General features: G+C 69.8%; 76 protein-coding genes, 1 tRNA gene, 1 rRNA gene and 2 pseudogenes (1 of these 80 only partly in view). 33 read left to right on the forward strand and 47 right to left on the reverse strand.

Annotation, left to right across the window (positions count from 1 at the left end):
• Positions 1-2,142, reverse strand: the 5' portion of a protein-coding gene (locus ACIBAG_RS33885) for a DEAD/DEAH box helicase (protein WP_399110464.1). The gene continues 18 nt to the left of window position 1, outside the view; only the first 2,142 of its 2,160 coding nucleotides appear in the window; the start codon lies at positions 2,140-2,142; the stop codon falls past the left edge of the window.
• Between the two features lie 451 nt (positions 2,143-2,593).
• On the opposite strand from ACIBAG_RS33885, the gene ACIBAG_RS33890 reads away from it, so the two are divergent.
• Entirely contained in the window at positions 2,594-3,229 is a 636-nt protein-coding gene (locus ACIBAG_RS33890) for a hypothetical protein (protein WP_399110466.1), read from the forward strand.
• 304 nt (positions 3,230-3,533) lie between these two features.
• Here the strand turns inward: ACIBAG_RS33890 and ACIBAG_RS33895 are convergent, their stop codons facing one another.
• The 3 genes from ACIBAG_RS33895 to ACIBAG_RS33905 all read right to left on the reverse strand — a co-directional run bounded on the left by ACIBAG_RS33895 (position 3,534) and on the right by ACIBAG_RS33905 (position 5,741).
• Positions 3,534-4,175: a hypothetical protein gene (locus ACIBAG_RS33895; protein ID WP_399110468.1), complete on the reverse strand. Its 642-nt coding sequence runs from the start codon at positions 4,173-4,175 to the stop codon at positions 3,534-3,536.
• Between the two features lie 68 nt (positions 4,176-4,243).
• Positions 4,244-4,945, reverse strand: coding sequence for a ribonuclease HII (locus ACIBAG_RS33900; protein ID WP_399110470.1), 702 nt, complete (start codon positions 4,943-4,945; stop codon positions 4,244-4,246).
• Between the two features lie 172 nt (positions 4,946-5,117).
• Positions 5,118-5,741, reverse strand: a complete 624-nt coding sequence (locus tag ACIBAG_RS33905; RefSeq protein ID WP_399110472.1) for a TetR/AcrR family transcriptional regulator — start codon at positions 5,739-5,741, stop codon at positions 5,118-5,120.
• Positions 5,742-5,931: 190 nt separating this feature from the next.
• On the opposite strand from ACIBAG_RS33905, the gene ACIBAG_RS33910 reads away from it, so the two are divergent.
• Positions 5,932-7,479 (forward strand): MFS transporter, encoded by a 1,548-nt coding sequence (locus ACIBAG_RS33910; protein WP_399110473.1) that lies wholly within the window; start codon positions 5,932-5,934, stop codon positions 7,477-7,479.
• A 363-nt stretch (positions 7,480-7,842) separates the two neighbouring features.
• Here ACIBAG_RS33910 and ACIBAG_RS33915 read toward each other — a convergent pair whose 3' ends face one another.
• The 3 genes from ACIBAG_RS33915 to ACIBAG_RS33925 all read right to left on the reverse strand — a co-directional run bounded on the left by ACIBAG_RS33915 (position 7,843) and on the right by ACIBAG_RS33925 (position 10,144).
• A complete protein-coding gene (locus tag ACIBAG_RS33915) occupies positions 7,843-8,748 on the reverse strand; it encodes an ADP-ribosylglycohydrolase family protein (RefSeq protein WP_399110475.1) in 906 nt (301 codons plus the stop codon).
• 12 nt (positions 8,749-8,760) lie between these two features.
• Positions 8,761-9,420 (reverse strand): histidine phosphatase family protein, encoded by a 660-nt coding sequence (locus ACIBAG_RS33920; protein WP_399110477.1) that lies wholly within the window; start codon positions 9,418-9,420, stop codon positions 8,761-8,763.
• 118 nt (positions 9,421-9,538) lie between these two features.
• A complete protein-coding gene (locus ACIBAG_RS33925; RefSeq protein WP_399110478.1) occupies positions 9,539-10,144 on the reverse strand; it encodes a YdbC family protein in 606 nt (201 codons plus the stop codon).
• 156 nt (positions 10,145-10,300) lie between these two features.
• Between ACIBAG_RS33925 and ACIBAG_RS33930 the strand changes: the two genes are divergently transcribed.
• Positions 10,301-10,834 (forward strand): TerD family protein, encoded by a 534-nt coding sequence (locus ACIBAG_RS33930; RefSeq protein WP_399110480.1) that lies wholly within the window; start codon positions 10,301-10,303, stop codon positions 10,832-10,834.
• A 172-nt stretch (positions 10,835-11,006) separates the two neighbouring features.
• Here ACIBAG_RS33930 and ACIBAG_RS33935 read toward each other — a convergent pair whose 3' ends face one another.
• From ACIBAG_RS33935 to nrdR, 3 genes are all read right to left on the reverse strand, one after another.
• Positions 11,007-11,849, reverse strand: a complete 843-nt coding sequence (locus tag ACIBAG_RS33935) for a hypothetical protein (RefSeq protein WP_399110482.1) — start codon at positions 11,847-11,849, stop codon at positions 11,007-11,009.
• A 142-nt stretch (positions 11,850-11,991) separates the two neighbouring features.
• Positions 11,992-14,886, reverse strand: a complete 2,895-nt coding sequence (locus ACIBAG_RS33940) for a vitamin B12-dependent ribonucleotide reductase (RefSeq protein ID WP_399110483.1) — start codon at positions 14,884-14,886, stop codon at positions 11,992-11,994.
• A gap of 165 nt (positions 14,887-15,051) precedes the next feature.
• Positions 15,052-15,621, reverse strand: a complete 570-nt coding sequence (gene nrdR, locus ACIBAG_RS33945; protein ID WP_399110485.1) for a transcriptional regulator NrdR — start codon at positions 15,619-15,621, stop codon at positions 15,052-15,054.
• Positions 15,622-16,184: 563 nt separating this feature from the next.
• Here nrdR and lexA point away from each other — a divergent pair.
• Positions 16,185-16,964, forward strand: coding sequence for a transcriptional repressor LexA (lexA, locus tag ACIBAG_RS33950; protein WP_031486406.1), 780 nt, complete (start codon positions 16,185-16,187; stop codon positions 16,962-16,964).
• Positions 16,965-17,162: 198 nt separating this feature from the next.
• Here lexA and ACIBAG_RS33955 read toward each other — a convergent pair whose 3' ends face one another.
• The 4 genes from ACIBAG_RS33955 to ACIBAG_RS33970 all read right to left on the reverse strand — a co-directional run bounded on the left by ACIBAG_RS33955 (position 17,163) and on the right by ACIBAG_RS33970 (position 24,819).
• The gene (locus tag ACIBAG_RS33955; protein WP_399110487.1) at positions 17,163-19,148 is read right to left on the reverse strand and encodes an ATP-dependent DNA helicase; all 1,986 of its coding nucleotides are present in this window, start codon (positions 19,146-19,148) and stop codon (positions 17,163-17,165) included.
• Positions 19,149-19,646: 498 nt separating this feature from the next.
• Positions 19,647-20,483 (reverse strand): GNAT family N-acetyltransferase, encoded by an 837-nt coding sequence (locus ACIBAG_RS33960; RefSeq protein ID WP_399110489.1) that lies wholly within the window; start codon positions 20,481-20,483, stop codon positions 19,647-19,649.
• A 167-nt stretch (positions 20,484-20,650) separates the two neighbouring features.
• The gene (locus ACIBAG_RS33965) at positions 20,651-22,510 is read right to left on the reverse strand and encodes an IucA/IucC family protein (protein WP_399110587.1); all 1,860 of its coding nucleotides are present in this window, start codon (positions 22,508-22,510) and stop codon (positions 20,651-20,653) included.
• 617 nt (positions 22,511-23,127) lie between these two features.
• Complete coding sequence (locus ACIBAG_RS33970) at positions 23,128-24,819, reverse strand: diaminobutyrate--2-oxoglutarate transaminase family protein (RefSeq protein ID WP_399110491.1); 1,692 nt, start codon at positions 24,817-24,819, stop codon at positions 23,128-23,130.
• Between the two features lie 356 nt (positions 24,820-25,175).
• Here ACIBAG_RS33970 and ACIBAG_RS33975 point away from each other — a divergent pair, with 356 nt between their 5' ends.
• Positions 25,176-26,396, forward strand: coding sequence for a trypsin-like serine peptidase (locus tag ACIBAG_RS33975; protein ID WP_399110493.1), 1,221 nt, complete (start codon positions 25,176-25,178; stop codon positions 26,394-26,396).
• Positions 26,397-26,620: 224 nt separating this feature from the next.
• On the opposite strand, the gene hflX is transcribed toward ACIBAG_RS33975, so the two are convergent.
• From hflX to miaA, 6 genes are all read right to left on the reverse strand, one after another.
• Positions 26,621-28,114, reverse strand: a complete 1,494-nt coding sequence (gene hflX, locus ACIBAG_RS33980) for a GTPase HflX (RefSeq protein WP_399110495.1) — start codon at positions 28,112-28,114, stop codon at positions 26,621-26,623.
• A gap of 209 nt (positions 28,115-28,323) precedes the next feature.
• Entirely contained in the window at positions 28,324-29,997 is a 1,674-nt protein-coding gene (locus ACIBAG_RS33985) for a M1 family metallopeptidase (protein ID WP_399110497.1), read from the reverse strand.
• A 212-nt stretch (positions 29,998-30,209) separates the two neighbouring features.
• Complete coding sequence (locus ACIBAG_RS33990; protein WP_399110499.1) at positions 30,210-32,516, reverse strand: RelA/SpoT family protein; 2,307 nt, start codon at positions 32,514-32,516, stop codon at positions 30,210-30,212.
• Positions 32,517-32,816: 300 nt separating this feature from the next.
• Entirely contained in the window at positions 32,817-33,686 is an 870-nt protein-coding gene (gene dapF, locus ACIBAG_RS33995) for a diaminopimelate epimerase (protein ID WP_399110501.1), read from the reverse strand.
• Positions 33,687-33,789: 103 nt separating this feature from the next.
• On the reverse strand, positions 33,790-34,293 hold the full coding sequence (locus ACIBAG_RS34000) for a hypothetical protein (RefSeq protein WP_399110589.1): 504 nt from the start codon (positions 34,291-34,293) through the stop codon (positions 33,790-33,792).
• 108 nt (positions 34,294-34,401) lie between these two features.
• On the reverse strand, positions 34,402-35,340 hold the full coding sequence (miaA, locus tag ACIBAG_RS34005) for a tRNA (adenosine(37)-N6)-dimethylallyltransferase MiaA (RefSeq protein WP_399110503.1): 939 nt from the start codon (positions 35,338-35,340) through the stop codon (positions 34,402-34,404).
• 182 nt (positions 35,341-35,522) lie between these two features.
• Between miaA and ACIBAG_RS34010 the strand changes: the two genes are divergently transcribed.
• Both ACIBAG_RS34010 and ACIBAG_RS34015 read left to right on the forward strand, forming a co-directional pair.
• Positions 35,523-35,804: a hypothetical protein gene (locus tag ACIBAG_RS34010; protein ID WP_399110505.1), complete on the forward strand. Its 282-nt coding sequence runs from the start codon at positions 35,523-35,525 to the stop codon at positions 35,802-35,804.
• A 23-nt stretch (positions 35,805-35,827) separates the two neighbouring features.
• A complete protein-coding gene (locus tag ACIBAG_RS34015) occupies positions 35,828-36,097 on the forward strand; it encodes an antitoxin (protein ID WP_399110507.1) in 270 nt (89 codons plus the stop codon).
• 195 nt (positions 36,098-36,292) lie between these two features.
• Here ACIBAG_RS34015 and ACIBAG_RS34020 read toward each other — a convergent pair whose 3' ends face one another.
• The 5 genes from ACIBAG_RS34020 to ACIBAG_RS34040 form a co-directional block, all read right to left on the reverse strand.
• Positions 36,293-37,021 (reverse strand): class III extradiol dioxygenase subunit B-like domain-containing protein, encoded by a 729-nt coding sequence (locus ACIBAG_RS34020; protein WP_399110509.1) that lies wholly within the window; start codon positions 37,019-37,021, stop codon positions 36,293-36,295.
• Between the two features lie 10 nt (positions 37,022-37,031).
• Positions 37,032-37,160, reverse strand: a complete 129-nt coding sequence (locus ACIBAG_RS34025) for a hypothetical protein (protein WP_399110510.1) — start codon at positions 37,158-37,160, stop codon at positions 37,032-37,034.
• Between the two features lie 249 nt (positions 37,161-37,409).
• A complete protein-coding gene (gene miaB / locus ACIBAG_RS34030; protein WP_399110512.1) occupies positions 37,410-38,936 on the reverse strand; it encodes a tRNA (N6-isopentenyl adenosine(37)-C2)-methylthiotransferase MiaB in 1,527 nt (508 codons plus the stop codon).
• 112 nt (positions 38,937-39,048) lie between these two features.
• Positions 39,049-39,714, reverse strand: a complete 666-nt coding sequence (locus ACIBAG_RS34035) for a response regulator (protein ID WP_399110513.1) — start codon at positions 39,712-39,714, stop codon at positions 39,049-39,051.
• Complete coding sequence (locus tag ACIBAG_RS34040; protein WP_399110515.1) at positions 39,711-40,850, reverse strand: sensor histidine kinase; 1,140 nt, start codon at positions 40,848-40,850, stop codon at positions 39,711-39,713. Before ACIBAG_RS34040 ends, ACIBAG_RS34035 begins: the two co-directional genes overlap by 4 nt.
• A 249-nt stretch (positions 40,851-41,099) precedes the next feature.
• Here ACIBAG_RS34040 and ACIBAG_RS34045 point away from each other — a divergent pair, with 249 nt between their 5' ends.
• The 12 genes and pseudogenes from ACIBAG_RS34045 to ACIBAG_RS34100 all read left to right on the forward strand — a co-directional run bounded on the left by ACIBAG_RS34045 (position 41,100) and on the right by ACIBAG_RS34100 (position 51,702).
• Positions 41,100-41,735: a hypothetical protein gene (locus ACIBAG_RS34045; RefSeq protein ID WP_399110517.1), complete on the forward strand. Its 636-nt coding sequence runs from the start codon at positions 41,100-41,102 to the stop codon at positions 41,733-41,735.
• A gap of 123 nt (positions 41,736-41,858) precedes the next feature.
• Entirely contained in the window at positions 41,859-42,356 is a 498-nt protein-coding gene (locus tag ACIBAG_RS34050) for a DUF6174 domain-containing protein (protein ID WP_399110518.1), read from the forward strand.
• A gap of 142 nt (positions 42,357-42,498) precedes the next feature.
• A complete protein-coding gene (locus ACIBAG_RS34055) occupies positions 42,499-42,921 on the forward strand; it encodes a hypothetical protein (RefSeq protein WP_399110520.1) in 423 nt (140 codons plus the stop codon).
• Positions 42,922-43,029: 108 nt separating this feature from the next.
• Positions 43,030-44,162, forward strand: a pseudogene (locus ACIBAG_RS34060) (IS630 family transposase).
• 581 nt (positions 44,163-44,743) lie between these two features.
• Positions 44,744-45,931 (forward strand): ATP-binding protein, encoded by a 1,188-nt coding sequence (locus ACIBAG_RS34065; protein WP_399110522.1) that lies wholly within the window; start codon positions 44,744-44,746, stop codon positions 45,929-45,931.
• Positions 45,932-45,951: 20 nt separating this feature from the next.
• Positions 45,952-46,779: a roadblock/LC7 domain-containing protein gene (locus tag ACIBAG_RS34070; protein ID WP_399110591.1), complete on the forward strand. Its 828-nt coding sequence runs from the start codon at positions 45,952-45,954 to the stop codon at positions 46,777-46,779.
• Positions 46,772-47,155, forward strand: a complete 384-nt coding sequence (locus ACIBAG_RS34075; RefSeq protein ID WP_031486425.1) for a DUF742 domain-containing protein — start codon at positions 46,772-46,774, stop codon at positions 47,153-47,155. Before ACIBAG_RS34070 ends, ACIBAG_RS34075 begins: the two co-directional genes overlap by 8 nt.
• Positions 47,156-47,158: 3 nt before the next feature.
• Positions 47,159-47,719 (forward strand): GTP-binding protein, encoded by a 561-nt coding sequence (locus ACIBAG_RS34080; RefSeq protein WP_399110524.1) that lies wholly within the window; start codon positions 47,159-47,161, stop codon positions 47,717-47,719.
• Between the two features lie 10 nt (positions 47,720-47,729).
• Positions 47,730-49,106: a cytochrome P450 gene (locus ACIBAG_RS34085; protein ID WP_399110526.1), complete on the forward strand. Its 1,377-nt coding sequence runs from the start codon at positions 47,730-47,732 to the stop codon at positions 49,104-49,106.
• A gap of 89 nt (positions 49,107-49,195) precedes the next feature.
• A complete protein-coding gene (locus ACIBAG_RS34090) occupies positions 49,196-50,446 on the forward strand; it encodes a cytochrome P450 (protein ID WP_399110528.1) in 1,251 nt (416 codons plus the stop codon).
• The gene (locus tag ACIBAG_RS34095; RefSeq protein ID WP_399110529.1) at positions 50,443-51,246 is read left to right on the forward strand and encodes an enoyl-CoA hydratase/isomerase family protein; all 804 of its coding nucleotides are present in this window, start codon (positions 50,443-50,445) and stop codon (positions 51,244-51,246) included. The genes ACIBAG_RS34090 and ACIBAG_RS34095 overlap by 4 nt, the downstream gene beginning before the upstream one ends.
• A 159-nt stretch (positions 51,247-51,405) precedes the next feature.
• Positions 51,406-51,702: a DUF2218 domain-containing protein gene (locus tag ACIBAG_RS34100; RefSeq protein ID WP_399110531.1), complete on the forward strand. Its 297-nt coding sequence runs from the start codon at positions 51,406-51,408 to the stop codon at positions 51,700-51,702.
• 109 nt (positions 51,703-51,811) lie between these two features.
• Here ACIBAG_RS34100 and ACIBAG_RS34105 read toward each other — a convergent pair whose 3' ends face one another.
• Positions 51,812-52,216, reverse strand: coding sequence for a MazG nucleotide pyrophosphohydrolase domain-containing protein (locus ACIBAG_RS34105; protein WP_399110533.1), 405 nt, complete (start codon positions 52,214-52,216; stop codon positions 51,812-51,814).
• Between the two features lie 140 nt (positions 52,217-52,356).
• Between ACIBAG_RS34105 and ACIBAG_RS34110 the strand changes: the two genes are divergently transcribed.
• On the forward strand, positions 52,357-53,352 hold the full coding sequence (locus tag ACIBAG_RS34110; RefSeq protein ID WP_399110535.1) for a TAXI family TRAP transporter solute-binding subunit: 996 nt from the start codon (positions 52,357-52,359) through the stop codon (positions 53,350-53,352).
• A 157-nt stretch (positions 53,353-53,509) separates the two neighbouring features.
• Here the strand turns inward: ACIBAG_RS34110 and ACIBAG_RS34115 are convergent, their stop codons facing one another.
• Entirely contained in the window at positions 53,510-54,901 is a 1,392-nt protein-coding gene (locus ACIBAG_RS34115) for a sensor histidine kinase (protein WP_399110537.1), read from the reverse strand.
• Between the two features lie 9 nt (positions 54,902-54,910).
• On the reverse strand, positions 54,911-55,597 hold the full coding sequence (locus ACIBAG_RS34120) for a response regulator transcription factor (RefSeq protein WP_399110539.1): 687 nt from the start codon (positions 55,595-55,597) through the stop codon (positions 54,911-54,913).
• A 288-nt stretch (positions 55,598-55,885) separates the two neighbouring features.
• Between ACIBAG_RS34120 and ACIBAG_RS34125 the strand changes: the two genes are divergently transcribed.
• From ACIBAG_RS34125 to ACIBAG_RS34160, 8 genes are all read left to right on the forward strand, one after another.
• Positions 55,886-56,662, forward strand: a complete 777-nt coding sequence (locus ACIBAG_RS34125) for an amino acid ABC transporter ATP-binding protein (protein ID WP_031486435.1) — start codon at positions 55,886-55,888, stop codon at positions 56,660-56,662.
• A 98-nt stretch (positions 56,663-56,760) separates the two neighbouring features.
• A complete protein-coding gene (locus ACIBAG_RS34130; protein WP_399110541.1) occupies positions 56,761-57,606 on the forward strand; it encodes a glutamate ABC transporter substrate-binding protein in 846 nt (281 codons plus the stop codon).
• Positions 57,607-57,702: 96 nt separating this feature from the next.
• Positions 57,703-58,377 carry an amino acid ABC transporter permease gene (locus ACIBAG_RS34135; protein WP_399110543.1) on the forward strand — a complete coding sequence of 225 codons (675 nt, stop codon included), beginning with the start codon at positions 57,703-57,705 and terminating at the stop codon, positions 58,375-58,377.
• Positions 58,374-59,282 (forward strand): amino acid ABC transporter permease, encoded by a 909-nt coding sequence (locus tag ACIBAG_RS34140; RefSeq protein ID WP_399110545.1) that lies wholly within the window; start codon positions 58,374-58,376, stop codon positions 59,280-59,282. The genes ACIBAG_RS34135 and ACIBAG_RS34140 overlap by 4 nt, the downstream gene beginning before the upstream one ends.
• A gap of 174 nt (positions 59,283-59,456) precedes the next feature.
• Entirely contained in the window at positions 59,457-61,115 is a 1,659-nt protein-coding gene (locus tag ACIBAG_RS34145; RefSeq protein WP_399110547.1) for an FAD-dependent monooxygenase, read from the forward strand.
• Positions 61,116-61,221: 106 nt separating this feature from the next.
• The gene (locus tag ACIBAG_RS34150; RefSeq protein WP_313960178.1) at positions 61,222-61,308 is read left to right on the forward strand and encodes a putative leader peptide; all 87 of its coding nucleotides are present in this window, start codon (positions 61,222-61,224) and stop codon (positions 61,306-61,308) included.
• Between the two features lie 94 nt (positions 61,309-61,402).
• Positions 61,403-62,032, forward strand: a complete 630-nt coding sequence (locus ACIBAG_RS34155; RefSeq protein ID WP_399110549.1) for a cysteine dioxygenase — start codon at positions 61,403-61,405, stop codon at positions 62,030-62,032.
• 218 nt (positions 62,033-62,250) lie between these two features.
• Positions 62,251-62,670, forward strand: coding sequence for a rhodanese-like domain-containing protein (locus tag ACIBAG_RS34160; protein ID WP_399110592.1), 420 nt, complete (start codon positions 62,251-62,253; stop codon positions 62,668-62,670).
• A gap of 146 nt (positions 62,671-62,816) precedes the next feature.
• On the opposite strand, the gene recX is transcribed toward ACIBAG_RS34160, so the two are convergent.
• From recX to ACIBAG_RS34180, 4 genes are all read right to left on the reverse strand, one after another.
• Positions 62,817-63,680: a recombination regulator RecX gene (recX, locus tag ACIBAG_RS34165; RefSeq protein WP_399110551.1), complete on the reverse strand. Its 864-nt coding sequence runs from the start codon at positions 63,678-63,680 to the stop codon at positions 62,817-62,819.
• 3 nt (positions 63,681-63,683) lie between these two features.
• On the reverse strand, positions 63,684-64,811 hold the full coding sequence (gene recA, locus ACIBAG_RS34170) for a recombinase RecA (RefSeq protein WP_399110553.1): 1,128 nt from the start codon (positions 64,809-64,811) through the stop codon (positions 63,684-63,686).
• Between the two features lie 365 nt (positions 64,812-65,176).
• Positions 65,177-66,445, reverse strand: a complete 1,269-nt coding sequence (locus ACIBAG_RS34175; RefSeq protein ID WP_399110555.1) for an AI-2E family transporter — start codon at positions 66,443-66,445, stop codon at positions 65,177-65,179.
• Between the two features lie 60 nt (positions 66,446-66,505).
• Positions 66,506-66,700: a DUF3046 domain-containing protein gene (locus ACIBAG_RS34180; protein WP_399110557.1), complete on the reverse strand. Its 195-nt coding sequence runs from the start codon at positions 66,698-66,700 to the stop codon at positions 66,506-66,508.
• Between the two features lie 80 nt (positions 66,701-66,780).
• Here ACIBAG_RS34180 and ACIBAG_RS34185 point away from each other — a divergent pair, with 80 nt between their 5' ends.
• Positions 66,781-67,722 (forward strand): hypothetical protein, encoded by a 942-nt coding sequence (locus tag ACIBAG_RS34185; protein ID WP_399110558.1) that lies wholly within the window; start codon positions 66,781-66,783, stop codon positions 67,720-67,722.
• 6 nt (positions 67,723-67,728) lie between these two features.
• Here ACIBAG_RS34185 and ACIBAG_RS34190 read toward each other — a convergent pair whose 3' ends face one another.
• The 3 genes and pseudogenes from ACIBAG_RS34190 to ACIBAG_RS34200 all read right to left on the reverse strand — a co-directional run.
• The gene (locus ACIBAG_RS34190; RefSeq protein ID WP_399110559.1) at positions 67,729-68,037 is read right to left on the reverse strand and encodes an AzlD domain-containing protein; all 309 of its coding nucleotides are present in this window, start codon (positions 68,035-68,037) and stop codon (positions 67,729-67,731) included.
• Positions 68,034-68,765 carry an AzlC family ABC transporter permease gene (locus ACIBAG_RS34195; protein ID WP_399110560.1) on the reverse strand — a complete coding sequence of 244 codons (732 nt, stop codon included), beginning with the start codon at positions 68,763-68,765 and terminating at the stop codon, positions 68,034-68,036. The genes ACIBAG_RS34190 and ACIBAG_RS34195 overlap by 4 nt, the downstream gene beginning before the upstream one ends.
• Positions 68,672-69,627, reverse strand: a pseudogene (locus ACIBAG_RS34200) (AraC family transcriptional regulator); the annotation flags it as partial. The pseudogene ACIBAG_RS34200 and the gene ACIBAG_RS34195, both read right to left, overlap by 94 nt.
• Positions 69,628-69,840: 213 nt before the next feature.
• Between ACIBAG_RS34200 and ACIBAG_RS34205 the strand changes: the two are divergent.
• From ACIBAG_RS34205 to ACIBAG_RS34215, 3 genes are read left to right on the forward strand one after another with little or no spacing between them, the layout of a single operon-like run.
• The gene (locus tag ACIBAG_RS34205) at positions 69,841-74,838 is read left to right on the forward strand and encodes an ATP-dependent helicase (RefSeq protein WP_399110561.1); all 4,998 of its coding nucleotides are present in this window, start codon (positions 69,841-69,843) and stop codon (positions 74,836-74,838) included.
• A gap of 55 nt (positions 74,839-74,893) precedes the next feature.
• A complete protein-coding gene (locus tag ACIBAG_RS34210; RefSeq protein ID WP_399110563.1) occupies positions 74,894-75,817 on the forward strand; it encodes a DNA-formamidopyrimidine glycosylase family protein in 924 nt (307 codons plus the stop codon).
• A 60-nt stretch (positions 75,818-75,877) separates the two neighbouring features.
• Positions 75,878-76,642, forward strand: coding sequence for an SDR family NAD(P)-dependent oxidoreductase (locus ACIBAG_RS34215; RefSeq protein ID WP_399110565.1), 765 nt, complete (start codon positions 75,878-75,880; stop codon positions 76,640-76,642).
• On the opposite strand, the gene ACIBAG_RS34220 is transcribed toward ACIBAG_RS34215, so the two are convergent.
• The 9 genes from ACIBAG_RS34220 to ACIBAG_RS34260 form a co-directional block, all read right to left on the reverse strand.
• Complete coding sequence (locus tag ACIBAG_RS34220) at positions 76,590-76,886, reverse strand: hypothetical protein (protein ID WP_399110566.1); 297 nt, start codon at positions 76,884-76,886, stop codon at positions 76,590-76,592. The two genes, ACIBAG_RS34215 and ACIBAG_RS34220, sit on opposite strands and share 53 nt — an antisense overlap.
• 305 nt (positions 76,887-77,191) lie before the next feature.
• Positions 77,192-77,572, reverse strand: coding sequence for a helix-turn-helix domain-containing protein (locus ACIBAG_RS34225; protein ID WP_019756312.1), 381 nt, complete (start codon positions 77,570-77,572; stop codon positions 77,192-77,194).
• A gap of 109 nt (positions 77,573-77,681) precedes the next feature.
• Positions 77,682-78,227: a CinA family protein gene (locus tag ACIBAG_RS34230; protein ID WP_399110567.1), complete on the reverse strand. Its 546-nt coding sequence runs from the start codon at positions 78,225-78,227 to the stop codon at positions 77,682-77,684.
• Positions 78,224-79,063: a CDP-diacylglycerol--glycerol-3-phosphate 3-phosphatidyltransferase gene (gene pgsA, locus ACIBAG_RS34235; RefSeq protein WP_399110569.1), complete on the reverse strand. Its 840-nt coding sequence runs from the start codon at positions 79,061-79,063 to the stop codon at positions 78,224-78,226. Before pgsA ends, ACIBAG_RS34230 begins: the two co-directional genes overlap by 4 nt.
• A complete protein-coding gene (rimO, locus tag ACIBAG_RS34240) occupies positions 79,060-80,541 on the reverse strand; it encodes a 30S ribosomal protein S12 methylthiotransferase RimO (protein WP_399110570.1) in 1,482 nt (493 codons plus the stop codon). The genes pgsA and rimO overlap by 4 nt, the downstream gene beginning before the upstream one ends.
• 94 nt (positions 80,542-80,635) lie before the next feature.
• Positions 80,636-81,472, reverse strand: coding sequence for a helix-turn-helix domain-containing protein (locus tag ACIBAG_RS34245; protein ID WP_399110572.1), 837 nt, complete (start codon positions 81,470-81,472; stop codon positions 80,636-80,638).
• A 279-nt stretch (positions 81,473-81,751) separates the two neighbouring features.
• Positions 81,752-84,493 (reverse strand): DNA translocase FtsK, encoded by a 2,742-nt coding sequence (locus ACIBAG_RS34250; RefSeq protein ID WP_399110574.1) that lies wholly within the window; start codon positions 84,491-84,493, stop codon positions 81,752-81,754.
• 161 nt (positions 84,494-84,654) lie between these two features.
• The gene (locus ACIBAG_RS34255) at positions 84,655-85,335 is read right to left on the reverse strand and encodes a two-component system response regulator (RefSeq protein ID WP_399110575.1); all 681 of its coding nucleotides are present in this window, start codon (positions 85,333-85,335) and stop codon (positions 84,655-84,657) included.
• Between the two features lie 244 nt (positions 85,336-85,579).
• Positions 85,580-91,057: a HAMP domain-containing protein gene (locus ACIBAG_RS34260; RefSeq protein ID WP_399110577.1), complete on the reverse strand. Its 5,478-nt coding sequence runs from the start codon at positions 91,055-91,057 to the stop codon at positions 85,580-85,582.
• Between the two features lie 378 nt (positions 91,058-91,435).
• Here ACIBAG_RS34260 and ACIBAG_RS34265 point away from each other — a divergent pair, with 378 nt between their 5' ends.
• Positions 91,436-94,186, forward strand: a complete 2,751-nt coding sequence (locus ACIBAG_RS34265) for a SpoIIE family protein phosphatase (RefSeq protein WP_399110579.1) — start codon at positions 91,436-91,438, stop codon at positions 94,184-94,186.
• 64 nt (positions 94,187-94,250) lie between these two features.
• Here ACIBAG_RS34265 and ACIBAG_RS34270 read toward each other — a convergent pair.
• The 3 genes from ACIBAG_RS34270 to rrf form a co-directional block, all read right to left on the reverse strand.
• Positions 94,251-94,323 (reverse strand) — tRNA-Thr (locus tag ACIBAG_RS34270).
• 78 nt (positions 94,324-94,401) lie between these two features.
• On the reverse strand, positions 94,402-95,064 hold the full coding sequence (locus ACIBAG_RS34275; RefSeq protein ID WP_399110594.1) for a DegT/DnrJ/EryC1/StrS family aminotransferase: 663 nt from the start codon (positions 95,062-95,064) through the stop codon (positions 94,402-94,404).
• Between the two features lie 113 nt (positions 95,065-95,177).
• Positions 95,178-95,272, reverse strand: a 5S ribosomal RNA gene (rrf, locus tag ACIBAG_RS34280); the annotation flags it as partial.

The raw sequence follows: 95,272 nt of genomic DNA on the forward strand, positions 1-95,272 counted from the left end.
GACCAGCGGCAGCACCTGCCGGCTGCCTGCCCGGCGGAGGAGGCGGGCGGCGACCGCGAGGGTCCAGCCGGAGTCGGTGTAATCGTCCACGAGCAGCACCGGGCCGGAAGAACGGCCCAGGGCAGTGGCCAGTTCTTCGGCAACGGCGAACGCGCCGAACAGCCCGCTGAGCCGTTGGGCGGAGTTGCTGCGACGCGCGGCGTGTGCGCCGCCCTGCCCGACGTACGTCAGCGTGCCCAGGAAGGGGAGGCGGCCGACGGCCGCGATTCCCTGCGCCAGCGAGCCGACCAACTGCGGGCGGCTCATGGACGGCACGGCGACGACCCCCACCGGCCGGGCGGAGGCGTCCGGGACATCGGGTGCCCAGCCGCCCGGGGATCGCGCCCAGTCGGCGAGGACCGCCACCGCGGCCCGCAGGACATCGTCGGGCACCGGACCGTCTGGCGCGTTCTCAGCCAGCAGCGGGCGCAGCCGGTTGCCCCAGCCGATGTCCGAGAGCCGTCCCAGGGCCCGTCCGGTGGAGCACTGCTCGTTGACCGGGATACGCCCCTTGAGGTCGATGCCCAGCGCCGGCATCCCTGTCGGCCACATGCGGCGCGGCTCGATCTCCACGCCCGGGCGATCCAGTTCCTTCACCGCCCCCGTCAACGTCTCCGCCGAGACGTCGGAATCGACCCAGGCGCCCGCGCAGTTGTCGCAACGGCCGCACGGGACCGCCCCCTCGTCGTCCAGCTGCCGGCGCAGGAACTCCATCCGGCACTGGGCCGTGCTCACGTAGTCACGCATGGCCTGCTGCTCGGCCGCCCGCTGCCGAGCGACCCAGGCGTACCGCTCGGAGTCGTAGACCCACCGCTCGCCCGTGGAGATCCAGCCGCCCTTCACGCGTTGGACGGCACCGTCCACGTCGAGCACCTTGAGCATGGTCTCCAGCCGGGTGCGCCGCAAGTCGACGACGGCCTCCAAGGCCGGTACGGACAGCGGCCGTTCCGCAGCGGCGAGGGCCGACAGAGTCTCGCGGACCCGCGCCTCGGGCGGGAAGGCCGTATCGGCGAAGTAGCGCCAGATGGCCTCGTCCTCCTTGCCCGGCAGCAGCAGCACATCGGCGTGGTCCACACCGCGCCCCGCGCGCCCCACCTGCTGGTAGTAGGCGATCGGCGAGGACGGCGAGCCGAGGTGGACCACGAAGCCGAGGTCCGGTTTGTCGAAGCCCATACCCAGCGCCGAGGTCGCGATCAGCGCCTTGACGCGGTTCTCCTGCAGGTCGGACTCGGCCTGCAGCCGGTCGGCGTTCTCGGTGCGCCCCGTGTAGGAGGCCACCCGGAAGCCGCGCTGCCGCAGGAAGGCGGTGGCTTCCTCGGCTGCGGCGACCGTGAGGGTGTAGACGATTCCGGAGCCTGGCAGGTCGTCCAGATGCTCGGCGAGCCAGGCCAGGCGATGCGCGGCGTCCGGCAGCCGAACCACGCCGAGCCGCAGACTTTCCCTGTCGAGCGGGCCGCGCAGCACGAGGGCCTCGCCGCCACCGGTGCCCAACTGTTCGGCCACATCCGCGGTGACCCGCGCGTTGGCGGTCGCGGTGGTGGCCAGGACCGGCACACCGGCGGGCAGCTCCGCGAGCATCGCCCGAAGCCGCCGGTAGTCCGGGCGGAAGTCGTGGCCCCAGTCGGAGATGCAGTGCGCCTCGTCGACCACCAGCAGTCCGGTGGTGGCCGCAAGCTTGGGCAGCACCTGCTCGCGGAAGTCCACGGCATTGAGGCGTTCCGGACTCACGAGGAGGACATCGGTCTCGCCGCGCTCCACCTCACCGCGGATGGCCTCCCACTCCTCCGGATTGGCCGAGTTGATCGTGTGCGCGCGGATGCCCGCCCGCGCCGCCGCCTCTACCTGGTTGCGCATGAGCGCCAGCAACGGCGAGACGATCACTGTCGGTCCGGAGCCACGTCGGCGCAACAGGGCGGTGGCCACGAAGTACACGGCCGACTTTCCCCAGCCGGTGCGCTGCACCACCAGGGCCCGCCGGCGCTCCTCCACCAGAGCCGCCACCGCCCGCCACTGGTCCTCCCGCAGCCGCGCGGACCCAGCGGGGGCACCGACGAGCTCGGCGAGGATGGCATCGGCTTCAGCGCGCAGCTCCAGAACGTCCATGCCTCCATGCAACCCGACGGCACTGACAATCGGCCACTTCACCCCACGCACCACGGCAAAGCGCTCGCTCACCACCGCCCACTAGAGGCCGATCGACCGAGCGGACGGGTCTGCGTGGGCATGACGGGACGCCCGCCCGGGCTGTCGATGCCGCGCGCCCCAGCCCGCACCGACGCGCCCCGGATACCTGCCGCGGCAAAGCCGTACTACCTGCTGGTGCGCGGTCGCCCCATGCGTCGCGCGGTGACGCAGCGGGTAGGGATATAACCCGCACACCATTGAATATCGGACGGTGGCCCCAATTGCTCGTTGCCGCATTCCGGTTCGACAGGAAGAATTGAAGTCCGCTCCCCGCACGGCTCGCCCGTGATCCGGTAGGGCTCTGCTGCGGTGCGCGCTCCCCCGATTCCGACCCCGCCCGCAGTGTGGGCGCGTAGCCGAAGGGAGGACCGTGACCTTCGGATTCGCTCCGTCCTCCGCGGCATCCATGTCGACGTCTGCCGACCTGTCCGCCGCATCCGCCAACCCCTTGGCCCGCATGCTCGAACCCGCGGAGTGGGCTGCCGCGGGAATCCCGCTGCTGCGCAACCCCCGGGAGGTCGTCAGCGGTCTGCACTCCCGGCACCGCCCCGAGCCCGCCACCGCGATCGTGGCCGTACTCGACCCGGACGAACGCCTGCGGGCGAGCGCCTCGTTCACCCGCCGCCAGGCCCCTGCCGACGGCTGGATGTTCCGCAACGCACTGCTCGCCCAGTTGCGCCGCGTCATCCCTCACGACCTTCGCCGCCGTACCCCGGTGCGCACCGCGGTGCTGCTCTACTGCCGCGAGGGCGACGCCCGTTGGACGGAGGAGGACGGCGCCTGGATGTGGGGCCTGCGTGACGCCTGCACCCTGCACGGCCTGCGCTGTGGCGCCTACATCACGCTGACCCGTGACGGCTGGCAGGTCCTCGGCGAGGGTCGCGGCGGCCGCCGCCCCAACGCCGACTCGTCACCGGAGGCCCTGGGCGCGTCGGAGGCACCGCTCGCGCTACCCCGCACCGGCGGCGCGGCCTCGGAAGTCCTGCGTCGCGCGGCGGCCCGCTGAGAACACCGACAGGAATTCTCGGCCACGGCACGGACCTTCGCGCCGTACCGCGCCTGCGATAGGGCGGCGCAACCCAGCCGTGGGGCACGACGCCCAAGGCCGACTTACGTCTGGACGCCTCCACGACGACACATACGTACGACATGGAGGCGCATCCCACTCCGGCGAGGACCGGGCGCGGCAAACGCCGCGCACCTCCCCCGCACGTCGCGCACGCCGAACACCCCGCTGTGCTGAGGACACCCCGGCGGCGGCCGGTCCCCCGGTGTCCTGCGGAGTCTCCCCCGGACGAACGGGCACCGGCTCAGACGCCGGCGCCCAACACCGAGTTGATCCGCTGCGGGTCGCCGCAGACGATCAGCAGGGCGCTCGCCTGGCCCAGGGCCAGAGGCAGCACGGTGGCGGCAGCGGTGTCGGGACCGCCATTGACGGCGACCACGACCACGGGGCGCGACGCGGCACGGCCCGCAGCGGAGGCGTCGGCGTAGAAGACGTCGTCACCGGCGTCGTGCTGCGCCCAATAGGAGGCCTCACCGAAGGACAGCTCGTGGGCGGCCCACGGGTGCTGTTCGCCGGTGGTGATCACCAGTACGTCGCCGGGAGCACGGCCCGACTCCAGGAGCAGGTCGACGGCCTCCTCGGCGGCGTCGAGCGCACCCTCGGGCGAGGCCGGGATCAGCTGGATCTGCGGGGCGGCCGCAGCCTGGGCGGTGGCTGCAGGGGCAGCCGGGCCCGAGGGGCCGGGCTTGGTGGCGGCCACGTCGCGCTGCGTCCGTTGCACCGGCGGCGCGGGCCGCGGGGGCCCGGGTCGGCCGGGACGCGACGGAGCCGCGGGGCGGGGGCCGGGTACGGGGCGGGGGGTCGGCGCGGTGCGGCCGCTGGCCGGAGTGGCGCGGGGACCCTGGGCACTCTCGTGAATCTGAGGCTCCTCGGGAATGAGAGGCATGAGCTGATGTTTATCAAACGCTGGTACGGCTCGCGTCGGCGGGTGGCACACGAGTGCGAGCGGAATCGTCAGAAATCGAAGCCGAGCTGCCCCTCGATCTCCGGAACGCTTCCTTCCACCCAGCTGCGGACCTTCTTGAGGTGCCGCCACTGGGGCAGCGCATCAAGATACGCCCACGACAACCGGTGGTACGGGGTGGGCCCCCGCTCCGCCAGTGCGGCCTTGTGCACAGGCGACGGATACCCGGCGTTGTCCGCAAAACCGAAGTCTGCATGGTCGATACCCAGTTCGGCCATCATTTTGTCGCGCTGAACCTTGGCGATCACCGAGGCCGCCGCGACCGCCACGCAGGACCGATCGCCTTTGATCACCGTACGGACCTTCCAGGGGTCCCCGAGGTAGTCGTGCTTCCCGTCGAGGATCACCGCTTCGGGGCGGACCGGCAGGGCCTCCAGGGCGCGCACGGCGGCGAGCCGCAACGAGGCTGTCATCCCGAGCTCGTCGATCTCCTCCGGAGAGGCGTGCCCCAGGGCGTACGAGGTCACCCAGCTCCGCAGTTGCTCGGCAAGCTCGGTTCGCCGCTTGATGGTGAGCAGCTTGGAGTCGGTGAGGCCTTCGGGGGGCCGGCGCAGTCCGGTGATCGCCGCACAGACGGTGACGGGCCCGGCCCATGCTCCCCGCCCCACCTCGTCGACACCGGCAATGATCTTCGCTCCGGTCGTGGCTCGAAGGGAGCGCTCGACGGTGTGGGTAGGCGGTTCGTACGGCATGGCGCCCTTAGCGTACGCCGCCCGGAACCCGCTTCGACACCCTGGTCGACCGAAGCAACCTCCAGACCGGCGAAGCGATCGCTCAGCGTCCCGTGGAAGCGGAGGATCGGGACGCCTCGCCGAAGCGCGAGAGCCCCTTCGACGAAGTGCCAGAAGTTCCTCGGGCGGGGCATCAAAGTCCCGTCGGGCGGAGCAGAGGCACCATCAAGTGGTCGATCATCTCCTCCAGATCCCGATCGCACCATTCACTCGCGCACATCTTCGACCGGTACATCATCATCGCCGGGATGGCGTCGAAGACATAGCCGTTCGCCGCGTCGGCCCGCACCTCCCCTCGTTCAATTCCACGGGTGATCACCTCTCGCAGCAAGGCGATGGTCGGCTCCACCACCCCCTCGAAGATCACGCCATGAAAGCGCTCGGCCTGGAGGCTGTCGCATTCGTGAATCACCGAGCGCAGCGCGAAACCGGGGCGCGAGAACATCGCGTCCCGTGCCTGCCGGCACAGCTCGAGCAGATCCTCGCGCACACCGCCGAGGTCGGGAGCCGACTCGAAGCGCGGCAGTCCGGCCCGCAGCGCATCGGCGACGAGGTCTTCCTTGGACGGCCAGCGACGGTAGACGGCGGCCTTGCCCGTCTGGGCGCCGGCGGCGACGCCCTCCATGGTGAGGCCGTTCCAGCCGACCGTACTGAGCTGCTCCAGCGCGGCATCGAGGATCGCGCGTTCGAGCACGGCGCCGCGCCGACGGGGGGAGGCCGCCTGAGCGGGGGCGGCCGTCCAGCGCGAGGTAACCATCTGAGCGTCTCCAACGAACAAAGGAAGCGGGGACTTCGGGGAACAGAGAACCACCAGCGCGCGGCGACTGCGGGGGACGCGCCGCGCGGCGACAACACAAGTGAACGCTTGCGTTCACTACCGAGGACTCACTACGGTTGACGCGACAGTGAACGCGAGCGTTCACTAAGGCTCTTGTGGGGGACCCATAGTGACTACCTCTCAGTTGATCAAGGATCAGAAACCAGGTGCGGCCCGCAGGGAGGGGCATCCCGGCATAGCGCTCACCGTCATCGCGGCCTGCCAACTCATGGTGGTCCTCGACGCGACGATTGTGAACATCGCGCTGCCGCACATTCAAGACGCTCTCAAGTTCAGCACCACCGACCTCACCTGGGTCGTCAGTGCCTACACGCTCACCTTCGGCGGCCTGCTGCTGCTCGGAGGCCGGGCCGGTGACATCCTCGGGCGCCGCCGGGTCTTCATGGCGGGCATCCTGCTCTTCACCCTCGCCTCGCTGCTCGGTGGACTCGCACAGGAACCCTGGCAGTTGCTGGCCGCACGTGTGCTCCAGGGCGTGGGAGGCGCGATCGCCTCGCCCACGTCGCTGGCGCTCATCACCACCACGTTCCCGGAGGGGCCGGAACGCAACCGAGCCTTCGGTGTCTTCGCCGCCGTCTCCGCGGGCGGTGGCGCCATCGGCCTGCTCGCGGGCGGCATGCTCACCGAGTGGCTCGACTGGCGGTGGGTGCTCTTCGTCAACGTGCCGATCGGCATCGTGATCGCCGTGCTCACGCCGCTGTACATCAGCGAGTCCGAACGGCACACCGGCCGCTTCGACATAGCCGGCGCTCTGACCTCGACGTTGGGCATGGCCTCCCTGGTCTACGGCTTCATCCGCGCGGCGGACGAGGGCTGGCGGGACAGCCTGACCATCGGCTCGTTCGGCGCCGCGGTGGTGCTGTTGCTGGCCTTCGCGTTCGTCGAGTCGCGGGCCAAGGAGCCCATCACCCCGCTCAGGATGTTCGCGGACCGCAATCGCTCGGGCACGTACGTGATCATGCTCAGCCTGGCCGCCGCGATGTTCGGCATGTTCTTCTACATCGTGCTGTTCGTGCAGAACGTGCTGCAGTACAGCCCGATCGAGGCCGGTCTCGCCTTCCTGCCCGTGACGGTCGTGATCGCGCTCGGCGCGGGGCTGTCGCAGCGCTTCCTGCCAGTGCTCGGCCCCAAGCCGTTCATGCTGGTGGGCTCGGCGCTCACGGCGATCGGGCTGGCCTGGCAGACCCTCATCAGCGCCGAAAGCTCGTACGTCGGCGGGGTGCTCGGGCCGATGCTGATGTTCGGGTTCGGCATGGGGCTGAACTTCGTGACGCTCACGATCACCGCGGTCTCCGGCGTCGCACAGCACGAAGCCGGTGCCGCGTCCGGGCTGCTCAACGCCACGCAACAGGTGGGCGGTTCGCTTGGGCTGTCCATCCTGACGACGGTCTTCGGCTCGGCCAGCAAGGACGAGGCGGAGAAGCAGGTGCAGGCGTTCATGGCCGAGGCATCGCCCGAGCAGAAGGCGGAGTTCGCCAAGACACAGCAACTGCCTGGTCCGTGGGGTCACGAAGTGCTCACGCAGGGCATCTCGACGGGTTTCGTGGCGGCCGCCGCGATGGCCGTACTCGCCCTGGTCACCGCGTGGTTGGTGATCCGGGTGCGCAAGAGCGACCTGGAAGCCCTCTCGGGGACGGCGGGCCCGATGGCCGGTTGACCCGGCCTGGCCCACGAAGGGCCGCGGATGGCCGGATCGCGTCCGGGGGACCGACGGCGAGGACGACGAGCCGGCCATCCGCACCCCCCGCACGAGGCTCGGCGTCGGGCAGGACCGGGCGGCGCGGGCAAGCCGACGGCCGCCCCGCCCGGCAACCGCCATGAGGAACAGCGCGCCAAGCGACGACACAAATTCCATGACACCACCCCCTGCGTGACTCGAGTGCCCTCCGCCTGTGCGGCCTCAGCGGTCGCACATCGACTGCCATGACAACGGCTGGGCGATCACACAGAGTTCCCGACAACCACAGAAGGTTATCGAGATCCGGTCGGGCACCGATCCATGCAGGTCGGGGACGTCGAGCTACGCCGACGTCGGCATCCACTCCGGGAACGCCTCGGTCCGCTCCACCCACGCGGTCGGCACCGAACCCGCCTTCCCGGAGCCGATCACGCCGCCGACGATGGCGCACGTGGTGTCCACGTCACCACCGACCTGCGCGGTCGTCCAGAAGGCCTGCTCATAGTCACCGAGAGCACGCGCCGCCGACCAGAGCGCGAAGGGCACGGTGTCATGGGCCGTCGTGCGCCGGCCGCAGCCGAGCACGGCCGCGACAGTGGCCGCGTCGCCGTAGTCGAGCATGTCCCTGGCGCGCCGCAGGCCGGCTCCGACCGCGCTCTTCGGGACGAGGGCGATGACGTCGTCGAGGAGCGCTTCGGGGCGCGGCGGACCCCCGGGGGCGGCGGCCAGCGCGGCAGCCGCCGCGACGGCCATGGCGCCGACCACTGCCTCGCGGTGCTGATGGGTGGGGTAAGCCGAGATCTCGGCCTGGTGGGTCGCCTGCTCCGGGTCATCGGCGTACCAGGCACCGAGAGGCGCGATGCGCATCGCGGCGCCGTTGCCCCATGATCCCTGTCCATTGAAGAGCGCGGCGGAGAGTTCGCGCCAGTCCCCGCCCTCCCGGACAAGACGCAGCAGCCGGTTGACCGCGGGGCCGTAGCCCCGGTCGAAATCGTGGTGCACGGCGAAGGAGCGGGCCAGGGCGTCCTGGTCGATGCGGTGGTGAGTGGCCAGGACGGCGACCACGGAGCAGGCCATCTCCGTGTCGTCCGTCCACTGCCAGGGGCCGGAGGGCAGCTCACGGCGCTTGAGCAGCGGGTAGTTCGCCGGGACGAAGAACTGCGAGCCCAGCGCGTCTCCCACCGCGAGTCCGCGCAGGCTGGCGAGGGCGCGCTCCAGGCGCCCTTCGGTGGAGGAGTCAGCGGTCATCGCCCTGCCACTCTATCCGGTGATTCCGTACGGTTCCGGATCACGCCAGCGTTGGAAAGGCCGGTCAAGCGTGTACTTGCCGTCGTCCCCGAGAACGAGCATCCGCATCTCGGCGTTCCCAGGGTTCGACAACGACTCGAACTCCGCGACGGTCCAGTGGAACCAGCGCATACAGAACAGGCGCATCGCCAGGCCATGGGTCACCAGCAGCACGTTCGGCGGATGATCGGGGGCCTCGAAGCTGCGGTACAGGCTCTCCAGGAAGTTTCCGACCCGGTCGTACACGTCGGCGCCGGACTCGCCCTGCGCGAAGCGGTAGAAGAAGTGGCCGTAGGCATCACGGTAGGACTTCTGCAGGCGTACGTCGTCGCGGTCCTGCCAGTTTCCCCAGTCCTGCTCGCGCAGCCGGGGCTCCTCGCGCACCCGTATGAGCTCGGGATCCAGATGGAAGGCGCGCAGCGTCTCGTGCGTACGGCGGTAGGGCGAGACGTACACGCTGACCCGCTCACGGCCGAACACGTCCCGCAGCCGTTTTCCCGTCTCCTCGGCCTGCCGCCAGCCGCGCTCGGTCAGGGCAAGCGCGTGGTCCGGCTCGCGCTCGTACACGGTGTCATCAACATTGCCCGTTGACTCGCCGTGCCGGACAAGGATGATGCGCCGTGGTCGTGCCATGCCAAAACCCTAGATCGGGTGAGGGCCGATCGAGCACTCGAACGGGTCCCATACGGCGTAGGTCACACACTTCCTGCACCACCGGCCACATCAGGGCGCACGTTTACCAGTCCGGAATTCAAACGGTCCAGGTGGACTCGAGTTCCACGATGTCACCCGTGAGAGCCGCGACGTCCGCCTCGATCTGGGCCCGCAGCGCCAGTCGCTCCACACGCTCCGTACGGTATTTGCCGTGCTCCGCGGCCGACTGCCACATCGACAGCACCAGGAACTCGTGCCCTGGTGCCTCGCCGAACAGTCCGCGGACCATGCCGGGCGAGCCGGCCATCGCGGGGTTCCAGACCTTCTCCTGCATGAGCGTGAAGTGCTCGGCGCGCTCCTCGTGAACACGGCAGTGCGCCACCCTCACGAGGTCCGCGTCGGTGAAGCGCGGCTCGAATCCGGTCTTCACGTCGAAGCGGTAGTCGAAGAGTTTGACCTGCATGTCCTTGTAGGTGCCCGACTGGGCCGCCGCCAGCCTGTCATGGGAGCGGGCCATGAAGGAGTCGTAGAAGGAACGGCTCTCCCAGAACGAGAAGATGTGCGCAACCCCCTGCCGCCCCCGGCTCCACCCACCACCCTGCCCCCGAAACCCCGGCTCCCCCAGAAGCCCCGCCCATTTTCGCTGCCCCCGCTCGAAGCCGCGGCGGTCCACCACGGTGCAGCGAATCCACTTGACCAGCACCGCGCCATGGTAAGGCCACGGAGCGTGGCGTCGGTCACGCTCGACCACAGAGCTCCCCGGCGCACGATCCCGCGCGCGTGGCAGGATGGACAACCGGCCTGTGCTGCTGGGCAGTTCGGGCTGAGGGCATACGCGAAACGGGGAAGGGGAAGCCTGGTGAGCGCCATCAACAAGGGGATCCGGAAGGTCGAGATCTCGGTCAAGTGGGACCCCAGTCCGGCCGGGCAACCGCCCACCGACCTGGACATCGTCGCCGCTACCTACCTGGCGGGCGACCCGTACGGCGATCCCGCCTACGTGGTGCACTTCGACAGTCGCTCTCCCGACGGCACCATCTATCTGAACCGGGACAGCAAGGACGGCAAGGGCTTCGGCTGGGACGAGGTCATGACCGTGGAGCTCAACCGGCTCGACAGCCGGTACGCGCGCGTGATGGTCGGAGTCGTGATCCAGCAGCGCCCCGCCAAGCGCACCTTCGTCAGCGTCGTCAAGCCGGCCCTGCGCATACGCGAGGACTACACCGTCCTGGCCGAGGACGACTTCGGCGGCGTGCTCGGTGCGACGGCGACGACGGTCGCGGAGTTTGTGCGCCAGGACTCTGGCACGTGGGAATTCCGCCCGGGCATCCACGGTTTCGAGGACGATCCGGCGACGTTCACGGCGACCATGGGCAGGGCTCGCCAGCCCTGAGCGTCGCTTCCACGCGCGCGAGGGCGTACGGATCCACACGCGTGGAGCCGCGTCGGCCCACGCGCGCGTGCACAGGCGAAGAGGGGCACCGGCATATGGTCGGCACCCCTTCGCGAGAAAGCCGATGGCTGAGGCAGCCGAGCGGGAGTCGAGGGTGGGGCATTTCCTGCTCTCAGGATCTGCGACTCTGCTGCCAGGGGTAACCGAGTTGCCTGGCGAACTCTGGTGAGCCACCGCAGACCTCGGCGGCTTGGCGCGGGTCAGCTGCGACGAGTCGCTCAGCGAGCCGTACAGCTTGGTCTGCCGGGTCGTCACTGGAGACGGCGAGGATCATCCGGAACTGCAGCCATGGACGGTCTTCCCCGACAGCGGAGCGGCCTGGATGGAAGAGGAAGACGTTGACCTGATCCGGTTCCCAGGGCCAGGCGGACACGGCGCCGAGTTCGCACTCCCACCGTGCGAGCCAGTCAGTGCGCTCTCGAAGGTCCTGCTCAAGGAGCCGTGCAACGGTCCGCGCCGGCCATTCCCAACTACGGTCCGCGGTCGCCCGCTCCACTTCTCTTTGGTACTCCTGAGCCTCAAAGCGGATGGCGGGCAGGTCAACCTCGTCCTCATCGGGATTACGCCACCCATCCCAGAGCACGTAGTCGCCGTCGCGCTGAACGGTCACGTAGAGAGCGCCGCAGCAGCCTTCGGTGCACGATGCCTCGGCCAGCCTCACCTCGTGCGGTTCAGACGTAGCGGTGAGAGGGCCACCAGGCACCAAGAGGTATCGCGGATCTTCGCCCGGACCCTCTGTGAATACGTCAGCCAGGATGTCCCTGCCATCAACCAGCGCCCGGACCTCCACGTTTGCACCCCTCTGCGTGGGATCAGGAACGACGACGCCGAGGGTGAGGCAATGCTTCTCATCAGTCACCGGACGATTGTCGAATGCGCCGGAACCGGACGTCGCGCCAATTGTCATCACCGACGTCGTCGGCGGGATCGCCAGTGCGTCGGAGACCTGAGACACCAGGAGGATGTTGCCGGCTGGAGACCCTGGTCACGGACAAGACGAAGGGGATCGACCCGTGGTCGATCCCCTTCGTGAGCTGCCGGTCAGCCAGGTGTGCGGGCTGCGTCGGACGTTGCGTCCAACGCGATTCCGCTCAGTATCAGCTGCAGCCGCTCGTCGAGCCGCAGCCCTCGCAGATGTAGCAGGAGCCGGCGCGCTGCATCTTCGTCCCGCAGGAGAAGCACAGCGGGGCGTCGGCCTGGATGCCGAGTTGCATCTCCACCAGTTCGGCGCTGGTGTGCGCCTGCTGCGGGGCGGGCTTGGCCGCCCCCGCGTCGGACTTCGGGGTGGCGACGGCCCTCAGCTCCTGGGCGCGCGGTGCCGACTGGGCCAGGCCCTCGACGTCGACCTCGTCCTCGTTGGGCTCGTACGAACCCGTCTCCAGGTGACGCTGACGCTCCTCGGCGGAGTGGATACCGAGCGCGGAGCGCGTCTCGAAGGGCAGGAAGTCGAGCGCGAGGCGGCGGAAGATGTAGTCGACGATCGACTGCGCCATACGCACGTCCGGGTCGTCCGTCATGCCGGCCGGCTCGAAGCGCATGTTCGTGAACTTCGAGACGTACGTCTCCAGCGGCACGCCGTACTGGAGGCCGACGGACACCGCGATGGAGAAGGCGTCCATCATGCCCGCGAGGGTCGAACCCTGCTTCGACATCTTCAGGAAGACCTCGCCGAGACCGTCGTCCGGGTAGGAGTTGGCGGTCATGTAGCCCTCGGCGCCGCCGACGGTGAAGGACGTGGTGATGCCGGGACGGCCCTTCGGGAGACGCTTGCGGACCGGGCGGTACTCGACGACCTTCTCGACCGTCTCACGGATGGTGGCCTCGGCCTTCTCCGTGATCTCGGCCTTCTCCTTCTCCTTGGTCTTGGCGGAGAGCGGCTGGCCGACCTTGCAGTTGTCACGGTAGATGGCGAGCGCCTTGACGCCCATCTTCCAGGCCTCGAAGTAGATCTCCTCGACCTCCTCGACGGTCGCCGACTCCGGCATGTTGACCGTCTTGGACAGGGCGCCGGAGATCCACGGCTGGATCGCGGCCATCATGCGGACGTGGCCCATCGCGGAGATGGAGCGCTCGCCCATGGCGCAGTCGAAGACCTCGTAGTGCTCGTGCTTGAGGCCCGGGGCGTCGACGACATTGCCGTGCTCGGCGATGTGGGCGACGATCGCCTCGATCTGCTCCTCCTGGTAGCCCAGGCGGCGCAGGGCCTGCGGGACGGTGCCGTTGACGATCTGCATCGAGCCGCCGCCGACCAGCTTCTTGAACTTGACCAGCGCGAGGTCGGGCTCGAGACCGGTGGTGTCGCAGGACATCGCCAGACCGATGGTGCCGGTCGGGGCGATGACGGACGCCTGGGAGTTACGGAAACCGTTCTTCTCACCGAGACGGAGCACGTCCTGCCAGGCCTCCGTGGCGGCGGCCCAGATCGGAGTGTCCAGGTCGTCCATGCGAACGGCCGCGGTGTTGGCGTCGGCGTGCTGCTTCATGACGCGCAGGTGCGGCTGGGCGTTGCGGGCGTAGCCGTCGTACGGGCCGACGACTGCGGCGAGTTCGGCGGAACGCTTGTACGAGGTGCCGGTCATCAGGGAGGTGATGGCACCGGCGAGAGCACGGCCGCCGTCCGAGTCGTAGGCGTGGCCGGTCGCCATCAGCAGGGCGCCGAGGTTGGCGTAGCCGATGCCGAGCTGGCGGAACGCGCGCGTGTTCTCACCGATCTTCTGCGTCGGGAAGTCCGCGAAGCAGATGGAGATGTCCATCGCGGTGATGACGAGCTCGACGACCTTCGCGAAGCGCTCGACGTCGAAGGACTGGTTGCCCTTGCCGTCGTCCTTCAGGAACTTCATCAGGTTCAGCGAGGCAAGGTTGCAGGACGTGTTGTCCAGGTGCATGTACTCGCTGCAGGGGTTCGAGCCGTTGATACGGCCGGACTCCGGGCAGGTGTGCCAGTGGTTGATGGTGTCGTCGTACTGGATGCCGGGGTCGGCGCAGGCCCAGGCGGCCTCGGCCATCTTGCGGAACAGGGCCTTGGCGTCGACCTCTTCGATGACCTCGCCGGTCATCCGCGCGCGCAGGCCGAACTTGCCGCCCTGCTCGACGGCCTTCATGAACTCGTCGTTCACGCGGACCGAGTTGTTGGCGTTCTGGTACTGGACGGACGTGATGTCGTCGCCGCCCAGGTCCATGTCGAAGCCCGCGTCACGCAGGGCGCGGATCTTCTCCTCTTCCTTCACCTTGGTCTCGATGAAGTCCTCGATGTCGGGGTGGTCGACGTCGAGGATGACCATCTTGGCGGCGCGGCGGGTGGCACCGCCTGACTTGATCGTTCCTGCGGAGGCGTCGGCACCGCGCATGAAGGAGACGGGGCCGGAGGCGTTGCCGCCGGAGGACAGCAGCTCCTTGGAGGAGCGGATGCGGGAGAGGTTCAGGCCGGCGCCGGAGCCGCCCTTGAAGATCATGCCCTCTTCCTTGTACCAGTCGAGGATGGACTCCATGGAGTCGTCGACGGAAAGGATGAAGCAGGCGGAGACCTGCTGGGGCTGCGGGGTACCGACGTTGAACCAGACGGGGCTGTTGAAGCTGAAGATCTGGTGCAGGAGGGCGTACGCCAGTTCGTGCTCGAAGATCTCCGCGTCGGCGGGCGAGGCGAAGTACTTGTAGTCCTCGCCGGCCTTCCGGTACGTCTTCACGATGCGGTCGATGAGCTGCTTCAGGCTCACCTCGCGCTGCGGGGTGCCGACGGCACCGCGGAAGTACTTGCTGGTGACGATGTTGACCGCGTTCACCGACCAGAAGTCGGGGAACTCGACGCCGCGCTGCTCGAAGTTGACCGAGCCGTCGCGCCAGTTGGTCATGACGACGTCACGGCGCTCCCAGGCCACCTCATCGTACGGGTGCACGCCGGGGGTGGTGTGGATGCGCTCGATACGCAGTCCCTTGGCCGCCTTGGTGCCCTTGGCGCGGGAACTCCGTGCCGGACCGCTCGCCGTCTCTGTCATGCCGCCTCCCTGTACGGGCTAAAACGCCCTGAAGTGCCCCGATGTTCCCCGTGGCACGGTGTTCTGTCTTGTGCTGCGGGCACCCTCTGATCGCCACCCGCAGCAGGTCTTGTGTCGCCGCCTCGCGGCCGGATCCGGAGTCCGAGGACCGGAGCCGGCCCGCCCTCAGTCGGCGGCGCTGGCGGGCACGGGGACCTGTGCAGCCCCGCCGGACCCGCGATCGTCTTCCCGGCCCCCCGCGACAGCCTCTGTGTCGCCTGCGCGGTCGTCGTCGTCCGCGGCGGGGCGTCCTGTCGCCTCCCTCAGTTCCGCGATCGCGGCCTCGAAGTCCTCGAGCGAGTCGAACGCCCGGTAGACGGAGGCGAATCGCAGATATGCGACGAGGTCGAGCTCCTGCAACGGGCCGAGTATGGCCAGCCCCACGTCATGGGTGGTCAGCTCGGCGCTTCCGGTGGCTCGCACCGCCTCCTCGACCCGTTGGCCGAGCTGGGCGAGTGCGTCCTCGGTGACAGGTCGTCCCTGGCATGCCTTGCGCACGCCGTTGATGACCTTGATACGGCTGAACGGCTCGGTGACTCCGGACCGCTTGATCACCATCAGCGAGCAGGTCTCCACAGTCGTGAAACGACGTGAGCAGTCAGGACACTGACGGCGCCTGCGGATCGACGTGCCGTCGTCGGTCGTACGGCTGTCGACCACACGGCTGTCGGGGTGCCTGCAGAAGGGGCAGTGCATAACTCCCAACCCTCCTCACAGCAGACTCAATAGCCTCGCTGGGCCTCATGGGCCCCTCGAAGCAGCCCCAAGCATAGGCGATCTCCGAGCGTCCGAAGACCGGGGGGACCACAACTTCTGGGCTGCTGCCGCAATCCAACCACTAGATGTGGGGATTGGCTCATACATGCACGCCATGCGCGCGTGTCGCGCACGCACGGGGCTGCGCGGCACTGCGACGCCGACACGCCGCACGCATGCGTGCACAGCCGTATCGCCGCGACACATACGGAGATACCGTGAGCGCCACACGGAGGGCACGTGGGGCTCCCGCACAGATGGGGGTCACTTCACGGTTGAACCGATGCCGGATGGCAGACTGGGGCAACGACCCACGAGGTCGTCCGCCGACGGTGAAGAGTACAACAATGGCCTCTTTTGTCCGCCGGGAAGCGCGTTAGCCATACACCCAGACACATGATCACGTCAGGCGATTCGCGATTTTTCACTCGAACGTGTGTTTGGCGCAACCTTTCGAAAGCAACTACCGTTGTGCAGCAGGGAGACCATCGAGAGGGGCCGACGTGACCACCACCGCAGACAGTGCCACCATCACTGCCCAGGACCGCTCCCAGAGCCGACTCGAGCCGGTGCATGCGATGAACGAAGCCATGAATCCCGAGGGACACAAGCGGTCCCTCCCGGGCCGACCTCCGGGCATCCGGGCGGACAGCTCTGGACTCACGGACCGGCAGCGCCGTGTGATCGAGGTCATCAGGGATTCCGTGCAGCGGCGCGGCTACCCGCCGTCGATGCGGGAGATCGGTCAGGCGGTCGGCCTGTCCAGCACGTCCTCGGTCGCACACCAGCTGATGGCACTGGAGCGCAAGGGCTTCCTCCGCCGCGACCCGCACCGTCCGCGCGCATACGAGGTGCGCGGCTCCGACCAGGCCGCCTCCGTACAGCCCACGGACACCGCGGGCAAGCCGGCCGCGTCGTACGTCCCGCTGGTCGGCCGTATCGCCGCAGGTGGCCCGATCCTCGCCGAGGAGTCGGTCGAGGACGTCTTTCCTCTCCCCCGGCAGCTGGTCGGCGACGGCGAGCTGTTCGTGCTGAAGGTCGTCGGTGACTCGATGATCGAAGCCGCGATCTGCGACGGCGACTGGGTCACGGTCCGACGCCAGCCGGTCGCCGAGAACGGCGACATCGTGGCCGCGATGCTCGACGGCGAGGCCACGGTCAAGCGCTTCAAGCGCGAGGACGGCCACGTCTGGCTCCTCCCGCACAACGCGGCGTACGAGCCGATCCCGGGCGACGACGCGACCATCCTGGGCAAGGTGGTGGCGGTGCTGCGCCGCGTGTGACGGCTGCGGCGGGCGAGGCCGAAGGGCGTCGCCCCCTGACCGGGCCCCGGGACCCCTGCGCCGGTTCCGGGGCCCTGTGCTTGCTCGGACCAGTTCCTGTGCGGATCTGCGCTTCTTGGTGCTGCGCAAGGCCCGCCGTCGCCGATTCCGGGTCGGGGTGGCCTGTCGCAGCGATGCGACAGGCCACCTCGTCCCCGGTCATTGCGGCTGGTCCGCCTCCGTCTGCTTCGCCGCCGCGTCGATCGCGGCCAGCGACTTCCGGACCTGGTTACGGTCCGTCGTGTACCAGAAGTCGGGCAGTGACGCCTTCAGATAGCTTCCGTACCGGGCCGTGGCCAGCCGCTGATCCAGTACGGCGACCACTCCGCGGTCCCCCGACGCCCGTACGAGGCGGCCGGCGCCCTGGGCCATGAGCAGCGCGGCATGGGTGGCCGCGACCGCCATGAAACCGTTGCCCCCGGCATCCTCCACGGCCTTCTGGCGAGCGCTCATCAGCGGGTCGTCCGGGCGGGGGAACGGGATCTTGTCCATGACGACCAGCTGGCAGCTGGGGCCGGGCACGTCGACGCCCTGCCAAAGGGAGAGCGTGCCGAACAGGCAGGTCTTCGGATCAGCCGCGAAGTTCTTGATCAGCTCGCCGAGGGTCTCCTCGCCCTGCAGAAGGATCGGGAACTCTGGAATGCGGGAGCGAAGTTCCTCGGCGGCCAGCTGAGCGGCCCGCATGGAGGAGAACAGGCCGAGTGTGCGGCCGCCCGCCGCCTGGATCAGTTCGGTCAGCTCGTCGAGCATGTCGGCCCGGTCGCCGTCCCGCGCGGGGCGTGACAGGTGCTTGGCGACGTACAGGATGCCCTGCTTGCGGTAATCGAAGGGCGAGCCGACGTCCACTCCCTTCCACTGCGGGAGGTCGTCGCCCTCCGTCCCCTCGGGTGCGAGGCCCAGGGACGCGCCCACGCCGTTGAAGTCGCCGCCCAGCTTCAAGGTCGCGGAGGTCAGGACGACGGAGCGGTCCGCGAAGAGCTTCTCCCTCAGGAGTCCCGACACGGACATGGGGGCCACGCGCAGGGACGCGCCAAAGCGGTCGTGGCGCTCGTACCAGACGACGTCCCACTCGGAGCCGTTGGTGATCCGCTCCGCCACGTCATGCACGGTCTCGACGGATGCGAGCGCCTGCTTGCGGACCGCGTCCTCGTCCTGCACGGACTTGTCGCGGGTGGCGCCGATCGCGGAGATGACGGTGCGGCAGGCGTCGCGCAGTGCCATGAGCGCGTAGGCGAGGTCCTCCGGGATCTCCTCCAGGCGGCCCGGCAGGGCCAGCTCCATCAGCCGTTCGAAGCCCTCGGCGGCGGTCTGGAGCTGGTCGGCGGCCTTCTCGTTGACGAGCTTCGCGGCCCGCCGCACCGCGCGGTTGACCTGGCCGGGAGTGAGTTCGCCAGTGGCGACTCCGGTGACCCGGGAAACCAGTTCGTGCGCCTCGTCGACGATCAGGACCTCGTGCTGCGGGAGGACCGGTGCGCCCTCGATGGCGTCGATCGCGAGCAGCGCGTGGTTGGTGACAACGACCTCCGAGAGCTTTGCCCGCTCACGCGCCATCTCGGCGAAGCATTCGGCGCCGTAGGCACACTTCGAAGCGCCGAGGCACTCCCGCGACGACACCGAGACCTGTGCCCAGGCCCGGTCGGACACACCGGGCGTCAGGTCGTCGCGATCGCCCGTCTCCGTCTCGTCCGCCCAGTCGCGCAGGCGCAGCAGGTCCTGGCCCAGCTTGCTGGTGGGCGCGGCCGCCTCGAACTGGTCGAAGAGGCCTTCCTCCTCATCCTGCGGGACGCCCTCGTGCAAGCGGTGCAGGCACAGGTAGTTGGACCTGCCCTTGAGCATCGCGAACTCGGGTCGACGCCGCAGCAGCGGGTGCAGCGCGTCGACGGTGCGCGGCAGGTCCCGCTCCACCAACTGGCGCTGCAGCGCCAACGTGGCCGTCGCCACGACGACGCGCTCCCCGTGCGCGAGCGCGGGCACCAGATAGCCCAGCGACTTTCCGGTGCCGGTGCCGGCCTGGACCAGCAGATGGGAGCTGCCGTCGATCGCCTCCGCGACGGATTCGGCCATGGTCACCTGGCCGGGGCGCTCCGTGCCACCGACGGCAGTGACGGCAGCATGCAGGAGTTCGGGGAGTGAGGGCTTCGTCATAGCGTGACAACCCTACGGCCCGGCACTGACAAGCGGGTGCTCACGGTGGAGGCGGGGGACGGGATCAAGACCGGGGGTTCCTCGGGCGGGGATCGGATTGGTTCGGGTTCGCACGGGGTCGGCTCGATTGAAGTCGGAAACGGCTCGAGCGCGATCGACGTCGGATCGGATGAGTCGAGTCGGATCGGATGAGTCGAGTCGGATCCGGTGCGTCGAGCGGTGCGGGTGAGTCGTGTCTGTTCGGTGCGTCGGGTCTGTTCGGTGCCTCGAGTCGGTTCGAGGGTGTCCGAGATGGTTCGGGGTCTGCTCAGGGTCTGGGTTCTCGTAGGGGCGAGCGGGGCCGGCGCCGCTCGCCGGGCGCCTCCCGGGACGACCCGGGGCACGGCAGATTTCGTCGCCGTCGAAATCGGTTCGGCGGGATCCGAGATCGATTGGTCGGCAGTGGGAACCGGATCGGCGCGAGCGGTGTACTAAAAGTGACGACGCTGCGACATGGCGTCACAGCAGATGGCGCAGACTCCGGTCTCTGACCATGAGGGCCGCCCGCTTGGCGGGCAGGTCGATCTCGGCAGAGAAACGGAAGCCGGCGCCCAGGAAAGCGGCGATGGAAGGAGTGTTGCGGATGTCGGGTTCGGCGACGACGCGAGCGCAGGCAGGCCGCTTGTCCAGCACGAGGTCGGCGACAGCCCGGAGCAGGGTTCCGCCGAGCCCTCTCCCTCGGTCCCCGACTGCTCCGATGAGGAGATGGAGTCCGGTGTCATGGGGCCGAGCCGGGTAGTGCCGGGCCAACGGGTCGAGGTCGGCCCGGTAGATCTCCCAGTAGCTCATCGGCGTGCCCTCCAGCATGCCCAGGCACGGAATGCTGCGGCCGTCGCCGCTGAGCTGGGATCGGAGATGTTCCTCCGCCGCGTCCTGTGGTCCGCCAAGACCCCAGAAGGCCGCGACGGCAGGGTCATTCATCCACCGGCTGATGATCGGGAGGTCTCGCTCGACACGTACGGGGACGAGGTGAAGCACTCCTGCCCGTGTGCTGATCGGTCCCCAGTCGGCAACGCCGTCGAGTAGATCATCGGCGATCGGGAGGACGGAGGCGGGTCCAGCCGTGCCGAAACCACCCGGGCTGCGCTCCCCATCCCTGTCGGTGTCCCTATCGGTGCTCTCCGTGAAGAGCGCGACGAATGCGTCGGGCAAGCGCAGGTCCAGCGTCTCCTCACTGTCTGCGCCCACGTCAGAGGCCTTCTGGATGGAGCTCTCACGAGAACACGGGCTCGTGGCGACGCCGATATCGGAGACGGGAACGGTGCCGGCGTTGGCACTCGCGTCGATGGGAGGCACGGCGACACTCCTCTCAGGAAGCGGGGAGGGTCATGTTCCCCAGAGATGAAGGAAGTTGGTGGAAGTCAGAGGCGTTGGTGCGGAAAAGCAGGCAGCGAACGGCATTGGTCGACCGTGGCCGTAAGCCGTGGTCGAAAGTGCGACGTGATGAGACGCGACAGCGGTGATCAGGAATGCAAGGGGTTGGCGATGGTGACGTATACGGACTGGGTCTCAACCGGTCCGACCAGCTCATCGAGGCCGTGCAGCCGGGTCAGCAGGTTGGCCTTGCAGCGCAGAACCGGTGAGTCGAGCAAGTGGGCAGGCAGTGGCGTACGCAGTCGATCGGGACCGGAGGCCAGATCGCCCAGGAACCTGCGGAAGGCGGCGAGCAGCAGTTGTTCGTCGACGAGATGTTGGGAGCCGAACGCTCCGATGAGACCACACACATTGTTGATCGCGAGGTAGTAGGCGAAGCGTTCGTCGCTGACCTCGTCCGAGACGAAGGTGTCACTGTGCTCGCCGATGCCGGGCAGCCGGGTATCGAGATCCGCGCGGCGGGACTCGCGGAAGTAGTAGCCCTGGTTGTCGCGGTAGCGGCCACCCGTGGGCCAACCATCGCCGTCCAGCAGGACCAACGTGTTCTGTTGGTGTGCCTCCAGGGCGATCCCCGCCTCGGCGTCCAGCCACAGCACTGGCCGCACGACCTGCTCGAGGTAGCGCAGGAACCACTCCACGGCTACGGCTCCACGAGGGCGACCCGTCCGGGCGGCCAGGCACATGATCAGCTCCGCAAGACGGGACTGCAGGGGCGGCCTGTCCGACCGTCGTGGACCAGTGGCGCCGCCCGTCTGCGCCCGAGGGCGCGGTGAGACGAGCCCGGCTACGCAGGACACATCGTCGGACGGCTGGAACGGGTTGTGCCGGATCATCACGTCTAGGCCGACGACCGGGTCGCCGTTCGGCGCATCCACGGCGAGCCAGGCCGGGTCGCGAACGATGTCGAATCCGGGGTGTGCGGCCTGCCACTGCGTCGAGAGGCCGCTGCGCAGGAGTCGATGGACCTCGACGCCCCGGTGCAACTCCTTTCGGAGGTTCTCCCGACGGGAGTTGGTGATGCGCAGGCCCAGCGACAGCTTGAGCATGGCCGTGGCGTCGGATCTGTGGACGGTTCGGACGGAGGAGGTGGGGTGCCAGGGTGCACCGTGGGCGCCGAGGTCCCGGAGCATTCCGGCGTCGAGGAGGGCCGCGGTCTCGGGACGATGCCGGACCTCCCGCGACTGCCAGGGATGTAGGGGCAGTGCCGCGTATCCGTCGGGCAAGGCGAGCCCGGGCCCGGCAAGGCGGGCGGTGAGCTGGGCTGCGGGCACCACACGGCCGCGCTCGGTCCATGCCGAGTCGGTGGCGAGGAGGGAGGGAGCGACAGCCAGCCAGTGCAGGGGAAAGGAGCCACCCGACTCGGGTGAGTACAGGCGGGATTCAGCCTCGGAGAGCCCCTCACGGCTCTTCGGGGTCGGGTGGAGTGGATGTCCGAGCATGAGTGCCTGCTCGGCGGTGAGGAAGAGGTCGGAGCCTTTGGCGGAAGTGTCCCGGCGATCGCGGATGAACGCGACGGTTCGTCGGACGGAGTCCGCGACGCGGGCGACGAGGTCGGTGGCAGCGGCAGTGGCGTCCGCTCCGCCGAGCGTCTCCCGGCTCAGCAGCGCCGCGACGGTGACGGCGTCGGTGGGTGGGGCGTGGTCGGGTGCGTCGGCGAGGCGGGGGAGACCGAAGCGGTGCCATCCCGTCGGGGACCAGTAGTGGACCGGGATCAACAGGGCCGTGCCGGTGGCAGGCAGGGGGACGCGGAGGGTCCCGTTGCCGGGAGCCGGGATGGCGGTCTCACGAACCCAGCAGCGGAGCAGGTTCTCCACGGCGGCGGCCTGGGCCACAGTGTGCGGGTCGGGATGCTCCAGGGTGTCGACGGTGGCGCCGTGCAGCCACTCGGGGTGTGGGGCACCTGACTGCGCCGGCGGCCGTACCGGCTCCTGCGCGCCGGCACCTACCAGTGCAGATGTGGGTTCCTGCGGCGCGCCTCCCTCCCGCGCCGGTGCACCGTCCTGCGCAGGTGCACCTGCCAGGACGGGATCACCTGCGGGGGTGGACGCACCTGGCGGGACAGCACTGTCTGCCGGGCCGGATGCGCCTGGCGGGGCAGGCGTACCCGGGGCTGACGCACCTGCCGGGGCCGGGGTGCCTGCCAGGGCGGACGTACCCGCCGGGATGGGGGCACCGGCCTGTGAGGAAGCGCGTCGCCGGCCGCGGGGAGCGGGCTCGGTCGTCGGTGGGTGCGGCTGTTGCTGGGGGAGGTGTGCGTCGGAGGAGCCTCGCGCGCGGGTGTCGGCCCGGCCGTCGGGTGTGGTGGTGGTGATCAAGGCTGGTCCTCTTGAGGTGGTTCCGGCTCGTGCAGGACTGCCGGAGTTCTGCGATGAGGGCGGGGCGTGGGCTTGAAGTCCGCGGTAGCGATCTGTGGTTGGAGGAGGTGTGTCTGTTGGGAGCGAGGTTCGGAGCGCAAGTGATGTGCGGTTTGGGAGCGGGCCGTGACTCGGAAGTGGGTGAGCCGACGAACGCCGAGGCGAGGGCACCTGTTGCGGTGCGTGTCGGCGCGTCCTCCTGGCCTGCTGCGCTACCCCGCCCGGTCGGCCCGGTCGTCGTGTCGGCGGTGCCGTGGGTTCGGCCGGAGCGTCGGGGGGCCGGCCGTGCGGCCGCGGGAGACCGCGTCCACGGCGTCGGCCAACCGGTCCAGTACCGCGTCTGCCTGTTCGTCGCTGATGGTCAGGGGCGGAAGCAGCCGTACGACGCTCGAGTGGCGGCCGCCGAGTTCGACGATCAGCCCCCGTCGCAGACACTCGCGCTGGATGGCGACGGCGAGTTCCGGGGCGGCGGGTCGAGGGTGACGATCCGTGCCGTGCGCTGTCGCTGCCGCAACCACCCGACCGGTCGAGGCGCGGCCTGCCCAGGGGCTGCCTGCATTACCGGCGGGCTCGCCCCCGGCCGGGACACCCCTCCCACCTCCAGCACGACCGAGATCAGCGGCACTCCCCTCGACCTGGTCGGGGGCGCCGCTGTCCCCTTCAAGAGCAGCCAGAAGCTCCAGGCCGGGCCCGCCGCCCGCCCTCTCGATCCCGGGCAAGGCCGCCGGGAGTTCCTCGGCGCGCTCGGGGTCGTTCTCCGGCTCCACCACCTCGACCCCGATCATCAGCCCCCTCCCCCGCACATCCCCGATGCACGCGAACTCGCCCGCGAACCGGTGGAGTCGGCTGAGCATTCGCGAGCCGAGCTCAGCCGCCCGCTCGGCGAGACGGTTCTCGCGGACGTAGGCGAGCGTCGCCGTGCCGGCGGCCATGGCGAGTTGGTTGCCGCGGAAGGTGCCGGCGTGGGCGCCGGGCTGCCAGGCGTCGAGGTCGTCGCGGTAGACGATGACGGCCAGGGGGAGGCTGCCTCCGATGGCCTTGGAGAGGACCATCACATCAGGGGTGACGCCGCTGTGCTCCACCGCCCAGAAGGAGCCGGTACGCCCGACCCCCGTCTGCACCTCGTCGGCGATAAGCGGGATGGATCGGTCGGCTGTGATCTGCCGCATGCGCCGCATCCAGCCGTCCGGCGCGGGGATCACCCCACCCTCGCCCTGGACGGGTTCGAGGATCATCCCGGCGGGACGCGGTACGCCCGACTTGGGGTCGTCGAGCACGGATTCGGTCCAGCGAGCGGCGAGTTCGGCGCCGCGTTCACCGCCGACGCCGAAGGGGCAGCGGTAGTCCTGCGGGTAGGGCAGGCGCGCGACCCGTACGTCGTAGGCGCCCCCGGATGCTTCGAGCGCTCCGGCGGTCATGCCGTGGTAGGCGCCGCTGAAGGCGAGTATTCCGGTGCGTCCGGTCGCGGCCCGGACGAGCTTGAACGCGGCCTCCACCGCATCGGTGCCGGCCGGTCCGCAGAACTGCACGCGCGCGTGCCCGGCGAGACCGGGCGGCAGGGTGTGGAACAACTCGGTGATGAAGGCGTCCTTGACGGGGGTCGCCAGGTCGAGGACGTGCAGTGGTGCGCCCGAGTCGAGGACCTTGCGGATGGCCTCCAGGACGACCGGGTGATTGTGTCCGAGCGCCAAGGTGCCGGCGCCCGAGAGGCAGTCCAGGTAGCGGCGTCCGTCCGCGCCCTCGATGGTCAGCCCGCGCGCCCGCACGGGCACGATCGGCAGGGCACGCGCGTAGGTGCGCGCCGCCGACTCACGTGCCGACTGCCGTCGCAGGATCCCCTCGTGCACGGCGCGCGCTCCCGCCGACTCGGATGTCCCCCCGCGCAAAGATTCGGTCACGGCCATGGCTCCCTGTCCTCCCGCTGTCCAGGGGCGAGCAGGTCTCTCGCATCCTCGCCCGACCCGACATACGAAGCCCCGCGAGCGTCCACTCGAAACTCCGGGGAACTGGGCACTGGAGGCCGTCCACGGTCGGCGGGCCCCCAACCGCTACCAACACCGGACCGTTCACCGGGTTACGGGTTGCTTCAAGATCCTTGTCGTAGCGAAACCGTTGCCGTTCCATCGGAACTCCCCCACAGAGAGCGCATAGTGTGTGATGCCGTCCCAACGCGCCGTGACATCACGCGAGATCAGCGAGTGATCAGCGGGAGTCCATGACCGCGGCGCCTTAGTACTGCCACCTCAGGGGGAGTCAGATCATGCGATCGATACGGCCGTCGTTCACCGCTCGCCGAGGGAGGAGCGCGCGCCGCAGAACCTCCCCGCTGCCCGTGATCGCGCTCGCCGCGGCGTTGGCCCTCAGCGTCACGGCCTGTGAGTCGGGCAACGCCGAGGTGAGCGGCGAGGCCACCGCGTCCGCCGCGGCCGGGGGCGACGGCAAGATCACGATCCCGGACGACATCAAGGACAAGCTCAAGGAGCACGGGATCGACGTCGACAAGTGGAAGGACGGCGCCTGGAAGGAGTGGGACAAGGAGGACTGGCTGCGCGAGGCCAAGGACTTCATCAACCCGATCATCGAAGGACTTTGGGACCCGGACCGCATGCGGGAGGCCGAGGACCCCGACCGCGGTGTCGAAGAGAGCGACCTCTCCGGTGACCAGGGTGTGACCGACCCGACGCCGGCGCCGGTGGACGCGCAGGCCGTGTCGCCCACGTACCACGCCAACGCCCCCGAGCTGGGCAAGGTGTTCTTCGACTCCCCCGACGGCCCGTCCGTCTGCTCGGCGACGGTCGTGCAGGACCCGGCGAACCCCGGCAAGTCCAACATGGTGTGGACCGCGGGCCACTGTGTGCACGCGGGCAAGAGCGGCGGCTGGTACCGCAACATCACGTTCGTGCCCTCGTACAACGACACGGGGATCGAAACGGCGAAGTTGAAGGACGCCACCCGGGAGCAGGTCGCTCCGTACGGTGCGTGGTGGGCCGACTGGGCGAAGACCTCGGACCAGTGGATCGCGCAGGGCGGTTTGACCGGCGGGGAAGGTGCGCCGTACGACTTCGCCGTGCTGCATGTGCAGCCGGAGGCGGGGAGCAACGGCAAGTCCCTGGAGGAGACGGTGGGTTCGGCCCTTCCGGTGAACTTCAACGCCCCGGCCGTGCCTGACATGGCCGGCATCAAGGCGATGGGTTACCCGGAGGCTGCGCCGTTCGACGGCCAGAAGATGTACCAGTGCCAGGACAAGCCGGGTCGGCTGTCGCTCAGCGCCTCGGAGCCGACGATGTACCGCATCGGCTGCACCATGACCGGTGGTTCGTCCGGTGGCGGCTGGATCGCGACGGGCTCGGACGGCAAGCCTGCGCTCGTGTCCAACACCTCGATCGGCCCGGAGGACAACACTTGGCTCGCAGGCCCGCGGCTGGGCGAGGAGGCCAAGGGCATCTACGACGCGGTGAGTGAGAAGTACGCCGGCCAGTGATACCCCGGGGTGCCGCTCAGCGGCGGCACCGTGGGTATCGGAGGCGGGACGGTGGGAGAAACCCTCACGGTCCCGCCGACGTTCGCCCCTCAACTCGCTGAAGGCCCGCTCCCTATAACAGGGGGCGGGCCTTCGGCCGTTCTACACCAGCTCGGGCTGCCTTCTGACGGTGCCCCAGGCAGGCTGCCTACGACGGCTCGGACGGTCGATCCGGAACGTACGGCTCAGACGGTCGGGGCTGGAACGTACGGCGCGAGATCCGCCGCCAGTTCCTCATGCACGCGCACCTTGAGCAGCGTGCCCTCCGGGGTGTGTTCCTCGGAGATCACCTCGCCCTCGGTGTGGGCGCGGGCGACCAGCTTGCCGTGTGTGTACGGCACGAGCGCCTCGATCTCGATCGACGGACGCGGCAGCTCGTTGTCGATCAGCGCGAGCAGTTCGTCGATCCCCCGGCCGGTGCGGGCCGAGACGGCGATGGAGCGCTTCTCGATCCGCATGAGCCGCTGCAGCGTCAGCGGGTCGGCCGCGTCCGCCTTGTTGATCACGACGATCTCCGGTACGTCGGTCGCGCCGACGTCCCTGATGACCTCGCGCACGGCGGCCAGCTGCTCCTCCGGGTTCGGGTGCGAGCCGTCCACCACGTGCAGGATCAGGTCGGACTCGCCGACCTCCTCCATGGTGGAACGGAAGGCCTCGACCAAGTGGTGCGGCAGGTGCCGTACGAAACCGACCGTGTCGGCCAGTGTGTACAGCCTTCCGCCCGGGGTCTCGGCCCGGCGTACGGTCGGGTCGAGGGTCGCGAACAGGGCGTTCTCGACCAGCACGCCCGCGCCCGTGAGGCGGTTGAGCAGGGAGGACTTGCCGGCGTTGGTGTAGCCGGCGATGGCGACCGAGGGCACCTTGTTGCGCTTGCGCTCCTGGCGCTTGATCTCGCGGCCGGTCTTCATCTCCGCGATCTCCCGGCGCATCTTCGCCATCTTCTCGCGGATCCGGCGCCGGTCGGTCTCGATCTTGGTCTCACCGGGACCACGGGTGGCGAGGCCGCCGCCCTTGCCGCCGCCCATCTGCCGGGACAGCGACTGACCCCAGCCTCGCAGCCTCGGCAGCATGTACTGCATCTGCGCGAGCGCGACCTGCGCCTTGCCCTCTCGGGACTTGGCGTGCTGGGCGAAGATGTCGAGGATCAGGGCCGTACGGTCGATGACCTTGACCTTGACGACGTCTTCGAGGTGGATGAGCTGGCCGGGGCTGAGCTCACCGTCGCAGATGACAGTGTCCGCGCCCGTCTCGAGCACGATGTCCCGCAGCTCGTCGGCCTTGCCGGAGCCGATGTAGGTGGCCGCGTCGGGCTTGTCGCGGCGCTGGATCACGCCGTCGAGCACAAGGGCGCCCGCGGTCTCCGCGAGGGCGGCGAGCTCGGCCAGCGAGTTCTCCGCGTCCTGCACGGTCCCCGAGGTCCACACCCCGACGAGCACGACCCGCTCCAGACGGAGCTGGCGGTACTCGACCTCGGTGACGTCCTCGAGCTCGGTGGAGAGGCCCGCCACACGGCGCAGAGCCGCGCGCTCGGAGCGGTCGAACTGGTCGCCGTCCCGCTCTCCGTCGATCTCGTGGCTCCAGGCGACGTCCTCTTCCATCAGGGCATCGGCCCGGAGACCTTCGGCGTAGCTGTGCGCGAAGCGCTGAGTGTCCTGGGAAAAGGAAGAAGAGGAGGTCATTTGGTCCTTACGTCCATGGGGAATCCGTTTGCGCCGACAGTGGCAGTGACAGCTGCGCTTCGGAGCGTGTCCGTAGCGCCCGGAAACTGATCCGTCACTGCACCCAACGCACGAGTGCCCCGGAAGATTCCCGTGCCCCGTGCCGCGCCGACCCGAAAATGGTCGCACGGCACGGGGCGTCTCGTCACCGCCTTATTTCGCGGTCCTCCTTATTTCGCGGTCCTCGCGGTCCTCGCCGCCTTCCCGGCCTTCCCGGCCTTCCCGGCCTTCCCGGCCTTCATGGTCTTCAGGGTCTTCGTGACCTTCCCAGTCCCGGCCTTCCCAGCTTTCCCGCTCTTCGCGGCCGTCTTGGTCTTCCCGCTCTTCCCGGCCTTCTTCTCCGGATCCGCTGCCTTCCACTCCGGCTGACCGGGCATCGGCGGGGTCTTCTCCCCGTACAGCCAGGCGTGCATGAACCCGTCGAGGTGGCGTCCCGAGATCTCCTCCGCCAGGGCGACGAAGTCCGCGGTCGAGGCGGAACTGTCCTGGTGGCGGCTCACCCACGCGCGTTGCAGGCTCTCGAAGGCCGGGCTGCCGATCTCCTGGCGGAGCGCGTACAGGACCAGGGCCGCGCCGTCGTAGACGTTCGGCCGGAAGATGCCGTTCTTCTTGCCGGGAGCGGGCACCTTGGGGGCCGCGGGTGGTCCACCGGCCGCGCGCCAGCGGTCCGAGGCGGCGTACGCGGCCTTCATCCGTGCCTCCAGCGGTCTGTCGGCCTTCTCCGCCGCGTACAGGGCCTCGTACCAGGTGGCGTGCCCCTCGCTGAGCCACAGGTCGGACCAGGTACGCGGGCTGACACTGTCGCCGAACCACTGGTGCGCCAGCTCATGGACCATGATCGACTCGACGAACCACTTGGGGAACGCTGACTCGGTGAAGAGCCCTCTCTCGAAGAGAGAGAGGGTCTGGGTCTCCAGCTCGAAGCCGGTGGCGGCGTCGGCCACGAGCAGGCCGTACGTTTCGAAGGGGTACCGTCCGAGCTTGTTCTCCATCCAGGAGATCTGTCCGGGAGTCTTCTTCAGCCACGGTTCGAGCCGCTCACGGTGCGCGGTGGGTACGACGTCCCGCACGGGCAGTCCGTGCGGGCCGGTGCGGTGCAGCACCGTGGAGCGGCCGATGGAGATTTGGGCGAGCTCGGTGGCCATGGGGTGCCTGGTGCGGTACGTCCATGTCGTCGTCCTGCCCGCGCGGTCCACGTCGGTTCGCAGACCGTTGGCGACAGCGGTGTAGCCGTTGGGCGCGGTGACCCGGATGGTGAACATCGCCTTGTCGGAGGGGTGGTCGTTGCACGGGAACACCACGTGGGCGGCGTCAGCCTGGTTGGCCATCGCGAGGCCGTCGGCGGTGCGCACCCAGCCGCCCTCCCGCTCCTTCCCGTACCTGGGATCGCTGGTGTGCCGCACGGTGATCCGCGTCCAGTTGCTGTCGGGCAACGGCTCCTCCGGCGTGACCACGAGGTCCTCACCGGCACTGCTGAACGAGGCGGGCTCCCCGTCGACCTCGACGGACTCGACCTTGCCGTGGGCGAAGTCCAGATTGATGCGGTCGAGGTCCGTGGTCGTCCAGGCTTCGATCGTGGTGACGGCTTGGAGGGGCTTGGTGTTGGTCCCCGAATAGGTGAACGAGAGGTCGTACGACGCCACGTCGTAGCCGGGGTTGCCCAGGTACGGGTAGAGGCGGTCGCCGACACCCAGGGGTGTGGCGGGGGCGCTCGCGGCGACGAGACAGGTGGAGACGGCCACGGCGAGCAGCGCGGGCGTCTTGAGACGCCGGGTGGATCGGGGACGGGAGTGAGTGGCGCCAGGGACTGGTCGCCGAGCCTCGTTGCGGGGGGTGAGCAGCATGATCCACGGCTATCAGCGCGCGTGCGCGAGGCGTGGACGACGCGCGACCGGCCCACTCGAACGGGTATGTCAGGTGGGTGCAGGGTTTAAGGGACGGCGTGGCTGGGCCCGGCTTGCCTTCATGCACGTCACCGCAGGTCAGCGGCCCGACATGGCACCGGCCACAGAGGCACCGCCTGAAGCCCGTCACGCCCGGCGTGAACCGTCCCCCGTCACGCCCCCTGCATCTGCGGCTGGGCCCTGCTCACGTCATACACGCCCGCCACGTTCCGCATGGCTCGCATCAGCCCCGGAAGCTGGGCCGCGTCCGGGAGTTGGACGGTGTAGGTGTGGCGCACCCGCTGCTGGCTGGGTGGCTCGACCGTGGCCGAGACGATCTCCGCGCCCTCCACGGCCATCGCCTCCGTGAGGTCGGCCAGGAGGTGCGGGCGAACGAACGATTCGGCGACCAGCGTTACCCGGCACTCGGTGGAGTCCCCCCAGCGCACGCCGACCTCCGTGCGCCCCGCGCTCTTCATCCGCGCTACCGCCGCGCACTCCACGCGGTGGACGGTCACCACTCCCCCGCGTACCGAGAACCCGGTGACCTCGTCGGGCGGTACGGGCGTACAGCAGCCGGCGAGGCGTACGGTCGCGCCGGGCGGGTCGACGAGGACGCTGGCAGCGCCGGAGCGACCGGCCGACCCCTGGTCGACCCGGCGGACAGCTGATCCCCCGTCGCCGCGGCGGGCGTCCACTGCTTCTGCCGCCCGGCGAGCATCCGGATCCCCGTCGGCGGGGCGGTCGGCCCCCGTCTCGGCTGCCGGAGCGGCGTCCGGCCCGTCATCCTCGACAGCCTCCCGGCCCGACGGTCCGTCGGCCGTGGCCCGGAAAGGCACCGTCCCGGCCCGCTCGCCACCGACGGGGTCGCCCTGCGACGGGTGGGCGGCCAGCCACCGTTGGATGGCGATGCGGGCCGCGGGCGTGTGGGCATGCTCCAGCCACTCCCTGGAGGGCTCCGAGGCAGGGTCCTGGCCCATGAGGAGCTGAACGGTGTCGCCGTCCCGCAGAACCGTGCTGAGCGTCGCCAGGCGGCCGTTGACGCGGGCGCCGATGCACGCGTGCGCGTCCTCGCCGTACTGCGCGTAGGCGGCGTCCACACAGGTCGCGCCCTCGGGCAGGCCCAGGGTGCCGCCGTCGGGCCGGAAGACGGTGATCTCGCGGTCCTGGGCGAGGTCCTCGCGCAGGGTGGACCAGAAGGTGTCCGGGTCGGGTGCGCCCTCCTGCCAGTCCAGGAGACGGGACAGCCAGCCGGGGCGGGTGGGGTCCACGCGCTCGCCGTCACTCGAGGCGGTCTGCTCCTCCGAAGGAGGAGCGTAGGGATTGCCGAGTGCTACGACACCGGCCTCGGCGACCTTGTGCATCTGGTGGGTGCGAATGAGGACTTCGGTGACCTGGCCGTCCTCGCGGGCGACGGCGGTGTGCAGCGACTGGTACAGGTTGAACTTCGGGACGGCGATGAAGTCCTTGAACTCCGAGACGACGGGGGTCATACACGTGTGCAGTTCGCCCAGGACGCCGTAACAGTCCGCGTCCTCGTTCACCAGCACCAGCAGCCGCCCGAAGTCGGCCCCCCGCAGCCGCCCGCGCTTGCGGGACACCCTGTGCACCGAGACGAAGTGCCGCGGCCGGATCAGGACTTCGGCCTGGATGTCGGCCTCGCGCAGAACCCTGCGCATCTCGTCGGCCATCTCGGCGAGCGGATCGTCCGCGCGGGAGGCGTTTTCGACGATCAGCTCCCGGGTGTGCTCGTACTCGTCGGGGTGCAGGATCGCGAAGACCAGATCCTCCAGTTCGGTCTTGAGCGCCTGGACGCCGAGTCGTTCGGCGAGCGGGATGAGGACGTCGCGGGTGACCTTGGCGATGCGGGCCTGTTTCTCGGGGCGCATCACGCCGAGGGTGCGCATGTTGTGCAGCCGGTCGGCGAGTTTGATCGACATCACGCGGACGTCGTTGCCGGTGGCGACGAGCATCTTGCGGAAGGTCTCGGGCTCGGCGGCGGCGCCGTAGTCGACCTTCTCCAGCTTTGTCACGCCGTCGACGAGGAAGCGGACCTCCGCGCCGAACTGCTCGCCGACCTGATCGAGCGTCACGTCTGTGTCCTCGACGGTGTCGTGCAGCAATGAGGCCGTCAAGGTCGTGGTCTCGGCGCCGAGTTCGGCGAGGATCAGGGTCACGGCGAGCGGGTGGGTGATGTACGGCTCGCCGCTCTTGCGCATCTGGCCGCGGTGCGAGGACTCGGCCAGCACATAGGCGCGGCGCAGCGGTTCGAGGTCGGCGTCGGGGTGGTGGGCGCGGTGGGCGTCGACGACATGGCTGATCGCGTCGGGCAGCCGGTCGCGCGACGCGGGGCCGAGCAGCGCCGCCCGGCCGAGGCGGCGCAGATCGATCCGGGCGCGGGCCTTCCTGCGGGGCACGGCAGGCGTCGCAGGGCCTGCTACCGGGCCTGGCGTCGCGGGGTTCGTGGCCTCCGCACTCATGGGCACCTCCGGCTGCGTGGACCGGCGGACGGGGTGCCCCATGGCGGACACGGCACAGGGGATGGCGACTTCTCCCCCGTCCGGGCCGGTGCTTGATGCTACCGAGCCCATCACGTGCGGCTGACCGCCTCTCGCCGAGCGTGAAACGGATCACCCATTCGAGCGAGGGTTGGCAGGTTTACGGTTTCGCGCCATGCAATGAACCGGAGTTGGCGATTCCGAACGCGCCCGGGACGGTCGACCACCGCACTCTCAGGGCCGGGAGCAGCCCGAGGCTGCGAAGCCAAGCCACCGAGACGTTCAGCGCGCGAGCGTTTCCAGCCACTCCGCGTCGATCTCGCCCTCGGCCACGATCACCGCGGGGCCGGTCATCTCGATCTCGCCGTCGGGCCGCTCGGTGATCACCAGGGTGCCGCCCGGCACATCGACGGTGTACGTGGCGGGGGCGCCGGTGACCGCAGGATCGGCCCCGTCCCGCCGCGCGGCGGCCACGGCGACGGCGCACGCGCCCGTGCCGCAGGAACGGGTCTCGCCGGCCCCGCGCTCGTGCACGCGCAGCGCGACGTGCCGCGGGCCCCGGTCGACCACGAACTCGACGTTGACCCCGTCCGGGTAGGCCGAGGCCGGGCTGAACGGCGGCGGGGAGTGCAGGTCACCGGCGTGCGCGAGATCGTCCACGAAGGCGACCGCGTGGGGGTTGCCCATGTTCACGTTGCGCGCGGGCCAGCTGCGCTCACCGACGCTGACCGTGACATCGCCGTAGGGGAGCCGCGCCTTGCCCATGCCGACCGTGACGTCACCGTCCTTGGCGATGTGCACGGTCTTCACGCCCCCGCGCGTGGCCACCGTGAGGTCACCCTCGGTGACGTGCCCGGCGCGCTGAAGGTAGCGCGCGAACACGCGCACGCCGTTCCCGCACATCTCCGCGATCGAGCCGTCCCCGTTGCGGTAGTCCATGAACCACTCGGCTTCGCCCGCCATGGCCTGTGCCTCGGGGTGCGCCGCGGACCGCACCACGTGCAGCAGGCCGTCACCGCCGATGCCCGCGCGGCGGTCGCACAGGGCGGCGACGGCGGCCGGGGGCAGGTCGATGGCGTTCTCCGGGTCCGGGACGATCACGAAGTCGTTCTCGGTGCCGTGACCCTTGAGGAAGGCGATCCGCGTGCTCATTCCTCGATCGTAAGGGGTCGGTACGACATCCCTTGCTCGCGTGGCGCGCTACGACCGCGCACGCACGCGTGGAGTCGCGCGGCAGCCCACGCGCGCATGAAGGTCAGCGCAGTCGGGCCACGCGCCACACGGCCAGCACGACCACCGCGGCGACGAGCAGGGCGTAGGCCAGCACGACCCGCCAGTCCGGTCTGCGCCCGGAACCCCGCTGCGGCAGGCCTGGCCAGGTGTAGCCGACGCGGCGGGCGGCCATCATGCCCCAGCCCGCCGCGCAGGAGCAGATCAGGAGCCCCAGCATGGCGATCACGGCGCCGCTGTCGCCGAAGTCGAAGGCCAGCGGGAACGCGAACATCAGGGAGCCGACCGCGGCCAGGGCGACGATGGGTGCGAGCTGCCAGATGCGCAGTCGGCGCTGCGGCCGCAGCTCGACCTCGACCTCCGGGCCGCTCGCGTACATCTCCTCCGGCTCAGGGCCGTCGTCGGTGACGCCACCCTCGGCCTCGTCCAGCGGGTCGGGGATCGGACGGTCGCCGTCCTGCTCCCGTTCACCCTGGTCAGTGGTGACGTTCTCGGTGCCTTGTGCGGTGTCGCGAGGGCCGGCCTCCATCGCCACGCGCCCTCCCAACTCGGACTCCACTTGGTCGATCGAAGCTCGATGATGGCACGGCGCCGGAGGCCCGGATGGCGGCCGGAGCGTCCCGATGCCATCACGTGATCAGGCTGTAACCGGTCGTTCGACCAACGCCAGTGCGCGCTCCGGAAGTTCTGTGAGATCCGCCGCAGCCCCACTCAACCAGTGCACCCGCGGGTCTCGCCTGAACCATGAATCCTGACGGCGCGCGAAGCGCTTGGTGGCACGGACGGTCTCGGCCCGCGCCTCTTCGAGGGTGCACTCCCCGGCGAGCGCCGCGAGCACCTGCTGGTAGCCGAGCGCGCGCGAGGCCGTACGCCCCTCGCGCAACCCCTGCGCCTCCAGGGCGCGGACCTCGTCGACGAGCCCCGCGTCCCACATCCGGTCGACCCGGCGCGCGATGCGCTCGTCCAGTTCGGGGCGGGCCACGTCGACACCGATCTGAATCGTGTCGTAGACCGAGTCGTGACCCGGGAGGTTGGCGGTGAAGGGCTTGCCGGTGATCTCGATCACCTCGAGGGCGCGGACGATGCGTCGGCCGTTGCTCGGCAGGATCGCCTGCGCGGCCTCGGGGTCGGCGGCGGCCAGCCGGGCGTGCAGCGCCCCCGAGCCGCGCAGCTCGAGCTCCTCCTCCAGCCGGGCCCTGACCTCGGGGTCGGTGCCGGGGAACTCGAGATTGTCGACGGCGCCACGGACGTACAGCCCCGAGCCGCCGACGAGAATCGGCCAGCGTCCCTCGGCGAGCAGTGCGTCGATCCGCTTCCGTGCGAGCCGCTGGTACTCGGCGACCGATGCCGTGACCGTCACATCCCAGACGTCCAGCAGGTGATGCGGGACGCCGGCGCGCTCCTCGGGCGTCAGCTTGGCGGTGCCGATGTCCATCCCGCGGTAGAGCTGCATGGAGTCGGCGTTGACGACCTCGCCGCCGAGTTGGCGGGCCAGGAAGACGCCCAGATCGGACTTTCCGGCCGCGGTGGGTCCGACGACGGCGATGACGCGGGGGGTGGAGGGTGCACTGCTCACCGCCCCAGTCTCGCAAACCTCACTGGGTGGCCTCGAACGGGTTACGTGACGCCACGCGCGCGGTGTCGTTGCCAGTTGCGAGGTTCTCGCCGCCGGTTTCGCGGGGGCGGCGGCCCGGGGGCGCAAACGGACGCACCGGACGACGCGGGATTTCGCCCGCACGAGTAACGTATGGAGTGGATATGGGCGTTTTTGCACGGATTCTTCGGAGGTCGAAGGCCACTGAGGAGGCGTCAACCGCCGAGGCACAGGCCGACACCCCAACGGCCGAACCCGTGGTGGAAGAGACGGCAGAGGTGAAGGAGCCGACCGAGACGGAGGCCGAGGAGACGGCACAGTCGGCGGCGCGGTCGACGGCAGCGGAGTCCGTCGAGACCGACGCCGACGACGGTGTCGAGATCCCCAAGCAGCAGTCCGCCGACGAGACGGCGGACAGCGAGGCCGGTGAGAACGCCCGCACGTAACTGCCCGGGCGGGAAGGTGAAGCATGGGTCTGATGGATAGTTTGAAAGCCAAACTCGCCCCGGCCAAGGGCAAGGTCTACGACTTCGCGCAGCGGCACGAGGAGCAGGTCCAGCACGGCATCGACAGAGCCGCGAAGGCCGTCGACAAGAGGACCAAGGGCAAGTACAGCGACAAGATCCAGACGGGCACGGGCAAGGCCAAGGGCGCCATGGACCGGCTCGCGCACAGGGGCGACGACACGGCGACCGGCCGTGGCACGCCGCCGCCGGACTCACCCCCGCCGACCTCCTGAACGGCACATCGACGGACGGTCGCGGAGCTTGACGGCTCCCGGCCGTCCGCCGTTTGACCTGAGCGGCCGTTTGACCGGCACCGCGTTTTGACCGGCGCCGCCGTTTGACCGACACGCCTGGCGACCGAGTTCGGTCGGCGTGCCCGTCGACCTGATTCGGGGTGCGCGCCCGCCACCGCTGTCGGCCGACGTGTCCTACGACCAGGTCGCGACCAGGTACCCCACCCCGAACGGCGCCTCGTCGTACAGCAAGGTGCCCGACAGATCCGTCTGCTCGGCGGCGCCCGCGAGGACCTGCCAGGGCGCTCGGCCCGAGGCCATCAGCTCGTGTGCGAGCTCGACGTCGAGCGCCTTGAGCGCCGCCACGTCCGCCTTGCCCAGTGCACGTGCGACGGACGCGTCGAAGGGCTCGGCCCGCTCGTCGAGGTAGCCCGGTGCCTTGAGCGTGCGGCAGGCGCTGGCGTCGCCCATCACCAGCAGCGCCACCCGCTCGGCCCGGGCGGCGACGTCCCTCCCGATATCAGTACACCGCTCGGGCGTCAGAGGTTCCCCCACCGCCAGGGCCTCGATCGGAGCGTCCGCCCACCTGGTCCGCTCCAGCAGCCACGCGGCGACGGCCAGCGAGGACGGCAGCCGTCGGCGCGCGGACTCCGGTGCGGTCGGCTCGTCCGAGGCGCGTCCCAGCCGTACGTCGACATCCACGCCGAAACCCCGGAACGACCCCCGCGCCCCCTCGGCGTACGCCCCCTGCTCGCTCTCCTCGCCGGGCCCCACGACCACCAGCCGGTCCGGCCGGGCGGCCGCGAGCACGCCGAGCGCGTCCGTGCAGGCGGCACGCGCGGTGGCCAGCTCGGGTGCGGCACCCGCGGCGACGTCGGGCACCAGGAGCGGCGGGCAGGGGCAGACGGCGGCGGCGACAAGCATGATCGGGAGCCTACTGCCAGGGATCGGGCTCCGGGTCGCTGCTCCACACCCGCTCGGCCAGCTGGAACATCACGCGATGGGTGGACACCAGGCCCTCGATCTGCGCGTAGTACGCGTCCCCGGCGCCGACCCGGAACACCTCACGCCGCTGCTGGCGCAGACCGGCGCGTGGCTTGTAGGTGCAGGCGACCTCGTAGAGGCGGGCACGGGCCTGTTCCAGGGTGCCCTGGAAGCGCGCCGCCTCCTCGCAGCGGTACTAGTCCCCGCTGCCGGACTGCGCGACCACCACCCATTGCGCCATGCCCGCCCCCGTTCTCCGGCTCGTCCCGCCCCGGTTCCGCTGCTGGTCCTGCTCGTTCCGCCCCGCGCCTGGTCTCGAAGCGGGCGCTCAGTGTGCCGCGCAGCCACCCGTCGCAGCCGGCAGCGGCTCGGGGACGCCGATCTTCGGCAGGCCGAGCATGACACCGGCCGGCTTGGCGGCTTCGGCGGCGTTGCGCTTCTCCCAGGCGTCACCCGCGCGCGTGCGGCGCACGTCGAGGACGGCGCCCTCGGCGAGAAGGTGGTGCGGGGCGGCGTAGGTGACCTCGACGGTGACCACGTCACCGGGGCGGACCTCCTGGTCCGGCTTGGTGAAGTGGACGAGGCGGTTGTCGGGGGCCCGGCCGGAGAGGCGGTGGGTGGTGTCGTCCTTGCGGCCCTCGCCCTCGGCGACCATCAGCTCGAGCGTGCGGCCGACCTGCTTCTTGTTCTCCTCCCAGGAGATCTCCTCCTGCAGGGCGACGAGACGCTCGTAGCGCGCCTGGACGACCTTCTTGGGGATCTGGTTGTCCATGGTCGCCGCCGGGGTGCCGGGGCGCTTGGAGTACTGGAAGGTGAACGCCTGCGCGAAGCGGGCCTCGCGCACCACGTGCAGGGTCTGCTCGAAGTCCTCCTCGGTCTCGCCGGGGAAGCCCACGATGATGTCGGTGGTGATCGCGGCGTGCGGGATGGCGGCGCGGACCTTCTCGATGATCCCGAGGTAGCGCTCCTGGCGGTAGGAGCGGCGCATCGCCTTCAGGACGGTGTCCGAGCCGGACTGGAGCGGCATGTGCAGCTGCGGCATCACGTTCGGCGTCTCGGCCATGGCGGCGATGACGTCGTCGGTGAAGTCACGCGGGTGCGGGGAGGTGAAGCGGACGCGCTCCAGGCCCTCGATCTTTCCGCAGGCCCGCAGCAGCTTGCTGAACGCCTCGCGGTCGCCGATGTCGGAGCCGTACGCGTTGACGTTCTGCCCGAGCAGCGTGATCTCGGAGACACCCTCGGCGACCAGTGCCTCCACCTCGGCGAGGATGTCGCCGGGGCGGCGGTCCTTCTCCTTGCCGCGCAGGGCCGGGACGATGCAGAAGGTGCAGGTGTTGTTGCAGCCGACGGAGATCGACACCCAGGCCGCGTACGCGCTCTCGCGACGGGTCGGCAGCGTCGACGGGAACGCCTCCAGCGACTCGGCGATCTCGACCTGTGCCTCTTCCTGCACGCGCGCGCGTTCCAGCAGGACGGGCAGCTTGCCGATGTTGTGCGTGCCGAAGACGACGTCGACCCAGGGTGCCCGCTTCACGATGGTGTCGCGGTCCTTCTGCGCGAGGCAGCCGCCGACCGCGATCTGCATCCCGGGCCGGCTCGCCTTCTTCGGGGCGAGGTGGCCGAGGTTGCCGTACAGCTTGTTGTCGGCGTTCTCGCGGACCGCGCAGGTGTTGAAGACGACGACGTCCGCCTCGCCGTCCGAGCCCTCGGGCGCGCGGACGTAACCGGCGTCTTCGAGCAGCCCGGACAATCGCTCGGAATCGTGGACGTTCATCTGGCACCCGTAGGTACGAACTTCGTAGGTCTTGGGTGCTGAGACGTCCACCGCGGGGCTCCGGTCGCTGCTGCTGGTCATTCCTCAAGGGTAAGGGGGTCCCAGCAGCGCTGTGGCCCGGCTCCTGCGACGGGTGTGGAGCGGCGGCCGGGACCGCGAGGGGGCGTGGAAGCAGCTGGTGGCACGGCCGGCCTCACAGCAGGCCCAGGTCGCGGGCGCGCAGCGCGGCCTGGGTGCGGTCGCGCAGCTTGAGGCGGCTGAGGATGCGGGAGACGTGGTTCTTGACGGTGCCCTCGCTGAGGTACAGTTGCGTGGCGATCTCCCGGTTGGTGCGGCCACGCGCCACGAGCCGCAGGATGTCGATCTCGCGCGGGCTGAGAGCATCGGCGGCGGACGGGCCGGGGGCGGCCGGGGCGGGGGCGGGTGAGGGCAGCGTGGCGGCGAGGCGGCCGGCCACCGAGGAGTCGAGCTGGGTGACGCCCGCGTGCGCCAGGCGGACCGAGTGCGCGAGTTCCTCTGCGGGCAGGTCCTTGAGCAGATAGCCGCCGGCGCCCGCCCGCAGCGCCTGGACGACGTACTCCTCGTCGTCGAACGTCGTCAGCATCACCACCCGGCACTCCGGCGCCCGGTCGCGCAGCACGGCGACAGCCTCCACGCCGTCCAGTTCCGGCATCCGGACATCCATCAGCACGACGTCGGGCCGCAGCTCCACCGCCTTCGCCACCGCCTCCCGCCCGTCGGCCGCCGTGCCGACGACCGTGATGCCCGGCCGGATCGAGAGCAGCGCCGCGATGCCGTCCCGGATGAGCCGCTGATCGTCGACCACCAGCACCCGCACCACCGCCGGCTCCTCGCTCACCGCTCACCTCCGCCCCTCGGCACGATGACGGTGAGTCGCGTGCCCTCGCCCGGTCTGCTGTCGATGTCCACGCTCCCTGCCGCGAGGTGCACTCGTTCCCGTATGCCGAGCAGGCCGAATCCGGCGGTGGCCTCGCCCGGCGTGAAGCCGCGCCCGTCGTCGGCCACGGTCAGCAGCGCGGCGTCTTCGGTCAACCGGACCCTCACCGACACCCGGGAGGCCTGCGCGTGGCGCAGTGCGTTGGTCAGTCCCTCCTGCGCGGCCCGGTACAGCGCGGTCACCTCCGCGGAGTCATAGCCCCCCTCGTCGCCGATCACGTCGACGGTGACGCGCGGCCCCGCGCCGCCGTCGCGAGCCCAGCCCGCGAGCGCGGCCGACAGTGACGTGCCTGCCGCCTCGCCGCGCAGCGCGCCCACCGACTGCCGAACGTCGCCCAGCGCGTGCTTCACCGACTGTCTGGCCTCGGTCATCGCCCGCTCCGCCGCGTCCGGGTCGAGAGCGCGGAACTCCGCGGCGATCTCCAACTGCACCGAGATCGCGGTGAGATGGTGGCCCAGGCTGTCGTGGATGTCCCGCGCCAGCCGGTTGCGTTCGGTCGCGGCGGACAGTTCCGCGACCCGCGCGGCGTACTCCTGCAGTTCACGCCGTGCCCGCTGTTCGCCCACGGCTACGGCGGCCATCGAGATCGCCAGCACCAGGCCGACGCCGAGCATCAGCAGGTCGGACACGTACTCCAGGTCGCGGTACCAGTCGGGGGCCGTCAAGACATAACCGGTGAGCAACCCGGCCAGGCACAGCGCCCCCAGGGCGAGCGCGGCCGTGCGCCCGAACGCGAAGTAGGCGGTGAAGGGCAGCAGCACGAACAGCACCTGGGACAGTTCCGAGGCGTCCAGGACGACCACGGCAGCCGTCAGGACGCACCGCCCGAGCAGCAGCGGCACCCGGGCCACGCTCCCGCGGCGTTCCGCCACCTCCAGAGCGGACAGGGCGGCGAGCCCGGCGACGAAGCCGGCCGTGCGCCAGGACAACAGCCCTGGGCCGCCGCCCAGATCCGCCACCAGGTAGTAGAGGCCGCCGGCGAGAACCGCGCCGTACAGCAGCGGCGACACCCACGGCACAGGCACATACGCCGCCATGCACACCCCCCACGCCCGACGCTGCCGCCCAGGCTAGGCCGGGCCCGCACGCAGGGCGACACGGACGGGAGAACTCCGGCCGAGTAGGGCCGAGTACGGCCGGACGGCACATGACGAACGGCACCGGAACCGCCTGCGAGCCGGTGACCTCCAGCGGCCGGTGCAGCCGCTCGGCACCTCCCTTCGCCGGCCGGTCGCTCCGTACCGTTTCGCCCTGACCTGCCCTTCGATCGAACCGGAGTGGCCCTCATGTCCTCTCACAGGTCCTCACCGTCCAGCTCCGCGCCGGCTCCCTCCCGGCTCATCCGCCTCGGTGCCCTCTGCGGGGCGCTGTCCGGCCTGCTCATCTCCCTGCCCGCACTGGTGGAGACGTTCACCGGGGAAACCGCCGTGACCAGCCTCCTCCTCGCCCTCTCCCCCGCCTTCTCGCTACCGTTCCTGGCCGCACTCCACCAGCACCAGAGCACGGCGGCCGGCCGCTTCGGGGAAACCGCCTACCTCGTGAACGTCATCGGCCTCGGTCTGTTCGGCGGGGCCGCGTTCGCCTCGAACCTCGTGCTGTTCCACCTCGACGACGACGTCATCGAAGCGGAACTGACGGGCCCCACCATTCCGGCGCTCATCGGCTCGGCGGTCGTTTTCGCCGTGGGCTGCGCCCTGTTCGGTGCGGCGATGATCCGCGCCCGTACGCTCCCGAAGCTCCCGTCCTGGGCGTACGCCGTCGCACTTCCCCTCTTCGCGTTCCTGATCGCGCTGCCCGACTCGGTGCTCACGAGCGGACTGCACATCGTCGTCGGCGCCACCTTGACATGGCTCTCGACCGCCCTTTGGCGATCTTCCCCGACGGCCGATCACGCCGGCGTTCCGGCCCGAACGCCCGCCTGAGACGATCCCGGCACGTGCGGCCGGAGACCGTGATCGACCTGAACGTTCCGGGGACGGGCGGCGTCACAGGCACAGCCGTTGAAGAAGGGATCGCCATGGCTCGCATCCGCCCGGTCCCGTTCCGTGCCCTCCGCTGCCGCGCTGATCGCGGTGGCGGGGATGGTCTGGGTGAGTGCCGCCTGCCGGAGCGATACGTCTGCGGAATCAGCCGAGAGGACGCCACCGACGGGCACGGCCACGCCGAACGGCACCACGTGGAACGGCACCACGTGCAACGGCACCACGTGCAACGAGCCCGCCTCCTACGCCTACACCCTCACGTCGAACGAACAGGCCCTGGCGGGGAGTTTCCGGGTGACGGTCCGGGGCGGCGAGGTGGCCAAGGCGGTCGGCCTCGACGACAGCAGTCGGGAAGTGGTGGAGCGAGGACCTGGTCAGATCCCCAAGATCGGCGACCTGTTGGACAGGCTCGAGAAGGCGCGGCAGGAGCAGGCGGACACGGCGGAAGCGGAGTACGCCGCCGACGGGCATCCTCTGCGGATCACACTGGACCAGGACGAGAACTCCATCGATGACGAAGCCCAGTACGTCATCAGCTCCTACGATCCGGTCGGCAGCTAGTGCCGCATCAGGCAACGTTCGCCCTGTCGTGTCGCCAGGGAGGCGGCTCGGCACCGACTGGCTCGGACATCGACACGGGTTGGGGTCTCGTTCGAGCCTCGACCTGTGTAAGGACGTGCCCCCCTGACTATGCTGACGGCACATGGATGCGATCTTCCGGCTTCCGCCTCAATCCCCCCTGGCCGCAGCTGTTTCCGAGGACTGGGGTTTGCTCCCGCTGCGTGTCCCTATGGGCTGGAACGTCATCTACAACACGTTGTTGGCCCGACGCCTCCCGGATGGAAGAGTCGAGGTCAACGACTCCGAGGACCTGTACTGGGCACGCACCGCACGACCGCCGTGGCTGACCGCGCAGGAGGCGGTGCGGAAGGGCGGTCTTCAGGCTCGGGAGATCAATATCGACGCCGGCTGGTACCACGGCTGCGGCTTCCGCGTTGTCGTCCTTGACCCTGACTGGGACCATGAGGGAGCCTCCTACACCACTTCCGACCTCGAAGAGTTCGTCACCACCCTTGAGGGGTGGATGCGAATGATCAGCGAGCGGGGGGAACTCCCCAAGTTGTGAAGTTGACTTCCTGGCTGTCTCCTGGCAGCGCGTCAGGCAGCATCAGCGCCAGTGCATCGTGACGGTTCAGAAGCTGATTCACGCGGCGCGGTGGGCCAAGCTGTCCGGGTGGCAGAACGGGTACGCGTCCGCGAGATCGATGAGGACGAGGGTCGACGGCTGGTGCGGATCCTCCGCCGGGGCACCGGATCGGTGGTGACCTGGCGTCGAGCTCAGATGGTGCTGTTATCCGCGCAGGGCATGCCGGTGGCGAAGATCGCCGAAGTGACGTTCACCAGCGCAGATCGCGCCCGGGACGTGATCCACAGCTTTAACACGGACAGCTTCGAGGCGCTCTACCCGAATACAAGGGAGGCCGACCGAAGACCTTCACCCTCTCCGAACGCCGGGAGATCAAGAAGATCGCCAAGTCCAGGCCAGCCGAGCACGGCCTGCCGTTCTCGACCTGGAGCCTGGCCAAGCTGGCTGACTTCCTGGTCGCCGAGGGGGTGGTCGACGACATCAGCCACGAGGGCCTGCGGGTCCTGCTCCGCGAAGAGGGCGTCTCCTTTCAACGCATAAAGACGTGGAAGACCTCCCGCGATCCCGACTACCCGGCCAAGAAGGCCCGCGTCGAACATCTCTACGCCATTGCCGACGGCGAGGTCATACCCGAGGACGGCGAGCCCGAAGTCGTCTTCTGCCTGGACGAGTTCGGCCCGCTCAACCTCCGGCCCCACCCCGGACGACAGTGGGCCGAGCGCGGCGGGAAGCACAAGGACCCCGACCGGCAACCCAGACCCCGGCGGCGGGCAACCTACACCCGCCCGCACGGCGTCAGGCACCTTTTCGCCGCCTACGACCTGGCCCGGGACAAGCTCTACGGCCACATCAAGCCGAAGAAGAACCGCACGAGGTTCCTGGGGTTCTGCCGCTACCTGCGCAGCCTCTACCCGCCGGACATCCGTATCGCGATCGTGCTCGACAACTTCTCCCCGCACCTGACCACGAAGAAGGACACCCGGGTCGGCGACTGGGCCGCGGCCAACAACGTCGAGTTCGCCTACACGCCGACCAACAGCTCCTGGCTCAACCGCATCGAGGCCCAGTTCACCGCCCTGCGCTACTTCGCACTGGACGGCACCGACAACGCCAGCCACAAGGAGCAGGGCAGCATGATCCGCCGCTACATCATCTGGCGAAACAAGCACGCCGCCGACCAACGCCTACGCGACGTGGTCGACAGGGCGAACGTTGCCTGATGCGGCACTAGGCACGTCCCTGCACGGCCCACGCCGCGACCGCCGCGACCGCCGCGACAAGGCGCAGACGGACCGCATGCGCACCCCGACCCGCATGCCTGCCGACGAGCGCGGCCGCGGCCGCGGCCGCGGCCGCGGCCGCGGCCGTCGAATGCGAAATTCGACGTGCCGAGTAATTCGACCAGCCGAACGACCGGGGCGAAATGCCTGCCGGAAAGGTATGGGTACGCCAAAAGCGACCGAAAATCGACAGGCAGCAGCACCCCGCACCGTCTGGCGGGCGGCCCCGGTCCCGCGGTCCGACGTACGGCCCGCCGCGCACCGCGCTGCCCGCACGCCCGCCAACCACCCTTTACCAGCCCTTTGTTGAGCGCGTCAGAGAGGCAACGGCGGTCACTGGCGGCTTGGTTGAAGGTGATAGCATTCCGCCGTCTGCGACCTTGATCCACTTTGTTCAGGTGCCGACCCTACTCCCCTGCTCTTCGCTCCGGCATTCATGCAGTCCCCCCGCGTGACGGGTCGCGGATCCTCGCGATGCGTATCCGTCCACGCCTGCGTGCCACGCGCCGGGAAAGGTTTCCATGACTAAAGACGCGCTTCTTTGGTGCCTGGTTGCGATAGCGACGACAGCCACAGCCGCCGTCGTGGCTTTCGCGCTCCGCAACAGAGCCCTGGCGGTGAGAAAGAGGGAAGCCGAAGCCTCCCTGGGGCAGCGGCTGAGCTACACCGAAGCCGAACTCAGCCGGGTGCAGGGCGAGTTGCAGAGGGTCCGGGACGAGCAGGACGGTGTCATCCAGGAGGCCGAACGGGCCGCCGAGGAGAGCACCAAGGCAGTCCTCAAGGGTGCCGCCCGCTTCCTGCAGAGCCTTGCGGCCGAGCAGACGAACCTGTTGGACGAGATCCAGCGCAACTACGGCGGGCACGCCGTCCTCACCGACCTGATGGACGTCAATCACGCCAACGCGCAGATGGCGCGGAAGGCCCAGGGCATCGCGGTCATGTGCGGTGCGCCCCTCGGCCGCCGCAGCCAGCCCGCCAGCGTCTACGACGTCGTACGCAGTGCCCAGAGCCAGATCCGCAACTTCCACCGCGTCGAGATCATGCAGCCGAGCGGCATCGCCCTCAAGGCGACCGCTGTCGCGCCGGTCGCCCTGGCCGTCGCCGAACTGCTCGACAACGCCGCCAGTTTCTCCCAGGCGGACGCGCCCATCGAAGTGACGTTCCAGCGGGTCCAGAAGAACCTGTGCATCGTCATCGACGACGCCGGCGTGAGCATGAGCGACGAGGACCGCCAGAAGGCGACCGCCCTGTTGTCCGGCGACGCCGTCCCCCGGCTGTCCCAGCTGGGCACGCAGCCGAAGTTCGGTTTCCCCGTCGTCGGCCTGATCGCCCGCCAGTACGGCTTCAAGGTGGACGTCACCGGAGTCTCCCGGTACGGGGGCGTCCGTGCCGTCGTCCTGCTGCCCGAGGAGCTGTGGACCATGGAGGAGACCCCGCCGCCGGCCACCGAGGCGTCGGCGCCGGTGAGCGGCATCCGGCGGGTCGAGGGCCGCGAGCAGGCCGAGGCCCGTACGGTGCACGGCCTGCCGAAGCGTGGCGCCCGCAAGTCGCCCGTCGTCGGTGTCCCCTCCGGTGGGAGTGTCCCCGGGGAGCCGAAGCCCAGAAGGGCACCTCGTGGTTCCGGCGGCGGCCTGGGCGCCTTCCAGCGCGGCACGCTGACGGGCCGTGACCTCGACGCCCCGACGCCCGAAGGGTCCCAGGACGGATGACGACGACAGACATGTCCTGGATGGTCCAGGACATCGTGGACAACGTCCCGCGGGCACGGCACGCCGTGGTGCTGTCGGCGGACGGCATCACACGCGGGGCGACGGACGGCCTGACCGCCGAGGACGTGCGGACCATCTCCGCGGCCATGGCCGGGATGCAGTCGCTCAGCCGGGCCACCGCCCACTTCGCCGGACGGTCGCAGGACCGGCAGTGGAGCCAGACGATCATCGAGTTCGCGCACGGCTGGGTGTTCCTGATCGGAGCCGGACAGGGCGCCTACCTGGCCGCCGCGGCGGAATCCGACGTCGACATGCAGCAGATCTCCTTCCGCATGCACCGGCTGGTCGCCCGGCTGGGCAACAACCTCACGGCGGCGCCACGGGTGACCGCCGGTGACCCGGCTGCCGGCGGAGGCGACGCCGCGGTGCGGCGTGAAACGCCGGGGAGTGCGGGGTTCGTCCTCGCCGAACTGGACCAGGCGATCGCTTCGGTGCCAGGCGCCCGGCATGCCCTGTTGCTCGGGGCGGACGGCCTGCCCCGCGGTGCGAGCGCCGGGATCGGCAGGGACCTGGCGGACACGATCTCCGCGGCCATGACCGGCATCCACGCCTACAGCCGGGCGACCGCGCCCTTCGCGAGCGGGCTGCTGGACGACGAGTGGCGGCAGACGGTCATCGAGTTCCAGCACGGATGGATCTTCCTGATCGCGGCCGGCGACGGCGCCTTCCTGGCGGCTGCCGCCGAACCGGACTGCGACATCGAGGAGTTCACCACACGTCTGAGCGACGTGATACCCACGCTCATCGCGCGTCAGGTGACGCAGGCAGAGAGGGTCGGCGATGCATGACGAACCGGACGGCGAACTGGAACTGACATCGGCATTAGTCCCACTCTTCGTCATCGCGAAGGGGCGTGCCCTGCCCGCGGAGAACGAGTACGAGCACACCACGCTCGTCACCGCCCGAGAGGGCACCTCGGCCGCGGCCCGGACCCTGTCCCCGGAGGCCCGCGCGGTCATGGACCTGATCGCCGAGGGCTTCCTGTCCGTGGCCGAGGTATCCGGCTACACGCGGCTGCCACTGGGCATCGTGCGCATCCTTCTGGCGCAGATGGCCGATGACGGCCTGATCTTCGTGAGGAATCCGGCGCCACGTGACCAACGTGCCGACCGTGAGCTGCTCACCGCCGTGCTCGATGGCCTGAAGACCCGTTTCGGAGCGTAAGCCGTGTATCTGGATCCAGCCGTGTCCCGGTCCGTGAAGGTTCTGGTCGTCGGCCACTTCGCGGTCGGGAAGACCACGTTCATCGGCAGCATCTCCGAGATCGAGCCACTGCAGACCGAGGAGGAGATCACCGAGGCCAGCGAGGGCCTCGACGACCTCTCGGAGACCCCGGACAAGACGACCACGACCGTGGCGATGGACTTCGGACGTCTGACCCTCAGCGACACCCTGGTCCTCTACCTCTTCGGAACACCGGGACAGGAACGCTTCAAGGAGATGTGGGAGGGCCTGTCCCGGGGCGCCCTGGGCGCTCTGGTCCTGGTGGACCCCAAGCGCCTGCACGAGAGCTTCCCCGTCCTGGACCTGGTGGAGCAGTTCGGCCTGACCTACGCCATCGGCGTCAATCGCTTCGACGGAACCCCCGACTACCCGCTCGACGAGGTGCGTGAGGCGCTCAACCTCACCGAGGAGACCCCCGTCGTCCACTGCGACGTCCGCGACGAGGACTCGGCGGCGCAGTCACTCATCACCCTCGTGAAGCACCTCATGACCACACTCGGCTAGGAGCCACGGCATGCAACAGCACTCCGACAGGGCCGGGGCACCGGCCGGCTGCCCCGCTCACGGCAACGCCCAGCTGTACGGACCGGAATTCGGCTCCGACCCAGAGGGCCACTACGCCCGCCTGCGCTCGCTTGGCCCCAGCGCCCCGGTCGACATCGCGCCGGACGTCCAGGTCGAGCTGGTGACCAGTTACGACGCGAGCCTGCACATCCTGCAGAACCCCGCCCTGTTCGTCCGGGACTCGCGCCGCTGGAACGCGCTCAACGAAGGGCGGGTGCCCGCGGACAGCCCGGCCCTGCCGATGATGGGTTACCGCCCCAACGCGCTGTTCAGCGACGGAGCGGCACACGCTCGCCTGCGGCAGGCGGTCACGGACAGTCTCGCCACCGTCGACGAGGTCCGGCTCGTCCGTCTGACGCAGCAGTCGGCCGACTATCTGATCAGCCGGTTCAGCTCCGAACCCCTCGGCCAGGCCGAGCTGATGACCGCCTACACCCAGCCGCTGCCCCTCCTGGTCTTCAGCGACCTGTTCGGCTGCCCGCCCGAGATCGGCGACCGGGTCATCGTCGGGATCAGCGGCATCTTCGAGGGCGCCCCCGGTGCGGACGAGATCCTCGGCGGTGCGCTCGCCGAACTGATCGCCCTCAAGCGCCACCAGCCCGGCGAGGACCTCACCACCCGTCTGATGGTGCACTCCGCCCGGCTGAGTGACGAGGAGGTGCTGCACCAGTTGGTCACCCTGCTCTCCGGCGGAACGGCGCCACTCAGCGCCGCGATCGGCACCAGCAGCGCGCTGTACCTCAGCGACGACTGGCCGGCCGGCCTGCCGGTCGAGGAAGCGGTCGGGAAGACCCTCTGGAACTACGCTCCCATCGCCAACTACGCGGCTCACTACCCCACCCAGGACGTCGAGCTGAACGGCAGGATCCTCAAGGCCAACGACCCGGTCCTGATCTCCTTCGCGGCGGCCAACACCGACCCCAAGCTGACCGCACACCGTGAACAGCTGAGCGCCAAGGCCCACTTGGCCTTCGGCGCCGGCCCGCACGCGTGCCCGGCCAAGGACCCCGCGCTCATGCTCGTGGGAACGGCCGTGGAGTCCCTGCTCAACCGGCTGCCCGATGTGGAACTGCGTGTCCCGTTCAAGGACCTCGCCTGGGTGCCGACGCCGTGGAGCCGCTCCCTGGTGGCGCTTCCCGTCCGGTTCACCCCACGCGCCGTGCCGTGGACCGCCGGCGCCCAGCCCGCGGCGCCCGGTTCCGCCGGGTCCGCGCAGCAGCCCGCTGCCGTCGCACAGGCCCGCCCTGCCGCGCGGCCGGCCCACCATGCGGCGCAGCCCAAGGGCGGGCTGTTCAGTCGCTTCCGTGCATGGGTGAGGGGCGAGTGACGTAGGTAACCCTACAGGGACGCAGTGTTATTGGATGATTGAACTATCTCAGGGGTACGTATGGCGGCTGGCAGAAAGGAGCCGCCATCGTGGGGAGTGTCACGACCCCGTCAGCCGCCCGTCGGGCGACCGTCTCTCTCTTCTCCCGTCTCAAGACGGCAGAGGGACAAGCGGACCCTTTTACGATCTACGCGGAACTGCGGGCACAGGGCGGCGGGATTAGTCCCGCCCCCTGGGGAGGATTCCTCGTAACGAGTTTCCGCACCTGCGACCAGGTCCTGCGCAGCAGCGCCTGGCTCGAGCCGGACACACGCTGGAGGGAACGGCAAGGTGAGCGCACCCGCTGGAGCGCCTCCTCCGCCCGGGAGATCAGCCGTACCATGCCCGCCCTCAATCCTCCGGAGCACACCAGAGTGCGCCGGGCAGCCGGCAACTTCGACCGCACCACCATCGACCGCATGGCCCCGAGAGTGGACCGGGTGGTCGAGCGCCTCCTCGACACCGTGATGGAGCACCTACACACAGGGGAGGCGGATTTCGCCGCCCTGGTGAGCGAGGAACTCCCCGTCGCCACCGTCGGAGACTGGCTCGCGCTGCCGAGCGCGGACTGGCCCCGGCTGCGCGAACTGACGCACGAGCAGGTCTTCACCCAGGAACTGCTGCCCTCCGCCAGCCAGTTGGCCCGATCGGACGCCGCCATGTCCGAACTACGCGCGTATTTCCTCGACTTGGTGCGCGAGCGGCGCGCGCGCCCGGGCGAGGACCCGGTGTCCAAATGGATCAGCACATGGGACGCCATGGAACCGGACCGGGACAAGGCCGATGAAGCGGTCTACTTCCTGGCTCTGTTCGTCCTGCTGGCGGCCCTGGAGACCACGTCCACCCTTCTGTCGACCATGGCCCTGCTGCTGGTGGAGCATCCCGACCGGTGGCACATGCTCGCCGCGCGGCCCGACCTCGTGCCCGCGTTCGTGGAGGAGACACTGCGCTACGACCCTCCGACCCACGTCATCAGCCGGGTCGCCGCGCAGGACTGCCTCCTGGACGGCGTCGAGGTCCGCGCGGACGAGATGCTCCACCTCATGGTGGGAGCCGCCCACCGAGACCCTGCCCAGCACAGCCGTCCAGACGTCTTCGACCCCCACCGCAAGCCCGCTCATCTCGCCTTCAGCGGAGGCATCCACTACTGCCTCGGAGCTCCCCTGGCCCGGCTGGAGGCCCAGACCCTGCTACGCCGCATGATCACGCTGCTTCCCCCTCTCACCCTGGTCCGCACCCCCTCCCGGGCGCCCCGTGTGGCGTTCCGGCGTCTGCTCAACCTGGATGTCGCCCTCGCATGAACACGCCGACGCTCACCCCGACGCCCCCGTCCGCGTCCACACCCATATCCGCGCCCACACTCATAGGCATCGCGCAGAACGGTCCCGTCCTCCACCTCCGGCTCAACTCCTCCGCCCAGGACGACACCCTGAGCGCCGCCGTCCTGGACGAACTCATCGGTGTTCTCGACAGCCTCCACGAACGGCCCGACATACGGATCCTGGTCCTGTCCTCGATGGGCGACGACTTCTGCCTGGGAGCCGACCGCCGCGAATACCAGGAGGCCCTGACGCTGGATCCGACGGGAGCCACGCTGCGCCGCATCGCGGACAGGGCCCACCGCCTGTGCCAGGCCCTGGAGAACACCCACGCCATCACCATCGCCCGCCTCCACGGCAAGGTCATCGGAGCCGGCCTCGCACTCGCCGCCTACTGCGATCTCCGCGCGGGTGCGGACACCTGCCGGTTCCGCATGCCGGAAGTCGGCGTCGGCCTCGCCCCCGCCTGGGGCGGCGCCATGGGCCGCCTGATCGCGGAGGCCGGCGCCGCGAGGATCCGCGAACTCATGCTCACCTGCGACGTCTTCGACGCAGGCACCGCCCTCCGGCTCGGCCTCCTCCACAAGGTGGCTCCCCTCGACCAACTGGACGACACCGTCGCCGCCTGGACAAGACCCCTGGCGCGGCGCTCCCCCGAGGCCCTGGTCCTGACCAAACGCATGCTCACCGGCTATGCGAAGGCCGCCCGCACGGCCGACATCGCCTTGCTGGACTCCCATCTCCTGACCGCCCAGCTGATCCCGCACCGCGGCGGCGACTGACACCAGCCCTGACCGGCGCCGGGCTCGGGCACGCGCGGTGCTCGGGCCCACCGGGCGCCGGTAGCCATTGTTCAAATTTGAAACGTCGAGCTATCGTCGACCCTTGGAGTTTCAAATTTGAATCGACGGGACTCGTCCCGCCCTCGAAGGAGTGCTCGTATGCCTTCCTCCCTCGCCCACGTCGCCACCGACGCCGCCCCGCGCTACGCCAAGCAGCTCGCCTCGCACTTCGGCCGGAAGATCCCGGCCGAGGAGACGGCCGACGGCGGGCACCGCCTCACCTTCCAGAACACCGACGTCGTCCTCGAACCGCAGGACGACCACCTGCTGATCCGGGTCACCGCTCCCGACGCACCCACGCTCACCACCGTCCAGGGGGTCGTGGGCAGCCACCTCGAACGCTTCGGCCGCCGTAACGAACTCGCCGTCACCTGGGCGGAGCCCACCGAGGACTGACCGGTAGGGGCCGCGCCCCAGTACCGATACCGGCCGAGGGAAGCGGGTGCCGCGGCCGCCCTGAAGGCGCAGGGCGTCGTGGCGCAGGCGCTGCGCGCGGCCGACACGGCTACGCCCCGCCGGCCCCCCACCCCTGCCGCCGCAGCACACTCGACACGTCCGGTGCCTCGTAGTGCTCGCCCTTGAGCACCTTGCCGTCGGCCCGGCGCGCGACCTGACCGTCGGGGCCCAGCTTGGTCATGTTGGAACGGTGGATCTCGGCGAGTACGGCGTCGAGGTCGATGCCGTGCACCAGCGCCGTGCCGTACGCGACGTAGACGACGTCCGCCAGCTCGTGCGCGAGCCTGTCGAGCGGGCCTGTGACGGACACCTCGGCGACCTCCGCGGCCTCCTCCGCCAGCAGCTCTCCACGGTGCGCGGCGAGATCCGGGGAGACCTCGGTGGGCGTGGTGCGGGCGTCGAGGCCGAAGGCGAGGTGGAATTCACGGACGAGGTCGGCGGGCGAGGAACTCATGCGCCGACTGTAGCGGCCGGGTCCGACAGTCCCTGTCGCCGAGGCGTCCGGCCCGAGAAGCCGCCATCGCGCCCATCGCCCCTCCCCCCTGTGACCCCTGCCCTGGTCAGCACCGTGTACCGGCTGGCAGGATCTCGGCCATGTCCAAAGCACTCACCCGCATCACCAGGCACCGTGCCCTGCAGGGCACGGCCGCCGGGCTCGTTGCCCTGGGGTTGCTGCTGTGGTGGCTGCTGCCCCTGGGCGAGGATCCGCCGAGCGGGACGATCACGTTCAGCACGGGCACGCGCGCGGGTGTCTATCAGGAGTACGGCGACCTCCTGCGCAAGGAGCTCGCCAAGGACATGCCGCAGCTGAAGGTGAAGCTGCTGACGAGTGACGGCTCGCAGGAGAACGTCGAGCGCGTGGCGACCGGGCAGGCCGACTTCACCATCGCCGCCGCCGACGCGGTGGACACGTTCAAGATCGGCGGCAGCCCCGTCGTCGACCGGCTGCGCGGTGTCGCCCGTCTCTACGACGACTACGTCCAGCTGGTCGTCCCGCCGGACTCGGACATCCGCTCCGTGGCGGACCTGAAGGGCAAGCGGGTGGCCATAGGGCTGCCGAACTCGGGCGTACGGCTGATCGCCACGCGCGTGCTGGAGGCCGCCGGCATCGACCCGGAGAAGGACATCACGCCCCGGTCGGACGGCATCGACACCGGTCCCAAGCGGTTGGGGCGCGAGCTCGACGCGTTCTTCTGGTCGAGCGGGGTGCCCACCGACGGGCTGGAGGAGATCGCCGAGACGTCCTCCTTCCGGTTCGTGCCGATCGGCGCCGACCTTGTCGCCAAGGTGCACGCCCAGGGCGACGCGGCCCACTTCTACCGCGCGACCAACATGCCGGAGTCGGCCTACCCCACCATCCAGAACGGCGACACGGTGCCGACGATCGCCGTCTCCAATCTGCTGATCACCCGCAAGGACATGGACCCCCGGCTCACGGAGTGGCTGACCCGCACGGTGATCAAGAGCCGCGACGGCATCGGTGCCCACGTCCACTCCGCGCAACTGGTCGACCTGCGCACGGCGATCTACACGGACCCGCTGACCCTGCACGAGGGCGCCAAGCGCTACTACCGTTCGGTCAAGCCGTAGGGACTGGCAGCACCGTGCCCGGGTACGGCGCCTGCCCGGCCCCACTGGCGGGGCCCGCTGTGCCTGACCGGCCACGTGCCCGCGCGGCGCTGTTCGGCCCCGCTGTGCCGGGCGAGGCGCGGCAGCGCGGCCGCCATCAGCGCCACGCCGAGCCCCGCTACGGCGTCGGCGCGGTCCTGGGCACCGTAACCGTCACCCGCAGCCCGTTCGGCTCATTACGGCCGTACGAGATGGACCCCTCGCCCGCCGCGAGCAACGCGCGCGAGATCGACAGGCCGAGGCCCGAGCCCTTGATGTTCTGGTGCCGGCCGCTGCGCCAGAAGCGGTCGCCGACGCGGGCGAGTTCCTCGTCGGTGAGGCCGGGGCCGTGATCGGCCACGACGATGGTGGACGCGCTGCCGTTGGAGGCGACGGTCACCTCGACGCGCTCGTCCCTCGGGGTGAACTTGACGGCGTTGTCGATCACGGCGTCCAGCGCGCTGGACAGCGCCACCGGGTCGGCCCAGGCGGTGGTGGGCGGGCAGTCCCCCACCAGCCGTACCCCCTTGGCCTCGGCGGTCGGCGCCCAGGCCGCGACGCGCTCGGCGGTCAGCGCGCCGACGTCGGTGAGCCGCAGGTCGGCCTCGGTGTGCTCGGCCAGGGCGAGGTCGAGCAGGTCGTCCAGGACCTGGGCCAGGCGCTTGCCCTCGGCCTGGACCGACGCGATCTCCGCATTGCCCTCCGGAAGTTCGAAAGCGAGCAGTTCGATGCGCAGCAGCAGCGCCGCGAGCGGGTTGCGCAGCTGGTGCGAGGCGTCGGCGACGAAGGCGCGCTGCTGCTCCAGGACGTCCTCGACGTTGTCCGCCATCTCGTTGAACGACCGGGCCAGCCGCCTGAGTTCCGGCGGACCGCTGGCGACCGCGACCCGTGACTTCAGGCGGCCGCTCGCGATCGCGTGCGTGGTGGTGTCCAGCACGCGCACCGGCCTGAGCACCCAACCGGTCAACCTCAGCGCGGCCCCGACGGCCACCAGCATCGCGGCGGTCAGACCGGCACCGATGATCAGCCAGCCGTCCAGGATCCGCGAACGCATCTGCCCGGTGGGCGAGTCGGTGACGACGACCGCGACGACGTCGCCGTCCCGGATGACCGGCGAGGCGACGACGAGGCGGCCCTGCTGCCAGGGCCACACCTGCTTCGGGTCGTGGCTGCGCCGGCTGAGCAGCGACTCCTTGAAGGCGTCGTGCACTTCGCCCGTCCTGGGCATGGACCAGGTGGTCGGCCCCTTGGTCAGGGACGTGGCGTCGGGCAGGAAGACGCCGACGCGGATGCCGTAGACCTCGTGGTAGCTCTCGAGTTCCCGGCTCAGGATGCGCAGTTCGTCACGGGATCCGGTGGTCCTGTCGGCGGCCGGGCGCGTGATCGCCGCGAAATACGCCGTGTCGTCGATCCGGTCGACGACCACCTTCTGCTGCTGGGCCGAGGCCAGGCTGACGGCGAGCGGTACGCCGAGTGCGAGCAGTACGGCCGCCATCAGAACGATGAGCAGCGGGAGGAGACGAGTGCGCACCCTTGCCCGCTACGACGCCGGGGCGACGAGTCGGTAGCCGACGCCGCGTACGGTCTCGATCAGGGCCGGCATGCGCAACTTGGCGCGCAGGGACGCCACATGCACCTCAAGAGTGCGCCCGGTCCCCTCCCAACTCGTGCGCCACACCTCGCTGATGATCTGCTCCCGGCGGAAGACCACTCCGGGACGCTGGGCGAGCAGGGCGAGGAGATCGAACTCCTTGCGGGTCAGTTGGACCACCGAACCGTCGACGCTGACCTGGCGGGTGGGCAGTTCGATGTGCACCGCGCCCAGGCGCAGCACTCCCTCGCCCGCCGTCCCGGCGTCCTCCTGCACGGTGCGCCGGCTGACCGCGTGGATCCGGGCGAGCAGTTCACCGGTGTCGTACGGCTTCACCACGTAGTCGTCGGCGCCGAGGTTGAGGCCGTGGATGCGGGAGCGGACGTCGGAGCGCGCGGTGACCATGATCACCGGGGTGCTGGTGCGCTTGCGGATCTTGCCGCAGACCTCGTATCCGTCCTGGTCCGGCAGGCCGAGGTCGAGGAGAACGACGCCGAAGCCGTTGCCCTCGGGAACGAGCGCCTGGAGGGCCTCCTCGCCGCTGCGCGCGTGCGTGACGTCGAAACCGTGCCGTGCCAGGACCGCGGACAGCGCGGCGGCGACATGGTTGTCGTCCTCGACGAGGAGCAGTCTCATGCCGGCCTCCTTCGGTTCATCGGCCGTACGATTCGGATAGGTACACACATCGTGCACGCGCGCGCGTGCACCAAGAGAGTCACGCTGATGGACGACGACGCCGTCAAGTGCGTTCCGGTTGCGGGCGGGTTCCGTTATGGAGCCGGTACGCGCCCAGGTCACAAGTGCTACGACACGTGTCCGATTGCTATCGGATCGTGATGCTCAGATTCCCCTCAGAACTAATGACGCAGGTCGGATACGGTTATTACTGTCCTCCGAAACCGAGGAGGACGGAGCCTGAGAGCGATGACCGAAGTATCGGTGGCCAAGGACAATGTGGCCGCGACCGGCGACCTGGTCGTCCTGAAGAACGTCAACAAGCACTTCGGCGCGTTGCACGTGCTGCAGGACATCGATCTGACGATCGCCCGCGGTGAGGTCGTCGTGGTCATCGGACCCTCCGGGTCCGGGAAGTCCACCCTGTGCCGCACCATCAACCGCCTCGAGACGATCGATTCCGGCTCGATCGCCATCGACGGCAAGCCGCTGCCCGCGGAAGGCAAGGAGCTGGCCCGGCTGCGCGCAGACGTCGGGATGGTCTTCCAGTCCTTCAACCTTTTCGCGCACAAGACCGTGCTCGAGAACGTGATGCTGGGCCAGATCAAGGTCCGTAAGGCGGACAAGAAGAAGGCCGAGGAGAAGGCCCGCTCCCTGCTCGACCGGGTGGGCGTGGGCAGCCAGGCGGACAAGTACCCGGCACAGCTCTCCGGCGGCCAGCAGCAGCGTGTGGCCATCGCCCGGGCGCTGGCCATGGACCCCAAGGTCATGCTCTTCGACGAGCCGACGTCGGCTCTGGACCCGGAGATGATCAACGAGGTCCTCGAGGTCATGCAGCAGCTCGCCCGCGACGGCATGACCATGATCGTCGTCACCCATGAAATGGGATTCGCCCGTTCCGCCGCCAACCGGGTGGTATTCATGGCTGACGGCAAGATCGTCGAAGAAGCTGTGCCGGACCAGTTCTTCAGCAACCCGCGCAGCGACCGTGCCAAGGACTTCCTGTCCAAGATCCTGCACCACTGACGGACCGCTTCACGCACCGACGACCTGCGTCATCCAACCCTCTGGGGGGACGCCCCCCTGACGGGACGCATCTCTTCATCACGCAAAGGATGTTCACCATGAAGCTCCGCAAGGCCTCCGCCGCGGCCGCCGCTGCACTCGTCCTTTCCCTCACTGCCACCGCCTGCGGTGGCGGCGACGGTGACAACGAGGGCGGCTCGGGCTCCGACGGCGGCGGCAAGATCAAGATCGGCATCAAGTACGACCAGCCGGGCCTCGGTCTGAAGGAGCCCGACGGCACCTTCTCCGGCTTCGACGTCGACGTTGCGACGTACGTGGCGAAGGAGCTCGGTTACGACGCCGACCAGATCGAGTGGGTCGAGACGAAGACCCCGGACCGTGAGAACGCGCTCAAGCGCGGTGACGTCAAGTTCATCGCGGCCACGTACTCGATCAACGACGAGCGCAAGAAGTCGGTCGACTTCGCCGGCCCGTACCTGCTGGCCCACCAGGACCTGCTCGTGAAGGCCGACTCGGACATCACCGAGGCCACCGACCTCAACGGCAAGAACCTGTGCTCGGTCACCGGCTCCACCTCGGCGCAGAACGTCAGGAAGGACTTCGCGCCGAAGGCCAACCTGCAGGAGCGGAGCGGCTACTCGGAGTGCATCTCCTCGCTGCAGAGTGGTGCTGTGGACGCCCTTACCACCGACGACTCCATCCTCGCCGGCTTCGCCTCGCAGGAGCAGTACAAGGGCCAGTTCAAGCTCGCCGGCCTCAAGCTGAGCAACGAGAACTACGGCATCGGTGTGCAGAAGGGCGACACCGAGACCCTGAACAAGATCAACGCCGCCCTCGAGAAGATGGTCAGCTCGAAGGCCTGGGACAAGGCGGTCAAGGACAACTTCGGTCCGGCCGGCTACAAGAACGAGCCCGCGCCGAAGATCGGCGTCATCGTCCAGTAGCGCACTGCCTGACCGGCGCGCCGCCGTCCACCGCGATCAGGGCGGCGGCGCGCCGCGCTATCCACGTACGCCACCCACCCGGAAGCGCGGGAGATCGTGTTCGACTTTCTTTCTGAGTACAACGACCCAACCCTGTTGGGTGCCTTCTGGATGACGGTGAAACTCACCGTCCTCTCCGGCCTCGGTTCCCTGATCTGGGGCACCCTTCTGGCCGCGATGCGGGTCAGCCCGGTCCCGCTCATGCGTGGGTTCGGCACCGCCTATGTGAACATCGTCCGGAACATCCCCCTGACGGTCATCATCATCTTCACCTCGCTCGGCCTCGCCGATGTCTTCGGCGTGACGATGGGCGCCACCGACTTCAAGGTCCAGGGCTTCCGCCTGGCCATCCTCGGTCTCGTCGGCTACACCGCGGCCTTCGTCTGCGAGGCGATTCGTTCCGGCATCAACACCGTGCCGCTCGGCCAGGCCGAGGCGGCCCGTGCCATCGGGCTGACCTTCAGTCAGACCCTGCGGCTCGTCATCCTTCCGCAGGCCTTCCGCTCGGTCATCGGCCCGCTGGCCAACGTGTTGATCGCCCTGACCAAGAACACCACGGTGGCGGCTGCGATCGGCGTGGCCGAAGCCGCCTACCTGATGAAGGAAATGATCGAGAACGAGGCTCAGACGCTGCTCATCGGCGCCGTCTTCGCCTTCGGTTTCGTGGTACTGACCCTGCCCACCGGCCTGTTCCTCGGCTGGCTGAGCAAGCGACTGGCGGTGAAGCGATGAGCTCCGTTCTCTACGACGCCCCGGGCCCCAGGGCCAAACGGCGCAATGTGCTCCTCTCGGTGGTCTTCTTCGCCCTGCTCCTCCTCCTTGTGTGGTTCGTCTATGACGCCATGAACGAGAAGAACCAGCTGGAGTGGGCGCTGTGGAAGCCGTTCACCGAGTCCCCGGCCTGGACGACCTACCTGCTGCCGGGTCTGGCCGACACACTGACGGCCGCGGCACTGGCCATGGTGATCGCCCTGCCGCTGGGCGCGGTCTTCGGTATCGCACGGCTCTCCGACCACCGGTGGGTACGGGGTCCGTCCGCCTCGGTGATCGAGTTCTTCCGAGCGATCCCGGTCCTGCTGCTGATGCTGTTCGCCAACGAGGCCTACGACCGCTGGGCGAACCTCACCACTGAGCAGCGGCAGCTCTACGCGGTCGTCACCGGCCTGGTGCTCTACAACGCGGCCGTCCTCGCCGAGGTCGTACGAGCCGGCATCCTCGCCCTGCCCAAGGGGCAGTCGGAGGCCGCCATGGCGATCGGCCTGCGCAAGAACCAGACGATGCGAGTCATCCTGCTGCCGCAGGCCGTCACGGCCATGCTGCCGGCCATCGTCAGCCAGCTCGTGGTCATCGTGAAGGACACCGCCCTGGGCGGCGTGATGATCGGGTTCACCGAGCTGCTCAGCACGCGCGCCACCCTGGCGGCCGCCTTCGGCAACCCCATCGCCAGCTTTGTCGTGGTGGCGCTCATCTACATCGTGCTCAACTTCATCCTCACCAGCTTCGCGAGCTGGCTGGAGAAGAGGCTGCGGCGCAGCAAGAAGAGCACGGGCGCGGTCCTCAGCGCCGAGGACATGGAGGAGCTGAACCCGGCGGCGACGGGCGGCACCTACGGGACCGGCGCCGGAGGAACGATCTGACCACTGGTCACATCGCTTGCATACGGAGGGCAGTGGCATGATCGCCACTGCCCTCCGTCACTTGACGCAAGCACCGGCAATGGGTTGCATACGTTCTGTGATCGTGCACCCTGCTCCAACTTTCTGTTCACTTGCGTCCCTCGGGACACCGCTGCGGGCAGGGGGCGCCGCGCCGTGGACCCGGTGATCATCATCGGAGCGGGGCCCGTCGGGCTCACGCTCGCCCTGGCGCTGGCGCGTCAGGAGGTGCCGTCCGTCGTTCTCGACGAGGGTCCCGGCAAGGACGAGCCGCGCCTCGCCCGCACCGTCGTCCTGCGTGAGGACACCGCCGCCCTGATGGAGCGTCTGACGGGCGTGCCGCTCGCCGAGTCCGGGACCCGCTGGGCCGGATGGCGGGCGATGCGGCGCAAGCAGGTGATGCGCGAGGTCAAGTTCGACGACGCGGCGGAAGGGCACGAGGGCAGCAGGAACCCCGCCCCCCTGCACATCGCCCAGCACGTACTGACCGACGCCCTGCGCGCCGCCCTCGCCGACGAACCGCTCGTCAAGATCGCCGTGGACAGCCGCCTGGACGCCATCGAGCAGGAGCCCTCCGGCGTCACCGCCCACACCCGCGGCCCCAAGGGCACCTGGTGGCGCGGCAGCTACCTGGTCGGCTGTGACGGCCCGCGCTCGACCGTCCGCAAGCTCCAGGACATCCGTTTCCCCGGCCGTACGGCGGTGGAGCGACACGCCGTGGCCGCGCTGCGGGCGGAACTTCCGTGGGACGGTGAGGCGTTGCTCCATCGGATGCCGCCGTGGCGGACGTCCGGACCTTCGGGCGGGGAGGTCACCGGGCGGCCGCTTCCGGACGGGGTGTGGCGCCTCGACTGGCTGCTGCCGCCGGGCAAGGACCTGGTCACGCCCGAGGTGCTGGTCGCCCGCATCCGGGAGACGCTCGCGGGATGGACCGGCGGGTCGACACCGCCGTACGAACTCCTCGACACCGGAGTGCACACGGTCCACCACCGGCTGGCCCGCCGCTGGCGCGTGGGGCGCGTCTTTCTCGCCGGGGACGCGGCGCACTGCCTCGGGACGCTGGGCACGCACGGGCTGGAGGAGGGACTGCGGGACGCCGACAACCTCGCCTGGAAACTGGCGCCGGCCTGGCATCACGGGCCGCACGAGGCACTGCTCGACAGCTACCAGGCGGAGCGGCGCGCCGTCGTCTCCGCCCGGCTGCGCGCCGCCGACCAGGCGCTGCCGCTGCTGCGTGGCGGCGGAGGGCTGCGCGCGTACGTGCCCGGCTCCGCCCGGGGCCATGACGTGCTGCTGATGGACGGCCATCTGGGGCACGGGGCGATCGGTGCGCCGGGGGCGTACGCCAACTCGCCGCTCGCGCCCCAGCACCTGGAGGGCGAAGTCCCCGTCGACACGCCGCGCGGTGCGCAGGTCATGGACGTACGGGTCACTGCCGAGGACGGCTCCTCCGTACGGCTGCGGGACCGGCTCGGTCGCAACGCGCTATTGGTCCTGCTGATCGCACCTGGCACGGGCGTATGGGATCGCAAGCACTGGGCGACCGCGGGGATCATGCCCCGGCTGGTGGCGGCGGTGACCGCGCTGCCCTATCCGGCGGAGCTGCTGGTCGCGGAGAGCTACCCGGGGGCGGCCGCGCACTCGGTCCTGCTGGTGCGGCCCGACGGGCACCTGGTGACGGCCTTGAGCGGGGTACGGCCGGCCGATCTGTACACGGCGGCCGAGGCGGCGCTGGGCGGACCGGTCAAGGCCCAGGCGGAGGCGACGGCGCAGGCCGGAGCCACTGAGGCCGGGGCCACGGCTGGGTCGCGATGACGCCCCTGACGTAGAACTCGACGTAGAACTCACTGTCACTGGGTGGCGCAGTCCGCACAGTGACAGTGAGTTGACCGGTTCGCACCGTCATGGTGTACTCCCGACCATGACCGACACCTGTGTGCGCCTGTGGCGGAGGGTCCATATGGACCTCGTCCGCTATGCGGGCTGCGTGTGTCGCCCGTCCTGCTGAACTCGCATCCCCTTACTTCCGGCGCGCGCCACCTCTGTCTCCCGACACCCCTGCGGTCGCGCGCTCTTCGCGAACTCTCTTCAGGACGGTGCTCGTGTCTGTCCCTTCTGCCTCCCCTGCCGCCGTTGCCGCATCTCAACCGGTTCGCACACCGGTCTCGTCACCGGTTTCCCCGTCGGTCTCCACACCGGTCTCGCCACCGGTTTCACCGTCGGTCTCCACGCCGGTCTCAACGCCGACACAGGCGGATCTCCTCGACTTCGTACGGCGCACCGCTGCCGACGCCGACTTGATCGCCTCGCTTCCGCTCGACCCCGAGGGCCGTACCTGGGTACGGCTCGAAGGCCCGGGCGGCAGCGAGGCCTGGCTGATCGGCTGGCCGCCCGGGACCGGCACGGGCTGGCACGACCATGCCGAGTCGGTCGGGGCCTTCGTGACGGCGGCCGGTGAGCTCAAGGAGAACTCACTCGCCGTCCGGTTGCCCGCCGACGGCTGGAAGACGCTGGAACTCACGGACGACGTGGACCGCGCCCGCCGACTGCCGGCCGGCAAGGGCCGCTCCTTCGGCCGCCACCATGTGCACGAGGTCCTCAACGAATCCGCCGACCAGCATGCGATCTCCGTCCACGCCTACTATCCGCCCCTGCCGCAGATCCGCCGTTTCAGTCGCAGCGGGCCGATCCTGCGCCTGGAGCAGGTGGAGCGGCCGGAGGACTGGCAGTGAGTGCGGCGGCGGCACGGTCTGTGCGGGTGAGCGGACAGGCTTCGGTACCTGTAGCGGTACAGGTACCGGTGCGGGCTGGGGTGGAGGGTCGGCTGGTGGTTGGTGAGGGTGGCGCGGCTGTGGGTGACGTGAGCGGGCAGGCGGTCCACAAGGGCGAGGCGAAGGACGTCCACCAAGGCGAGACGAAGGACGTCCACCAGGGCGAGGCGAAGGCGGGCGTGGGCGCCGTGGATGGACGGCCCGTCGGCATCGACGAGTTGCTGGAGCGGGTGCGTGCCGGCTACACGCGGGTCGAGCCACGAGAGGCGTACGAGGCCGCTCAGCGTAGCGAGGCTCTGCTGGTCGACATCCGGTACGCGGCCCTGCGCGAGCGGGACGGACTGATCCCGGGCGCCCTCGTCATCGAGCGCAACGAGCTCGAGTGGCGCCTCGATCCACAGGGCAGCCATCGCGCCCCCGAGGCCACGAGCCACGAGCTACGAGTCGTGGTGATCTGCAACGAGGGCTATGCGTCGAGCCTGGCGGCCGAGTCGCTACGACGGCTGGGGCTGCGCCGGGCCACCGATCTCGTCGGGGGGTTCCAGGCTTGGCGGGCGGAGGGGCTTCCGGTGGCGTCGGGAGCGGGCGCGGCGGAGTAGCCGGCCCAGCGCCCCCGCCCAGTCATAACCCGGCCCCGAACGCGATGGGCGCCCCCGCGCGTCCACCGTGTCCGGGGCCGGAACTCTGTGCTCCCGGAGCGGTCCCGGACCTTCGCCGACTCCCCGCCCCACCACGGAATCCGGACTCAGAACCCCTCGTCCTCCAGGAACTCCGTGTCCTCGCCCTCCTCCTCCAGCGCCTGTCGGACCACCCGTAGAGCCATCCCCTCGGGGTAACCCTTGCGGGCGAGCATGCCCGCGAGGCGGCGCAGGCGCTTGTCCCGGTCGAGGCCGCGCGTGGAGCGGAGCTTGCGGGCGACGAGTTCGCGTGCGGTCGTCTCCTCCTGCTCGGAGTCGAGCTGTGCGACGGCCGCGTCGATCAGCGTCGAATCGACGCCCTTGGTCCGCAGTTCCTGGGCGAGCGCCCGCCGGGCGAGTCCCCGGCCGTGATGCCGGGACTCCACCCAGGCGTCCGCGAACGCACTGTCGTTGATGAGGCCGACCTCCTCGAACCGCGACAGCACCTCCTCGGCGGCGTCGTCCGGGATCTCCCGCTTGCGCAGGGCGTCAGCGAGTTGCTTCCGCGTGCGCGGGGTCCCGGTGAGCAGACGCAGACAGATCGCCCGCGCCTGCTCCACCGGGTCCCCTGGGGACGTCCTCTCCTCGGCCCTCGACAAGGAAGAGGCGTCTCCGTCCTCATCGGACGGCTCCGTGCGGCCGTCCCGACGACGCCCGCGTGGCACCCCCGAGCCATCCGAGCCCCGAGCCCCGCCACGGCCTCGGCCACGGCGCGAGCCACCCCGAGAGCCGTCGGCGCCGTATGCCGATTCGCCCTCTCGTTCGCCCTCCGGCCATGCTTCGCTGTCGTGCCCCCCGTCCGCGTCATGGGCCGCGTCCCCTCCGTGGGCGTGGCCGCCCTTCCCGGAGGAGTTCTCGCCGCCGTCGCTCCCCCACTCCCGCGGAGCGTCCGGGTAGGCGGTGTACTCGGCCCAATCGGTTCGCCGTGTCACGGATCAGCTCTTGGCTGCCGCGGCCTTGGTCTTGGCTGCCTTCGCGGCCGCCGGGGCGGGCGCCGCCTTCGCGGCGTCGTCCGGGGCTGCGGACACCGCCGCGTCCGCGCCCGGCTCGGCGGCCGGCTCCTCCGGACGCACGCCGACGCCCAGCTTCTCCTTGATCTTCTTCTCGATCTCGTTGGCCAGGTCGGGATTGTCCTTCAGGAAGTTGCGCGCGTTCTCCTTGCCCTGGCCTAGCTGGTCGCCCTCGTACGTGTACCAGGCACCGGCCTTGCGGACGAAGCCGTGCTCCACGCCCATGTCGATCAGACCGCCCTCACGGCTGATGCCCTGGCCGTAGAGGATGTCGAACTCGGCCTGCTTGAAGGGCGGCGCGACCTTGTTCTTGACGACCTTGCAGCGGGTGCGGTTGCCGACCGCCTCCGTGCCGTCCTTCAGGGTCTCGATGCGGCGGATGTCGATACGCACCGAGGCGTAGAACTTCAGCGCCCGACCACCGGTCGTGGTCTCCGGGGAGCCGAACATGACGCCGATCTTCTCGCGGAGCTGGTTGATGAAGATCGCGGTGGTCTTCGACTGGTTGAGCGCGCTGGTGATCTTCCGCAGGGCCTGGCTCATCAGACGGGCCTGCAGACCCACGTGCGAGTCGCCCATCTCGCCCTCGATCTCCGCGCGCGGAACGAGCGCGGCGACGGAGTCGATGACGATGAGGTCGAGGGCGCCGGAGCGGACCAGCATGTCCACGATCTCCAGCGCCTGCTCACCGTTGTCCGGCTGGGACAGGATCAGGTTGTCGATGTCGACGCCGAGCTTCTTCGCGTACTCGGGGTCGAGGGCGTGCTCGGCGTCCACGAAGGCGACCTGGCCGCCGGCCTTCTGCGCGTTCGCCACCGCGTGCAGGGTCAGGGTCGTCTTACCGGAGGACTCCGGGCCGTAGATCTCCACGACACGGCCGCGGGGCAGGCCGCCCACGCCGAGGGCCACGTCGAGGGCGGTCGACCCGGTCGAGATGACCTCGATGGGCTCCTTCGACCGCTCGCCCATGCGCATGACCGCGCCCTTGCCGAATTGCCGTTCAATCTGTGCGAGCGCGGCGTCGAGCGCCTTCTCGCGGTCGGTTCCTGCCATGGGTTCCACCCGGTTTGCTTGAGTCGATCGCTTCACGTCAAAGACGCTAACGCCTGCCACTGACAATGCGCCCCGACGCCCGTCCAGCCTGTGGATAACTCGGGCACTTCTCGGTCGAAACCGTGGCGAAATGCCCGCCGGGATCCTCGCCGGAGCCCCCATAAGAATGGATGTTCGATTTTCGTGTCAAGCGGATCCCACGACACCTGCACGAGTGTGTTCGCGGCCTGACACGGCCCGGATTCCCGCCGACTCCCGCACTCCGGCGGCCTCACGACCGCCGACACGCCCCTGCCGCCACTGCCCGACGACCATCCGGCCGCGCCGCGGCAGTGGCCGGCCGTGACCGCAGCCGGCCGACGACTTCAGGCAGAGCCCTCCCCGGAGCCTCCCGACCGTGAGTGCTCCGATCCCGGCCGCTGGGCCCACACGGCGCGTATGCGTCTGATCAGACCCCGCCCGGTCCCCCTCCGGTGGTGCCCGTGGACGCGGGGGTCGTCCGTGACGTCGTACCGCTTCACGTACGCCCCGAGGAACGCCTGCAGCGTGGCGACCGCGGGGATGGCGATCAGCGCGCCCACCGCGCCGAGGAGGGCGGTGCCCGCGATGACCGAACCGAAGGCGACCGCGGGGTGGATGTCGACGGTCTTCGCGGTCAGCTTGGGCTGGAGCACATAGTTCTCGAACTGCTGGTAGACCACGACGAAGATCAGCACCCACAGCGCGTACCAGGGATCGACCGTGAAGGCGATCAGCATGGGCAGGGCGCCGGCGAGATAGGTGCCGATGGTGGGGATGAACTGCGAGACCAGACCCACCCACACGGCCAGCGCTGGCGCGTAGGGCACGTCCAGGCTCTCCAGCAGGATGTAATGGGCTATGCCGGAGATGAGCGCCATCAGACCGCGCGAGTACAGGTAGCCGCCGGTCTTGTTGACGGCGATCTCCCACGCGCGCAAGACCTCGGCCTGCCTGGCGGGCGGCAGCACGGAGCACAGGGCGCGGCGCAGGCGCGGGCCGTCCGCGGCGAAGTAGAACGAGAACAGCGTGATCGTCAGCAGTTGGAAGAGACCGCCCAGGACCTGGGCGGACACGTCCAGGACGCCGGTGGCGCTGTTCTGCACGTAGTTGCGCAGCCAGTCGGAGCGCAGCAGGCCCTCCTGGACGTCCACGCGTCGCAGCTCGGTGTTGAAGTGCGTGTTGATCCAGTTGATGACGGAGTCGAGGTAGTTCGGGAAGTCCTCGACGATCTTGATGATCTGGCCCGCGAGCATGGATCCCAGCAGCGTCACGAAACCGGCGGACACGACGATCACGGCAAGGAAGACGAGTGCCGTGGCCAGTCCCCGGCGCATGCCGCGCGAGGCCATCCAGCTCACCGCGGGCTCGATGGCGAGGGCCAGGAAGAACGCGATGAGGATGTTGATCAGCAGCCCGGTGAGCTGGTGGAAGGCCCAGCTGCCCAGCTGGAACACGCCCACGAGCGCCAGCGCGAGCACCATGGCGCGCGGCAGCCAGCGCGGCATGCGGGAGTTGGACCCGGCGTCGCCTCCGCCGGGAGGCGGGTTGGGCGGCGTCGTGCCGAACGGGGATCCCTGCCGGGCGAGCTGCCCGGTCTCGTCAATGCGTGCCACGAGGCAAGTCTCGCCCACGCCACCGACAATCGGCTCCGGTCCTGCGATCTTCGTTACCGGTCAGCGCTTCTCCCCCGGAACGTTCATGACGGCGCAGACCACACGCCACACGTCCTTGGCGTCCCAGCCGGAGTCCAGCGCCTCGTGCACCGTGCGACCGCCGAGCTCCGACATCACATGGTCGCGCGCGAACGTTTCGGCGTACCCCGGACCGAAGTGGTCCGCCATCCGCTGCCAGAAGACCGTCAACCGCATGCGTCCAGTATCCCGCCCCTGAGAGTGGGCCTGCGCCGGGACCGCTTGCCGAGACCGCTTTCCGCCCTACGGTCTGACGCATGGCCGAAACAGGAGCCCCACTCCCCCCGACGTCCCCGGCGCACTCACCGCTCTTCCGCGCCGAGCAGTTCGTCTGGCTCACCGCGCGCGTGCTCGAGCAGCGCCTCTTCGCATACCACTTCCTGAACGGCGCCGCCGACCCGGTGGAGACCGCGCTGGACGCCCACCGCAACGAGGACGGTGGGTACGGCCACGCACTGGAGCCCGATCTGCGCGGCCCGGTCAGCCAGCCGCTGCACACCGGTCACGCACTGCGCATCCTGGACGCCATCGGACGCTGCGGCGGACAGCGCGTGGACCGCGTGTGCCGCTACCTCACCTCTGTCTCCACGCCGGACGGCGCCCTCCCGGTGATCCACCCCGGCCAGCGCGGCTATCCAGCGGCTCCCTTCCTGCCGATCATGGACGACCCGCCCAGCGCGCTCCTCGCCACCGGGCCGGTGGTCGGCCTGTTGCACCGCAACGAGGTGTGGCACGCCTGGCTGTTCCGGGCCACGGACTTCTGCTGGCAGGCGGTCGAGTCCCTGGAGAAGTCCCATCCGTACGAGATCGAGGCCGCCGTGGCCTTCCTGGACTCCGTTCCCGATCGCACGCGCGCGGAGGCGGCCGCCGACCGGCTGGGCCGCCTGGTGCGCGAACAGCGCCTCGCGGTGCTGGAGCCCGACGACCTCGACGCGTACCCGGCCCCACCCGGCTACGCCCCGGGCGAGCACCATTTCCCGCACGACTACGCGAGCACACCGCGTTCCCTCGCGCGCGCGTGGTTCACGGACGACGAGATGTCCCGCTCTCTCGACCACCTGGCGAGCGGGCAGCGGGAGGACGGGGGCTGGCCCATCCGCTGGCGCGAATGGGCACCGGGCATCGCCTTGGAGGCACGCCCCATGGTGACGATCGAGGCGCTGCGCACGCTCAGGACGTACGGCCGCCACATCGGCTGACCCGCCTCATCCGCCCATGGCCCGCATGCCCGCCGTCACCACCACGGCGGCCGCGACGACGAGCAGGAACGGTGCCCGCAGGGCGAGCACCACGGCGGCCGCAGCGACTCCGGCCACCCTTGCGTCCAGCGCCAGCGCCTGCCCGTCGCCGAACGTCTGCTGAGCCGTGAGGGCGGCAAGGAGTGCGACGGGCAGCAGTGCGGCGAGTCGCCGGACGAGAGGCCTCTCGAGGGCACCCGCGGGCACGAGGAGTCCGATGAGCTTGACGGCGTAACAGCCGAGAGCGGTGACGCCGATCGCGATCCAGGTACTCACAGCTCCCCCTCCCGGGCATCTCCTGTGCGGCGCCCCTCGGCCCACAGCACGACCGGCGCCGCGAGAGCGGAGACCAGCACGGGCACGCCGGCGGGCAGCACGGGCAACAACCCGAGCCCCAGAACCACGGCCAGGCCGGCCACGGCACGCTCGGTCGCGGACCTCAGCATCGGCGCGAGCAGCGCCAGGAACACGGCGGGCCCTGCAGCGTCGAGCCCCCATGCGTCGGTGTCACCGATGGCCTCGGCCCCCAGCGCACCGAGCAGCGTGGTGAGATTCCAGAGCACGTACAGACTCAGTCCTGTCACCAGGAACCCGAGCCGAGCGCCGCGCCGCGTCGGCTGCGCCAGCGCGACAGCCGCCGTCTCGTCGATCACCCATTGCGCGGCGAACGGCCGCATCGCGCGCGGGAGGCTGAGCAACTGCGACAGCCGCAGCCCGTAGAACGCGTTGCGCACCCCCAGGAAGAAGGCACCGGCCGCCGCGGTCAACGGGCTGCCGCCGGCCGCGAGCGCCCCCACGAGCGCGAACTGCGAGGCTCCCGTGAACACCAGCAGGCTGAGCGCACAGGTCTGCAGGAGCGTGAGGCCGCTGCCCGCCGATGTCACCCCGAAGGCGAACCCGGACAGCCCGACGGCGACTCCGACACCCAGGGCATCCCGGACGACAGCCGCGTCGGGCTTGCCTCCGGCGGCGCGGAGGTCTGCGAGAGTTCTCTGTTCTGGCACGCCTGTGACGCTACGAAAGCCCTTGCCAGGCGTCTTGTACGTTCTTGCGCTCGCGCTGATAGGCCCCCGGCGGCACGCCGACGATCCTGGTGAAGTGCCGGTTGAGATGCGGCTGGTCGGTGAACCCCACGGCAACGGCGGCCTCCGCCGGTGAGCCCCCCGCGTCCAGCAGCCGCCGTGCCCGGCGTACCCGCGCGTCGGTGAGCCAGGTGTGCGGGGGCATCCCGTACAGGTCCCGAAACGCCCGCAGCAGGGCGAACGGCCCGGTACCGAGATCGGCGGCAAGCCTCTCCAGACTCGGCGGCTCGGCCATCCGCTCCTCCAGCACCTCACGCGCGCGTACCGCGATCCGAGCCCCGGCCGTCCGCACCTCCCGTCGCGGCAGAGTCCCGCCGTTCAGCCGCAGCAGCCGTGTCACGGCGACGCGGAGCAAGGTGTCGGCGGCCAGCGCGTTGCCCTCGTCCGCGGCCCGCAGCACCTGATGCACCAGGCCCACGGTGTACGGATCGTCCAGCACCGGCCTGACGAACCCCGGGGTCCCGCGGATCGCGGTGGTCTCGGCCGCTATCTCCGCCACCACCTCCGGCGACGGATACACGGCCCCGTACTGCCACCCCTCAGGGACACCCGCGCGCCCGGTGTGTGCCGTGTCCGGATTGACCAACGCCAGCGCACCGGCCCCCGCGTACTGATCGGCACCCCGGCAGTGGAAGATCTCCACGCCGTTCGCGATGGCGGCGATCACAAAGTTCTCATGGGTGTGCCGCACGAACGTCTTCCGTATGTACCGGGCCCGCAGCAGATCGACGCCGGGCAATTCGGCGTACTGCCAGTGCCGCGCCTGCTCGCCCGAAGCCGCCATACCCCCCATTGTCCGCGACGACAACGGACGACAACGGACGGATGAGCGGCACACCACCCGTCGTCACCCCTGCCCCCGACGAGATCGCAGAGGCCGCGCACACCCCGCCCCGCTCCCCCGAAACCATGGACGCACGCCCCCGCTTCACCGGGCAGACAGAAGACATTTCCCCAGCTCAGCCTCATTGTCAGTGCCCGGGTGCAGGATGGACGCATGGTCAGCAACGCACACCGAGCCCTCGCCGGCTTCTCCCCCGCCACCCGCGGCTGGTTCGCGGGCGCCTTCTCCGCGCCCACCGCGGCCCAGGCGGGCGCGTGGCAGGCCATCCGTGAAGGCTCGGACGTGCTGGTCGTGGCCCCCACCGGGTCCGGCAAGACTCTTGCCGCCTTCCTGGCCGCCCTTGACCAGCTCGCCTCCACACCCCCACCGGCCGACCCGAGGAAACGCTGCCGCGTCCTCTACGTCTCCCCCCTCAAGGCGCTGGCCGTGGACGTGGAGCGCAACCTCCGCAGTCCCCTGACCGGCATCCGCCAGGAATCCGTCCGCCTGGGCCTGCCCGAACCCGAAGTGAAGGTCGGCATCCGCTCGGGCGACACCCCCGCAGCGGAGCGCCGAGCCCTGTCGACCCGCCCCCCGGACATCCTGATCACCACCCCCGAGTCGCTCTTCCTGATGCTGACGTCGGCCACTCGCGACGCCCTGACCGGCATCGAGACGGTGATCCTGGACGAGGTCCACGCGGTGGCGGGCACCAAGCGCGGCGCCCACCTCGCGCTCACCCTGGAGCGCCTGGACGAGCTCCTCCCCAAGCCGGCCCGACGCATCGGCCTCTCCGCGACCGTCCGCCCCGTCGACGAGATCGCCCGCTACCTCTCCCCTCGCCGCAAGGTGGAGATCGTCCAGCCGAAGTCGGGCAAGGAGTTCGACCTCTCGGTCGTGGTCCCCGTCGAGGACCTCGGCGAACTGGCCGGCTCACCCGTCGCCGACGGCAGCGAAGGCGCGGAACGCCCCTCGATCTGGCCCCACGTAGAAGAACGAATCGCCGACCTGGTCCAGTCCCACCGCTCCACCATCGTCTTCGCCAACTCCCGCCGCCTCGCGGAGCGCCTCTGCAACCGCCTCAACGAGATCGCCTACGAACGGGCCACCGGCGAAACGCTGGACGAGCACCACGCCCCGGCGGAGCTGATGGGCGGCTCGGGCGCGGCGCAGGGCGCACCCCCGGTCATCGCCCGTGCTCACCACGGCTCGGTCTCCAAGGAACAGCGCGCCCTGGTCGAGGAGGACCTCAAAGCGGGCCGCCTCCCCGCAGTGGTGGCCACATCCAGCCTCGAACTGGGCATCGACATGGGTGCGGTGGACCTGGTGGTCCAGGTGGAATCACCCCCCTCCGTGGCCTCCGGCCTGCAACGCGTGGGCCGTGCCGGACACCAGGTCGGCGCGGTCTCCACCGGTGTGGTCTTCCCTAAGTACCGCGGCGACCTCGTCCAGGCGGCCGTGGTCACCGAACGGATGCGCACCGGGTCCATCGAGTCCCTCAAGGTCCCGGCCAACCCCCTGGACGTCCTCGCCCAGCAGCTCGTCGCCATGACGGCGATGGACACCTGGCAGTTCGACGACCTCCTGGCCACAGTCCGCCGTGCCGCCCCCTTCGCGTCCCTGCCCGAATCCGCCTTCACAGCGGTCCTCGACATGCTCGCCGGCCGCTACCCGTCCGACGCCTTCGCGGAGCTGCGCCCACGCGTCGTCTGGGACCGCGTCGCCGGCACCATCACCGGCCGCCCCGGCGCCCAGCGCCTCGCCGTCACCTCCGGGGGCACGATCCCCGACCGCGGCCTCTTCGGAGTCTTCCTGGCCGGAGCCGACCCCAAGAAGGGCGGCGGCAGGGTGGGCGAACTCGACGAGGAGATGGTCTACGAGTCCCGCGTCGGGGACGTCTTCACGCTCGGCACCAGCTCCTGGCGCATCGAGGACATCACCCGCGACCGCGTCCTGGTCTCCCCCGCCCCGGGCGTGCCGGGCCGCCTCCCCTTCTGGAAGGGCGACCAGCTGGGCCGCCCGCTCGAACTCGGCCGCGCCGTGGGCGCGTTCCTGCGCGAAGTCGGCTCGCTGTCCAAGGAGGACGCGCGCCTGCGCCTGCTCGCCGCCGGCCTGGACGCGTGGGCGGCCGACAACGTCCTGTCCTACCTGGACGAGCAGCGTGAGGCCTGCGGCCATGTCCCGGACGACCGCACCATCGTCGTCGAGCGCTTCCGCGACGAACTCGGCGACTGGCGGGTCGTCGTGCACTCACCCTTCGGCGCCCAGGTCCATGCTCCCTGGGCCCTCGCCCTCGGTGCCAAGCTCTCCGAGCGCTACGGCATGGACGCGCAGGTCATGCACGCCGACGACGGCATCGTGCTGCGCCTGCCCGACGCCGATCTCATGGGCCTGGACCTGCTGGACCAGGAACCGAGGAAGGCCGGCACGGAGTACGACGCCGACCAGGCGCCCGTCGGCGCGGCGGACGTCGTCTTCGACAAGGGCGACGTCGACCAGATCGTCACCGACCAGGTGGGCGGCTCGGCCCTGTTCGCGTCCCGCTTCCGCGAGTGCGCCGCCCGCGCGCTGCTGCTGCCGCGCCGCAACCCCGGCAAGCGCACCCCGCTGTGGCAACAGCGTCAGCGCGCCGCCCAACTGCTCCAGGTGGCGAGCGAGTTCGGCTCGTTCCCGATCGTCCTGGAGGCGGTCCGCGAGTGCCTCCAGGACGTCTTCGACGTCCCGGGTCTGACAGAGCTCATGGGCGACCTCGAGTCCCGCAAGGTGCGCCTGGTCGAGGTCACCACCCCCGAACCGTCCCCCTTCGCGCGTTCCCTGCTCTTCGGGTACGTCGCCCAGTTCCTGTACGAGGGAGACTCCCCGCTCGCCGAGCGCCGCGCCGCCGCCCTGTCGCTGGATTCACGGCTGCTGGCCGAGCTGCTCGGCCAAGCGGAACTGCGCGAGCTGCTCGACGCCGAGGTGCTGACGGAGCTGGAGCGAGAACTCCAATGGCTCACCGAGGACCGACGAATCAAGGACGTCGAGGGCGTCGCGGACGTCCTCCGCCTCCTCGGCCCGCTCACCGACGCCGAGTTGGTCGAGCGGGGCGCCGAGGCCCACTGGGCCCAGGAGCTGGCGTCCGCCCGCCGCGCCATCAAGGTCCGCGTCGCCGGCACAGATCACTGGGCGGCAATCGAGGACGCGGGCCGCCTGCGCGACGCACTCGGCACCGCCCTGCCGGTCGGCGTCCCGGAGGCCTTCACCGAGCCGGTCAAGGACCCGCTCGGCGATCTCCTCGCGCGCTACGCCCGCACCCACGGCCCGTTCACGTCGACCACCGCGGCGGCCCGCTTCGGCCTGGGCGTGGCGATCACGGAAGGCGCGCTCCAGCGGCTGGCGGCCGGCGGACGTGTCGTGCAGGGCGAGTTCCACCCGGCCGGCATCGGCCAGGAGTGGTGCGACGCGGCGGTCCTGCGCCGGCTGCGCCGCCGCTCGCTGGCCGCCCTGCGCCATGAGCTGGAGCCGGTGCCACCGGCCGCGCTCGCGCAGTTCCTGCCCCAGTGGCAGCACATCGGCAGGGGCCACGGACTGCGCGGCGTCGACGGACTGGTCCGCGCCATCGAGCAGTTGCAGGGCGCGTCCGTACCCGCCTCCGCCCTGGAGAAGCTCGTCCTGCCGTCCCGCGTCGCGAACTACACCCCCGCGATGCTCGATGAGCTCACGGCGGCCGGCGAGGTCGTGTGGGCAGGCGCGGGCTCGCTCCCCGGCAAGGACGGCTGGGTCTCCCTCTACATGGCGGACGCGGCCCCCCTGCTCCTGCCGCAGCCCCACCCCCTGGAGCTGACGGCACTGCACCAGTCCGTCCTGGGCGCCCTGTCCGGCGGCTACGGCCTGTTCTTCCGCCAGATCGCCGACCAGGTCCGCGCCACCACCCACCTCGAGGCCACCGACCCCCAACTGGCCGACGCCCTCTGGGAGCTGGCCTGGTCTGGCCGCCTGACCAACGACACGCTCGCCCCCATGCGCTCCCTGCTGGGCTCCGGCCGCACCGCGGGCTCCACGGCACACCGAGCCAAGCGCACCGTCCCGCGAGGACGCTACGGCTCCCTCACCGCCGCCGCCCGCACCGCCTCCCGCACCGGCCCCCCGACCGTCGCCGGCCGATGGTCCCTGCTCCCGGCCCACGAACCCGACCCCACGGTGCGCGCCCACGCCCTGGCCCGCACGCTCCTCGACCGGCACGGCGTCGTGACCCGGGGTGCGGTCACCGCGGAGGGTGTCGAGGGCGGCTTCTCGGCGACGTACCGCATCCTTGCCGCCTTCGAGGAGAGCGGCCAGGCACGCCGCGGTTACGTGGTCGAGGGGCTCGGCGCCGCCCAGTTCGCGATGGACGGCGCGGTGGACCGCCTCCGTGCCGTGGCCAACGCCCGCGAACGGGGCGACGGCCTGCCCGGCCCAGCCGCCCGTGACACCAACGGCGCGCCCGACGACTTCGGCGCCTCCGACCCGTACGGTTTCGGCAGCACCGGCGACTTCGGCTCCCCCGAAGACTCCAGCACCCCCGACGCCGCACAGGCCGGCACCCCCGCATACGGCAACCCCGACGGCCCGCCGGCCTACGACATCCCCGATCTCGACCACGACTTCCTGGACAGCCACCTCGGACCAGGCGACTACGTCTCGCCCCACGACCGCGCTCCTCGAGGCCCCCGCACCCCGCAGGGCCCCGCCTGGCCCAACGGCGGCACCCCCTACGGCACCGGCCCCGGCTCCGCCTCCCACCGCACGCGCCCCGCCGCCGACACCAGAGCCGTCGTCCTCGCCGCCGCCGACCCGGCGAACGCGTACGGCGCCGCCCTCGCCTGGCCCGAGCCGCCCACCGGCGCCGGGCACAAGCCGGGCCGCAAGGCGGGCTCCCTCGTGGTGCTCGTCGACGGCGAACTGACCCTCTACATGGAGCGCGGCGGCAAGACCCTGCTGGCCTGGCCCTCGGCGCCGGACACCGAGCCCACCGACGACTCCCGCCTGCACACGGCCGCGGAAGCACTCGCCGCAGCCGCCCGAGCGGGCTCCCTCGGCACGGTCACGGTGGAACGCGTGAACGGCGCCTCGGCCCTGACCTCCCCCATCGGCACCGTCCTGGAAGGAGCGGGCTTCATCGCGACCCCCCGAGGACTCCGCCTACGCGCCTGACCCACTCCGCAACCGCGATCGGCCCCCTCGGCTCATGGCGTGCCACCCTTGACCCATGCCCGAAGGAGACACGGTCTGGCAAACCGCGAAACGGCTGCACGCGGCCCTCGCGGGCAAGACGCTGACCCGCACCGACTTCCGGGTCCCCAAGTACGCCACGGTCGACCTCACAGGCCGCACCGTCCTGGACGTCATCCCGCGCGGCAAACACCTCCTCACCCGCATCGAGGGCGGCCTGACCGTCCACTCGCACCTCGGCATGGAAGGCTCCTGGAAGGTCTACGCCGAGCACCAGCGCTGGACGGGCGGCCCCACCCACCAGATCCGCGTGATTCTCACCGCCACCGCCACCGCCACCCACACGTCGGCCTCGGCCTCGGCCTCTGCCTCCACCATCGCCCCCACTACCATCCCCGGCCCCGCCCACACAGCCGTCGGCTACCGCCTCCCCGTCCTCGACCTCCTGCGCACCACCGAGGAACAGCGTGCGGTCGGCCACCTCGGCCCCGACCTCCTGGGCCCGGACTGGGACCCCGCCCGCGCCCTCACCAACCTGCTCGGCGATCCGGCCCGCCCCTTGGGCGAGGCCCTGCTGGATCAGCGCAACCTGGCGGGCATCGGCAATGTCTACAAGAGCGAGCTCTGCTTCCTGCTCCGCGTCACTCCCTGGCTCCCCGTCGGCGCACTCCCCGCCGAGCACACCACCCAACTGCCCGTGCTCGCCAAGAAGCTCCTGGAAGCCAACCGAGACCGTCCGATCCGCAGCACGACGGGCCGCCGCGGCCAGGACCTCTTCGTGTACGGCCGCGCCAACCGCCCCTGCCTGCGCTGTGGCACACCGATCCGCGCGGCCGACCAGGGCGACGGCTCCCGCGAGCGCCCCACCTACTGGTGCCCCGACTGCCAGGCGGGCCCGGCCCCGAGCACGACGCCCGGCACCACCACACGCCGCAGGACCCAGCACCGTACGAGCAATTGACGAGTCGTAATCGCCACCCCGTAATTGACGGGGCGTCAGAAACTTTCGTACCTTCCCATCATGGCCGTCAAGGCGTACGACCTCACTGGACGCACCGCATTCGTCACGGGCGCCGCGAGCGGAATCGGCCGTGCCTCGGCCCTTCTGCTCGCCGAGGCCGGCGCCACCGTGCACTGCGCCGACCGTGACGCTCAGGGCCTGCACGACACGACGACCCTGATCAAGGAGAGCGGCGGCACCGCCCGCGCCCACCACCTCGACGTCACCGACCGCGAACAGCTCCACAAGGCCGTCGCCGCCTGCGAGCGCCTCGACGTGCTGGCCGCGGTCGCCGGGATCATGCACAGCAGCCCCGTCCTGGAGACCCGCGACGAGGACCTCGACCGAGTGCTGAACGTCAACTTCAAGGGCGTGCTGTACGCCTGCCAGGAGGCCGCACGCGCGATGCTCACGCAAGGTGTCGGGGGCAGCATCATCACCATGGCCTCGGGCGCCGTGGACACCGGAGGCCCCGGCCTGCTGTGCTACGGCGCGGCCAAGGCGGCCGTCGTGCAGCTGACGAAGACGCTGGCGACGGAGATGGGCCCCCACGGCATCCGCGTCAACGCGGTCGCTCCGGGCTGGATCCGCACTCCCATGACCGACCGCCACGACAGCGCGGCACAGACACAGACCGAGGCGTTCATGGCCCGCATGTCACCCCTCGGCCGGGTCGGTGAACCGCAGGACATCGCGCACGCCGTGCTGCACCTGGCGTCCGACGCATCGTCCTTCACGACGGGGCAGATCCTGCGTCCGAACGGCGGCGTGGCGATGCCTTGGTAGACGGCCCTCCCCGCACAGCCCGCCCGGCCCGCCAGGCTTCCACCCATCGCCGTGGGTCGACGGCCCCCACAGCCCGCGCCTTCGGCACACAGTGCACCGGCAGCAGGCTCAGCCCCCATCCTCCGGTGAAGACGGCCGCCTCCAGCGCTCCCGCCTCCGGTGCGAGAGCGAGCCGCAGCACGGCCCACCACCACAGCGCCCCCAGGCTGAGGAACACCCCCCAGCGCGCTATCGGCCGTGCCATCCACCCACCTCCAGCCCGAGGCTAGGCCGCCCGTTCACCCGCCGGGAGGGCGCACCAGCAGCACACGGATGCAGCGCGGGCCAACGTCGTCACAGCGCGTCAGAGCGCCGTGAACACTCTCCACGATGACCTCCGCGCCCCACAGCGGCAAACGCATGCACGTTCGTACCGGCAAAAGCACCCCTGCACGTCCCGTACAGCACGAAACCCCGACCGCACTCCCCCAGATCTCCCTGGGGAAGCCCTGGCCGGGGCCTCACACAACTGATCGGCGCGTGGTCAGTCCACGCGCACCAGCGGCGCCATCAGGCGGCGACCACGTCCACCGCCTCGGAAGGCGCCTTGATGGTCACCCGTTCCGGTGGCACACCGGTCACCGACACGGAACCCAGCATCGGACGGACCGACGTGGGTACAGGCTCGCTTGGGGTGGCCGCTGCAGACTGGGCCAGCTCGGCGAGGGCGAGTTCGTCGCTCACTTCCCGCATGAGCTCGGACATCCGTACGTCCAGCGCGTCGCAGATCGCGGCGAGCAGCTCGGAGGAAGCCTCCTTCTGCCCCCGCTCCACCTCGGAGAGATAGCCGAGTGAAACTCGGGCGGACGAGGAGACTTCGCGCAGAGTACGGCCCTGGCGCTGGCGCTGCCGACGCAGCACGTCACCCAGCAGGCGACGGAGCAGAATCATCGGTGGCTCCCTCCTCGGACCGCGTAGCCGCATCCTTCACGCCCCACCGTACCGCCTTGCGCCGCGGCCGTGCGGGGAGCGATGTCGTGTTCACTAAGGGCTGCAAACATCAAAACCCCCCGTTCTGTTCCGTATCCTGTGCCCGCTCATTCCCAGTGTGTTCGCTCGTAAGCTCCTTCAGGAGCAGCGCGAGTACGCTCCGTACACTCTCCATACGAATTTCCTCGCGGCCGCCGTTCAACCGCAGGGCCTCCACTTTTCCGCCACCGGCAGAACCGGAACCCGGTCCTAGCGGTCCGTCCACGGCTACGAAGACGGTTCCCACGGGCTGGCCGTCCTGCGTCTCGGGCCCCGCGACACCGGTCGTCGCGATGCCCCAGTCGGCCCCCAGAGCCTTCCGCACGCCGACCGCCATCTGCGCCGCGACCTGCGGATTCACCGCTCCGTGCTGGGCCAGTAGGGTGGCGTCGACCCCGAGCAGCTCATGCTTGAGCCCGGTGGCGTAGGCGGTCACCGAACCCCGGAACGCCTTGGAGGCCCCAGGGGTGGCTGTGATCTCCGCCGCAACCAGTCCGCCCGTGAGCGACTCGGCGACAGCGAGCGTCTCACCTCTCACTGTGAGTAGTCGCACCACGTCGGTGGCCGAGGAACTCACGCTTCCGTCTCCTCCAACGCGGCCTGGCGCTCGGCGATTCCCCGCCTGCGCAGCACAATGGCTTGTCTCACATAGTCGAGCCCGGTCACCACGGTCAGGACGACCGCCGCGGCCATCACCCACCACCTCAGCGTGGCCAGCCACCCCGTCAGCGCCAGGATGTACATCCCGACGGCCACGCCCTGCGTGAGGGTCTTGAGCTTGCCGCCGCGGCTTGCGGGGATGACTCCGTACCGGATGACGATGAAACGCAGGAGCGTGATCCCGAGTTCCCGGCCGAGGATGACGCCCGTCACCCACCACGGCAGATCGCCCAGCGCCGACAGACAGACCAGTGCCGCACCCATGATCGCCTTGTCGGCGATGGGGTCGGCGATCTTCCCGAAGTCGGTGACGAGGTCGTACGTCCGCGCCAGATGACCGTCGAACAGATCGGTGATCATGGCGATGGCGAAGGCCGCCCAGGCGAGCGAACGCCACGCCGGGTCGTATCCGCCGTCCGCCAGCATCAGCGCGACGAACGCGGGCACGAGGACCAGCCGGAGCATGGTCAGGAGGTTGGCGATGTTCCAGACGCTGGCCTGGTTGACGGCCGCGGCCGCGATCTTCCCGCCGCGCGCGGGCTTGGCGCCGCCCGCCGCACCGGTTTCGGTGCCGACGGCCCCGGCGTGACCGGCCTTGGAAGCCCCGGCCTTCGCTCCGCCCGCCTTCGCACCGCCCGCCTTCGAGCCACCGGCCGTCGAGCCCCCCGCCTTGGACGAGCCCACCGCGCTCGCCTTGCCCGCCGCACCCGCCGGGGAGGAGCCACCTGCGGCGGACGCCGGAACTCCGCTCATCTGCCCGCCTCCTCACTACACGCGAGCGTGCCCTGCAGCGGCTCGGCCACCAGGTCGACACCTTCCGTGCCGACCACCTTCGCCTCGACCATACGACCGATGCTCAGCCCAGCGCCGCTCGTGAGCAGCACCTGGCCGTCCGTCTCCGGCGCCTGGTGCGCGCCACGGCCGTACGCGCCCTCTGTCGAGTCCTCGGCGTCCACAGCCTCGACGAGCACGTGCACGGTCTCCCCGAGGCGCTCCTCGGCCCGCTGCGAGACGAGTTCCTCGGCCAGCCGCGAGACATGGGCCAGCCGTTCGGCGACGACGTCCGCGTCGAGCTTGTTCTCGTAGGTGGCGGCCTCCGTGCCCTCCTCGTCGGAGTAGCCGAAGACACCGATGGCGTCCAGCCGCGCGCCGTTGAGGAACCGCTCCAGCTCTGCGAGGTCGGCCTCGGTCTCGCCGGGGAAGCCCACGATGAAGTTGGAGCGCACTCCGGCCTGGGGGGCCTTGGCACGGATGGTGTCCAGCAGTTCCAGGAAGCGGTCGGTGTCACCGAAGCGGCGCATCGCACGCAGTACGTCGGGGGCGGAGTGCTGGAAGGACAGGTCGAAGTACGGGGCGACCTTCGGCGTCGAGGTCAGGACGTCGATCAGCCCGGGCCGCATCTCGGCCGGCTGGAGGTAGCTGACGCGGACACGCTCGATGCCGTCGACCTCCGCGAGCTCCGGCAGGAGGGACTCCAGCAGCCGGATGTCGCCGAGGTCCTTGCCGTACGACGTGTTGTTCTCGGAGACCAGCATGATCTCCTTCACGCCCTGTTCGGCGAGCCACCGCGTCTCGTTCAGCACATCGCTGGGCCGACGTGAGATGAAGGAACCCCGGAAGGACGGGATGGCGCAGAAGGTGCAGCGCCGGTCGCAGCCGGAGGCGAGCTTCACCGAGGCGACCGGGGCGCCGTCGAGGCGGCGGCGCAGGGGTGCACGCGGGCCGGAGGCCGGAGCGAGCCCCGCCGGAAGATCGGCGGGCGCGTGTCCCGGCAGCGCGACCTCGGCCGCCGACTCCTGCCGCTCGGCCGGGCTGATCGGCAGCAGCTTGCGCCGGTCGCGCGGGGTGTGCGAGGCGTGGACACCGCCGGACAGGATGGTCTGCAGGCGGTCCGAGATATCCGCGTAGTCGTCGAAGCCGAGCACGCCGTCGGCCTCCGGAAGGGCCTCGGCGAGGTCCTTGCCGTACCGCTCGGCCATGCAGCCCACCGCCACGACGGCCTGGGTTCTCCCATGCCCCTTGAGATCGTTGGCCTCCAGGAGCGCGTCGACGGAGTCCTTCTTGGCGGCGTCGACGAAACCGCAGGTGTTGACCACGGCGACATCCGCGTCCGCGGCGTCCTCCACGAGGTCCCAGCCGTCCGCCTCCAAGCGGCCTGCGAGCTCCTCCGAGTCCACCTCGTTACGGGCGCAGCCAAGAGTGACGAGTGCGACGGTACGGCGTTCAGGCATGGGCTCAAGACTACTTTGTCTCACTGACAGCCCACGTCGACGGGGTTGGCCGATCTTGGCCAACCCCGTCCTCAGCTCACCCCTTCAGCCGGACTTATCCGGCCTGCGGGTCGCCCTTGGTGTACGTGAGGCGCTCCACGGCGCCCGGCTGCCAGTCGTCCTCGATCTTCTTGCCGTTGACGTAGAGGTCGATCGCGCCCGCGTCACCGAGGACGAGGTTGATCTTCTCGCTGTCCTGGAAGGTCTTGGAGTCGCCCTGCTTGAGGAGGCCGTCGAAGAGCAGCTTGCCGTTGTGGTCCTTGGCGGAGATCCAGCTGCGTCCGTCGGCGGCGCTGACCTGGACGGTCACCTTGTCCTGCGGGACGGCCGCGATGGCGCTGTCCGACGGCTCCGGCTCGGGGTCCTTGGGCTTGTCGGTCTTCGGCGTGGGCGCGGTCCTGTCCGCCGTCGGCGACGAGTCGCCTTCGGCCACCGTGGACTTGCCGCCCTCGCTGTCGCCCTTGAACGCGGTGAACCCGACGAACCCGATCACCGCGACGATGGCGGCGACCATGGCCGCGGTCCAGTTCGGCCCGCGCCGCTCGGGACGGATGCGCTCCGCTTCGAACAGGGGGGCAGCCGGCGTGGGCGCCGGCCGTCCGCCGTGCGAGGCGTCGTACTGGGCGAGAAGCGGGGCCGGATCGAGGCGGACGGCCTTGGCCAGGGTCCGGATGTGGCCCCGGGCGTACACGTCGCCGCCGCAGGCAGCGAAGTTGTCCGCCTCGATGGCATGCACGATGGCGATGCGGACCCGGGTGGCGCTGCTGACGTCGTCGACGGTCAGCCCGGCGTCGATACGCGCCTGCCGAAGGGCACGGCCGATCGAGAGGCCGGCTTCGTCGGATACGTCTTCGAACGGACGCTCGTCTTCAGGGGAGTTGCCGATGGACACGGGGGCGCCTTTCGAGCGTTTAAGCCACCTGTGCTGGAGGTTCAGTCTAGGGGGGGTACGAAAGGGTGGGGCAACCGGGCGGTGGGACTTTATACGCCATCAGAATGGCCGGACACGCTGATGGTGAGGTACGAGGTTGTCGCTTCCCTCAACTTGACGTACGCCGAAGGGGAACGGTTGCTCAATGATCCCTTACGGGTGAGTCACGATCCGACATCGACGCATCACCCACCCGCCCGCAAGGCGACCACCACGGCCCGATTCCGCCCCGGACTTCCTTTAAGCCTCCCCGCGGATCACCGCGAGCACGCCGTCCAGCTCATCAGGTTTCACAAGAACGTCACGAGCCTTGGAGCCCTCGCTGGGCCCGACGATGCCGCGCGACTCCATGAGGTCCATCAGCCGCCCGGCCTTGGCGAACCCGACGCGCAGCTTGCGCTGGAGCATGGACGTCGACCCGAACTGCGTGGAGACCACCAGCTCGGCCGCCTGACAGAGCAGGTCGAGGTCGTCGCCGATCTCCTCGTCGATCTCCTTCTTCTGCTTGGTGCCCACGGTGACGTCGTCCCGGAAGACCGGCGCCATCTGGTCCTTGCAGTGCTGGACGACCGCCGCCACCTCGTCCTCGGTCACGAACGCGCCCTGCATACGCGTCGGCTTGTTCGCGCCCATCGGCAGGAACAGCCCGTCACCCTTGCCGATCAGCTTCTCGGCACCGGGCTGGTCGAGGATGACGCGCGAGTCCGCGAGCGAGGAGGTGGCGAAGGCGAGCCGTGAGGGCACGTTCGCCTTGATGAGACCGGTGACGACGTCGACCGACGGCCGCTGGGTGGCGAGCACCAGGTGGATGCCGGCCGCGCGCGCGAGCTGCGTGATGCGCACGATCGCGTCCTCGACGTCGCGCGGCGCGACCATCATCAGGTCGGCCAGCTCGTCGACGATGACCAGCAGGTAGGGGTACGGCTGGAGCTCGCGCTCACTGCCCTCCGGCGCCTTCACCTTGCCGCCCCGCACGGCCTCGTTGAAGTCGTCGATGTGCCGGTAGCCGTACGCCGCCAGGTCGTCGTAGCGAAGGTCCATCTCCCGTACGACCCACTGCAGCGCCTCGGCGGCCCGCTTCGGATTGGTGATGATCGGCGTGATCAGGTGCGGGATGCCCTCGTACGCGGTCAGCTCGACGCGCTTGGGGTCGACCAGGACCATGCGGACGTCCTCCGGGGTCGCCCGCATCATGATCGAAGTGATCAAGCAGTTGATGCAGGACGACTTACCGGAACCGGTCGCACCGGCAACCAGCACATGCGGCATCTTCGCGATGTTGGCCATCACGTAACCGCCCTCGACGTCCTTGCCGAGCGCCACCAGCATCGGGTGGTCGTCCTCGGCGGCGGCCGCGAGGCGCAGCACGTCGCCGAGGTTGACCATCTCACGGTCGGTGTTCGGGATCTCGATGCCGACCGCGGACTTGCCGGGGATCGGGCTGATGATCCGCACGTCCGGGCTGGCGACGGCGTACGCGATGTTCTTCGTCAGCGCGGTGATCCGCTCGACCTTCACGGCGGGCCCGAGCTCGACCTCGTAGCGCGTGACCGTCGGCCCGCGCGTGAAGCCGGTGACCCGGGCGTCGACCTTGAACTCGGAGAACACGGTGGTGAGCGACTCGACGATGGCGTCGTTGGCGGCGCTGCGCGACTTGCCCGGACCACCGCGCTCGAGGAGGTCGAGCGACGGAAGCGAGTACGTGATGTCACCGGACAGCTGGAGCTGTTCGGCGCGCGGGGGCAGGTCGCGCATCTGCTCAGGCGCGGCCTTGGTGAGGTCCGGTACCTCGGACTTGGTGAGATCCGGTACGTCGGTCTTGGGGAGTTTCTCCTGCTTGGGCCGCGCGGCCGGCACCGGCGTGGGCACCGGTGTGGTCTCCGCGCGGTCGCCCACGCTGACGCCCTGGGTGAGGTCGGCGACGATCGGCGAGGGCGGCATCCCGTGCAGGACGGCACCGTCGAGCGCCGCGGCGGCTGCCGCCGCGACGTCCACAGCGTCCATGGGCCGGTTCATCTCGGGCTGCGGCACAGCGGACCGCCTCGGGCGCCCACGACGCCGCGAGAGGGCCTCCTGCTCGGCGCTGTCGGGGTCGTACGCGTCGGGGGCCGGGGTGCGCCTGCGACCGCGCGACGCGGGCAGCGTCTCGCGCCATTGGTCGTCGTAGCGCTGGTCGTCCTCGGTGTACTCGTCGTCCTCCGCCGGGTCGGGCAGGATGCCGAGCTTCACGCCCAGCTGCCGCAGTCGCTGCGGGATGGCGTTGACCGGGGTGGCCGTGACGACGAGCAGCCCGAAGATCGTGAGCAGCACGAGCAGCGGGACGGCGAGGACCTCGCCCATGGTGTACGTCAGCGGGGTCGCCGCGCCCCAGCCGATCAGTCCGCCGGCGTCCCTTATGGCCTGCATGCCGTCGCTGCGGGCGGGCGAGCCGACGGCGATGTGGACCTGTCCGAGCACGCCGATGACGAGCGCGGACAGGCCGATGACGATGCGGCCGTTGGCCTCGGGCTTCTCGGGGTGCCGGATGAACCGTACGGCGATGACCGCGAGCAGGATCGGTACGAGCAGGTCGAGCCGGCCGAAGGCCCCGGTCACGATGATCTCGACGAGGTCGCCGACGGGACCGCGCAGGTTGGACCAGGTGCCGGCCGCGACGATCAGCGCGAGACCGAGCAGCAACAGCGCGATGCCGTCCTTGCGGTGGGCGGGGTCGAGGTTCTTGGCGCCCTGCCCTATGCCGCGGAAGACCGCGCCGACGGCATGCGCGATCCCGAGCCAGACGGCGCGCACGAGCCGGTAGATGCCCCCGGTGGGATTGGGAGCCGGCTTGGGCGCGGGCGCGGCTTTCTTCGCCGCGGCCTTCTTGGCCGGCGCCTTCTTGGCGGGGGCTTTCTTGGCGGCGGCCTTCTTCGCCGGAGCCTTCGCGGAAGCGGCCGCCTTCTTCGCGGGCGGCTTCTTGGCTGCGGAGGAACGTGAGGCCATGGGTGTGAGGTTACCGGTGGAGAAGACAGTGGACACGTGTGCCCACTGCTTCACCCGTTCGTGTCGCCCTTGCTGGGGCGGCGAACTGACGCCGGTTCACGGATCGGTCACACACAGGACAATTCGGCGCCGCTCGCCCGCCAACCGACGCCATCGCGACGTCAGTTCTGCGAGGGGACCGAGGACGTGCTCCCGGTGCCCGGCTCCAGAGCGTCCAGCGCCCGCCGCAACCCCGTGAGTTTGCGTTCGAGATGGGCCGCAGTGGCCACCGCGGCCGCGTCCGCCGACTCGTCGTCCAGCTGCTTGGACAGCGCCTCGGCCTGCTCCTCGACGGCCGCGAGCCGCGCCGACAGTTCGGCGAGCAGCCCCGCCGGCTCCTTGGCGTCGCCGCCCGCGGCCTTGCCGCCGCCCTCCAACTGAAGCCGCAGCAGCGCCGCCTGCTCGCGCAGCTGGCAGTTCTTCATGTACAGCTCGACGAACACGGAGACCTTCGCCCGCAGCACCCACGGGTCGAACGGCTTGGAGATGTAGTCCACCGCGCCGGCCGCATAGCCGCGGAACGTGTGGTGCGGGCCGTGGTTGATCGCGGTGAGGAAGATGATCGGGATGTCCCGGGTCCGCTCCCGCCGCTTGATGTGCGCCGCGGTTTCGAAACCGTCCATCCCCGGCATCTGGACGTCCAGCAGAATGACCGCGAAGTCGTCCGTCAGCAGTGCTTTGAGCGCTTCCTCCCCGGACGATGCCCGCACCAGGGTCTGATCGAGCGCAGAGAGGATCGCCTCCAGCGCCAGCAGATTCTCCGGCCGGTCATCGACCAGGAGGATCTTGGCCTTCTGCACCATGGCCCGCCCTCCTCGCCCCGGCAGTGCACCGGGCTCCGCCCCAGGGGACGACTCCCTTACGCCGCCCGCCCTCGTGCCGGTCATGGTAGCCGCACCCCGCCTGTCGCCACACCCTGTCACCGCGATGTCACTGTGCACGTAGCAGAAACGCAGCAGGAGACCAGAAGGTTCCCCGAATACCGCACTTCTACACGGCTTCGAGCACACTGAGTCAGCAACTCCGTGTGAACACTGTTGGTTCCTGTCACTGCTCCCTCATCCACTGATTCATCACCGCCAGCAGATGATCGGGATCGACCGGCTTCGTCACGTAGTCGGAAGCACCCGACTCGATCGCCTTCTCCCGGTCGCCCTTCATCGCCTTGGCGGTCAGCGCGATGATCGGCAGCCCGGCGAACTGCGGCATCCTGCGGATCGCCGTGGTCGTCGCGTACCCGTCCATCTCGGGCATCATGATGTCCATCAGGACGACCGCCACGTCGTCGTGCTGCTCCAGCACCTCGATGCCCTCACGGCCGTTCTCGGCGTACAGCACGGACAGGCCGTGCTGCTCCAGGACGCTGGTCAGCGCGAAGACGTTGCGGATGTCGTCGTCGACGATGAGCACCTTCTCGCCGCCGAACCGGACGCCCCGCAGCGGCTGCGGCGCCGCCTGCTGCTGCTCGGCCGCCGACCACTGCTCCTGCTGCGCGGGCCGCTGCTCCAGCTCGTGCGCCGCCCTGCGACGGCGCCTGAAGAGCGCGGCGGCGCCGTTCTGCGTCTCCCGGTACGACCGCACCTCGGCCGGCGTCTCGATCTCCACGTCGGACAGCTCCGACAGGTCGGCCGCGGAGGCCACCAGGTCGCCCGCGTCGAGAGGCGGCAGCTGCTGCTGGTAGCCGTGCGGTGGCAGTTCGCTGGGGTGCAGCGGCAAATACAGCGTGAACGTCGAGCCGCGTCCCGGCTCGCTCTGCGCGTGGATCTCGCCGCCGAGCAGCTGCGCGATCTCCCGCGAGATGGACAGCCCCAGCCCCGTGCCGCCGTACTTGCGACTGGTCGTGCCGTCCGCCTGCTTGAAGGCCTCGAAGATCACCCGCATCTTGCTGGCCGCGATCCCGATGCCGGTGTCGGTCACGGAGAACGCGATCAGCGGCGCGTCCGCCTCGGTCAGCGAACCGGCCTCCAGGAGCTGCTCCCGGATCTGCATCGGGACATCCGCCCCGGCGGGCCGGATGACCAGCTCGACCGAGCCGGAGTCGGTGAACTTCACCGCGTTGGACAGCAGGTTCCGCAGCACCTGCAGCAGCCGCTGCTCGTCGGTGTGCAGCGTGGCGGGCAGCTCCGGTGAGACCCGCACCGACAGGTCCAGGCCCTTCTCCGCGGTCAGCGGCCGGAAGGTGGCCTCCACGTAGTCGACGAGCTGGACGAGTGCGATACGCGTCGGCGAGACGTCCATCTTGCCCGCCTCGACCTTCGACAGGTCGAGGATGTCGTTGATCAGCTGGAGCAGGTCGGAGCCGGCGCCGTGGATGGTCTCGGCGAACTCGACCTGCTTCGGCGAGAGGTTGCCCTCGGCGTTGTCGGCGAGCAGCTTGGCGAGGATCAGCAGCGAGTTGAGCGGCGTACGCAGCTCGTGCGACATGTTGGCGAGGAACTCGCTCTTGTAGCGCATGGAGACGGCGAGCTGCTCGGCGCGCTCCTCCAGGACCTGCCGCGCCTCCTCGATCTCGGTGTTCTTGACCTCGATGTCCCGGTTCTGCTGGGCCAGGAGCTCGGCCTTCTCCTCCAGTTCGGCGTTGGATGCCTGGAGGGCCTTCTGCCGGTTCTCCAACTCGGCGGAGCGCTCACGCAGTTGCTCGGTCAGCTCCTGCGACTGCTTCAGCAGCACCTCGGTCTTGGTGTTGACCGAGATGGTGTTGACGCTGGTCGCGATCATCTCGGCGATCTGGTTGAGGAAGTCCTTCTGGATCTGCGTGAACGGCGTGAAGGAGGCCAGCTCGATCACGCCGAGCACCTTGCCCTCGAAGAGCACCGGAAGGACGATCACCTGCGCCGGCGGGGCTTCGCCGAGCCCGGAGGAGATCTTCAGATAGCCACTGGGCGCGTTCTCCACCAGGATCGTGCGCTTCTCCATGGCGGCCGTCCCGATCAGCCCCTCCCCGGGCCTGAACGACGTCGGCATGGAACCCATCGAGTAGGCGTACGACCCCAGCATCCGCAGCTCGTACTGGTCCTCGCCCTCCGCGCTCATGTCCTTGCCGTCGACGAGCGGCATCGCCAGGAAGAACGCGCCGTGCTGCGCGGACACGACCGGCGTCAGCTCGCTCATGATCAACGAGGCCACGTCCTCCAGGTCGCGGCGGCCCTGCATCAGCGCGGAGATCCGGGCGAGATTGCCCTTGAGCCAGTCCTGCTCCTTGTTGGCGATCGTGGTGTCACGCAGGTTGGCGATCATCTTGTTGATGTAGTCCTGCAGTTCCTGGATCTCGCCGGACGCGTCGACGTCGATCTTCAGGTTCAGGTCGCCACGGGTCACCGCGGTCGCCACGCGCGCGATGGCACGCACCTGCCGGGTGAGGTTTCCTGCCATTTCGTTCACGGACTCGGTGAGGTCGCGCCAGGTGCCGTCGACGTCACGCACGCGTGCCTGGCCGCCGAGCTGTCCTTCCGTGCCCACCTCGCGGGCGACTCGGGTGACCTCCTCGGCGAAGGACGACAGCTGGTCGACCATCGTGTTGATCGTCGTCTTGAGCTCGAGGATCTCGCCTCGGGCGTCGATGTCGATCTTCTTGGTCAGGTCGCCCTTGGCGATGGCGGTGGTGACCATGGCGATGTTGCGCACCTGGCCGGTCAGGTTGGACGCCATCTGGTTCACGGACTCGGTGAGGTCCTTCCACGTACCGGCCACACCCGGCACATGCGCCTGCCCGCCGAGGATGCCGTCGGTGCCCACCTCACGGGCCACCTTGGTGACCTGGTCGGCGAACGAACTCAGCGTCTTCACCATCGTGTTGAAGGTGTCGGCGAGCTGCGCGACCTCACCGCGGGCCTCGATCGTCACCGTCCGCGTCAGGTCGCCGTTGGCGACGGCCGCCGCGACCTGCGAGATGTTCCGCACCTGCATGGTCAGGTTCTTGGCCATCAGGTTCACGTTGCCGCTCAGGTCCTTCCAGATGCCCGTGACACCCGGAACATGCGCCTGGCCGCCCAGAATGCCCTCGGTACCCACCTCACGGGCCACCCGGGTCACCTGCTCGGCGAAGCTGGACAGCTGGTCGACCATCGTGTTGACGGTCGTGACGAGCTCGAGGATCTCGCCCTTGGCGTCAACGGTGATCTTCTTCGACAGGTCGCCCTTGGCGACCGCGGTCGTGACCTCGGCGATCTGGCGCACCTGGATGGTCAGGTTGTTCGCCATGAAGTTCACGGACTGGGTGAGGTCCTTCCAGGTGCCGGAGACGCCCTGCACCTCGGCCTGACCGCCGAGCTGACCCTCCGTACCCACCTCACGGGCGACCCTGGTGACCTCCTCCGCGAACGACGACAGCTGGTCGACCATCGTGTTCAGCGTGTTCTTCAGCTCCAGGATCTCGCCGCGCGCGTCAACAGTGATCTTCTGCGACAGGTCACCACGGGCCACCGCGGTGGCGACCTGCGCGATGTTGCGCACCTGGGCGGTCAGGTTTCCTGCCATTCCGTTCACGGAGTCGGTCAGGTCCCGCCACACACCGGCCACACCCGGCACCTGCGCCTGGCCACCCAGTCGACCCTCGGTACCCACCTCGCGGGCGACCCGGGTCACCTGGTCGGCGAAGCCGGAGAGCTGGTCGACCATCGTGTTGATGGTGTTCTTCAGCTCCAGGATCTCGCCGCGCGCATCCACGTCGATCTTCTGCGACAGGTCACCGCGCGCCACCGCAGTGGTGACCTGCGCGATGTTGCGCACCTGGGCAGTAAGGTTTCCTGCCATTCCGTTGACGGAGTCGGTGAGCTCCTTCCACGTACCGGCCACGCCCGGTACGACCGCCTGACCGCCCAGCCGGCCCTCGGTGCCCACGTCCCGCGCCATCCGCGTGACCTGGTCGGCGAAGGACGACAGCTGGTCCACCATCGTGTTCACGGTGTTCTTCAGCTGGAGCATCTCGCCGGAGACGTCCACGGTGACCTTCTGCGACAGGTCACCGTTGGCCACGGCCGTGGTCACCTGCGCGATGTTCCTCACCTGTCCGGTGAGGTTCCGGAACGCGGTGTTGACGGAGTCCGTCAGGTCCTTCCACGTCCCCGCCGCCCCCGGCACCTGCGCCTGACCGCCGAGCTCACCCTCGACACCGACCTCACGGGCGACACGCGTGACCTCTGAACCGAACGCGGACAGTTGGTCGACCATGCCGTTGACGGTGTTCTTCAGCTCCAGCATCTCGCCGGCCACGTCGACCGTGACCTTCTGCGACAGGTCACCACTGGCCACCGCCGTCGTCACCGTGGCGATGTCCCGCACCTGAATGGTCAGGTTCCGGAACACGGTGTTGACGGAGTCCGTCAGGTCCTTCCACGTCCCCGCCGCGCCCGGCACGTTCGCCTGACCGCCCAGCCGCCCCTCCGCACCGACTTCGTTGGCCACGCGCGTGACCTCGTCCGCGAAGATCCGCAGCGTCTCGGTCATCTGGTTGATCGTGTCCGCGAGCTGGGCGACCTCGCCCCGGGCCGACACGGTCACCTTCTGCGACAGATCACCGTTGGCCACCGCCGTCGTCACCTGGGCGATACCGCGCACCTGCGCGGTCAGGTTGCCGGCCATCAGGTTCACCGAATCGGTGAGGTCCTTCCACACACCGGCCACACCAGGCACCTGCGCCTGCCCGCCGAGCTCACCCTCGGTACCCACCTCGCGCGCGACTCGCGTCACCTCGGAGGAGAAGGACGACAGCTGGTCCACCATCGTGTTGACGGTGTTCTTGAGCTCCAGCATCTCGCCGGCCACATGAACCGTGACCTTCCGGGACAGGTCACCCTTGGCGACCGCCGTGGTCACCAGCGCAATGTCCCGCACCTGGGCCGTCAGCCGGTAGGCCATCGTGTTGACGGAGTCCGTGAGGTCCTTCCACGAACCCGACATGCCACGCACGCGTGCCTGCCCACCGAGCTTGCCCTCGGTGCCCACCTCGCTGGCCACCCGTGTGACTTCGTCGGTGAACGTCGACAGCTGATCGACAAGGTTGTTTACAGTCCGCCCGACCTTGAGGAACTCACCCCGCAGCGGATGCCCGGACCCGTCCGGCGCCTGCGTGCGCAGCTCCATGCGCGGCGACAGATCACCCTCGGCCACCGCGGACAGCACCCGGCCGACCTCGGACACGGGCCGTACGAGGTCGTCGACCAGGGCGTTGGAGTTGTCGACGGCGGCCGCCCAGGAGCCCTCACAGGCGCCCGTCTCGAGCCGTTCCGTGAGCTTGCCCTCGCGCCCGACCATGCGCCGCACGCGCGCCAGCTCACCCGTCAGATGGAGATTGCGGTCGGCCACCTCGTTGAAAACCGCGGCGATCTCCGACATCACGCCGTCCCCGGACACGGTGAGACGTTTCCGGAAGTTCCCGTCGCGCATCGACACCAGGGCCGCCAGCAGCCGGTTCAGGGCAGCCGTGTCCACGGCAGTGGTCCCACCACGCGTCTTGCGCTCGTTCCTCAGGGACGGTCCGCCTTTCGCGCGCGTCTTAGTGCCCCGCGTCGCTGCGCCAGACTCCACTGTGTCCCTCCCGCAGGGGTCGACCGTTACTGCTGTGCTCGGGTTCTACTGCTCGGCGTACCCGCTACTGCTGGGTATTCCTGCCGGATATACCAGGCCACACCACGTGCTGCTGCCCGCGATACGCGAACGACACTCAGCCTGCCCGGACCTTCACAAGAAGCTTGCCCAGTGTTTCACCCCTGCTGAACCCGGCCATAACAGTTCGGCAGCTTCGCACACCCTCCGCACACCCTCCGGACGGAAACACTGCCGACCGGCATCCGCATGGACGGCGAAGGTAAGTAACCTTGCATGCGGCTGTCCAGCCGCGCCGGTCCCGTCCGGTCTGGGCGGTGACAGGAGGAGCACGAGCGGGCATCGGAGGGGCAGCCGGACATGACCACCGGACTGATCCCGGGGGGACCATCCCCGGACCGGCCGACAGGCGCGCACATGCCGCACCAGCCGCGCGACCAGGTCGGCCGCGGGGCCCTGCACGTCGACAACCGGACGAGGAGTTCTGTGATCACCGCGCGCGCGGCAGCCAGCTTCGATCCCGTCGGGCGATCGGTCGCGAGCGCCCGCTCCTTCGTCCGCGACACCCTTCAGGGCTGGGGCTTCGCCGACATCGTCGACGACGCCGTAGTCCTCACCAGCGAACTGGTGACCAACGCCGTCGTACACGCGGGCACCTCCGCGGACGTCCTGTGCCTGCGCAGTGAAGACGGCGTACGGATCGAGGTGGCCGACCGGTATCCGGAACGCGAGATCCCCCTCCAGGGCTCGCCCGTCAACATGGGCAGCCCCGACCGCGAGGGCGGCCGCGGCCTCCAGCTGTGCGCGGCCCTGGCCGGCCGCTGGGGTGTCGAGTACACGCCCACGCACAAGCAGGTCTGGTTCCAACTCGATCTTCCCGAACGACCGGTGGGCACTCGCGCGGCAGGCCCGTCCCTGCCCTCCGACCTCCTCCCGCTCGCCGACGGCCGCGTCCGCGTCGCCGTGGTCCAGATCGACCGTACGGGCGCCATCTCGTCCTGGAACGAGGACGCCGAGGACCTCTTCGGCTATGCGGCCGAGCAGGTCACCGGCAAGCCCCTGACCGACCTCGCGGCCTGGCCGCACACCCCGGGCACCAGCACCGGAATCGCGGAGGCACTCCAGCTCTCCCGCTGGGAGGGCAGCTACGGCATAAGGGGCGCCAACGGCCGCGTCACACCGGTGTACGCCTCCCACCTCCGCGTCCGCGACACCGACGGCGGACCATCCACGGTCTGCCTCCTGGTCCGCGACCACGAACGCGCCGTCCTGCAGACCCCGTTGCGCATCCCGGCCTCCGACACCTCCACCACCTCCGAGGCCCAGAGCACCGACCCCTTCGAGGTGTTCATCGGCTCCCCCGCCCCGGACGACCTGGACGGCCTCCTCCAGCGCACGGTGGAGCGCGCCCGCGACATGCTCGACGGCGACTCCGCCTTCCTGCTCCTCGCGACCGACGACGAAACGGAGTTGGAGGTCCGCGCCTCCACCGGCCTGCCCTCCGCCCGTCAGCGCTTCGCGCGCGTGCCCGTCGAGGCGGGCCCCGGCCGCTACGGCTCAGCCCGCATGCCGGCGGTCCACGAGGACCTCACCATGGTCCCCGGTGCCGTACCCCTGCTGCGGGGCACCGGCATGCGCTCGGTCGTCACGGTCCCCCTGAAGGTCGAGGGCCGCCTCACCGGCTCCCTCGGTGTCGCCGCCGAGGCGCCCAGCAGATACTCCAACGAGGAGGCGCTGCGCCTCCAGTTCGCCGCCGACCGCATCGCGCTGGCGGTCGAGTCGGCCCGCCTCGGCGAACTCGAACGCCTGCGCCGAGGCTCCCTCAGCTTCCTCGTCGAGGCCTCGGACCTCCTCGCCGGCACCTTGGACCGTGACCAGACGCTGGCCCTCATGGCCCAGATGACGGTCCCGACCCTGGCCACCTGGTGCGCCGTCTACACGATCGCCGACCAGGCATCGGAGCCCTACCTGTCGTACGTCCTGCACGAGGACGAGGAACTCATCGACGGCATCAAGTCGTTGCTCTCCAAGATCCCCCCACCGGAACCCATCGCCACCCCCGGCGCCCGCGTCTGGTCGGCCCCCGCCCAGTCCGCACACCAGGCCGCCCTGCGCACCTCGATGCGCAGCCTGGGCCTGGGCGAGCCCGTCGGCCGCATCAGCGCGGGCATCGGTCCCACCCTGGCCACGGCCTCCGCGGTCGGCGGCGAGACGGTCGTCCTCCCGCTGGTCGCCCGCAACCGAGTCATCGGCATGCTGACCCTCGGCAAACCGACGGACGAACACTTCCGCCAGGAGATCCTGGAGTTGGCGGAGGACCTCTCGCGAAGGGCTGCCCTGGCCCTGGACAACGCCCGCCTCTACTCCGAGCGCACGGCCATCAGCCAGTCCCTCCAGCGCAGCCTCCTGCCGCCCGAGCTCCCCGAGATCGACGGCGTAGAGGTCGAGGTCATCTACCGCGCCGCCGGCGAGGGCAACGAGGTCGGCGGCGACTTCTACGACCTCTTCCCGATCAGCGACGGCGCGTACGGCTTCGCCATCGGCGACGTCTGCGGCACGGGCCCGAACGCTGCCGCGGTCACGGGCCTGGCCCGGCACGCGCTCCGGCTCCTGGCCCGCGAGGGCCTCAGCGGCCCGGCGGTGCTGGAGCGCCTGAACTCCGCGATCCTCGACGAGGGCGCCCGCAGCCGCTTCCTGACGCTCCTCTACGGCGAGTTGCGGCCCCAGGACGACGGCAGCGCCGAACTGAAGGTGGTATGCGCCGGCCATCCGCTCCCCCTCCGCCTGCGCCAGGACGGCTCGGTCGAACCGGCCGCTGAACCCCAGCCGCTGCTCGGCGTCATGGACGACCTGGAGCTCTACGAGCAGACGGTCACCCTCGATCCGGGCGACGTCCTGCTGTGCGTGACGGACGGCGTCACCGAACGCCGCGAAGGCAGCCGCATGCTGGGCGACGACGGCCTGACCGATGTCCTGACCACCTGCACGGGCCTGACTGCCGGCGCTGTGGCGGCACGCATCATGCGCGCGGTCGAACGCTTCGCCTCGGACGCCCCGTCCGACGACATGGCCATCCTGGCGATGCGCGTCCCCGGCATCCACAAGGACTGAGACAGAAACCGGCAGAACGACACGAGAAAGGCCCCGCCCGAATGGGCGGGGCCTTTCTGATCGGAGCCCCCAAACGGAATCGAACCGTTGACCTTCTCCTTACCATGGAGACGCTCTGCCGACTGAGCTATAGGGGCCTGCTGCCTTTTGGAAGGTTTTCCCTCGCGGCAACGGAATAGATCATACCCCGAACACACCCGTGCTCCAAAACCCGCTCAGAAGGCGGGTTGGAGGAGTCCGCCCAGCGCGTTGCAGGCGGACACGATCCGCTGCATGTCCCGCTTGGTCAGAGAGGCGTCCACAGGCAGGGACAACGTTTCATCGGCAGCCCGTTCGGTCTCGGGCAGCGACACACACCGCCGGAATTCAGGCAGCCGGTGCACGGGCGTCTTCACCGGCACCCGGCACTCAACTCCCCTGGCCCGCACGGCCCGGGCGAACGCGTCGCGATCCGGCCGCCCGTTCCCCGGCACACGAACGACGTACTGCTGGTAGGTGTGCCCGTCGCCACCGTCAGGCGTGAGCACGCCCTTCAACTTCGCGTCCAGATACGAGGCCCGCTGCCGGCGCTGAGCAATCTCGTCGTACGGAACCTCGGACTCGCCCTGCTCGAGCACCAACAGCCCATGCCGGTGCCCGATCTCATGCAACCGCTTGATGTCGGCCGACCGACCGAAGCGGTGTACGGCGACGATGGCCGCTGTCCGCGAAGTGACGGCTGCCTCGACAGCGAGGGCATCAAGGCAATAGGTCACGGGATCTATGTCGGCGAACACCGGCAGCGCCCCGGCCAGGACCACAGCCTCGGCGACCTCGACGTTCCCGAAGGCCGGTACGACAACCTCGTCACCGACTCCGACGCCGGCGGCCCTGAGCATTGCAGCAGTACCCATATGGGGGATGTTCGTTGCGCAACGTGAACTTCAGGTGACACACAACAAAAAAGGGTTGGACCCGGAACCGAAGTTCCGGGTCCAACCCGTTAAAAGGAGTTCGGCGGCGTCCTACTCTCCCACAGGGTCCCCCCTGCAGTACCATCGGCGCTGTAAGGCTTAGCTTCCGGGTTCGGAATGTAACCGGGCGTTT

It is taken from the genome of Streptomyces sp. NPDC051243 (assembly GCF_044455405.1).
Lineage (GTDB): Bacteria > Actinomycetota > Actinomycetes > Streptomycetales > Streptomycetaceae > Streptomyces.

Excerpts from the sequence above, each read along its gene's own strand:
- ACIBAG_RS33895 (WP_399110468.1), bottom strand. The coding sequence starts at position 4,175 with ATGCCTCTCATTCCCGAGGAGCCTCAGATTCACGAGAGTGCCCAGGGT.
- ACIBAG_RS33900 (WP_399110470.1), bottom strand. The coding sequence starts at position 4,945 with ATGCCGTACGAACCGCCTACCCACACCGTCGAGCGCTCCCTTCGAGCC.
- ACIBAG_RS33905 (WP_399110472.1), bottom strand. The coding sequence starts at position 5,741 with ATGGTTACCTCGCGCTGGACGGCCGCCCCCGCTCAGGCGGCCTCCCCC.
- ACIBAG_RS33915 (WP_399110475.1), bottom strand. The coding sequence starts at position 8,748 with ATGACCGCTGACTCCTCCACCGAAGGGCGCCTGGAGCGCGCCCTCGCC.
- ACIBAG_RS33920 (WP_399110477.1), bottom strand. The coding sequence starts at position 9,420 with ATGGCACGACCACGGCGCATCATCCTTGTCCGGCACGGCGAGTCAACG.
- ACIBAG_RS33940 (WP_399110483.1), bottom strand. The coding sequence starts at position 14,886 with ATGACAGAGACGGCGAGCGGTCCGGCACGGAGTTCCCGCGCCAAGGGC.
- nrdR (WP_399110485.1), bottom strand. The coding sequence starts at position 15,621 with ATGCACTGCCCCTTCTGCAGGCACCCCGACAGCCGTGTGGTCGACAGC.
- ACIBAG_RS33955 (WP_399110487.1), bottom strand. The coding sequence starts at position 19,148 with ATGACGAAGCCCTCACTCCCCGAACTCCTGCATGCTGCCGTCACTGCC.
- ACIBAG_RS33970 (WP_399110491.1), bottom strand. The coding sequence starts at position 24,819 with ATGGCCGTGACCGAATCTTTGCGCGGGGGGACATCCGAGTCGGCGGGA.
- ACIBAG_RS33975 (WP_399110493.1), top strand. The coding sequence starts at position 25,176 with ATGCGATCGATACGGCCGTCGTTCACCGCTCGCCGAGGGAGGAGCGCG.
- hflX (WP_399110495.1), bottom strand. The coding sequence starts at position 28,114 with ATGACCTCCTCTTCTTCCTTTTCCCAGGACACTCAGCGCTTCGCGCAC.
- ACIBAG_RS33985 (WP_399110497.1), bottom strand. The coding sequence starts at position 29,997 with ATGCTGCTCACCCCCCGCAACGAGGCTCGGCGACCAGTCCCTGGCGCC.
- ACIBAG_RS33990 (WP_399110499.1), bottom strand. The coding sequence starts at position 32,516 with ATGAGTGCGGAGGCCACGAACCCCGCGACGCCAGGCCCGGTAGCAGGC.
- dapF (WP_399110501.1), bottom strand. The coding sequence starts at position 33,686 with ATGAGCACGCGGATCGCCTTCCTCAAGGGTCACGGCACCGAGAACGAC.
- ACIBAG_RS34000 (WP_399110589.1), bottom strand. The coding sequence starts at position 34,293 with ATGGAGGCCGGCCCTCGCGACACCGCACAAGGCACCGAGAACGTCACC.
- ACIBAG_RS34010 (WP_399110505.1), top strand. The coding sequence starts at position 35,523 with ATGGGCGTTTTTGCACGGATTCTTCGGAGGTCGAAGGCCACTGAGGAG.
- ACIBAG_RS34015 (WP_399110507.1), top strand. The coding sequence starts at position 35,828 with ATGGGTCTGATGGATAGTTTGAAAGCCAAACTCGCCCCGGCCAAGGGC.
- ACIBAG_RS34020 (WP_399110509.1), bottom strand. The coding sequence starts at position 37,021 with ATGCTTGTCGCCGCCGCCGTCTGCCCCTGCCCGCCGCTCCTGGTGCCC.
- miaB (WP_399110512.1), bottom strand. The coding sequence starts at position 38,936 with ATGACCAGCAGCAGCGACCGGAGCCCCGCGGTGGACGTCTCAGCACCC.
- ACIBAG_RS34040 (WP_399110515.1), bottom strand. The coding sequence starts at position 40,850 with ATGGCGGCGTATGTGCCTGTGCCGTGGGTGTCGCCGCTGCTGTACGGC.
- ACIBAG_RS34045 (WP_399110517.1), top strand. The coding sequence starts at position 41,100 with ATGTCCTCTCACAGGTCCTCACCGTCCAGCTCCGCGCCGGCTCCCTCC.
- ACIBAG_RS34055 (WP_399110520.1), top strand. The coding sequence starts at position 42,499 with ATGGATGCGATCTTCCGGCTTCCGCCTCAATCCCCCCTGGCCGCAGCT.
- ACIBAG_RS34065 (WP_399110522.1), top strand. The coding sequence starts at position 44,744 with ATGACTAAAGACGCGCTTCTTTGGTGCCTGGTTGCGATAGCGACGACA.
- ACIBAG_RS34070 (WP_399110591.1), top strand. The coding sequence starts at position 45,952 with ATGGTCCAGGACATCGTGGACAACGTCCCGCGGGCACGGCACGCCGTG.
- ACIBAG_RS34075 (WP_031486425.1), top strand. The coding sequence starts at position 46,772 with ATGCATGACGAACCGGACGGCGAACTGGAACTGACATCGGCATTAGTC.
- ACIBAG_RS34085 (WP_399110526.1), top strand. The coding sequence starts at position 47,730 with ATGCAACAGCACTCCGACAGGGCCGGGGCACCGGCCGGCTGCCCCGCT.
- ACIBAG_RS34095 (WP_399110529.1), top strand. The coding sequence starts at position 50,443 with ATGAACACGCCGACGCTCACCCCGACGCCCCCGTCCGCGTCCACACCC.
- ACIBAG_RS34100 (WP_399110531.1), top strand. The coding sequence starts at position 51,406 with ATGCCTTCCTCCCTCGCCCACGTCGCCACCGACGCCGCCCCGCGCTAC.
- ACIBAG_RS34105 (WP_399110533.1), bottom strand. The coding sequence starts at position 52,216 with ATGAGTTCCTCGCCCGCCGACCTCGTCCGTGAATTCCACCTCGCCTTC.
- ACIBAG_RS34110 (WP_399110535.1), top strand. The coding sequence starts at position 52,357 with ATGTCCAAAGCACTCACCCGCATCACCAGGCACCGTGCCCTGCAGGGC.
- ACIBAG_RS34120 (WP_399110539.1), bottom strand. The coding sequence starts at position 55,597 with ATGAGACTGCTCCTCGTCGAGGACGACAACCATGTCGCCGCCGCGCTG.
- ACIBAG_RS34125 (WP_031486435.1), top strand. The coding sequence starts at position 55,886 with ATGACCGAAGTATCGGTGGCCAAGGACAATGTGGCCGCGACCGGCGAC.
- ACIBAG_RS34130 (WP_399110541.1), top strand. The coding sequence starts at position 56,761 with ATGAAGCTCCGCAAGGCCTCCGCCGCGGCCGCCGCTGCACTCGTCCTT.
- ACIBAG_RS34140 (WP_399110545.1), top strand. The coding sequence starts at position 58,374 with ATGAGCTCCGTTCTCTACGACGCCCCGGGCCCCAGGGCCAAACGGCGC.
- ACIBAG_RS34150 (WP_313960178.1), top strand. The coding sequence starts at position 61,222 with ATGACCGACACCTGTGTGCGCCTGTGGCGGAGGGTCCATATGGACCTC.
- recA (WP_399110553.1), bottom strand. The coding sequence starts at position 64,811 with ATGGCAGGAACCGACCGCGAGAAGGCGCTCGACGCCGCGCTCGCACAG.
- ACIBAG_RS34180 (WP_399110557.1), bottom strand. The coding sequence starts at position 66,700 with ATGCGGTTGACGGTCTTCTGGCAGCGGATGGCGGACCACTTCGGTCCG.
- ACIBAG_RS34185 (WP_399110558.1), top strand. The coding sequence starts at position 66,781 with ATGGCCGAAACAGGAGCCCCACTCCCCCCGACGTCCCCGGCGCACTCA.
- ACIBAG_RS34205 (WP_399110561.1), top strand. The coding sequence starts at position 69,841 with ATGGTCAGCAACGCACACCGAGCCCTCGCCGGCTTCTCCCCCGCCACC.
- ACIBAG_RS34210 (WP_399110563.1), top strand. The coding sequence starts at position 74,894 with ATGCCCGAAGGAGACACGGTCTGGCAAACCGCGAAACGGCTGCACGCG.
- ACIBAG_RS34215 (WP_399110565.1), top strand. The coding sequence starts at position 75,878 with ATGGCCGTCAAGGCGTACGACCTCACTGGACGCACCGCATTCGTCACG.
- ACIBAG_RS34220 (WP_399110566.1), bottom strand. The coding sequence starts at position 76,886 with ATGGCACGGCCGATAGCGCGCTGGGGGGTGTTCCTCAGCCTGGGGGCG.
- ACIBAG_RS34225 (WP_019756312.1), bottom strand. The coding sequence starts at position 77,572 with ATGATTCTGCTCCGTCGCCTGCTGGGTGACGTGCTGCGTCGGCAGCGC.
- pgsA (WP_399110569.1), bottom strand. The coding sequence starts at position 79,063 with ATGAGCGGAGTTCCGGCGTCCGCCGCAGGTGGCTCCTCCCCGGCGGGT.
- rimO (WP_399110570.1), bottom strand. The coding sequence starts at position 80,541 with ATGCCTGAACGCCGTACCGTCGCACTCGTCACTCTTGGCTGCGCCCGT.
- ACIBAG_RS34250 (WP_399110574.1), bottom strand. The coding sequence starts at position 84,493 with ATGGCCTCACGTTCCTCCGCAGCCAAGAAGCCGCCCGCGAAGAAGGCG.
- ACIBAG_RS34255 (WP_399110575.1), bottom strand. The coding sequence starts at position 85,335 with ATGGTGCAGAAGGCCAAGATCCTCCTGGTCGATGACCGGCCGGAGAAT.
- ACIBAG_RS34265 (WP_399110579.1), top strand. The coding sequence starts at position 91,436 with ATGACCACCGGACTGATCCCGGGGGGACCATCCCCGGACCGGCCGACA.
- ACIBAG_RS34275 (WP_399110594.1), bottom strand. The coding sequence starts at position 95,064 with ATGCTCAGGGCCGCCGGCGTCGGAGTCGGTGACGAGGTTGTCGTACCG.